Source organism: Rhizobium sp. NZLR11 (assembly GCF_019685115.1).
Taxonomy (GTDB): Bacteria; Pseudomonadota; Alphaproteobacteria; order Rhizobiales; family Rhizobiaceae; genus Rhizobium.
The window spans coordinates 54,714-165,043 of sequence record NZ_JABDWD010000007.1 but is presented as its reverse complement, the minus strand read 5'-3'; the positions used below and the strand labels follow the sequence as shown (position 1 = coordinate 165,043).

General features: G+C 60.7%; 118 protein-coding genes and 5 pseudogenes (2 of these 123 cut by a window edge). 68 read left to right on the top strand and 55 right to left on the bottom strand.

From position 1 onward, the window contains the following. On the bottom strand, positions 1 to 41 hold the start of the coding sequence (locus HJB83_RS14540) for a DinB family protein (protein ID WP_207584272.1). The gene continues 457 nt to the left of window position 1, outside the view; the window shows 41 of its 498 coding nt (coding positions 1–41); its start codon is at positions 39 to 41; the stop codon falls past the left edge of the window. 248 nt (positions 42 to 289) lie between these two features. On the opposite strand from HJB83_RS14540, the gene HJB83_RS14535 reads away from it, so the two are divergent. After that, entirely contained in the window at positions 290 to 1,024 is a 735-nt protein-coding gene (locus tag HJB83_RS14535) for a phosphotransferase family protein (RefSeq protein ID WP_221132186.1), read from the top strand. Positions 1,025 to 1,230: 206 nt separating this feature from the next. After that, positions 1,231 to 1,965 carry a phosphotransferase gene (locus HJB83_RS14530; protein ID WP_207583350.1) on the top strand — a complete coding sequence of 245 codons (735 nt, stop codon included), beginning with the start codon at positions 1,231 to 1,233 and terminating at the stop codon, positions 1,963 to 1,965. Positions 1,966 to 2,010: 45 nt separating this feature from the next. Here HJB83_RS14530 and HJB83_RS14525 read toward each other — a convergent pair whose 3' ends face one another. After that, positions 2,011 to 2,820: an SDR family NAD(P)-dependent oxidoreductase gene (locus HJB83_RS14525; protein WP_207583351.1), complete on the bottom strand. Its 810-nt coding sequence runs from the start codon at positions 2,818 to 2,820 to the stop codon at positions 2,011 to 2,013. A 45-nt stretch (positions 2,821 to 2,865) separates the two neighbouring features. Between HJB83_RS14525 and HJB83_RS14520 the strand changes: the two genes are divergently transcribed. Continuing rightward, positions 2,866 to 3,240: a helix-turn-helix domain-containing protein gene (locus tag HJB83_RS14520; protein ID WP_207583352.1), complete on the top strand. Its 375-nt coding sequence runs from the start codon at positions 2,866 to 2,868 to the stop codon at positions 3,238 to 3,240. A gap of 48 nt (positions 3,241 to 3,288) precedes the next feature. On the opposite strand, the gene HJB83_RS14515 is transcribed toward HJB83_RS14520, so the two are convergent. The 5 genes from HJB83_RS14515 to HJB83_RS14495 all read right to left on the bottom strand — a co-directional run bounded on the left by HJB83_RS14515 (position 3,289) and on the right by HJB83_RS14495 (position 8,503). Further along, positions 3,289 to 5,202, bottom strand: coding sequence for an adenylate/guanylate cyclase domain-containing protein (locus HJB83_RS14515; protein ID WP_221117055.1), 1,914 nt, complete (start codon positions 5,200 to 5,202; stop codon positions 3,289 to 3,291). 197 nt (positions 5,203 to 5,399) lie between these two features. Then, positions 5,400 to 6,191, bottom strand: coding sequence for an aldolase (locus HJB83_RS14510; RefSeq protein WP_221117054.1), 792 nt, complete (start codon positions 6,189 to 6,191; stop codon positions 5,400 to 5,402). A gap of 100 nt (positions 6,192 to 6,291) precedes the next feature. After that, the gene (locus HJB83_RS14505; protein WP_207583355.1) at positions 6,292 to 6,942 is read right to left on the bottom strand and encodes a pyridoxamine 5'-phosphate oxidase family protein; all 651 of its coding nucleotides are present in this window, start codon (positions 6,940 to 6,942) and stop codon (positions 6,292 to 6,294) included. Positions 6,943 to 7,332: 390 nt separating this feature from the next. Beyond that, on the bottom strand, positions 7,333 to 7,767 hold the full coding sequence (locus HJB83_RS14500) for a hypothetical protein (protein WP_221117053.1): 435 nt from the start codon (positions 7,765 to 7,767) through the stop codon (positions 7,333 to 7,335). A gap of 1 nt (position 7,768) precedes the next feature. Continuing rightward, positions 7,769 to 8,503 (bottom strand): TetR/AcrR family transcriptional regulator, encoded by a 735-nt coding sequence (locus tag HJB83_RS14495; RefSeq protein ID WP_221117052.1) that lies wholly within the window; start codon positions 8,501 to 8,503, stop codon positions 7,769 to 7,771. A 196-nt stretch (positions 8,504 to 8,699) separates the two neighbouring features. On the opposite strand from HJB83_RS14495, the gene HJB83_RS14490 reads away from it, so the two are divergent. Continuing rightward, a complete protein-coding gene (locus HJB83_RS14490) occupies positions 8,700 to 9,188 on the top strand; it encodes a RidA family protein (RefSeq protein WP_207583357.1) in 489 nt (162 codons plus the stop codon). Positions 9,189 to 9,233: 45 nt separating this feature from the next. Here HJB83_RS14490 and HJB83_RS14485 read toward each other — a convergent pair whose 3' ends face one another. Continuing rightward, entirely contained in the window at positions 9,234 to 9,578 is a 345-nt protein-coding gene (locus HJB83_RS14485; RefSeq protein ID WP_207583358.1) for a helix-turn-helix transcriptional regulator, read from the bottom strand. Between the two features lie 107 nt (positions 9,579 to 9,685). Between HJB83_RS14485 and HJB83_RS14480 the strand changes: the two genes are divergently transcribed. Beyond that, complete coding sequence (locus HJB83_RS14480) at positions 9,686 to 10,432, top strand: glucose 1-dehydrogenase (RefSeq protein ID WP_207583359.1); 747 nt, start codon at positions 9,686 to 9,688, stop codon at positions 10,430 to 10,432. 412 nt (positions 10,433 to 10,844) lie between these two features. Continuing rightward, positions 10,845 to 11,381 carry a hypothetical protein gene (locus HJB83_RS14475; protein ID WP_207583360.1) on the top strand — a complete coding sequence of 179 codons (537 nt, stop codon included), beginning with the start codon at positions 10,845 to 10,847 and terminating at the stop codon, positions 11,379 to 11,381. Positions 11,382 to 11,448: 67 nt separating this feature from the next. Here the strand turns inward: HJB83_RS14475 and HJB83_RS14470 are convergent, their stop codons facing one another. From HJB83_RS14470 to HJB83_RS14440, 7 genes are all read right to left on the bottom strand, one after another. Continuing rightward, a complete protein-coding gene (locus HJB83_RS14470; RefSeq protein WP_405048993.1) occupies positions 11,449 to 11,694 on the bottom strand; it encodes an isocitrate lyase/phosphoenolpyruvate mutase family protein in 246 nt (81 codons plus the stop codon). Positions 11,695 to 11,722: 28 nt separating this feature from the next. Beyond that, positions 11,723 to 12,343, bottom strand: a complete 621-nt coding sequence (locus HJB83_RS14465) for a glutathione S-transferase family protein (protein ID WP_221132185.1) — start codon at positions 12,341 to 12,343, stop codon at positions 11,723 to 11,725. Beyond that, positions 12,336 to 12,815 carry an SRPBCC domain-containing protein gene (locus HJB83_RS14460; protein ID WP_221132184.1) on the bottom strand — a complete coding sequence of 160 codons (480 nt, stop codon included), beginning with the start codon at positions 12,813 to 12,815 and terminating at the stop codon, positions 12,336 to 12,338. The genes HJB83_RS14465 and HJB83_RS14460 overlap by 8 nt, the downstream gene beginning before the upstream one ends. Next, the gene (locus HJB83_RS14455) at positions 12,790 to 13,140 is read right to left on the bottom strand and encodes a helix-turn-helix transcriptional regulator (protein WP_207583363.1); all 351 of its coding nucleotides are present in this window, start codon (positions 13,138 to 13,140) and stop codon (positions 12,790 to 12,792) included. Before HJB83_RS14455 ends, HJB83_RS14460 begins: the two co-directional genes overlap by 26 nt. Before the next feature lie 247 nt (positions 13,141 to 13,387). Further along, positions 13,388 to 13,804 (bottom strand): GFA family protein, encoded by a 417-nt coding sequence (locus HJB83_RS14450; RefSeq protein WP_207583364.1) that lies wholly within the window; start codon positions 13,802 to 13,804, stop codon positions 13,388 to 13,390. Between the two features lie 43 nt (positions 13,805 to 13,847). Continuing rightward, positions 13,848 to 14,312 carry an SRPBCC domain-containing protein gene (locus HJB83_RS14445; protein WP_221132183.1) on the bottom strand — a complete coding sequence of 155 codons (465 nt, stop codon included), beginning with the start codon at positions 14,310 to 14,312 and terminating at the stop codon, positions 13,848 to 13,850. Next, the gene (locus HJB83_RS14440) at positions 14,309 to 14,638 is read right to left on the bottom strand and encodes a helix-turn-helix transcriptional regulator (RefSeq protein WP_207583366.1); all 330 of its coding nucleotides are present in this window, start codon (positions 14,636 to 14,638) and stop codon (positions 14,309 to 14,311) included. The genes HJB83_RS14445 and HJB83_RS14440 overlap by 4 nt, the downstream gene beginning before the upstream one ends. A gap of 294 nt (positions 14,639 to 14,932) precedes the next feature. On the opposite strand from HJB83_RS14440, the gene HJB83_RS14435 reads away from it, so the two are divergent. Next, positions 14,933 to 15,490, top strand: coding sequence for a YidB family protein (locus HJB83_RS14435; RefSeq protein WP_207583367.1), 558 nt, complete (start codon positions 14,933 to 14,935; stop codon positions 15,488 to 15,490). A 282-nt stretch (positions 15,491 to 15,772) separates the two neighbouring features. Here HJB83_RS14435 and HJB83_RS14430 read toward each other — a convergent pair whose 3' ends face one another. After that, complete coding sequence (locus HJB83_RS14430) at positions 15,773 to 16,618, bottom strand: dienelactone hydrolase family protein (RefSeq protein WP_207584273.1); 846 nt, start codon at positions 16,616 to 16,618, stop codon at positions 15,773 to 15,775. 759 nt (positions 16,619 to 17,377) lie between these two features. Here HJB83_RS14430 and HJB83_RS14425 point away from each other — a divergent pair. The 15 genes from HJB83_RS14425 (at position 17,378) to HJB83_RS34095 (ending at position 32,253) form a co-directional block, all read left to right on the top strand. Beyond that, the gene (locus HJB83_RS14425) at positions 17,378 to 17,614 is read left to right on the top strand and encodes a hypothetical protein (protein WP_207583368.1); all 237 of its coding nucleotides are present in this window, start codon (positions 17,378 to 17,380) and stop codon (positions 17,612 to 17,614) included. 19 nt (positions 17,615 to 17,633) lie between these two features. Then, positions 17,634 to 18,104, top strand: coding sequence for a terminase small subunit protein (locus tag HJB83_RS14420; RefSeq protein WP_221117050.1), 471 nt, complete (start codon positions 17,634 to 17,636; stop codon positions 18,102 to 18,104). Then, on the top strand, positions 18,070 to 19,641 hold the full coding sequence (locus tag HJB83_RS14415; protein WP_221117049.1) for a terminase: 1,572 nt from the start codon (positions 18,070 to 18,072) through the stop codon (positions 19,639 to 19,641). The genes HJB83_RS14420 and HJB83_RS14415 overlap by 35 nt, the downstream gene beginning before the upstream one ends. After that, positions 19,641 to 21,734 (top strand): hypothetical protein, encoded by a 2,094-nt coding sequence (locus HJB83_RS14410; protein ID WP_221117048.1) that lies wholly within the window; start codon positions 19,641 to 19,643, stop codon positions 21,732 to 21,734. Before HJB83_RS14415 ends, HJB83_RS14410 begins: the two co-directional genes overlap by 1 nt. Before the next feature lie 19 nt (positions 21,735 to 21,753). Then, the gene (locus tag HJB83_RS14405) at positions 21,754 to 22,065 is read left to right on the top strand and encodes a hypothetical protein (RefSeq protein ID WP_207583371.1); all 312 of its coding nucleotides are present in this window, start codon (positions 21,754 to 21,756) and stop codon (positions 22,063 to 22,065) included. A 35-nt stretch (positions 22,066 to 22,100) separates the two neighbouring features. Next, complete coding sequence (locus tag HJB83_RS14400; protein ID WP_221117047.1) at positions 22,101 to 23,192, top strand: hypothetical protein; 1,092 nt, start codon at positions 22,101 to 22,103, stop codon at positions 23,190 to 23,192. A 15-nt stretch (positions 23,193 to 23,207) separates the two neighbouring features. Next, entirely contained in the window at positions 23,208 to 24,182 is a 975-nt protein-coding gene (locus HJB83_RS14395) for a phage major capsid protein (protein WP_003587937.1), read from the top strand. 23 nt (positions 24,183 to 24,205) lie between these two features. After that, complete coding sequence (locus HJB83_RS14390) at positions 24,206 to 24,991, top strand: hypothetical protein (RefSeq protein ID WP_221132182.1); 786 nt, start codon at positions 24,206 to 24,208, stop codon at positions 24,989 to 24,991. A gap of 206 nt (positions 24,992 to 25,197) precedes the next feature. Continuing rightward, positions 25,198 to 25,764 (top strand): hypothetical protein, encoded by a 567-nt coding sequence (locus HJB83_RS14385; protein ID WP_221132181.1) that lies wholly within the window; start codon positions 25,198 to 25,200, stop codon positions 25,762 to 25,764. A 34-nt stretch (positions 25,765 to 25,798) separates the two neighbouring features. Beyond that, positions 25,799 to 26,506 carry a hypothetical protein gene (locus HJB83_RS14380; RefSeq protein WP_221132180.1) on the top strand — a complete coding sequence of 236 codons (708 nt, stop codon included), beginning with the start codon at positions 25,799 to 25,801 and terminating at the stop codon, positions 26,504 to 26,506. Further along, positions 26,503 to 28,326 (top strand): hypothetical protein, encoded by a 1,824-nt coding sequence (locus HJB83_RS14375; protein ID WP_221132179.1) that lies wholly within the window; start codon positions 26,503 to 26,505, stop codon positions 28,324 to 28,326. Before HJB83_RS14380 ends, HJB83_RS14375 begins: the two co-directional genes overlap by 4 nt. Beyond that, the gene (locus HJB83_RS14370; RefSeq protein ID WP_221132178.1) at positions 28,323 to 28,739 is read left to right on the top strand and encodes an N-acetyltransferase; all 417 of its coding nucleotides are present in this window, start codon (positions 28,323 to 28,325) and stop codon (positions 28,737 to 28,739) included. The genes HJB83_RS14375 and HJB83_RS14370 overlap by 4 nt, the downstream gene beginning before the upstream one ends. Next, positions 28,705 to 29,712 carry a tail fiber domain-containing protein gene (locus HJB83_RS14365; RefSeq protein ID WP_221132177.1) on the top strand — a complete coding sequence of 336 codons (1,008 nt, stop codon included), beginning with the start codon at positions 28,705 to 28,707 and terminating at the stop codon, positions 29,710 to 29,712. Before HJB83_RS14370 ends, HJB83_RS14365 begins: the two co-directional genes overlap by 35 nt. After that, positions 29,709 to 30,026: a hypothetical protein gene (locus HJB83_RS14360; protein WP_405049111.1), complete on the top strand. Its 318-nt coding sequence runs from the start codon at positions 29,709 to 29,711 to the stop codon at positions 30,024 to 30,026. Before HJB83_RS14365 ends, HJB83_RS14360 begins: the two co-directional genes overlap by 4 nt. Positions 30,027 to 30,180: 154 nt before the next feature. Then, entirely contained in the window at positions 30,181 to 32,253 is a 2,073-nt protein-coding gene (locus HJB83_RS34095) for a hypothetical protein (protein WP_259671336.1), read from the top strand. Positions 32,254 to 32,321: 68 nt separating this feature from the next. Here HJB83_RS34095 and HJB83_RS14345 read toward each other — a convergent pair whose 3' ends face one another. The 7 genes from HJB83_RS14345 to HJB83_RS14315 form a co-directional block, all read right to left on the bottom strand. Continuing rightward, positions 32,322 to 33,086, bottom strand: coding sequence for a class I SAM-dependent methyltransferase (locus tag HJB83_RS14345; RefSeq protein WP_259671340.1), 765 nt, complete (start codon positions 33,084 to 33,086; stop codon positions 32,322 to 32,324). A gap of 225 nt (positions 33,087 to 33,311) precedes the next feature. Continuing rightward, positions 33,312 to 34,319: a fatty acid desaturase family protein gene (locus HJB83_RS14340; protein ID WP_207583381.1), complete on the bottom strand. Its 1,008-nt coding sequence runs from the start codon at positions 34,317 to 34,319 to the stop codon at positions 33,312 to 33,314. A 41-nt stretch (positions 34,320 to 34,360) separates the two neighbouring features. Then, a complete protein-coding gene (locus HJB83_RS14335; protein ID WP_207583382.1) occupies positions 34,361 to 35,224 on the bottom strand; it encodes an FkbM family methyltransferase in 864 nt (287 codons plus the stop codon). Positions 35,225 to 35,240: 16 nt separating this feature from the next. Further along, positions 35,241 to 35,990, bottom strand: coding sequence for an FkbM family methyltransferase (locus tag HJB83_RS14330; protein WP_221159564.1), 750 nt, complete (start codon positions 35,988 to 35,990; stop codon positions 35,241 to 35,243). Between the two features lie 2 nt (positions 35,991 to 35,992). Continuing rightward, positions 35,993 to 36,775 carry a bifunctional 2-polyprenyl-6-hydroxyphenol methylase/3-demethylubiquinol 3-O-methyltransferase UbiG gene (locus tag HJB83_RS14325; protein WP_221132174.1) on the bottom strand — a complete coding sequence of 261 codons (783 nt, stop codon included), beginning with the start codon at positions 36,773 to 36,775 and terminating at the stop codon, positions 35,993 to 35,995. Between the two features lie 2 nt (positions 36,776 to 36,777). Continuing rightward, positions 36,778 to 38,109 carry a glycosyltransferase family 2 protein gene (locus HJB83_RS14320; RefSeq protein WP_207583385.1) on the bottom strand — a complete coding sequence of 444 codons (1,332 nt, stop codon included), beginning with the start codon at positions 38,107 to 38,109 and terminating at the stop codon, positions 36,778 to 36,780. Between the two features lie 3 nt (positions 38,110 to 38,112). Then, complete coding sequence (locus tag HJB83_RS14315; RefSeq protein WP_246762732.1) at positions 38,113 to 39,198, bottom strand: lysylphosphatidylglycerol synthase transmembrane domain-containing protein; 1,086 nt, start codon at positions 39,196 to 39,198, stop codon at positions 38,113 to 38,115. A 257-nt stretch (positions 39,199 to 39,455) separates the two neighbouring features. On the opposite strand from HJB83_RS14315, the gene HJB83_RS14310 reads away from it, so the two are divergent. From HJB83_RS14310 to HJB83_RS14265, 10 genes and pseudogenes are all read left to right on the top strand, one after another. Continuing rightward, on the top strand, positions 39,456 to 41,141 hold the full coding sequence (locus tag HJB83_RS14310) for a hypothetical protein (protein ID WP_221117038.1): 1,686 nt from the start codon (positions 39,456 to 39,458) through the stop codon (positions 41,139 to 41,141). 268 nt (positions 41,142 to 41,409) lie between these two features. Then, a pseudogene (locus HJB83_RS14305) lies at positions 41,410 to 42,153 on the top strand (hypothetical protein); the annotation flags it as partial. 4 nt (positions 42,154 to 42,157) lie between these two features. Then, positions 42,158 to 42,373: a hypothetical protein gene (locus tag HJB83_RS14300; RefSeq protein ID WP_405049171.1), complete on the top strand. Its 216-nt coding sequence runs from the start codon at positions 42,158 to 42,160 to the stop codon at positions 42,371 to 42,373. A gap of 281 nt (positions 42,374 to 42,654) precedes the next feature. Next, positions 42,655 to 42,909 (top strand): hypothetical protein, encoded by a 255-nt coding sequence (locus tag HJB83_RS14295; protein ID WP_003587918.1) that lies wholly within the window; start codon positions 42,655 to 42,657, stop codon positions 42,907 to 42,909. Then, positions 42,884 to 43,348 (top strand): lysozyme, encoded by a 465-nt coding sequence (locus tag HJB83_RS14290; protein WP_221132173.1) that lies wholly within the window; start codon positions 42,884 to 42,886, stop codon positions 43,346 to 43,348. Before HJB83_RS14295 ends, HJB83_RS14290 begins: the two co-directional genes overlap by 26 nt. Further along, positions 43,348 to 43,707, top strand: a pseudogene (locus HJB83_RS14285) (hypothetical protein); the annotation flags it as partial. The gene HJB83_RS14290 and the pseudogene HJB83_RS14285, both read left to right, overlap by 1 nt. A gap of 22 nt (positions 43,708 to 43,729) precedes the next feature. After that, positions 43,730 to 43,942, top strand: coding sequence for a hypothetical protein (locus HJB83_RS14280; RefSeq protein WP_221132172.1), 213 nt, complete (start codon positions 43,730 to 43,732; stop codon positions 43,940 to 43,942). Next, a complete protein-coding gene (locus tag HJB83_RS14275; protein WP_221132171.1) occupies positions 43,939 to 45,777 on the top strand; it encodes an SGNH/GDSL hydrolase family protein in 1,839 nt (612 codons plus the stop codon). The genes HJB83_RS14280 and HJB83_RS14275 overlap by 4 nt, the downstream gene beginning before the upstream one ends. 22 nt (positions 45,778 to 45,799) lie before the next feature. Further along, positions 45,800 to 46,228: a DUF1515 domain-containing protein gene (locus HJB83_RS14270; RefSeq protein ID WP_221132170.1), complete on the top strand. Its 429-nt coding sequence runs from the start codon at positions 45,800 to 45,802 to the stop codon at positions 46,226 to 46,228. Positions 46,229 to 46,355: 127 nt separating this feature from the next. Continuing rightward, positions 46,356 to 46,541, top strand: a complete 186-nt coding sequence (locus HJB83_RS14265; protein ID WP_207583389.1) for a hypothetical protein — start codon at positions 46,356 to 46,358, stop codon at positions 46,539 to 46,541. A gap of 527 nt (positions 46,542 to 47,068) precedes the next feature. Here HJB83_RS14265 and HJB83_RS14260 read toward each other — a convergent pair. From HJB83_RS14260 to HJB83_RS14225, 8 genes are all read right to left on the bottom strand, one after another. Continuing rightward, a complete protein-coding gene (locus tag HJB83_RS14260; RefSeq protein WP_207583390.1) occupies positions 47,069 to 47,269 on the bottom strand; it encodes a hypothetical protein in 201 nt (66 codons plus the stop codon). Positions 47,270 to 47,533: 264 nt separating this feature from the next. Next, positions 47,534 to 47,701, bottom strand: coding sequence for a hypothetical protein (locus HJB83_RS14255; RefSeq protein ID WP_003587904.1), 168 nt, complete (start codon positions 47,699 to 47,701; stop codon positions 47,534 to 47,536). Positions 47,702 to 47,828: 127 nt separating this feature from the next. After that, on the bottom strand, positions 47,829 to 48,065 hold the full coding sequence (locus HJB83_RS14250; RefSeq protein WP_207583391.1) for a hypothetical protein: 237 nt from the start codon (positions 48,063 to 48,065) through the stop codon (positions 47,829 to 47,831). A 202-nt stretch (positions 48,066 to 48,267) separates the two neighbouring features. Beyond that, complete coding sequence (locus HJB83_RS14245) at positions 48,268 to 48,711, bottom strand: pyridoxamine 5'-phosphate oxidase family protein (RefSeq protein ID WP_207583392.1); 444 nt, start codon at positions 48,709 to 48,711, stop codon at positions 48,268 to 48,270. 93 nt (positions 48,712 to 48,804) lie between these two features. Further along, positions 48,805 to 48,951, bottom strand: coding sequence for a hypothetical protein (locus HJB83_RS14240; protein WP_207583393.1), 147 nt, complete (start codon positions 48,949 to 48,951; stop codon positions 48,805 to 48,807). 66 nt (positions 48,952 to 49,017) lie between these two features. Then, positions 49,018 to 49,380: a hypothetical protein gene (locus tag HJB83_RS14235; RefSeq protein WP_221132169.1), complete on the bottom strand. Its 363-nt coding sequence runs from the start codon at positions 49,378 to 49,380 to the stop codon at positions 49,018 to 49,020. A 50-nt stretch (positions 49,381 to 49,430) separates the two neighbouring features. Further along, entirely contained in the window at positions 49,431 to 49,694 is a 264-nt protein-coding gene (locus tag HJB83_RS14230) for a DUF1488 domain-containing protein (protein WP_164010733.1), read from the bottom strand. A gap of 122 nt (positions 49,695 to 49,816) precedes the next feature. Then, complete coding sequence (locus HJB83_RS14225; RefSeq protein ID WP_221132168.1) at positions 49,817 to 50,119, bottom strand: hypothetical protein; 303 nt, start codon at positions 50,117 to 50,119, stop codon at positions 49,817 to 49,819. Between the two features lie 175 nt (positions 50,120 to 50,294). Between HJB83_RS14225 and HJB83_RS14220 the strand changes: the two genes are divergently transcribed. Both HJB83_RS14220 and HJB83_RS14215 read left to right on the top strand, forming a co-directional pair. Then, positions 50,295 to 50,684 (top strand): hypothetical protein, encoded by a 390-nt coding sequence (locus tag HJB83_RS14220; protein ID WP_207583396.1) that lies wholly within the window; start codon positions 50,295 to 50,297, stop codon positions 50,682 to 50,684. Between the two features lie 166 nt (positions 50,685 to 50,850). Continuing rightward, positions 50,851 to 51,225, top strand: coding sequence for a hypothetical protein (locus HJB83_RS14215; protein WP_207583397.1), 375 nt, complete (start codon positions 50,851 to 50,853; stop codon positions 51,223 to 51,225). 199 nt (positions 51,226 to 51,424) lie between these two features. On the opposite strand, the gene HJB83_RS14210 is transcribed toward HJB83_RS14215, so the two are convergent. Further along, positions 51,425 to 52,930, bottom strand: a complete 1,506-nt coding sequence (locus HJB83_RS14210; RefSeq protein WP_221132167.1) for a DegQ family serine endoprotease — start codon at positions 52,928 to 52,930, stop codon at positions 51,425 to 51,427. Between the two features lie 540 nt (positions 52,931 to 53,470). Between HJB83_RS14210 and HJB83_RS14205 the strand changes: the two genes are divergently transcribed. Together HJB83_RS14205 and HJB83_RS14200 are read left to right on the top strand one after the other, a co-directional pair. After that, on the top strand, positions 53,471 to 54,508 hold the full coding sequence (locus tag HJB83_RS14205; RefSeq protein WP_221132166.1) for a LacI family DNA-binding transcriptional regulator: 1,038 nt from the start codon (positions 53,471 to 53,473) through the stop codon (positions 54,506 to 54,508). A 112-nt stretch (positions 54,509 to 54,620) separates the two neighbouring features. Further along, the gene (locus HJB83_RS14200) at positions 54,621 to 55,541 is read left to right on the top strand and encodes a LysR family transcriptional regulator (RefSeq protein ID WP_221117029.1); all 921 of its coding nucleotides are present in this window, start codon (positions 54,621 to 54,623) and stop codon (positions 55,539 to 55,541) included. Positions 55,542 to 55,601: 60 nt separating this feature from the next. Here the strand turns inward: HJB83_RS14200 and HJB83_RS14195 are convergent, their stop codons facing one another. The 5 genes from HJB83_RS14195 to HJB83_RS14175 all read right to left on the bottom strand — a co-directional run bounded on the left by HJB83_RS14195 (position 55,602) and on the right by HJB83_RS14175 (position 62,859). Then, complete coding sequence (locus HJB83_RS14195) at positions 55,602 to 56,555, bottom strand: NmrA/HSCARG family protein (protein ID WP_221132165.1); 954 nt, start codon at positions 56,553 to 56,555, stop codon at positions 55,602 to 55,604. Positions 56,556 to 56,824: 269 nt separating this feature from the next. After that, positions 56,825 to 59,119, bottom strand: a complete 2,295-nt coding sequence (locus tag HJB83_RS14190; protein ID WP_221117027.1) for a PBP1A family penicillin-binding protein — start codon at positions 59,117 to 59,119, stop codon at positions 56,825 to 56,827. 416 nt (positions 59,120 to 59,535) lie between these two features. After that, entirely contained in the window at positions 59,536 to 61,032 is a 1,497-nt protein-coding gene (cysN, locus tag HJB83_RS14185) for a sulfate adenylyltransferase subunit CysN (protein ID WP_207583403.1), read from the bottom strand. A gap of 1 nt (position 61,033) precedes the next feature. Continuing rightward, positions 61,034 to 61,987, bottom strand: coding sequence for a sulfate adenylyltransferase subunit CysD (gene cysD / locus HJB83_RS14180; RefSeq protein WP_207583404.1), 954 nt, complete (start codon positions 61,985 to 61,987; stop codon positions 61,034 to 61,036). 113 nt (positions 61,988 to 62,100) lie between these two features. Then, a complete protein-coding gene (locus HJB83_RS14175) occupies positions 62,101 to 62,859 on the bottom strand; it encodes a phosphoadenylyl-sulfate reductase (RefSeq protein ID WP_207583405.1) in 759 nt (252 codons plus the stop codon). 419 nt (positions 62,860 to 63,278) lie between these two features. Here HJB83_RS14175 and HJB83_RS14170 point away from each other — a divergent pair, with 419 nt between their 5' ends. Next, on the top strand, positions 63,279 to 63,725 hold the full coding sequence (locus HJB83_RS14170) for an Rrf2 family transcriptional regulator (protein ID WP_007626992.1): 447 nt from the start codon (positions 63,279 to 63,281) through the stop codon (positions 63,723 to 63,725). A gap of 109 nt (positions 63,726 to 63,834) precedes the next feature. Here HJB83_RS14170 and HJB83_RS14165 read toward each other — a convergent pair whose 3' ends face one another. The 4 genes and pseudogenes from HJB83_RS14165 to betI form a co-directional block, all read right to left on the bottom strand. Further along, complete coding sequence (locus tag HJB83_RS14165) at positions 63,835 to 65,178, bottom strand: chloride channel protein (protein WP_207583406.1); 1,344 nt, start codon at positions 65,176 to 65,178, stop codon at positions 63,835 to 63,837. 122 nt (positions 65,179 to 65,300) lie between these two features. Beyond that, positions 65,301 to 66,950 (bottom strand): choline dehydrogenase, encoded by a 1,650-nt coding sequence (betA, locus tag HJB83_RS14160; RefSeq protein WP_221132164.1) that lies wholly within the window; start codon positions 66,948 to 66,950, stop codon positions 65,301 to 65,303. Positions 66,951 to 67,123: 173 nt separating this feature from the next. After that, entirely contained in the window at positions 67,124 to 68,587 is a 1,464-nt protein-coding gene (gene betB / locus HJB83_RS14155; protein ID WP_207583408.1) for a betaine-aldehyde dehydrogenase, read from the bottom strand. 157 nt (positions 68,588 to 68,744) lie between these two features. Further along, a pseudogene (gene betI / locus HJB83_RS14150) lies at positions 68,745 to 69,338 on the bottom strand (transcriptional regulator BetI); the annotation flags it as partial. A gap of 138 nt (positions 69,339 to 69,476) precedes the next feature. Here betI and HJB83_RS14145 point away from each other — a divergent pair. The 4 genes and pseudogenes from HJB83_RS14145 to HJB83_RS14130 all read left to right on the top strand — a co-directional run bounded on the left by HJB83_RS14145 (position 69,477) and on the right by HJB83_RS14130 (position 73,589). Next, on the top strand, positions 69,477 to 70,025 hold the full coding sequence (locus HJB83_RS14145; protein ID WP_207583410.1) for an HdeD family acid-resistance protein: 549 nt from the start codon (positions 69,477 to 69,479) through the stop codon (positions 70,023 to 70,025). A 162-nt stretch (positions 70,026 to 70,187) separates the two neighbouring features. Beyond that, on the top strand, positions 70,188 to 70,430 hold the full coding sequence (locus tag HJB83_RS14140; RefSeq protein ID WP_221117022.1) for a type II toxin-antitoxin system ParD family antitoxin: 243 nt from the start codon (positions 70,188 to 70,190) through the stop codon (positions 70,428 to 70,430). Positions 70,431 to 70,544: 114 nt separating this feature from the next. Next, a pseudogene (locus tag HJB83_RS14135) lies at positions 70,545 to 72,411 on the top strand (GGDEF domain-containing protein). 179 nt (positions 72,412 to 72,590) lie between these two features. Next, positions 72,591 to 73,589: an NAD(P)H-quinone oxidoreductase gene (locus HJB83_RS14130; protein WP_207583413.1), complete on the top strand. Its 999-nt coding sequence runs from the start codon at positions 72,591 to 72,593 to the stop codon at positions 73,587 to 73,589. Here the strand turns inward: HJB83_RS14130 and HJB83_RS14125 are convergent. Beyond that, a complete protein-coding gene (locus HJB83_RS14125) occupies positions 73,570 to 75,030 on the bottom strand; it encodes an MFS transporter (RefSeq protein WP_221132163.1) in 1,461 nt (486 codons plus the stop codon). The genes HJB83_RS14130 and HJB83_RS14125 overlap by 20 nt on opposite strands. Before the next feature lie 100 nt (positions 75,031 to 75,130). On the opposite strand from HJB83_RS14125, the gene HJB83_RS14120 reads away from it, so the two are divergent. Then, entirely contained in the window at positions 75,131 to 75,754 is a 624-nt protein-coding gene (locus HJB83_RS14120) for a metalloregulator ArsR/SmtB family transcription factor (RefSeq protein ID WP_221132162.1), read from the top strand. A 189-nt stretch (positions 75,755 to 75,943) separates the two neighbouring features. Further along, entirely contained in the window at positions 75,944 to 76,732 is a 789-nt protein-coding gene (locus HJB83_RS14115) for a class I SAM-dependent methyltransferase (protein ID WP_207583416.1), read from the top strand. Between the two features lie 46 nt (positions 76,733 to 76,778). On the opposite strand, the gene HJB83_RS14110 is transcribed toward HJB83_RS14115, so the two are convergent. Continuing rightward, positions 76,779 to 78,326: an MFS transporter gene (locus tag HJB83_RS14110; RefSeq protein ID WP_405049170.1), complete on the bottom strand. Its 1,548-nt coding sequence runs from the start codon at positions 78,324 to 78,326 to the stop codon at positions 76,779 to 76,781. Between HJB83_RS14110 and HJB83_RS14105 the strand changes: the two genes are divergently transcribed. Beyond that, on the top strand, positions 78,270 to 79,277 hold the full coding sequence (locus HJB83_RS14105; RefSeq protein ID WP_221132161.1) for an asparaginase: 1,008 nt from the start codon (positions 78,270 to 78,272) through the stop codon (positions 79,275 to 79,277). The two genes, HJB83_RS14110 and HJB83_RS14105, sit on opposite strands and share 57 nt — an antisense overlap. Positions 79,278 to 79,403: 126 nt before the next feature. Further along, entirely contained in the window at positions 79,404 to 80,138 is a 735-nt protein-coding gene (locus HJB83_RS14100) for a hypothetical protein (RefSeq protein ID WP_207583419.1), read from the top strand. On the opposite strand, the gene HJB83_RS14095 is transcribed toward HJB83_RS14100, so the two are convergent. Next, positions 80,113 to 80,868, bottom strand: a complete 756-nt coding sequence (locus HJB83_RS14095) for a DeoR/GlpR family DNA-binding transcription regulator (RefSeq protein WP_221117014.1) — start codon at positions 80,866 to 80,868, stop codon at positions 80,113 to 80,115. The genes HJB83_RS14100 and HJB83_RS14095 overlap by 26 nt on opposite strands. Positions 80,869 to 81,008: 140 nt before the next feature. Here HJB83_RS14095 and HJB83_RS14090 point away from each other — a divergent pair, with 140 nt between their 5' ends. Both HJB83_RS14090 and HJB83_RS14085 read left to right on the top strand, forming a co-directional pair. Next, positions 81,009 to 81,365: a DUF4406 domain-containing protein gene (locus tag HJB83_RS14090; protein ID WP_221117013.1), complete on the top strand. Its 357-nt coding sequence runs from the start codon at positions 81,009 to 81,011 to the stop codon at positions 81,363 to 81,365. Between the two features lie 219 nt (positions 81,366 to 81,584). Beyond that, a complete protein-coding gene (locus HJB83_RS14085) occupies positions 81,585 to 82,205 on the top strand; it encodes a glutathione S-transferase family protein (protein WP_221117012.1) in 621 nt (206 codons plus the stop codon). On the opposite strand, the gene HJB83_RS14080 is transcribed toward HJB83_RS14085, so the two are convergent. The 4 genes and pseudogenes from HJB83_RS14080 to HJB83_RS34090 all read right to left on the bottom strand — a co-directional run. Beyond that, a complete protein-coding gene (locus HJB83_RS14080) occupies positions 82,190 to 82,555 on the bottom strand; it encodes an MmcQ/YjbR family DNA-binding protein (protein WP_221132159.1) in 366 nt (121 codons plus the stop codon). The genes HJB83_RS14085 and HJB83_RS14080 overlap by 16 nt on opposite strands. 70 nt (positions 82,556 to 82,625) lie before the next feature. After that, positions 82,626 to 83,276 carry a glutathione S-transferase family protein gene (locus tag HJB83_RS14075; RefSeq protein ID WP_221132158.1) on the bottom strand — a complete coding sequence of 217 codons (651 nt, stop codon included), beginning with the start codon at positions 83,274 to 83,276 and terminating at the stop codon, positions 82,626 to 82,628. A 346-nt stretch (positions 83,277 to 83,622) separates the two neighbouring features. After that, positions 83,623 to 84,600: a phosphodiester glycosidase family protein gene (locus HJB83_RS14070; protein ID WP_207583425.1), complete on the bottom strand. Its 978-nt coding sequence runs from the start codon at positions 84,598 to 84,600 to the stop codon at positions 83,623 to 83,625. Between the two features lie 127 nt (positions 84,601 to 84,727). Then, positions 84,728 to 84,882, bottom strand: a pseudogene (locus tag HJB83_RS34090) (LysR family transcriptional regulator); the annotation flags it as partial. A 259-nt stretch (positions 84,883 to 85,141) separates the two neighbouring features. Between HJB83_RS34090 and HJB83_RS14065 the strand changes: the two are divergent. Then, entirely contained in the window at positions 85,142 to 85,633 is a 492-nt protein-coding gene (locus HJB83_RS14065) for a GNAT family N-acetyltransferase (RefSeq protein WP_221117008.1), read from the top strand. A 13-nt stretch (positions 85,634 to 85,646) separates the two neighbouring features. Here the strand turns inward: HJB83_RS14065 and HJB83_RS14060 are convergent, their stop codons facing one another. After that, positions 85,647 to 85,841: a hypothetical protein gene (locus HJB83_RS14060; protein WP_207583427.1), complete on the bottom strand. Its 195-nt coding sequence runs from the start codon at positions 85,839 to 85,841 to the stop codon at positions 85,647 to 85,649. A gap of 112 nt (positions 85,842 to 85,953) precedes the next feature. Here HJB83_RS14060 and HJB83_RS14055 point away from each other — a divergent pair, with 112 nt between their 5' ends. Beyond that, the gene (locus HJB83_RS14055) at positions 85,954 to 86,850 is read left to right on the top strand and encodes a LysR substrate-binding domain-containing protein (RefSeq protein ID WP_221132157.1); all 897 of its coding nucleotides are present in this window, start codon (positions 85,954 to 85,956) and stop codon (positions 86,848 to 86,850) included. A 1-nt stretch (position 86,851) separates the two neighbouring features. Here HJB83_RS14055 and HJB83_RS14050 read toward each other — a convergent pair whose 3' ends face one another. After that, positions 86,852 to 87,517 carry a glutathione S-transferase family protein gene (locus HJB83_RS14050; RefSeq protein WP_221132156.1) on the bottom strand — a complete coding sequence of 222 codons (666 nt, stop codon included), beginning with the start codon at positions 87,515 to 87,517 and terminating at the stop codon, positions 86,852 to 86,854. Between the two features lie 124 nt (positions 87,518 to 87,641). Further along, complete coding sequence (locus tag HJB83_RS14045) at positions 87,642 to 89,009, bottom strand: TIGR03808 family TAT-translocated repetitive protein (protein WP_207583430.1); 1,368 nt, start codon at positions 89,007 to 89,009, stop codon at positions 87,642 to 87,644. A 260-nt stretch (positions 89,010 to 89,269) separates the two neighbouring features. On the opposite strand from HJB83_RS14045, the gene HJB83_RS14040 reads away from it, so the two are divergent. Beyond that, positions 89,270 to 91,567: an EAL domain-containing protein gene (locus HJB83_RS14040; RefSeq protein ID WP_221117004.1), complete on the top strand. Its 2,298-nt coding sequence runs from the start codon at positions 89,270 to 89,272 to the stop codon at positions 91,565 to 91,567. Between the two features lie 36 nt (positions 91,568 to 91,603). Here the strand turns inward: HJB83_RS14040 and HJB83_RS14035 are convergent, their stop codons facing one another. Then, positions 91,604 to 92,326: a LuxR family transcriptional regulator gene (locus HJB83_RS14035; protein WP_221132155.1), complete on the bottom strand. Its 723-nt coding sequence runs from the start codon at positions 92,324 to 92,326 to the stop codon at positions 91,604 to 91,606. A 489-nt stretch (positions 92,327 to 92,815) separates the two neighbouring features. On the opposite strand from HJB83_RS14035, the gene HJB83_RS14030 reads away from it, so the two are divergent. Next, the gene (locus tag HJB83_RS14030; RefSeq protein ID WP_221132154.1) at positions 92,816 to 94,606 is read left to right on the top strand and encodes a PAS domain-containing methyl-accepting chemotaxis protein; all 1,791 of its coding nucleotides are present in this window, start codon (positions 92,816 to 92,818) and stop codon (positions 94,604 to 94,606) included. Positions 94,607 to 94,625: 19 nt separating this feature from the next. Here the strand turns inward: HJB83_RS14030 and HJB83_RS14025 are convergent, their stop codons facing one another. Then, positions 94,626 to 95,597 (bottom strand): glycerophosphodiester phosphodiesterase family protein, encoded by a 972-nt coding sequence (locus HJB83_RS14025; protein WP_221132153.1) that lies wholly within the window; start codon positions 95,595 to 95,597, stop codon positions 94,626 to 94,628. A 121-nt stretch (positions 95,598 to 95,718) separates the two neighbouring features. Between HJB83_RS14025 and HJB83_RS14020 the strand changes: the two genes are divergently transcribed. From HJB83_RS14020 to HJB83_RS13960, 13 genes are all read left to right on the top strand, one after another. After that, the gene (locus HJB83_RS14020; RefSeq protein ID WP_221117000.1) at positions 95,719 to 96,549 is read left to right on the top strand and encodes an alpha/beta fold hydrolase; all 831 of its coding nucleotides are present in this window, start codon (positions 95,719 to 95,721) and stop codon (positions 96,547 to 96,549) included. Positions 96,550 to 96,763: 214 nt separating this feature from the next. Next, positions 96,764 to 98,122 (top strand): tetratricopeptide repeat protein, encoded by a 1,359-nt coding sequence (locus HJB83_RS14015; protein WP_207583435.1) that lies wholly within the window; start codon positions 96,764 to 96,766, stop codon positions 98,120 to 98,122. Between the two features lie 194 nt (positions 98,123 to 98,316). After that, on the top strand, positions 98,317 to 99,327 hold the full coding sequence (locus HJB83_RS14010) for a ligase-associated DNA damage response exonuclease (RefSeq protein ID WP_207583436.1): 1,011 nt from the start codon (positions 98,317 to 98,319) through the stop codon (positions 99,325 to 99,327). A gap of 201 nt (positions 99,328 to 99,528) precedes the next feature. Next, on the top strand, positions 99,529 to 101,154 hold the full coding sequence (locus HJB83_RS14005) for a cisplatin damage response ATP-dependent DNA ligase (RefSeq protein WP_207583437.1): 1,626 nt from the start codon (positions 99,529 to 99,531) through the stop codon (positions 101,152 to 101,154). 118 nt (positions 101,155 to 101,272) lie between these two features. Beyond that, the gene (locus tag HJB83_RS14000) at positions 101,273 to 102,193 is read left to right on the top strand and encodes a S9 family peptidase (protein ID WP_207583438.1); all 921 of its coding nucleotides are present in this window, start codon (positions 101,273 to 101,275) and stop codon (positions 102,191 to 102,193) included. Between the two features lie 49 nt (positions 102,194 to 102,242). Then, on the top strand, positions 102,243 to 102,467 hold the full coding sequence (locus HJB83_RS13995; protein WP_207583439.1) for a hypothetical protein: 225 nt from the start codon (positions 102,243 to 102,245) through the stop codon (positions 102,465 to 102,467). Between the two features lie 55 nt (positions 102,468 to 102,522). Next, a complete protein-coding gene (locus HJB83_RS13990; RefSeq protein ID WP_207583440.1) occupies positions 102,523 to 103,221 on the top strand; it encodes a nucleotidyl transferase AbiEii/AbiGii toxin family protein in 699 nt (232 codons plus the stop codon). Positions 103,222 to 103,327: 106 nt separating this feature from the next. After that, the gene (locus tag HJB83_RS13985) at positions 103,328 to 104,134 is read left to right on the top strand and encodes a L,D-transpeptidase (RefSeq protein ID WP_221116999.1); all 807 of its coding nucleotides are present in this window, start codon (positions 103,328 to 103,330) and stop codon (positions 104,132 to 104,134) included. A 139-nt stretch (positions 104,135 to 104,273) separates the two neighbouring features. Next, positions 104,274 to 105,008: a L,D-transpeptidase gene (locus tag HJB83_RS13980; protein ID WP_207583442.1), complete on the top strand. Its 735-nt coding sequence runs from the start codon at positions 104,274 to 104,276 to the stop codon at positions 105,006 to 105,008. 257 nt (positions 105,009 to 105,265) lie between these two features. Beyond that, complete coding sequence (locus HJB83_RS13975) at positions 105,266 to 105,475, top strand: cold-shock protein (RefSeq protein ID WP_003546468.1); 210 nt, start codon at positions 105,266 to 105,268, stop codon at positions 105,473 to 105,475. A 179-nt stretch (positions 105,476 to 105,654) separates the two neighbouring features. Further along, positions 105,655 to 105,939, top strand: a complete 285-nt coding sequence (locus tag HJB83_RS13970) for a cold-shock protein (RefSeq protein ID WP_164010656.1) — start codon at positions 105,655 to 105,657, stop codon at positions 105,937 to 105,939. A gap of 58 nt (positions 105,940 to 105,997) precedes the next feature. Next, entirely contained in the window at positions 105,998 to 106,234 is a 237-nt protein-coding gene (gene rpsU / locus HJB83_RS13965) for a 30S ribosomal protein S21 (RefSeq protein ID WP_003569533.1), read from the top strand. Positions 106,235 to 106,473: 239 nt separating this feature from the next. After that, positions 106,474 to 106,707: a hypothetical protein gene (locus tag HJB83_RS13960; RefSeq protein ID WP_164010655.1), complete on the top strand. Its 234-nt coding sequence runs from the start codon at positions 106,474 to 106,476 to the stop codon at positions 106,705 to 106,707. A gap of 55 nt (positions 106,708 to 106,762) precedes the next feature. Here HJB83_RS13960 and HJB83_RS13955 read toward each other — a convergent pair whose 3' ends face one another. Further along, the gene (locus tag HJB83_RS13955) at positions 106,763 to 107,251 is read right to left on the bottom strand and encodes a MarR family winged helix-turn-helix transcriptional regulator (protein ID WP_207583445.1); all 489 of its coding nucleotides are present in this window, start codon (positions 107,249 to 107,251) and stop codon (positions 106,763 to 106,765) included. 125 nt (positions 107,252 to 107,376) lie between these two features. Between HJB83_RS13955 and HJB83_RS13950 the strand changes: the two genes are divergently transcribed. Further along, positions 107,377 to 107,799, top strand: a complete 423-nt coding sequence (locus tag HJB83_RS13950) for an organic hydroperoxide resistance protein (protein ID WP_003580247.1) — start codon at positions 107,377 to 107,379, stop codon at positions 107,797 to 107,799. Positions 107,800 to 107,862: 63 nt separating this feature from the next. Here HJB83_RS13950 and HJB83_RS13945 read toward each other — a convergent pair whose 3' ends face one another. Continuing rightward, positions 107,863 to 108,384: a MarR family winged helix-turn-helix transcriptional regulator gene (locus HJB83_RS13945; RefSeq protein WP_207583446.1), complete on the bottom strand. Its 522-nt coding sequence runs from the start codon at positions 108,382 to 108,384 to the stop codon at positions 107,863 to 107,865. Positions 108,385 to 108,472: 88 nt separating this feature from the next. Here HJB83_RS13945 and HJB83_RS13940 point away from each other — a divergent pair, with 88 nt between their 5' ends. The 3 genes in view from HJB83_RS13940 to HJB83_RS13930 are tightly spaced (at most 34 nt apart) and all read left to right on the top strand, a layout consistent with a single transcriptional unit that may run on beyond the window. Continuing rightward, entirely contained in the window at positions 108,473 to 109,201 is a 729-nt protein-coding gene (locus HJB83_RS13940; RefSeq protein WP_207583447.1) for a thioredoxin family protein, read from the top strand. A 32-nt stretch (positions 109,202 to 109,233) separates the two neighbouring features. After that, positions 109,234 to 109,701: a DUF1579 domain-containing protein gene (locus HJB83_RS13935; RefSeq protein WP_207583448.1), complete on the top strand. Its 468-nt coding sequence runs from the start codon at positions 109,234 to 109,236 to the stop codon at positions 109,699 to 109,701. 34 nt (positions 109,702 to 109,735) lie between these two features. Beyond that, positions 109,736 to 110,330: the 5' portion of a VOC family protein gene (locus tag HJB83_RS13930; RefSeq protein WP_207583449.1), read on the top strand. It continues 185 nt past the right edge of the window; 595 of the gene's 780 nt are visible here — the first part of the coding sequence; its start codon is at positions 109,736 to 109,738; its stop codon lies beyond the right edge, outside the window.

Here is a 110,330-nt window from a genome sequence, read left to right as displayed (position 1 = left end):
TTGTAACGGGCCATAAGTCGGCAATATCCGGCTGAGATCATTGTCTCGGGCTCCAATGGTTGGCGATGTTGGGTGGAGATAGGCGAATGGTCGGAAAAACCCATAGGGGTTGTTGCTGACTGTTGCGATGACAGCAAGGGGCGCTTCTGCGTCATGATCGCTCTTGGCCCTTTGCAGTCTTGTGGTGCCGTCGCGAAGTGACAGGTCAGCCCGCCCGCAAAATCCTCAGCGTTCGCGCCGCAACGTCCTATATCGTGGCAGGAGAGAGAACTGATAAGTTGGATTCGCCATGAACGAAATCGGGTGTTTGCTTGGCGTCGGCAAGGAAGCCGAGGTGTTCGCATTCGGAGAACTGGCACTCAAGCTCTACAAGCCGGAAGTGTCGAAAGCATCCTCATTCAGAGAGGCTGCTCACCTTGCTGTCGTCGAGAGGAATGGGTTATCCGCTCCTAGAGTTCATGCCGTGAATGAATATGATGGCCGCTGGGGCGTGGTCATGGACCGGGTGCAAGGTCCGTGTTTAGGCGATGTGATGCCATCCACGGACCGGATGCCGATGCTCAACAAGATGGCGCGGTTACATCGCCAAATTCACGCATGTCACGGTCATGGACTGACTTCCATGAAGTCCAGACTGGCGGCCAATATTCGACGCGCCAGTTTGTTGGACGATGCGCTGCGTGAGCGGCTAATTCGCCAACTTCATGACTTGCCGGACGGCGACTGCCTCTGTCACGGAGACTTCCATCCATGGAACGTGATTGGAGATATCGTGGTGGATTGGCTCGATGCCTGCACGGGCGATCCGTTAGCGGACGTGTGCCGGACGTATGTTTTGTTGCGCCATGCTGCGCCCGAATTGGCGAACGACTATGTCGAAGCCTACGTTTCCGAAGCTGGGATAAAGGCCCACGATGTATTCGCCTGGCTGTCGCCGGTCGCCGCGGCGCGCCTGGCGGAGGGCGTGCCGGATGAGGAAGCCGAATTGCTCCTCCTCGCTGGTGATATCAACGCAGGTCGCTGAGGGGCCTGTGTCGGCAATACCAGGCATGTATCCGTTGGCCCGTTTCTGCCAGAACCTCTCGCCTGCTAATTGGTCCAGGACTGCCGTGCGATCTGCGACCGACCAGTGGCAGCTTAGCAGCGTCGTCTTGGCCGAGCTGGTCCGACTTGTGCCGATCGGGAGCTTGGTTTACGCAAGTCGCATCGGGTTAGTCGAGGATGCCGCTAGTGGGATGGGAAGCACTAGAGCTGTGGGACAAAGACGCGGCTCGCATCGAAAAGCTCTCTGGCGGAGTTGCCAATGATGTCTGGAGCGTTCGCGTCCACGGGCAACTTGCAGTCGGTCGTCTGGGTATCAGGAGCGACGCTGATCTCGCGTGGGAGGCCGAGCTCCTACGCCATCTTGACAGCGAAGGTCTGAGCGTGCCGGTGCCGATCCCGACGGCCGATGGCCGCCTGTTCGCCGATGGCCTGATGGTGATGGAATACATCCATGGCGGGCCACCCGAGACGGAGGCCGACTGGCGTCGCGTGGCCGAGACACTCCGCGAGCTGCATCGGTTGACGCAGGGCTGGCAGCAGCGCCCCGGTTGGCGATCCTCGACTGACCTCCTGCACGCCGAAACCGGGACGAGGATCGATCTTGCCGCGATGCCGCCAAATGGCGTCGCTCGATGCCGAGCGGCGTGGGCGCGGCTTATCGGTCGCGAGACAAGCGTCGTCCACGGCAACCCCAATAACCCTGGCAACATCCGCATGACCGCGAACCGCGTCGCACTGATCGACTGGGATGAGTCGCATGTTGACGTCCCCGACCTTGACCTCGTCCTGCCCTACAATGCCGCCGGTCTGGAAGGCAGTGCCAATGACATTGCCGCCCAAGCATCGGCCGCATGGGAAGCCGCCGTCTGCTGGGAGGACGAATACGCTATCAAGCGACTTGCCGAAGTTCGAGCGGTCTAAGCAACGGCCCGCCAAGTATGGCGCGGCCTCAACCCCAAGAGAAGGCTAGAGCCCAGGCCAGACCCCGCCATCGAGCCGCAGGTTTGTGCCGGTGATATAACCGGCGCGCGGGCTGGCGAGGAAGCAGATGGCGTCGGCAATCTCCTCGAGCGTTCCCACCCGTCCGATCGGCACCTGGGCGAACATCGGCAGCACGCTCTGCTCGATCTCCGTCCACGGCGCATCCGGGGCAAGCCCCTGGCTGATCGCAGCCTTGCGGAAGGCTTCATCGAGGCTGATGCTATGGATCGTCCCGGGTGAAACGGTATTTGCGGTAATGCCGTCCATGGCGACGGCCTTGGCGAGCGAGGCGGTCATTGCGATCATCGCCGCCTTTGCCGCCGCATAGTCCGGCTTCCTGGGCGGAGGCATCAGCCCGGCAAGGCTGGAGATGTTGACGATCCTTCCCCATTTCGCCTCCCGCATGGCCGGCAACAGCCGGGTGGTGATCCTGAGAGCCGCAAGCACATTCCGGTCATAGCTCGCCGCCCATGTCTCCGGCCGCGCCGTCGCCCAGTCTTCCGTTCCACCGGAGCCGCCGGCATTGTTGACGACAATCTCGACGGGGCGAACGAAGGCCTGCGCCTCCTCGGCCAGGCGTTGCACAGCGTCTTCATCCGTCAGGTCGCCGATCACCGTATGCGCCCGCCCGCCGCCGGTGATGATATCGTGAGCGACCTCCTCGGTCTTCGTCCTGTTGCGGCCGTGGACGATGACGATGGCGCCCTCGCGCGCCAGCCCTCGAGCTACGCCTTCGCCGATGCCCTTGCTGCTGCCGGTGACCAGCGCAACCTTCCCATCAAGTTTCAAATCCACGGCGCAACTCCTATGTTTGAGAGATCGGATTAAGAGGACAGGACGATGGATGAGGCAATTACGCACTTAAAAGTGCCCATGGACCGGGGGGAAAGGCATGCCTGCCTCGGGCCGGATGGATCGGTTGCCCATGTCACCAGGGTCCTGCGCATGATCAGCGGACGATGGAAGCTGCCGATCCTGTTTCGTCTGTTCGCCGCGCCATCGATGCGGACGTCGCAGCTGATGCGCGACATTCCAGACATCTCCCAGAAGATGCTGACGCAACATCTTCGGGAGCTGGAGAACGACGAGCTGGTGGCGAGGCAAGACTTTGGCGAGCAGCCGCCGCATGTCGAATATCGGCTGACCGATGCCGGCCGCGGCCTGATGCCGGTGATGATCGCGCTCCGGGAATTTTCCCGCTCTCATTCCCGATAAGGCTGGGCGCTGCTTTCACAACCGGGGCAGGCCATCGCGCGCTAGGCTTTAGGCGCCGATTTCCCCGACAAGCTCCCATATGTCGACCTTCTCGGCGCGTCCCTTGACCTCAGCCAGGCCGAACGGGCGAAAGTCGAAGCGATCGGCGACGGCGTCGCGGGTGGCGGCACTCACCAGGATCGATGTGTTCAGCTCCCTGTTCATGCCTTCCAGCCGTGAGGCGATATTGATCGTATCGCCCATGGCCGTGTACTGCTGGCGCGAAATCGCTCCGAAGCTGCCGACGACGGCCGGGCCGGTGTTCAATCCAAATCGCGTGAACAGTTCGGGGCGGCCATTCCTGCGATTGGCGTCGTTCAAGCCGTCGACCGCCGCTTTCATGGCCAGCGCACATCGGCAGCCGTTTTCGGCATGGCTGATATCTTCAACCGGGGCATTCCACATGACGAAAATGGAATCGCCGAGATATTGCACGACTGTCCCGCCATTGCGCTCGGCGATGGTGTTCAGCAGCTCGAAATAGGCCGAGAGTATATCGACCACGTCCTCGGGCGAATGCTGCTCGGAGATGGTCGTGAAGTCTCTGATATCGGTGAACAGCACCGTCACATCCTGTCGCTTCGCCGTGACGACCGTCCTTCCTTCCGGACTGACGATCCGCCGAACCACTTCACGCGGAACGAAGAGGGCAAACTGGCGGATGGCATGGCGGCTTGCCGCCAGCGCGGTCGCCAGCGTGTTGATCTCCGATATCCACGAATGCGACACACCTTGCTCGCCGACATCCAGATCGCCGATCCTGCGCGCCTCGTCGGCCAGGCGATAGAGAGAGATGCTGACCATGCGGGACAGCAGGACCGATGCGGCGACACCGGCGATCACGAAGGCGGCGGCAATGAACAGGTTGCGCAGCAACAGCCGATTGGCCTCCGCCACCAGGTCCTCCAGCGGCACGACGATTGCCGCCACGCTGCCCTCGAACAGGCCGGACACGCTGACCGGGGCGATCTGCACCAGATAGGTTTCGCCATCGAAATCGACCCGTGCCAGGCCGCCGCCTGCAAAGGCCGGATCCTGCCTGAGCCGCGCCACGGTTTCGAGGCTCGGGTCGAAACTGTTTGCCGTTACGGCAAAGGCGCCTGATGTTCTCGACCATAATCCGATGATCCTGCTCATGATAGTAGGGTCGGAATGGGCAACGAGATTGCCGCCGGCATCGACGATGTAAGCCCGGGCTCGCGGTGAAATCTGACCTGCGTCCAGCAGGCGGCTGACGGTCTGCAGGTGAATGTTGATGCCGAGGACCACCTGGCCATCGTCCCGCATCGGGGCTGCGATCGTCAGCGTCGGAACATTGAGAGGTCGGGTGACATAGGGTCCGACGGAAACCGGCACGCCGTCTTGAACGACCGATTGATACCAGGGGCGTTGCCGCGGATCGTAAGATGTATCCTCGCCATTCCGCTCCCCGATCACTAGTGCATCCCGATCGAGAAAACCAAGCGTCGAGATGATGTCGGCCGCTTGTCTGCGTGCGATCATTCTGATCGCGAAGGCCGTGCCATCGGGTGCGGCAAGCGTCTGGCGGACGTCGCGCCGGGCAGTATTGATCACCTGCAGGTAGGAGCCATCGGGATAGCCGGCGTAAACGCTGGTAGCGTTCGGGACGTTGCGCAGAACCTCCTGAAAGAATTGCTGTTTTGCCTTGATATCCTGAGGCGGTGGCGAAACGAGCTGCGGCAGGGTGGATGCCAGCGCCACGGCCTCGGTGCCGCCCTGCAGCGTATTCCGGTATCCCTCGATCAGCCGCAAGCTCATCGCGCGCATCTGCTGCGCGCCGGCGCTGACCGCAGCATCGCTTCCGTGGCTGAATGCCATCCAGATGATCGGCGCCGACGTGCAAAGCAGCGACGCGACGACCAGGACGCCGAGATGCAGTCTTAGGGGTTTGGACCAGCGCACGCGATTTCCCCCGAAATGCGGACACGTCTCGGCAGTTATAGCTCAATGCCCGTCTTGTGGGGCCTGTCTTCGGCAAGCAGGAATGAACAGACCCAACGATGCCAGCTAACTGCTTTTTGAAGGCTTGCACAAGCCGGTGATATCAGTTCTCCCGCCCTGGAGAGAACTTCGCTGTCGCTGCAGAATGTCGCGAGGGCTCAGCGCTTATAGTCGGGCTCGCTGCGATCGAGCGCGCGTTTCACCGCCTCCAGATGGAGCCGGGCCGACTCCGGATCTCCTTCGCGCATCTGCCGATACGCCGCTTCGGCGATCTCAGGCGCGACGGCAAGGACCTGGCGCCCGGTCGACAGGGCGAGCGTCTGCACCTCGCAGGCGCGCTCGAGATAATAGAGGTCGTCCCAGGCCTCGGCGATATTGGCTGCGCAGACCATCACGCCATGGTGCTTCATGAAGACGATGTCGGCATCGCCGATCGCTGCAGCGATGCGATCGCCCTCGCGCGCGTCGAGCGCCAGACCGTTGTAATCCCGGTCGACGGCCGTGCGTCCATAGAATTTCAACGCGGTCTGCCCTGCAAAGATCAGCGGATCGCCTTCGGTCATCGAAAGGGCGGTGGCATAGGGCATATGCGTGTGGAACGCCGCCTTGGCGCGCGGAATGTTCTTATGGATCCTGGCGTGGATGTAAAAGGCGGTGGCCTCGGGCTGACCGCTGCCCGACACGACGTTGCCGTGAAAATCGCAGATCAACAACATCGAAGCCGTCAGTTCGGCGAAAGCGTAGCCGTAGGGGTTGACGATGAACAGGTCGTCATAGCCGGGAACCACCGCCGAGAAGTGGTTGCAGATCCCTTCCTCCATGGCGAGCCGCGCCGCCATCCGGAAGCAGGCCGCCAGATCCACGCGCGCCTGCCAGATTTCCTCCGTATCGAGTTTCGGCTGGTTGGGGCCGGCGGCAGGCGAGGGGGTCGTGTTGAGCGAGTGGGCCATGGGATCGTTTCAGATGGGTGTCGCGGAGAGGGCGGTTATTTGAATTACGCCCGCATGACCCTGGCATCAAGCCGGCTGGAATGAAACGCAAGCGTGCCGGTTAATAAAGCGTCCGCTTGTATGCATCTTCGAGATCGGCATCGATTTTCCGCATCTCATCCTCATCGCTTGGCGCGCCAGTCGTCTCATCCAGAATGATCTTTACAAGGGACGGCATCTCGGTGCGATCCTGAAGATGATCCGGGTTCCACAAGTGCGAGCGCCGGAAGGCCTTGGCGCAGTGAAGAAAAACCTCATTCACCTTGACGACGATCGCGAGTTTGGGAGCGCGGTCGTTGACACTCATGCTTTGCAGAAGTTCAGGGTCAGTCATCAAAGTGGCGTAGCCATTCACGCGCAATGTGTCGTCAAAGCCCGGAATGATGAACAACAGCCCGACGCTCGGATTGGCGAGAATATTGACTAAGGTGTCGAGGCGGTTATTGCCGGGCCGGTCCGGTATCGCCAGCGTCCGCTCGTCAAGTATTTTGACGAAGCCCACAGGATCACCGCGGGGGCTGACATCGGCTTTTCCATCCGGGCTCTGCGTGCCGATGCACAGGAATGGCGAACGCCTGATAAATTCTTGCGCATGTTTGCCGATAGTGTCCTGACACTTCTGAATGGCCAGAGCATGTGTCGCCTCGAACAGACCTCGAAGAGCTCGCTCATCTCTTATGGCGAAATCTGGATTGACCTTGAACTCCTTCATTCCATTTGCCTTTCGAGTTGCGTTATTGGCTTGATCAGCCTTGCGCCATAATGATGTACGTACCTCATAATGTCGCGGTTTGTCAATGTCCGTAACGCGGCAGAGGGTGGGAGCGGTTTCGCCAGACCCGCCGCCGGCGCACTCGACAGTACCGGCGATAATCGAGGCTGGGCCGTGGGGGTAATGACACTTTTCTTGCACCACACGTCGCTGGATTCACGAGGCTCATCCCACCCTCCGTCCTCCTCGGGCTTGACCCGAGGATCCACGCCGCCTCAATCCGCGACGGGCATGGATCCCAGGCTCAATGCCCGGGATGACGGAGGGTGGGGGGCGTTTTGCCAAAGGATATATCTGTGTGGCTGGTCGGAAAGAAATGGCGTCTGTGCCTTACCGCTGAAGCTCGGCATCATGAGCGTTTTTCAGTGCGTCGCATCCCCCAAGCTCTTTCGTAACGCTTGATGCCCACTCCTGCGCCTGCCGTTCGGAAATCGGTAGGTCAGGGACTTCAGTTTCAGCGAGAAACTGCAAGCTCGCTCCCTCCAATTTTGCGATCGCCTCCTCAACGTCCGAATATATCTGCGTTCCTGGAGGACAGCCCTGCTTTTGGATATATCCCAAAAATCGTGGACGCATCGGCTTCGGCTCTGCCCCGCAATATTTCTCCGCCAGGACATGCACCATCAGTGCGTAGTCGATTCCCATGAATCGCGTCTCGATCGGTTCGTTCAGCTTGATACTGTTTCGGCAAAATTTGGGAGATTCGGCATTGGCGGCAACAAGCGGCACGCAGGCAAATATTACGCCGCAGACATAACGAAACAAATCACTTCCCTCCCACATTTTCCAGGCGCGACGACTTTCCTTGTTTGGGAACGAGGCCATCGAGCAGGAAGTCGAGGCCTTTGCTGAAAGCACCGTCCCAGTCATTGTCCAGCAGCAGCCGGGAGCGTTCGATTGTCGGGTAGTGTTGGCTGAGGCTTGCGAGGCGCTGCTGCGCGGCGGCTCTGTCCTCGTCCGAGAGCTCGAAGCTTGCCCTTGTGGTGGTGGCGCCGATCACATAGTTCCACAGCGACCATATTGCGACGTTCAAATCCGCGTCCGCCACGCCGGCTCTGGACAAGGTTCTGCCCAGCAGTTCCAGGCGAGAAAGGATGTTCGGGCCGAGCGCCCGGCGCGGCAAGAGCGATGCCGACCAGGGATGGCGCAGCATGCCGGCACGCCAGTCTTCAAGCATGTGAACCACGTCGCCGCGCCAGTCTTCCGACGCATCGATTGGCGCCGGGCCGCGATATTCGAGCACCGAATCGAGCGCCAGATCAAAGACCTGCTCCTTGTTGCCGACGTGCCAATAGAGGCTCATCGCGCCGGCCCCGAGGCGATCGGCCAGCCGACGCATCTTCAATCCGTCCAGCCCTTCGGTATCCAGCAGTTCGACCGCCGTCGCGACGATCCGTTCGAGAGAAAGAGGCGGTTCATGGCGCGGTTCAGGCCCGGACTGGGGCAACGGAGTTTTCCGTTGAGACTGCTTGCTCCGAGCGCCGCTGCGTTTGGCTGCCATCCGATTTCCTTAGTGAACAAAACGTCAATTTAAGCCGACAAAGCGACGAATGTCGATGCTGACGGATTGACTCGTACATTGTACGATGCGAGTTAATCGTACAATGTACGAGCCAATCGTATAGGCAACAATTCGACGTTCAAACCTGCAGGCCGTGGGGGAGGTTCCCCTCAGTCCTCAACGCCCAAGAGAATTCATGTCACGCGCAATCACGCATCTGCTCATCGGAGGGCTCATCATCATGACCATCGGAATTTCCGCTGCGACGAAAGCCAACGAGAACGATCTCAAGCTGACCATCGTCAATCCGAAAAACCTCTACGATCCCTCGCCGAACGGCTACAGCACGGCGGTGATCGTGCCGAGGGAAGGCCGGCTGGCCTACATCTCCGGACAGGGCGGCCAGGACAGCACCGGCGCCTTGTCGCCAGACTTCGCCGTCCAGGTGAAGCAGGCCTACGCCAATCTGCGCACTGCCCTCGATGCGCTTGGCGCCAGGCCCGATCAGGTCGCCAAGCTGACGGTCTTCGTGGTCGATCACGATATGTCCAAGCTTCAAGTGTTGACGGAGAACGTCAGGGAGATGTTCGGCGCTGCACTGCCGGCGCAGACGTTGATTCCCGTTCCCAAGCTGGCGATCGACCCCATGCTCTTCGAGGTCGAAGCCGTCGTCATCTTGGAATAAGGATGGCTGGAATAGCGGGCGGCGCAAGCTCCGGCAGTCCGCCCGTCAATCTGCCTCCGGCTGCCCGGGAAGCTGTTTGTAAGCCGTCAGAATGGCCTTGATCAAGCCCGGGAAGCGCTCGTCCAGCTCGGCGCAGCGGGTTTGATTGCGCATCTCCACGCCCTGGCGCTCGCTCAGGATCAGCCCGGACTCGCGCAGCACTTTGAAGTGGTTCGACAGCGACGACTTCGGGATGACCCGCTCGCCGAGCTGGCCCAGCGCAGAACAGGTCCCGCCGCAGCCGGCGCCGGAAAGCCACGCGAAAATTGCGGCGCGCTCCGGATCGGAAAGCGCATAAAGGACCGCTTCGGGGCGGATGTCCTCTAATGCTGGGTGAAAGAGCGGTCTCATGAATTTTATATAGCGACCCTTGACATTAAGATCAACAGTTCCGAATTTCTGAACTACGGAACAAGGCCGTCAGTGTCGATGGCAGTCCGGGTCAGAAGGAATTGGATATGGCAAAGCTCACGGGAAAGGTCGCTGTGGTAACCGGGGCCTCCAAGGGCATCGGTGCCGCGATTGCCAAGGCCCTTGCGGCGGAAGGTGCGCAAGTGGTGGTGAACTACGCTTCGAGCAAGGCCGGGGCAGACGCGGTGGTTGAGGCGATCAGCGCCGCCGGCGGCAAGGCGATCGCGGTACAGGGCGATGTTTCCAAGGCCGAGCAGGCACAGGGCTTGGTCGATGCCGCCGTCAGGGAGTTCGGCAAGCTCGACGTGCTGGTCAACAACTCCGGTGTCTACGAATTCGCGCCGATCGATGAGGTGACCGAGGAACATTATCACCGCATGTTCGACGTCAACGTGCTCGGCCTTCTTTTGACCACCCAGGCGGCGGTCAAGCATCTCGGCGAGGGTGGCAGCGTCATCAACATCTCATCGGTGGTCACCAGCATGGCGCCGCCGGCCTCTGCGGTCTACACCGGCACCAAGGGAGCCGTGGAAGGCATCAACAGCGTGCTTGCCAAGGAACTCGGCCCACGCAAAATCCGCGTCAACGCCATCCTGCCGGGAATGGTCGAGACCGAGGGCACGCACACCGCCGGCGTCATCGGCTCGGATTTCCAGCAGGTCATCGTCGGCCAGACGCCACTCGGCCGCGTCGGCCAGCCGGACGATATTGCCGGCGTCGCGGTCTTCCTCGCTTCCGACGACGCCCGCTGGCTGACCGGCGAACGGCTGAATGCCAGCGGCGGCTTTCGCTAAGGCTGGTTGAAGGTTGCGCGCGCCTTGCCGGGCGCGCGCTCCCAGCCAGAGAAACGGGAGGTTGCCGCGGCCTTGCGGCACCCGCCCCCTCCTTCGAGGCTCCGGCCTTCGGCCCCCGCGCCTTAGGATGCGGCTCTCCTGAGCTTTCGCTTGACGGTTTTACCCGGGTGCCTGCGGCACGGACCAGGGAAAGATATCGCGTGATCGATTGCGCAATATCGCCAGAACCGCGTCCAAGACGCGCCGCGTCCCAGGTGGAAGCCGCGCTTTCCTGATATTGTCGCTGTCGCCGGCGACTTCCCAATGCGTCGCCTGGCCTTCAAGCTTCACCGCGGGTGTTTGCCTGGCTGCTGTCTTGCTTTCTCCAGCATCCAAACTACGGTGCCGACAGGGTGATTTGGGGATTGAGCGCGTGCGTTTGATTGCAGCTTTGGCGATTATAATCATATCGAGCCAGGTGGGAGCGGTTGCGTGTCCTCTCGACGATACCTTGAAGCTCTGCGTATTGAATGGCCGAAGCCTGGCTGCCCTGCACAGCGGCGTTGATCGAGGCGATTGGAAAGTCGACGCGATTTCTTCTCCGCCCAATGCAAGCTCGGAGCCAAGAACCGGCAGCGAGGTTTACACGATGCCGAGCGGGCAGCGGTTCGCCATGCTTTTTCGGGAATACCGAAACCTCTTTTCTGCCACTTGCTCGTTCAATTTTGTCTTAGCCTTGGGCAAGGGTGGTCAGGAAGGGATGCATTGTTCCAACGTTGAGCTTGAAGCCTTCGAAGCTGGGCTCTCTGCAGCCTCGCTGGGTCAGATAACGAAAGAGCGCAGGCAAAGCGGCACGGCCTATTTGATAGAGGGCCAAAACACGTGGATGACTGTGGTGGTCACAAACAGTGGCACGCCGCAAGACGTTTCGAATGCGTGGGTCGAGACTTCGGTCGTTAAAGCGCCTTAGGCAAAACTTCATCCGCTTGCAACTGACGCCTTGATCGCATTGCCGGACGCGTGGCCCGCGCTTTGGCTCATTGCCTGTCACGGCGTTTTCCCTGTGACATCAGCTGGCCGATGACAGCAGCCGGGAGCGCGTCGACGGCATAGCCAAACGTGCCGGCTGATCTCACTTCCTCGGCGGCCCGCATCAAAGCCCCGAGTGCTGCCCGCGCAAACGATCCGCCGACACTAACTCGCCGCACGCCGCCGGCCGAGAGTTCGGCAACGGAGTAACTCGGTCCGCGTAAGCCCATGACCACGTTGACAACGCCTTTCACACGCAAGGGGTCCTTCGCCGGTGCGCTCCTACGCCGGGAAAGGGTTTCGCCACGCATCCAGTTCTTCAAGCCGTTCGTACCAGGTTTGGATATGCCGAAACTTGGCGAGGGGAATCTCGGCGGCGGCTGCATAAGGAAGTGCAGCGGCCAGCGCGAAATCCGCAACGGTCAGGGTCTTCCCGACGGCGACGCTGTTCCTCGCCAAATGATCGTCCAGCACGCGGCCATGGTGACGAAAATTCGTCTTCGCATCTTCGATCAGGCCGACGTCAGGCTCTCCACCGAACAACGGCTTGATCAAGGTTTCAAACCACAGTGTTGCCCCGTGCCGGGTAAAATGACTGGCATCCCAACTCAACCAGCGGAGCACGTCGATCTGCCGGTGGTCATGCGGCCAGAAATCCGATGCAACGCTGTCAGACAGCCTGCACATGATGGCATTCGCTTCCCACAAGGTTCCGGCGTCATCCTGCAACACCGGGACTTTCCCGTTCGGGTTAAGCGCCAGGAATTCTGCGGTGCGCTGTTCTCCGCTTGCCAGGTCAATCCTGACGAACTCGACGTCGGCTTTAAGAAAACGAGCGGCGGCGCAGGCCTTCCGAGGATTGAGCGTCTCGCAATAGTATAGTTTCATCGCCGCCTTACGCATGATCCGGTCCTTCGGATTCTAGAAAAACGCCCAATCGCTCGAGGCTTTGCGACCAACCGGCTTCATGACCCTCAAGCGATGATGCGCTTTCAAATCCACTCTGCCGAAAAGTCATTTCAGTGCCTCCGTCGCTTTCCCTGAACGTGATCGTGACGACCGTTTCCGGGCTATTTTCGCCGGTCCCGCTCTCCCAGGCATGTGTGAAGACAAGCCTGTGTGGCGGCTCGACCTCCAGGTATTTTCCGCCGACCCAGTGCTCTTCTCCACCTGGCGCGATCAGACAGGCGCGGTGTCTACCGCCCGCCCGGACTTCAAGCTCGTCGCCCACCGCCTTGAAACCGTGAGGACCACTCCATTGCGCCAACGCTTTCGGGTCGGTCCATGCCCTGAAAACGAGATCGCATGGGGCATCGAACCTTCGCACAAGAACCAGGTCGCGGGTGTTGTCAGTGTCGATCTCCGGATTTGTCATTTTCGTATCCTTGTACCTTGGACAGATAGTCATCGAGACGATCAAAGCTTTGATCCCAGAAGCGTCGGTAATCGGCGATCCAATCAGCGATTGTCTTCAACGCGTCCGGCTCAAGGACGCGGGGACGCGAATTCGCTTCACGGCCGGAGCGGATCAATCCGGCCTGTTCCAGGACCTTGAGATGCTTTGATATGGCAGGCTGAGACAACTCGAAGGGATCAGCGAGTTCGGCCACGGTCGCCTTGCCGTGAGCAAGCCGCCCAAGAATTGCTCTCCTTGTGGGATCGGAGAGTGCGGAGAAAATCGCATCGAGCCTGTCGTCCATATATCACCATACAGCTATATAGCCACATGGATATATTCTATGGAGCGAAATGTCAAAGGCAATTTTGCGGTAGATTGGCAGTGACGGGAAAGAAACTCACCCGTTGGCAACGAAGCGGGAAGTCCCGCGTCTGCAGATCCCGCAACGGGAAAAACTGGGCCAAATGTGGTGCCCAGCTTTCCTGCGAATACGGCATCTGCTGTTCAGATCGCGTGAACAAGAAGCGCGCGACTTCCGCTGGCCCAGATCACATCGGCGGCATCGTTTCGAATTTCGCCGCGGTCGGATCGACCTGGTCCCAGCCAAGGCCGCTCTGGGTGTAGGTCACCATCTCGGGCTGGTATCTATCGGGATCGTTGAGGCTGGCGGCATGGATGGTGAAGAAGTCGGGCATGTAGGAGAAGGTCAGGTAGACCGGTGCGCCGCAGGCGGGGCAGAAGCCGCGGGTCTTGACGTTGCCATTGTCGGCGACCATGTCCCAATGCGTCGCCTGGCCTTCAAGCTTCACCGCCTGCCGGCTCGGGAAGGTCAGATAGGAGCCGTGCCCAGTGCCGCTGGTCTTCTGGCAGTCGCGGCACTGGCAGTCATTCATCGCGATCGGTTCGGCTGCGATCTCATAATGGATCGCACCGCAGGCGCAGCCGCCGGTGTAGGGCTTGCTCATGTCTCTCTCCTGATAAGGGTTGTTGGACGACGGGTTGGTCGCCTCAGTTCTTGCCGTCGGCGATGGCGCCGATGTTCTGGACGACCTTCTTCCAGCCTTCGCCCATTTTCTGGAAGGCGGTTTCGTTGCGAGGCAGCACGAAGCCGGAATGGATGAGGCGCAGCCGCGTGCCCTTTTCGACCCTGGTCAGGATGAAGGTGACCACGGTATCGAGCGGCGAGCCATATCCGGCGTTCTCCGCATGCCCGCCTTTCCAGGCATAGGCCAGACGTTCGTTTTCCGTCACCTCCAGCACCTGGCAGTGAATGGTGCCGTCCCAGGCGCCGGCCGGCGTCGTCTCGTAGGTGAAGCATTTGCCTTCCACCGGCTCGAAACCGGCCGGCACCATCAGCCAGCGGCCCATCAGACTGGCCGTGGTCAATGTTTTCCAGAGCGTCTCCGGCTGATGCGGGAAGATCTCGTCGATCACGATCTCCTGCGTGTCGGGCTTCAATGCGGTCTCGTTCATGGATCGATTTCCTTCAGCAATGTTCTGAGATCGGCAAAGCGTTCGCGCCAGAAGAGGCCGTAATGGCTCATCCAGTCGACAAGCGGCTCGAGGCCATCAGGGGCGGCACGGTAATAGACCTTTCGGCCTTCGGGACGCTCAGTGACAAGCCCCGCCTGCTTCAGCGCCTTGAGGTGTTGGGAAACGGCGCCTTGGGTGACGTGGCCTGCACGCGTCAGTTCGACGACGGTGATCTCGTCGGAGCGGACGATCAGTTCGAACACTGCCCGCCGGGTGGGATCGGCAAGGGCGCGCATGACGGCGGTAATGGAGGCGGTTTCGATCATGAGGAAAGCAATAGCGTGGACTAATTGATGAGTCAATGCTAATTAGTTTGATAGAGGGACGGTGAAGTGGCCGCATCGATTAGCCCGCGCCCGCCACGCGTCTTCTTTGCGTTGAGGAACGACCTTTGCCAACCGGCGCGGCTGCCCGGAAATCTGATCTGCGGCGTCTGTGGCAGGGTGAACGGCCGGGCTTTAAGCGCCTGGCGCGGAACCTTTGGGCGCTCTGGACATTGCTGCCCATGCAGCACTCTGCTTGGGTCGGCTGCGCTTTGGAAAACCATGGGAGGATTCATCATGATGAGCGGTCAATTGAAGGCGCTTCTCGCCGTTCTTGCCCTTGCCGGCTATCAGAACAGAGACAAGATCGGGGAACTCCTGCGCGGCATGCAGAACCCGCAGCAGGCCGGCCCCGGAGGCCAGCAGCAGGCCGGTGCCGGAGGCCAGCAGCCGGGCGGGCTCGGCGGCATCCTCGGCGGGCTGGGCGGCTCGGGTGGTTTGGGCGGCCTTCTCGGCGGTCTCACCTCCGGCGGCATCGTCAGCGGCGGTCTCGGCGATCTCCTCAAGACCTTTCAGCAGAACGGCCACGGCGACAAGATCGACTCGTGGGTCAAGCCCGGCGAGAATGCCGAGATCAATGACGGCCAGCTCGCCGAAGCCCTCGGTCCGGATGTTCTGAACGAAATTGCTCAAAATACCGGCCTTTCGCACGAGGAGATTCTTGGCCGATTGAGCCGCGATCTCCCCAAGGCCGTCGACGACCTGACGCCGCAGGGCAAGCTGCCGAGCGCCGAAGAAGACTTTTTGTCTTCGGCGAGCAGTTCGACCACGTCGGCACGGCCGAGCAGCATCTAAATCCTGGGTAAATGGGCGCGCGGCCGGCAGGCAGCCGGCGCGTGTTGCGAGGGCGATCGGGAAGCGCAATTGCCCTTATATTCCGCCATACGTCGTGATTTGCCGCGTAGCTCACCCCACCCTCCGTCCTCCTCGGGCTTGACCCGAGGATCCATGCCGGCCCCATCAGCAGCGGGCATGGATTCCAGGCTCAAGGCCTGGAATGACGGAGATTGGGGGTGCGCTGCTGCCACACTCGCCGCTGGCGCATTACGATGTCGCACCAGATCGCGGAGTTTCCCGTTAGTTCGAGAGATACTTTCGAAGGAATGTGTGAACGCTGCGGATGGATTTTGCTGCGGCGTCCGGATCGTATTTTTCGATATGACCGAACACCCGCCTTCCCACTGCAAACTCCGGGGCATCGAAATCGTGATAGGTACCCTTGTAGATATTCAGCTCGATCGGCGGACTATCGTCAGTCAGATTGGCAAGCCTCTTCCGGCATGGTTCCGTTGGGCTCCAATTGTCTCGTTCGCCACTCAAAATCAGGATCGGCACCGTCGCATCGCCCTGACTGGCTGCGCAGACCGGATAGTAGGCAACCGCCGCCCTGAATTTGTGATCCATCAGCTGTTCGTTACCTTCGATTTTCGTTCCCTCCAGCGTCGCGGTGCCGCCCGCCGAAAAGCCCATCAGCGCGACGCGCTGCACGTCGACAAAACTCGATTTCGATAAGAAATCCAAAGCCCCATAGGCGTCGAAGACCCGGTCGGGGAGAGTGCTTTGACAGGTGTCCTTGATATTGCGGGTGGTGAAACTATCGACGACCAGCACGACGTACCCCCATGAGACCAGCCGTTTCGGCCAAAGGTCTTTGACGCTCAACCGCAGGCCATCGCATCCATGCATGACGACGATGGCCGGGAAGGGGCCTTGACCCTGGGGGCGGGACAGATAACCCAGCAATGGCGTGCCTTGCGGTTGGGAGATAATTTCTCCTTGTTCGCCAGCCTTGCGTATCCGGAAGGGGCTCAGCTTGACGGGCACGCTTTCGAACCGCACCAATTCGTCGGCATCGGCCCGGTTTTCGGCAAGCGTGATGCCGAGACAAGCGACAAGGCAAAGAAAAAGTCCCGCGGTTTTCACTGACGCCTCCACCGTTTGACCGACAGGCTGCCAATTGTACGCCGGAGCTGAAGGTTGGCAAAGCGGATGGGGCGTTCTGCTGCCGATTGGGGCATGGGCAGGGCAGAGTTTAGACCGATCCGCGATCAGCCCTTGATCACCCCCCGGCAGCTCAGTTAAGACTACCGTAAATTCAAGCTGCGAAATTTGAGTCCTTAACGAATGACGATCAAATCGGCGTCGTCCTTCCCGCCGCATGCGTCACTCGCCCAGACTTGCGAGCCGCCACGGTCATTGAGCACAGCCGCGGGTTTCCCAAGGAGCTCACCCCTTGCTCCGTCATCCTCGGGCTTGACCCGGGGATCCACGGTGGCCTCCATCAGCAGCGGGCATGGATCCTCGGCTCAAGGCCGAGGAGGACGGAGGTTGGGGAGCGTGTTTTGCCAAACTTGCTGGATAGCGGATGGCATTCTGCCGCCAATTGGTCGGGCAGGCTTGATTTCAAAACTAACCCACGATCAACCCTTGATCACCCCCCGGCAGATCAGTTAAGACTACCGTAAATCCAAACTGCGAGATTTGAATTCAGAGGTGATCGACCAAGTCGGCGCCGGCCTGCGGTCGCGTGCGTCACTTGCACGATTTGCGCACCGGCCGTTTCCGAGGCCCTGACAGCGTCCTCTGATCGTCGTCGATCCCCACCCCTTCCGCCCGAGCCTTCATGTTCGATCACATCGGGATCGAGCCGGGTCGGGCTGTGTCCTTTCAAGGAGAACTGCAATGGACCCTTCGATTGCTCCGGCCTCGCGGGCCTCGGTGGTGACGCCGAATGATAGTGCCATTGTCGGGGCGCGCGCGCTCTATATCGGCACGGCGGGAGATGTGGCGATTGCGCCGCGGCGGGATATGGATCCGGTGATCTTCAAGAGCGTGCCGGCCGGGACGATCCTGCCGGTGCATGCGGCAATCGTGGCGCTGACCGGGACGACGGCGTCGAACATCATCGCGCTGTTCTGAGCCTTCAGAAGCGGATCCCATGGGCAGACCGACCAAGTTCACCCAGGCGCTGGCCGAGAAGATCTGCGAGCGCATTGCCGACAGGGAAAGCCTGCGGTCGATCTGCCGGGATGAGGATATGCCGGCGAAATCGACGGTGCTCTCCTGGCTCGCCGATGACGGCAAGGCGGCGTTTCGGGCGCGCTATGCGCTGGCCCGCGAGATCCTCGCCGACAGCTTCGTCGACGAACTGGTCGAAATAGCCGATGACCGCAGCGACGACTGGATCGAGAAGAAGAATGCCGCCGGCGAGACCACCGGCTGGCAGGAGAACGGCGAGGCGATAAGGCGCTCGCAACTGCGCATCGCCACCCGCCAATGGGTCGCCGAGAAGCTGAAGCCGAAGAAATACGGTTCGAAGATCGAGCCCGAACAGGGCGTGACCGGCGAAGTCTCGCAATTGCTGGAAGATATCAATGGCAAAACCCGCGGACTTCCAAACGGCGGTTGACCAGTTTTCCGACTGGCGCTGGCGGCTGAACAATCTCTACTGGATCACCGACAAAGCGGGCCGACGCGTCAGGTTCGAAATGAACTGGACGCAGATGACGTTTTTCGAGGAGATGCACTATCTCAACGTGCTGCTGAAGGCCCGTCAGCTCGGTCTGACGACCTTCATCCAGATCTTCATGCTCGATGCCTGCGTCTTCAACCGGGATATCAGGGCCGGCACCATCGCCCATACGCTTGGTGACGTGCAGACGATCTTCCGGGACAAGGTCAAATACCCCTATGACAATCTGCCGGAAGCCATCCGCAACGCCGTGCCCGTCGTCAGGGGCAACCAGGCCGAACTGCTGCTCGCCAACAATTCGAGCATCCGCGTCGGCACCTCGCTGCGCTCGGGAACGCTGCAATACCTGCATATTTCCGAATATGGAAAGCTTTGCGCCAAATATCCCGACAAGGCGCGGGAAGTCAGGACCGGCGCTTTGAATACGGTGCAGGCCGGCCAGCTGGTGTTCATCGAAAGCACGGCGGAAGGCCAGGAAGGGCATTTCTATACGCTCTGCGAGGATGCCAAGGTCAAGCAGCGGCAAGTCGCCAAGCTGACCGAACTGGACTTCAAGTTCCATTTCTTTCCCTGGTGGAAGGAACCGCAATATGCGCTCGCGCCTCAGGGCGTCATCGTCAGCGATGCTTTCGCCAAATATTTCCGCACTCTGGGCGACCAGGGCATCACCCTGACCGAGGGGCAGAAAGCCTGGTACGTCAAGAAGGCCGAAACCCAGCTCGGCGACATGAAGCGCGAATATCCCTCGACGCCGGCCGAGGCTTTCGAGGCAAGCGTCGAAGGCGCCTATTACGCCGAGCAGATGGCGGTCGCCGACGCCGAAGAGCGCATCGGGGTCTTCCCGCATGCCGAAGGCTATCCGGTTCACACCATTTCCGACATCGGCATGGACGATGCCAACAGCGTCTGGCTGTTTCAGGTGCTGCCCGGCCGGGTGCGGATGATCGGCTATTTCGAGCATACCGGCACCGGCATGGACGGCATGCTCGACGAGCTGGAGCGGCGCGCGCGCGACAACGGCTATGTCTACGGCGTCCACAACATGCCGCATGACATCAAGGTCCGGGAGTGGACGCGCGGCGGCATGACCCGCATCGAAGTCATGCTGAAAGAGGTGAGGGCGCGTGGTCTCGGCACCGTTCGCAAGGTCGAGCGCGCCTATGTGCATGACCGCATCAACGCCACGCGGCGCATGCTGGCGAGGATCGAGTTCGACCAGGCCGGCTGCATCGAGGGCATCAAGTGCCTGCGCAACTACCGCAAGGATTGGGACGAGGATCTGAGCGTCTTCCGCGACGAGCCGCTGCACAATTGGGCTTCACACGGCGCCGATGCTTTCGGCGGCCTGGCGATCATCTTCACCGGATTGGCGCCCGAACCGCTGAAGCCCGAGCGTAAGGCGCTGCCGACATTCCAGACGATGACATTCAACGAATTTGCCGATTCCACCCCTGGCCAAAGCGAGCGTGTTTGATGGAAGACGAGATGACGGCTTCAGACGGCGAGCAGCGCTGGGATCCGGCCAAGGTCGGCGCCCATTGGCAGCAAGAGCTCGAACGCGCCCAGCGCTATTTCAAGTCCTGGCACGACCGCTGCGTCAAGATCGAGAAGATCTATCTCGACCAGCAGTCGGACCAGACGAGCGCCGCCAAGCGCCGCTTTCCGATGCTCTGGGCCAATACTTCGGTGCTGCAGCCGGCCGTCTATGCCCGCGTGCCGCAGCCGGTCGTCGAACGCCGCTTCAAGGATGCCCAGCCGGTGGCGCGCATCGCCTCGGAGCTGGTCGAGCGCAATCTCGCCTATACCGGCGATGAGGCCGATATCGATTCGATCATGCGGGCGGTGCGCGACGATTTTCTGCTCTGCGCCCGCGGCACGGTGTGGCTGCGCTATGAGGCCGATTTCGAGCCGCTCGATATGGGCGTCCTGCCCTCGGACCCGGCGGCAGCCCAAAGTCTTCCCGAGAGTTTGCCCGGTCGGATGGGCGGTGCTCAGCCGGAAGCGATCAGCGACGAGCGTGTGTGCATCGATTACGTCCACTGGTCGGACTTCCTGCATTCGCCGGCGCGGCGCTGGAAGGACGTGACCTGGGTGGCGCGGCGCGTTCCGATGACCGACGCGGAAATGGAGAAGCGCTTCGGCACTGATGCCATGGCTTCGCGGGCGGCGGAAGGTGCCGGCAGCCGCACGGGCATCAGCCAGGCCGAGCGCCTGGAGAATGAGGGCAAGACCCATGTCTGGGAGATCTGGTGCAAGAGCGAGAACTATACCGTCTGGATCGCCGACGGTTCGCCGGTGGCGTTGGAAGTCTCCGAGCCGCCGCTCGATCTGACGCATTTCTGGCCGTGCCCGCGCCCGGCCTATGGCACGATGTCGACGAGCTCGCTGATCCCGGTTCCCGACTATGTCTATTACCAGCAGCAATGCGACGAGATCGATCTCCTGACCAAACGCATCAACAAGCTGACCGATCAGCTGCGGCTGAAAGTGTTTTATCCCTCCGGCGACGGCGCGATCTCGCCGGCGATCGAGAAGGCGATGCGGCCGGAAAACGACATGGTCATGGTGCCGATCCCGGAATGGGCGGCGTTTACCGACAAGGGCGGCTCGAAGGCCATCGTGACGCTGCCGATCGACGAGGTGCAGAAGGTCCTTATTGCCTGCATGACGGCGCGCAAGCAGCTGATCGAGGATGTCTACCAGATTACCGGCATTTCCGACATCGTCCGCGGTGACACCCAGGCCTCCGAAACCGCGACGGCGCAGCGCATCAAGAGCCAGTGGGGCTCGATCCGCATCCGCGACCGCCAGGCCGAGCTGGCCCGCTTTGCCCGCGACATCATCCGCCTTGCCGGCGAGATCATCTGCGACCAGTTCCAGCCGGAAACGCTGATGGTGGTCAGCGGCATCCGGCTGCCCACGATGGCCGAGAAGCAGCAGGTCGAGATGCAGATGCAGCAGATGCAGATGGCGGCACAGCAGGCGGCCATGCGGGCAAAGCAGACCGGCCAACCGGCGCCACCGCCGCCCGAAATGCCGCCGCAGCTGCAGCAGATGATGCAGCAGCCGACGATCGACGAGGTGGTGCAGCTCTTACGCAATGACAGCATTCGCGGCTTCCAGATCGAGATCGAGACGGATTCGACCATCGAGCCTGACGAGGATGCCGAAAAGCAGCGCCGCATGGAATTCGTCCAGATGGTCGGCGGCTTTATGCAGCAGGCGGGAGCGATGGCGCAGCAGAGCCCGATGCTGGTGCCGGTAATGGTCGAAACGCTGCTCTTTGCCGCCCGCGGCTTCCGGGCCGGCCGTCAGCTCGAAAGCACGCTGGAGCAGGTGGGAGCGCAGCTCTCCCAGGCAGCAGCCACGCCAAAACCGGAGCCGCAGCCTGCGCCCGGCGAGATGCTCAAGCTGAAGACGGCCGAGGTGAAGGCCGGCGCCGAACAGCGCAGAGCCGAGCTCAGCGTCGCCGAGGCCGAGATCGAACATCGCGCCACGGTGGAGCAGGCGCGCGGCGAAATGGCGGCGCAGGCCGTGCAGCAGTTCCAGCAGCCAGCGTACCAATGAATTGGTCGGGAGCAACAGCATGAGAGAACGCTATTGCCGCGTCTGCGGCGGCTGGCACCAACTCGATCAGTGGCCGCACAATTGCCTGCCAGCGCAAAACCCGGCGCAGTCGGATCTGCCGGCACCGCATTTCGTCAGCGACAGCATCGACATCCAGTCGATGCATGACGGACAGCATTACACCTCGAAGGCCAGGCTGCGTTCGGCTTACCGGGCAGCCGGGGTGATCGAGATCGGCAATGAAAAGCCGCAGCCGATCGAGAAGCCGAAGACGGATCGCAGCGAGATCCGCAACGACTTGAGGCGAATTTACACCGAGTACAACGCCTGAACCGGGCATCAATCCCCGACATAGGAAATTTCCCAATGGATATGGAAGACCTGAACGAGGCCGGCAACGGCAGCGAAGATTTTGGTGCGTTCGACGATAAGCCATTGAACGATAGGCCGGTCAGCATCCGCGACAGCCTGAAAGCGGCGATCGACACCGTCGAGACCAATGGACCGGGCGATATATCAGGCCAGCCGGGCGACGGCGAAAACGGCCGCTTCATGGCCAAGGGGCAGGAGCAAGCCGGCGCTACGGCGCGGGCAGGGCAGGCGCCGGCGGCAAACGCCGCGCTCGCCCAGCAGCAGACGCTGCAGAGCCGCGGGCAGGGCGGAGAACAGCCGGCAGCCATCGGCAACCGGGTTCCGCCCGGCTGGTCGGCGGAAGCCAAGGCGCAATTCGGGGGCCTTCCCGGGGAAGTGCAGGCGGCGATCGCCAAGCGCGAACAGGAAGTCGATAACGGCTTCCGCGTCCTGCAGGATTACAAGGGGCTGGAGGAATTCACCCCGATCGTCCGCCAGGCCGGCATGACCCATGCCGATGTCATGCGTCGGGCGATCGACTGGGAGAAGGCGCTGATCCACGATCCCGTCAACACCGTCGTTCACGTTGCCAGGATGGCCGGGGTCAATCTTCACGCCCTGGTCAATGGCCAGACGGGAGAGATCCTGCAGCGCAATTCGCAGCAGGCCGGACCCCAGCAAGGAGGGCCGCAGCCTCGATCTTTCAATGTCGAGGCGACGGTCGAACATGTTTTGCGGAAAAGGGACACCGAAACTCAAGTCGATGCCTTCCTTTCCGACCCGGCAAACGCGCACGCCGAAGATGTGCTCGACGACATGATCGCCCTCGTCAACGCAGGGCGGGCAACGTCGCTCCAGGACGCCTACGACGCCGCATGCTGGATGCGCCCGGACATTCGCCAGCAGTTGATCAGCCAGACTGCACCGGCGCCTGTCCCACAACAGCAAGCCCAGAGGGCAGCAGCGGCAGATCAAGCCCGCCGCGCCTCGCGATCCATCTCTGGTTCTTCCGCGCCGGGCCCGACCCGCGATGCGGCAAGGGGCCAGCCCACCTCCATCCGAGACTCGCTGCGCGACGCCATGCGCTTTTCGCGCGGTCAGGTCTGAGCAAAGGAATGATCAATGCCCATTTCGCCCAACCTCTCTGAAATCGTCACCACGACGCTGCGCAATCGCAGCGGCACGGTGGCCGACGACGTGACGAAGAACAACGGTCTTCTCACCCGTCTGAACAGCCGCGGCCGCAAGAAGCCGATCTCCGGCGGTCGCACAATCGTCCAGGAACTGCAGTACCAGGAAAACAGCACCTTCAAGCGCTATTCCGGCTACGATATCCTGAATGTGCAGCCGTCCGACGTCATCACTGCGGCCGAATACGATCTGAAGCAGGCCGCGGTCGCAGTTTCCATGTCCGGCCTCGAACAGCTGCAGAACTCCGGCGAGGATGCGATCCTCGATCTGCTCGAGCAGCGCATCGAGAACGCCGAAACCACTTTGAAGAACAACATCGCGCTTGACTGCTATTCCGATGGCACGGCCGATGGCGGGCGGCAGATCGGCGGCCTGCAGCTGCTGATCTCGACCTCTCCGACCTCGGGCACCGTCGGCGGCATCTCGCGCGCCACCTGGGGTTTCTGGCGCAACCAGAAATTCTCGGCCTCGGCCGATGGTGGTGCGGCCGCCACCAATGCCAATATCCAGAGCTACATGAACCGGCTCTATATGTCCTGCGTTCGCGGCTCCGACGCGCCCGATCTCGTCGTCGCCGACAACAACTTCTTCCGCCTCTACTGGGAATCGCTGCAGGCAATCCAGCGCATCACCTCGGCCGACAAGGGCATGGCCGGCTTCCAGTCGCTGCAATATATGGGCGCCGACGTGATCTTCGACGGCGGCTTCGGCGGCGGTGCGCCGCTCAACCAGATGTTCTTCCTGAACACCAAATACCTGTTCTACCGCCCGCACCGCGACCGCGACATGGCCCCGATCGGCGACGAGCGCATGAACACCAACCAGGATGCCTTCGTCCAGCTGATGGGCTTTGCCGGCAACCTCACCATGAACAACGCCTTCCTGCAGGGCGTGTTGTTCGCCTGATCGTCAACGAAAGGAACAAGCAAATGTCGGTCGCAACAATCCAGTCCGATCGTCTTGGCGCGAACCCGTTCGTCGTCGAAGGCCCGATCGTTTCCGGCTCCGGTATTCCCGGCCCGAACTTCTCCCTCGGCGCTATCGCCGGCGGGGACCGTGAATCCGAATGGGTCTATTGCCAGCTGGTGCTGGCGTCGCAGACGACCCTTCAGCCCGGCCAGTGGTTCCAGTGGACCCGGGATTATGTCGCTTCGCTGCTGACCACGGCGGCGGCCGTCGTCGGCCAGCGCTGCGGCGTCTTTTCGGGGGCCGCCCAGCCGCCGACGCTGACCGGCGGCCCGGTCGGGGCCGTGACACTCGCAGCCGGCACCTATTATCTCTGGCTGCAGCGCAACGGCCAGGCGCCGTCGCAGGTGGCAACCGCAACGGCGGCTCTCGTCGTTGCCGAAACCACCGCCACCGCAGGCCAGGCGAGCGCCCCGGCCTCGGCCACGGCCACCACCAAGGCCATCGCCAACGTCAACTTTGCCGCCGCCAACCAGACGTTCACGGCAACCACCGTCAACGGCTCCAACCTGCTGGCGGGTATTTCCGGTCTGAGTGCCGGTTCCGGCCCGTTCATCGGCGCGGCGGTCGGCGGCACGGGTGTCCCTGGCGGCACGACGATTTCGGGCATCACCTACAGCCCGAACGGCGTCGTCCAGAGCATCACGCTCTCGGCCAACGCCACCGCCAACGGCACGGGCATCACCATCACCGCGACCGGTGTGCTCGAAGCGACGCTGATGCGGCCGTTCCTGTCGAAGGTGAACTAAACCTAAGCCATCAACGGGCGCTTCGGCGCCCGCTGAGGCTGCTGCCAATGCCTTCCAACTTCTCCTTTCGTCATGCCCGGGCCTGTCCCGAGCCTCTGCCGCCGGTCGATGCGCAGCAGATCCTTGGCACAAGGCCGAGGATGACGAGGAGGGAATACTTCCCCCGCCCATCCCTATTTCCCCGCCATCAACAGCGAGACCAGCAAATGCCCGACAACACCGGAATTTATGCCTCCTTCAGCCTCGAACCGGTCGAGCAGACCTTTCTGACCGAGAAGGAAGGACGGCCGATCTTTGCCGACAAGGAATTCGTCCGGATTTTTATCGCCGGCGACAAACACACCGAGGTCTATCGCGAGGTGACCGACAACGACAAACAGCGCTTTGCCGACGCCTATAAGCGGTTCAAGCAGGGGGCCGAGGCCCGCGAACAGCTGACCGGCACGCCGCTGGCGCAGTGGCCTTATCTGAAACCCAGCCAGATCAAGGAGATGGAGGCGGTCAATATCTACACCGTCGAGCAGCTCGCAGCCCTTTCCGACACCGCCAAGCAGAAGATCGGCATGGGCGCCAACGAGCTCGTCGCCGCCGCCCGGGCCTATCTCGCCACTGCCGAAAACTCCAGCGCCGCCTCGGCCTTCGCCGCCGAGAACGAGCGGCTGAAGGATGAGGTGACCCGCCTGCAGGAGCAGATGAGGGAGATGGCCTCGCGCTTCGAGGCGCTCGAAAACGAAGGCCAGGGCAACAAGGCCCGCAGCCGCCCAGCCGCCTGAACCAGCCGCCTGACCTGAACCGGAGTTCCCCCGTATGTCGCTCTTGACTATCATTCAGAACGTCTGCGCGGAAATCGACCTCGATCCGCCGACGGCCGTCATGTCCTCGGCGGATCCGCAGATCATGCAGCTGCGCATCCTCTCCACCCGCGCCGGCCGCGACCTGGTGCGCGAGCATGACTGGTCGGCGCTGATGGTGCGGCGGCAGTTCGTGGCGACCGGTGCAAATCCGGAGCCGGCCGAGCCGCCCGATGACTGGAACCGCTTTGCCGCCAATGCGAAGATCTGGAATGCCTCGCGCCTGTGGCAGCTCAACGGCCCTGTCGAGCCGCAGACCTGGCAGCGGCAGACGATCCTCAACTCCAACGCGGTGCCTGAGATTTGGCGCATGGCCGGCGGCAAGCTCGACATCTACCCGAACGCCTCAGGCGAGACGATGGAATATGCCTATATCTCCGGCTTCTGGGTGGCGGTGAATGGCGGTGCGACCTCTGGGGCGAATTGGGCAAACGATACCGATACGGCCCGTTTTCCCGAAGACCTCCTCGAACTCTCGCTGATCTGGCGCTGGAAGCGGGCCAAGGGCCTCGATTATGGCGAGGAGATCGCCAGTTTCGAGCGATCCAAGGAAGCAGCCATCGGCGCCGATCGGGCAGCAAGCCCCGTCGACCTTTCGCTGCCGGCGAGGGGACAGGCGCCCGAGAATTATTGGCCCGGCACGATCACGGTTTCAAATCCATGACCCGCAGACCTGTTCCCCCAAACGCGCGCACCCGCCGCGTTTCGCCAGGCAAGGACTGGATCGCGCCGATCGGCGGCTGGCGAACCGATGTCGAAATGGCGGATATGCCTGAAGATGCGGCGTTTCAGCTCGACAACTTCTTTCCCGAGGCAAACCGCGTCCGCGCCCGCTACGGTTTCCTCGCCTTTTCCACCGGCCTTGGCGCCGATGCGCAGACGGTCATCCCCTATTCGGGCGTCAGCAACAGGCTGTTTGCCGCTGCCGGCGACAAAATCTTCGACGTGACGGTGGGGGGTGCTGCCGGTGCGCCCGTCGTCTCGGGCATGGCCAGCGCCCATTGGTCGGTGCAGCAATATACCAACCCGGCCGGCCAGGAATTCCTGCGCCTCGTCAATGGCCTGGATACACCGCTGCTCTTCAACGGCAGCTCCTGGACCAACAATTTTCTCACCGGCACGGCAACGCTCGCCACCCAGAACGTTGCCGTCCGCAACACGGCCTATACGCTGAGCTTCTTCGGCAACGGCTCGGTCACGCTCTCCGGCGCCTTCTCCGGCACGTTGAACGGCACCGGCGTCAACAATCGGGTGTCGCTCACCTTCACGCCGGCGGCCGGCACGCTTGTCGTCACCGTGACGGGAACGGTGACCAATGCGCAGCTGGAAAAAGGCGCGGTCGCCACACCTTACGTTGCCTCGACGATGATCACCGGCATACCGGACGCTTCGCTGCTGATCGCGGTCACCGCCTATCGCTCGCGCCTGTGGTTCATCGAGAAGAATTCGACCAATGTCTGGTATCTCGCCACCGACGCCGTCAGCGGCGCAGCCACGGTGCTGCCGGTCGGCGGCAACATGAAATATGGCGGCACGCTGGTTGCGATCAACGTCTGGACGATTCCGGTTTCGACAGGCCTGCAGCAGTGCCTGGTGCTGATCTCCTCGGAAGGCGAGGTGATCGTCTTCCAGGGCTCCGATCCTTCGAGTGTTTCGAACTGGGGCCTGATCGGCACCTTCAAGCTCGGCCGGCCGCTCGGCAGCGATCGATGCCTGCTTTCGGTCGGCGCCGATCTGGCGATCATGACCACCGATGGCATCGTGCCGATCACCAAGGCGGTGCAGCTCGACCGCGGCGCCACCAGCCTCGGAGCGATCACTGCCAGGATCGGCCCGACATGGCGCGAGACCGTTGCGGCGATCGGCACGACTTCGCAGGAGTGGCAGCTTTCGAGCTTCCCGGCCAGGCAGATGGCGATCGTCAACCTGCCGTCCTCCTTCGGCCCCTATCAATATGTGATGAACACCGAAACCGGCGCCTGGTGCCGCTTCGTCGGCATGCCGGCCTCCTGCTGGGCGACCTGGCAGGACCGGCTGTTCTTCGGCGCCGGCGACGGCACGGTCTATGAGGCCGAGGTCGGCGCCAACGACAATGGCGTGGCGATCGATGCGCTGATGGTCGGCGCCTGGAGCCGATATGGCGACGGGCTCTCGACCAAGCTCTCGAAGCTAATCGGGGTGACGGCGCAGATCGGTGTTTCCTCGCTGATGTATGGTGGGATCTCGGTCGACTACCAGACCAAGATACCGACGGCGCTGCTGTCCTCGGTCGAGAACAATGCGGCGGCGAAATGGGGAACGGCGATCTGGGGCGTGTCAAAATTTCCGGGCGTTTCGCTGGTGCGCAAATTCGCCTCCGCCGGCGGCGCCGGTTCGGCCTTGGCGCCGACGATCCGTGCGCTGATTTCGGGCTCCTCCGGCTCCGTCTCCGAGGCGGCCGTGGTCGGCGGCTCGGTGCTTTATGAAAAGGGCGCGCCGATTTGATCGTCTCCGAACCGCGCGCGGAAATCGCCGCCTGGGTCGGCGGCCGGATCGGCGTCAGCTTCCACCCGCCTTACACCACGCTTGCCCATATCGACCGCGGCCGGATCATCGCCGGTTTCGTCTTCAACGTCTGGACCGCGCATGACGTCGAGGTCTCGCTGGCCGCCGACCGGCTGTCGCGGACGCTGATGCGATCGGTGTTTGGCTATGTCGTGCATCAGCTCGGCTGCCGCCGCGCGACCTCCAGGACACGGGCCGACAATTTCGACGCCCAGACGATGCTCGCAAGGCTCGGCGCACGGCTGGAAGGCCGCCAGCAAGCCTATTTCGGCGACTGCGACGCGCTGCTTTACGCAATCATGAAGGAGGATTTTCCCTATGGTCTCCACGCCGAAGGCCCCGAAGGCGCCTGATCCGACCCAGACCGCGGCGGCCCAGACGGCCACCAACGTCGACACCGCCATCGCCAATGCCGGCCTGAGCCACACCAACCAGTACACGCCGGATGGTTCGCTGGAATACAAGGTCAGCGGCTACCAGACGATGAAAGACCAGACCGGCAAGAGCTACCAACTGCCGACCTATTCGGCCTATCAGACCTATTCGCCTGAAAACCAGGCGATCTACGACCAGACGCAGCAGACCCAGCTCGGCCTCGCCAGGCTCGCCAACGACCAGACCGGCAAGATCTCCGGTGTGCTCGGCACCAATGTCGATCTGAGCGTCGGCAATGTCGACAAATATGTCAATAATCACTGGCAGTCCGGCTTCAACAACCAGTGGGATCGCGATCAGGCAAGCCTCGACCAGAGCCTTGCCGACAAGGGCATCTCGATGGGGTCGGCGGCCTATGACAACGCGCTGCGCGATTTTTCCACGCGCAAGCAGGCCGCCTCCGACCAGTATCTCGGCGATATGTATTCGAATGCCCAGAACTCGATCCTGACCGAGCGCAACCAGCCGCTGAACGAGATTTCGGCGCTGATGTCGGGATCGCAGGTCCACCAGCCGAGCTATGTCAACACGCCGACGACGCAGCTGCCGAACGTCGACCAGGCCGGCCTGATCAATGAAGGCTTCAATCAGCAGATGGGCCTCTACGACCGCCAGGTCGCCCAATCCAACGCGGCGATGGGCGGCCTCTTCGGCCTTGGCGGCTCGCTGCTCGGCGGCTGGGCGACGAAATCCGACCGGCGGCTGAAGGAAGACATCAAACGCGTCGGCACGCTGGATAACGGCCTGCCGGTCTACGCCTTCAAATACAAGGACGGCGGCCCGACCCAGCTCGGCCTGATGTCCGACGATGTGCGCAAGACCCATCCGGACGCCGTGTTCGAACACGCCGACGGTTTCGACCGTGTCTTCTACGAAAGGGCAGTGGCATGATGGATTTCCTCTTCGGCGGCGATACCGGCAAGACACAGGGCGACATCGACGACAAGCGAAAGCAACTGGCCTACGCCATGCTGCAGCAGGGCATGGATATGAGCCCGGTGCAATCGCCGTGGGAAGGGGTCGCGCGGCTTGCCGAAGGCGGGCTCGGCGGCTGGGCGGTTCGCCAGCAACGGCAGGCGCAGCAGGCAGGCGCCGGTCAAGGTGCCGTCGCTCCGACAGGCCAGCCTTCCACACCAGCGCCGGCCTCTCCCGGCTTCCTGTCGCTGTTCTTCGGTGGCGGGCCGACGCGCCGGACTGACGGCTGAACTAGGACATCAGCGGAATAACGGCGTGCTGATCGGTCCCTACCGATACAGGGACGGCGGTCCGATCCGGATCGGCCTCGTGTTCAATAATGTGTGAAAAATCCATCCAGACAGACGGTTTCGACCGCGTCTTCTACGAAAGGGCAGTGGACCAATGTCACTAGCGTCATTCATTTTCGGCGGCGATACCGGCAAGACACAGGGCGACATCAGCGACCGGCGCAAGCAGCTGGCTGATGCCATGCTGCAGCAGGGCATGGATTCGGGCCCCGTACAATCCCCCTGGCAAGGGGCCGCGCGTCTTGTCCAGGCTCTCCTGGGCGGGCTGGCGATCCGCCAGCAGGAGCAGCAGGCAAGCGGTGAGGGCAGCGCGGCGCCGGCCGGCGATCCGGGCGACTATCCCTTCGCGCCGCTGCCCGACAACGGGCCCGTTCCGCCGGAAAGACCCAGTCTCGACCCGCTGATGACGACTGATGATCGCGGCGAACAGCCCATGGCCCCGGCCGCCCAGCCCGGCGCCGGTCTCTTCGCGCCGCTGCCCGACAACGGGCCTATTCCGACGCCGAAGCCCTATCGCGACCCGATGGTCACGACGGACTATCGCCGGGCGGCCGACCAGCCTGGCGACGATCCATTCGCACCGCCTGCCAACCCTCCCATTCCGACGCCGCGGCCTTATCGCGACCCGATGGTTACGACCGAATATCGCCGCGAGCAGCCGATGGCGGCCGATCAACCAGGCGACGATGCCTTCGCTCCGTTGCCTGACAACGGACCCGTTCCCTCGCCGAGACCCGAATATCGCGACCCGCAGATGACGACGGACGAACACAGCCAACAGCCCGCGGCGCCAGCTCCTGGCGCCGCCGCCGCCGGATCCGCAAACGACGGGGCAGAGCTTCAAACGGTTCTATCCGATCCCGTTCGTCGCGGCGAGTTGCCGCCCGGCATGCGCAACAACAATCCCACCAATCTCAAATACGCCGGCCAACATAGGCCGGGGATCATCGGCCCTTCCGAGAACACCGACCAGGGCGATCCGCAAGTTGTCTATGCCACGCCGGAAGCTGGCATGGAGCACAATGTCTGGCAGATCATGAAGAAGTATCGAGAGGGCATGCTGACGCCGAATCAAATCATCGCTGGAACAAAGGGCTGGACGCCTAACTCTTTCACGGCGGCTGCCAACATCGCGCAAATGATGGGCATTGGCCCTGCCGATGATCTCCGCCTGAACGACCCGGCAATGGCAAAGAAGTTTGTTCGCGCCCTCATCACGCAGGAGCAGGGAACATCGGGCGCTCTTTATCCGGACAGCATGATTGAAGCGGCGATCGCGGCACAGTCCAAGGGCGTTGCGCATGCCGTGCCTTCTCAGCCGGCCAAGGGGCCTGTCCCCGCGCCGAGGCCGGAATATCCCGATCCGCAGTTGACGACGGACGAGCGCCGCCAGCAGCCCGCGACGGCGCCCCAACTGCCCGGCGACGATCCCTTCGTTCCAACGGGCAAAGTGCCCGTTCCCACACCGAAACCCGGCCGCGACGATCGGCAGGCGGTAAGGGGCACTCCCAGCCAGCAACCCGTCGACGCCGATGTCTTCGACGGCTTCATGGGCACGATCAAGAACGGCTATAAGCAGCGAGATGGGTCGATCATCAAGGTGACCAACCCTTATGGTCTTGCGGCTATCGCCTCGACGGGCCAGTCCGAAAGCCAGTTCTCGGCCAAGAGAGCCAATAGTTCTTGGTCCGACCCAAGCAAGAGCGGAAAGCCCGGCAGATCAGGCGCCATTATGTCGTGGCGTAACACCCGACTGCAGGCACTTTACGACTTCGCCGCCGCCAAGGGCGAAAAGCCGGGTGCGATCAGCCCGCAGACACAGGCCGAGTTCTTCCTGCAGGAGGACCCTCGCCTGATCGCCAGGCTGAACGCCGCTCAATCGCTCGAGGAGGCGCAACGCCTGATGAACAGGGCTTGGGCTTTTCGAGATTACGATGTTCCGGGGAACCAGGAGGCCACAAACCGGCTCGCGAGAGCAAAGAGCTTTCTGCCGGAGTACCAGACCGACGGCGCCACCGATCCCTTCGCCCTGCCTGACAACCCACCCAACTCGACACCGAGGCCGGCCTCCCGCAATCCGCGGCAGACGATGAACCAAGGTCGCGAACCGGCGGCGGCCGCCCTCGTGCGTGCGCTCCTCGCTCGGCAGCAAAGTGGTCTGTGGTAGGCCAATTCAGGCTTCCGGGGCCGCAACGCGTGAAAGCTCGTTCGGCGCCGGCATAGCCCACATGGCGGCTATGCCTTCCTCGATATTGCCTGTTGGTTTGACGTTGTAAATCTCATCGCGATGGCGGCGATATCAAGAAAAGCAAAGGCAGCAATCAAGGGTATATTTTTGACGCCGAAAATCTTCGTCAAGGTGCTTTTCCAGCCGAAACGCGCCTGCACAGCGCCTTGCAGGGAGTAAATCCAGATCAAAGGAGCCGGAAGATTGCGTTGAGATTCGACAGCCAACCCCACTCTGCGCAGGAGTTCGGCCAAACGCTCAAAATTGTAAAGGTTCAAATGCCGCGGGAAATAATATCCGCCCCATGCACAGCCCGCAAACAGCTGTCTGTCCCAGCCGTCAGTATTAGGCGTTTCGATCAATAACCGGCCATCCTTCGCCAAGGCGAGGACAAGGCGCCGCAAGCTCTCTTCTGGCTCCCAAAGGTGTTCTATAAGCTGGAGCATGACGATGAGATCAAATGGCTGGGCCGGCAATTCCGCCGCTTCGAGCGGCGCTTCGACTACCTTTATTCCTTGTTTTTCCAGGGCGGTACGCGTTTCAGCCGGGAAATGCCAATCGAGACCGAAGAGCTCAAGATCAGGACGCGCTTGACGCAGTGCAATCAAAAGTTCGCCGTTGCCGCATCCTACATCGAGCACTCTTCCCCGCAAAGGGAGATGCGCGACAACATCCTTAAGGCGCTTTCGATTGACGATGGTCTTTACTCGTCCAAGGAGATTTGCCCGGCTCTGAAATCTATTCGAGAAGGTTCCGTAGTTCGCCGGATACATCAAAGACAGTTGGCTGATGTCGGGTCTCGGATTGAGATAGAAATGACCGCATCCATCGCATCGGACGTATCTGAAGAAGTCTTCACTGCCGTGATATATATAGTCGCGCCCGGTAGCGACAACTGTGCAGCTGTCACTGCCGCAACCGCTGCACGTTGTAGGGGTTGATCTTATATGATTTGTCGCTTGAGAGTTCATGTTTGCCGCGTTCAATACCTTTAGACCCTAGAGAGCCAACGCATCTTGAACCGAATCTGAGAAATCATCGTTCTTACGATTTCTCGAGAGTCGGATGAATTTTGCAAAACCACTGCGCTGCAGGCACCTCGGAAAATGCTCGTAGAAACCACCTTTGAGCAGGTGCCTATGAAGTTTTGCGAGATTGTGCTGCGGAATGGCGGGAAAAAGATGGTGTTCGATATGATAGTTGAAATTCGCCTGGTACATAAGCCATTTCTCAAACCAATTAGGGACTGTCGTCCGGGCGAGCGGCATCATGGCCCGCTCCCGTCCGTCCTCGTAAAGTGGATAATCCTCGGGCTGATGCTCCGCGATGGTGCGTATAATATTCAGGGCGATTGCCACGGCAGCAATGGGATAACCCCATAACAGAATGTAGAGATACCATCGTCCCGTGACAATGCAGAGTGCAAACAGCAAGCCGTTGAAGATGATGGTCACCATCGGCGCTAACCAGGAAGGCGACAGCGAGTTACCCGATGCTTTCTTTCGAGCCAGACCACCATATTTGTCAGCCGCCAGCCACACTCCCATGCCACCGCTCAGCGCCTTTACCATGACCCACGCGAGCGCCCGGAAGCCCTTGATCGGCTCGCGATAGGGGTAACCATCCTCATCCTTTTCTGTACCCAGATGTGCATGGTGGCTCATGTGGCGTAGTCGATACGCGCCGACTGACATCCCGACAGGCGCGGCAAAGAATATATCGCACCAGATATCGTTTTTGCGGCGGCTGGAGAAGAGGTGGAAATGCGACGCTTCGTGAACCCAAAGCAACATGCCTTGCGTTACCGCGGAGTTAATCAGGAATGGCAGCCATAGCACCCACCAAGGGCCGAAGAGCGCGATCGCCCAAGAGATAACGATCTGAACCCAGACCATCGTCGTCGCCACGATAATTGCGCGCGGTTGAGGCTGTTTCAACGATTCAAGGAAGCTCTGGTCGACAAGCCTTCTCGCTACCTTCATGCATTCATTGAACTGCGCATCCATGCAGTGACCAATCCTATCCATCCGATAACCCTCGAAGAAAGTTATCTACCTTCCTTTGAGCTCTTGCTCCTAACCAGCACATTCATACCGCCACCTTCCGGTATCATCGCCCGTACTTTGTCGGCGTCTTCAGGCAGTTTCCTGCCAGATGCCATTTCATCAATCTCGTAGCCGCCCTGCCAGAGAAGCTCCAACAATCTGTCGAAGTCTCCGGGATTCTCAGCGTAAACATAGGGGGCCAATTCAAGCATTATACGCGGCTGGAACTTTTTGAGAGTCACCGTCGCCCCAAGTAGAACCGCAAGCTCGTTTCCGTCCACGTCAAGTTTTATGAAATCGACCTTGCCGACCCCAAGATCCCGCAATGTTTCGTCCAGCGTGCCGAGCCGCGCGCCCTGTGTCGACATGAGTCGACCGTGGTGTTCGCTATGCAAATCTTCAGCAACTTCGAGCGGCCAGCTTGAATAGACCGCTTCGGGCATCGCTTCGGATGCACTTGCCATAAGCATCATCTGGTAAGCGTCGATTCGCTGGGCGAGCGTCGGGTTGAGCGAAATATTGGCCTTCTGTTTCGCGAATGCATGAGCCGTCGGCTCGAAGGAGATCACCCTGCCGGCTCCGCCCACCAATTGCGCCAGGGGCAACGTATGAGAACCCACATTGGCGCCGATGTCGAGGACTATGTCTCCGTCCCCTATCAGCTCTCTATACCTATCGAGCGTTCTGACCTCGAACCCGCCCAATAGGTAGATCGCGAAATCAACGCCGTCTCTAAGGTCCAGCGACCAATTTATTCCGCGGCGCTTCGTTATGACGGTTGCGGGTAAGCCAACGCAACCCCGGACCAACAAGACAGCTTTGGATAGAGAGCGAGCGATCAGGATTTTGTTGCTGGTGGATAACATTGTCCTCAGGCCGCCTCTAAGTGGTTTTGTGATTGGCGGGCGCTCTTCTTGCAACGACCAGATTGCAATATTGGCCCGCGTTTTTTGGATCAAGGCTCTCGTAATTGAAAGCAGTGCCAGGTGGATCCGCTATGTTTTGGAACTCGAAATTCAGCATCTGTAGGAATTTGGTGAGTTCGGCCGGGTTCACGGACGCTTTCGACAAACCATAAGGCCAGAACTCCATGAATACCCGAATGTCGCGATTCTCCCGCAGGACCCGCTCGGCACCCTGTAGAACGCTCAACTCATATCCCTGAACATCGATTTTGATAAAATCGACCCGCTGCCCTGGCGAAAAGTAATCATCCAGCTTCACCAATGGGACGTCGATGCTCACTCGCCCATCGCCACTATCAAATGTTCGGTGATCGACATTCAGCTCGGCCGAAACATACAGCCTTGTGGTGCCGCTGGCCGCTCCTACCGCGGCGTGTTGCAGGGATACATTCGACAAGCCGGTTACCGTTGCTTCAAGCTTTTCGAAGTTCGCCGGCGCCGGCTCGAAGGCATGGACATGGCCGGTCGTTCCCGTCAGCGCGGAGAACATGCGGGTATATATTCCGATATTTGCACCGATATCTGCGACGACCATGCCCGGCGAAATGAGCTCACGCATCAAAGCGCGCTCACGTCGTTCCGAAACTGCCTTCCATACGGAATAGAGAGGATAATACAGGGCATAACAATGCCGATAGAGCCAATCGGCGAGACGTAGCAAAACCATCCCTACACCTCTTCTTTTGACGTGAGGCGGACCGTGAAGAATGAGGCGAACACCTTGGGCAGCGCGGCGCCTATTGCTCTGTCGAGCTTGAAGTAAGGCTTATAAGCCCAGCCAGGCACAGGAAACTTCTTCGATATCCCGCCTGTCACCATATAGGAGAGGGAGGTGAAATAGCTGATCCTTGTCTTCTCAAGGCTATAGCAATCTGCAAGCTCAGCGAGCCAGTCCGGCCGCTGAAAGAAGATCATATGTGGCATAGCCTGATTTGAGGTCGAAAGAGGACCCTGAACGGTATCCAGAACCGGGCGGCGGATACTGAAATCCACCGGCTCATGATGGAGAAGTTTATACATCGGGTAGGATAGCCAAGACAAATAAGGTTCCGTCGCATACACCCTGCCGCCCTTTGTGAGCTTGCGTGTCGCCCCGCGGAGGAACGCAAGGGGATCCTTCAGGTGATGCAGAACATTGGTCATCGTAATCACATCGACGCTATGGTCCGCGATGTCAGGCAACCCAGCGATCTCGTGGCAATCGAAGACAAAGTCCAAATAGTCTAACTTCAGCACATCGGAGGTGATGACATTCGGTAGGAAGCGCTTGAGAGGCGACGTTCCGCTTCCGATTTCCAGAACGGTATTCGTGGCAATATCCGGTTCCTGTCGAAACATCTCCTGGTAGAGCTCGCCATACCAATGCATCAGGTTGGGATTTGCGCTTAGCCGCTCGCGATTTGCCAGCGTTTGAGCAAGATCGGCGTCATAGAGAGTGCTTTCGATTTCCATCGTCAGAGAAACTTTATTCGTCTTGCCGCAAAAGCCAGCATAGCCAACAGAATGGAACCATGGCGCCAACGCGAGATGTTCGTTTCACCGTAGAGTCTTTCTCGATAACCGATCGGAACCTCGACGATCTTAAGGCCCATCCGCGCGGCGCCGAAGATCAGGTCGAAATCACCAAAGGGATCGAAATCACCGAAGTAGGATCTGTTTGCCTGAAGTTTGAGATAATTGGAGCGGCTGATCACCTTGGTTCCGCATAGGGTGTCTTTGTATCTCTGGCCAAGAACGAAGGAGAAAGCCAATGCGAAAAACTTGTTGCCCAGGAGATTGAAGAAACGCATCGCCTCCTTTTCCATGGGATAGACCAAGCGAGTTCCGTTGATGAACTCGCCTTTCCCATCCTTGATGGCGTTGTAGAATTTCGGCAAATCCTCGGGCGGGACCGTCATGTCCGCGTCAAGAATCATCAAGACTTCCTTTGTGGCCAGCGAAAAACCCTTCCTGACGGCGTCGCCTTTACCCTTACCATCCTGTTGGGCAATCAGGATGGTGCGTTCGCCGCCATAGCGCTGTTGCGCTTCTTGGATCGCCTTCCACGTTGCGTCGGTTGAATTGCCTTCGACAAAAATGAGTTCATCATCCGGCCCCATAACCGGCAACCGTTTGACAATATCCTCGATATTTCCTGCCTCGTTTCTCGCTGGAACTACAATTGACACCGACGGCTCGGTTTTCGATGCGGCATCGCCGACCGGCCTCGCAATCGCGATGTTGAGAAGGCAGAGAGTTCGAAAAAGCGGAAGAGGAGCAAGGCAACGGTTAACAAAGCCACTGATAAGTGGGATGTAAACCGGGATTAGAATCTTCTGGTCCAGTCGTATTAATTCGAAGTCTTCGAGCGTCAGAAGATTCTCGACGTCTTCATGGGCAAGCCAATTCGATTCAGGAACCCGCCGGCGCAGGCCGAGCTTAGATGCGAGAGTTGCAAGCGGCCGCCACATGCTGCTGTAATAGGTAAGAACAAGGCGTGTCTCAGGTGAACACAATGCACGTGCCTGAGCGAACATGCTCTGTATGTCTCGTTCGTAATGGATGAGGCCGCTGATGACCAGATAATCAGGTTTGGTGTCAGCGACTTCTTCGATCTTGACGACCTTGTGCTCGTCAAACTCTTTCACAGGTTCAGTCGGTTGCGTTATCGAGCGAAACGTTATCTTGCCCTGAGGAAATTTACCAATCAGCAGAGGCGTCGTCGGATCGATCTCGACCACGGAATTCTGGCCCAAGACAAAGAGGCCAATGTACTTTCTCAATTGAGAATAGAAATAGTCCCGCATAAGTTACCTCGGCGCCAAGCGGTTCAAGCGCCAATGTCCCAGGATGAGGGCTGCAGGCACGACGTACACCACAAAAAAGAGAAAATGAACGGCCGTCGCCAGGAGTAACCCCTCTGAGGGTGAACGCCCTAGCAATACGAATGCCGAAACGACGGATGCATGGAAGGTGCCGACTCCGGATGGTGCAGCTGGGATCATCAGACCCAATCCCCCGGCAAACAACACGAATAACGATTCTTGATAACTCAGCTCGACGCCGACAAACCGGGCGACGAAGATATACGCAAGGGCGTATGCCGAAAGCCACAAAACCAGCGTCAGAAAGGCCGGAACGATGGTCACGGACAGAGATAAGCTTCGTGCGGAATTTCCGATAAAATGAATTACGTGACGGTCAAAGAAATCTTGCAGTCGCAGGAGACCGAAGACGGGCCGCAATATCGGGACAAGCCGATTGCCGAAATTCCTTACCAGAACTGCCGATAGAAATATCCCAACTATTGCACCAACCATGATGACCAACAGAGCATTTCGGTACTCGGAATTCAATGTATGGCTCAGTAAAACCAAAGAAAATATGCCGACGGAAATGATCGTCACCAAGTCAACCATCTTTTCGACCAGAAGCCTACCAAGAGCGTCTGCGTAGGGGACGGTCGCGACAACTCGGCTGTAATGTACACGCAAGAGGTCTCCACCTCTCGCAGGAAGGAACATGTTGGCGCCCAAGCCGAGTAGGGAGGCCATGAGGGACGTTCCGTAACCGATCTTGCCATCCAACAACAGGCGCCACCGCACCGCATAACCTACCGCGATACCAAAGGTAACAAGCATAAACCAAAGGAGCGATGTGACGGATATTCCGCTACGAAAAATCCGGATGGCTTCCTCCCAATCCACCGCCTTTAGCAAGAATATCAGGAGGAAAATGCTTATTGCCGAGGCTATAAGCATCTGCAGGCGTTGATATGCAGGAGCCGCCGCCGCAGCTTTGCTCCATGAGTTATACAACCTCTCACGCATCCGCCAGTGACTTGCGGCTTCAACAGCCGAACTGGGTAGAGCGTTTTTGACGGGACGTTTGAGCATAAAAGGCCTGCGTTTGAATCGATCGCAAGTGGAAGTCGAGGGTGAAGTCGACCGCATACAGCACTAACGGGCGGCCCGCTACCAATAGTTTCGTCGCGGCGCCACCTCAATTTATGGTACCCACAAGTCTTCTATTTCCTAGTCGCACGCAGCCTGGAATCAGCGTGATTTAGCGCTTGCTTACGACCGCGGTTGATTTAGAACGGCGCTCCGCAAAGGCTCGATATCCGGAAATTTCTAGAGCGCGGGAAATGAGAATGAGTGATCAGCTTCAAGCCAGGCCGAAACTGAATAGTTTGCTTTTACTGACGATTGCTGTTCTCTTGACCCACTGGATGGCCTTCTTCAATGAAGGAATATTTGCTGAGGATGCCGGTTTATTTCCAACATTGATCTACAATGATTGGATCGCCATCGCGGACATGTTTTCTTCAGCAGGGGTGCCGGTATTTACGTACTATGTTTGGCCGATGGCCTTCGTTGGGAACGTTTTGCTTTTAAAATCCTTTGTCATAATCGGGGTCTACTTCATTGCGATCTTCTCCTACCTCCTAGCTTCAAAGTCTGGATATTTTTCGGAGCGCGAGTCTTTGGTGCTCGCAATATTCACGCAGTTGTTGCCGCTCCCCACGATCACGGTTATTTTTACATATTCGATATACTTTAATGCCTATGCCCTTTTTCTATTGGCTACATATTTATTCCTGTCAATCGAATGGATGCGCGGAAGGAGCCACTATCTCCTCCGCGGACTGGCAATTTGCATTTACTTCATTGCATTCACGCTGAATTCCTTGCTGGTGCTCTATGCGGCTGGTTTCGTCCTCGTTTATGCGGTGTGGCTGAGAAGGACAGGGCGCCGAGTTCGCAATGCGCGGGAATTGGTCTCGACATTTTCATCATTCTGCCTTGCACGAGCGGATTTCACCATTCTGCCCTTCGTGTACTGGGTTTGTAAGGCAATTTTCTACCCTAGGTACGGATTGTACGATAACTACAATGGCTTTACCCTAAATGTTGAAAGCATTGCGGAGAATTCCTATCGATTTATATTTAATGGCACGATCTTTCCTTTGGCAAGGAGCGTTTATGATTGGAATGTTTATCTCTACTTGGGAGCTGCGGTCTGTTCGATCCTTTTTGTCGCGTGCTTTGTGTTCGCGAACAGGGGAGATGCTCGAAACGCTCAGCTAAATGAACGCTCTAGCGACGGTTTCAAAATTATCGGCTTTGGGATATTTTTACTGCTGTGTGGGACGGTCCCTTATATACTTGTTGGCAAGAGCCCCGCACCCGGCGTGTTGATGAGAAACGCGATGCTTATGCCGCTGCCGATAAGCGTGGTGGGTATCGGGATATGGCGAGTTATCAAATTCAGATCGACCAACCTTCAAAGCCATAGGGTTGCAATCGTGGTGTTTGTATCACTTCTCACCGTCTTCATCGGCCGGTGGTGGGAGAGTTACGCGGCATGGCAAGCACGGGCAGCGAAGGATCTGGCTGTCTCTCAATATCTCGCTGATCATCCTGAGTGGTCTGCCTATTCGGTTTACTGGATAGTCGACAAGCTTCCGCTGTCTGGCGAGGTTTCGGAGTATGGGTTCGCTGACTATACCTCTAAATTCCGCATTCTTTGGGGCGGACAAACCAGGATGGCATTTACGCCCGCCCACATCTTGTTTTTTGGCGTTGATACAAAGCCGGGCGTTAGGCCCGTCCACTCCAATCTTCCCGCTCGAATCGCTTTTTTCTGCAATTCTTGGGCCAGCGCAAAAGATATTGATTTGAGCGGCCCACAAGCGGAACTGGAAATTACAGCCACGCAAAGATCATGGAACGATGCTTCCGTCGCATCTGGATACCTCTATTACCGCTTCATCGAGCCTAGTGGCTTGAAAAATTATCTGGCTGAACTGGTAAATGTAACGCTGCGGGCGCTTTGAGGCTTATGGCATCACCAAAGCCGTGGCTGGCTCAATTGGCCCTGAACCAAAGGCAGCAGTCCACGGGCGCCGTCGCGACTGCCACGGGCGAACTCAAGTGCCCGTCTTCGCGCAGACCGCTGAGTTAATCCGCGATCTTGAGACGGCAGATCGAGGCTGTCGGTCGGTGGGTTGATCGACCCGCAAAATCCGGGGGCGCGTGCACCCGCCATTGCTAACCCATCATATGGCCTCGCATCCGCGGGGCCTTTTTCTTTGGAGATGATGAATGCCCAGAAACCCATCAACCGGCGTCTATTCCAAACCCGCCGGCACGACACCCTCCGTTGGCCAGGTCATCGACCCGGCGCCGTGGAACGCGCTGACCACCGACCTCGGCAACGAAATCACCAATTCTCTGCCGCGCGACGGTTCGGCGCCGATGATCGCGCCCCTCAAAGCCGCAGGCGGAACCCTCTCCGCACCGGGCGTCGGCTTCGCCTCGACCCCGCAGACCGGCCTCTATCTGAAAGGCGGTGGCCTGCTCGGTTTTGCCCAGAACGGCGTTGAGGTCGCGTTCGATCAGGATCTGGTCTATGCGGTGAAGTCAGGCGATTACACCGCGCTCGCATCCGACGACAACGCCGTCCATCGCTTTACCGCGGCAGCCACGCTCACCCTGACCGCAGCGGCAACGCTCGGCGCAAACTGGCACTATTGCGTCATGGCCGATGGCGGGGATGTGACGATCGATCCGAACGGTTCGGAGACGATCGACGGCGCGGCCAAGCTTATCCTCAAGGACGGTTACAGCGTCGAAATCATCTGTTCCGGGGGCGCTTTCTTCACCAACAAGCTCTTCGCCAGGATCCAGAGTAAAGCCGACAGTTCGGCGGTCGGCGATTTCATTGTCGGGCTCACCCTTTCCAACAACGTCGGCAGCCCGAATACGCATATCGATTTTGCTGCGGGATCTGCCAGGACGGGATCGAGCTTCGTTTCCAGCGCAACGTCATTGACGAAGCGAGTGACACGGCATGAGGCGTGATACGCCAATCAGGCATCAGAAGGCTGAGATCGGTACAGTTGAGATCGGTAATGATGTGTGGATAGGGGCCGGAGCCAAGATCCTGGTGAATGTCAAAATCGGCAATGGCGCCGTGATTGGAGCGAACGCAGTTGTAATAAGCGACATCCCGGAATATGGGGTCGCTGTCGGTTCGCCAGCAAGGGTTGTAAAATATCGTGAATAGCCGTCAGGCACGGCTCGTCCGATCACACTGACATGCATCGTGCGACGCAGCCAGAACGCGGCTGCGAAGATCATCGCCTAAGGCGGGGTCATATTCTCCGACGAAATCACCAACGGAGGCAACGGAATCCTCAAGCCGATTCCGCGTTCAATATACTCGCTCTAGTGTCCTTTGACGTTGGACGGAGCACGAACCCACATCGTTGAAATCTCAACTCGCAGTCGTCTCCACCCCGGAGCCGGGTGCTTTTCCACATTCTCACACACCCCGGAGCCCACCCCATGCTCGTCCATAACTGGCGCGCGGTGATCAAGCACGCCTGGTCCGTCCGCCTGATGGCGCTGGCGCTGCTCTTCATCGTGCTTGAGCCCGTCATCAATTTCGTCGCCGCAACCTGGGTGTCGCGCAACCTCTACATCCAGCTCGCCATGTCGGCGGCAACGGGGCTTTTCGCCGTTGCGGCGATCGTTGCCCGCATCTTCGTCCAGCAGAAAATCTCAGGAGAATTGAATGGCAAACCGCCTGCAGAAGGGTAGTGCCGCCGCGGCCATGGCTGTGGCGCTTGTCGGCTCGTTCGAGGGATTGCGCCAGAATGCCTATCCCGATCCGGCCACACAGGGACAGCCGTGGACGATCTGCTATGGCAGCACCAATGGCGTCAAACCCGGCGATCACAAGACGGTGGAGCAGTGCAAGGCGCTGCTGGCGCTGGAGCTCAAGACCTATGCGAGCGGCGTCGAAAGCTGTGTGCGCGTGCCGCTGCCGGATGCCCGCTTCGTGGCGCTGACCTCGTTTGCCTATAATGTCGGCGTGAGGGCGGCCTGCGGCTCGAGCGCGGTCAGGCTCATTAACCAGGGCAGGACGGCCGAGGGCTGCGAGGCGCTTTTGAAGTGGAACCGCGCCGCCGGCATCACCTTTCCCGGCCTGACGCGGCGCCGGCAGAAAGAGCGCCAATTCTGCCTGGAGGGCATCTGATGTTCTCCCTGCTCGACACGCTCAAGATGGGCGCCGGCATCGCCGCCGGCCTGGTGCTCTATCACCTCTATGCCGTTTCGATCGGCTATCCCTCGGCGGCCCGTGAGGCGCGGGCCGGCTATGTCCTGCTGGCCGTAAAGAGCGCCGCCGATGCGAGAGCGGCCGAGATGGAGCGGCAGCGCAATGCGGCGGCCGAGGTCACCGAAGAGCACCGCAAGCGCCTTATGGCCGCAGAGGCATCCGAGCAGGTGGCCAAAGACACACTCGAAATCGAGATCCAATCCTATGAGCTTCAGCTTTCGGAAAAGAACCGCGCTTGCGCTGTCACTGCTGCTGATCGTCAGTGGCTGCTCCGCCACGGTGCGGCTGAACAAGGCGGCGGTGATGAAGGGGCAGGCGGCGGCCGGCATCGCGCTGCCGCCCTTGCCCGATGATCTCCTGAGGCAGGAGGCGCATGCGCCTGTTGTGGAAGGCGAGCCTGTCATCGCCATCCTCGCCCGCGAGCGCCAGGCGCTCGACCGCGCCAATGCCCGCCAGGGCCGCACCATTCGCTTCTATGACGACCTCACCAGCAGATTTGGAACACGCCGATGATGAATGCCATTTCGCTTGCCCTTGTTAATCCGATGCTGAGTGGCGGGGGCGGGGGCGGAGATCCCGATCGCTATATGTTCTTCGCGTCGCGCAATCGCATGCCGTCGGGCACGATCGTCACCGCCGCATCAGGCACGAATTACGTGTGCAGCAAGATCGTCGTCAACACGCCGCAATATAAGACCAGAACCTTCCGCTTCCACTTGTCCGGCTTCGCCTCGACGGAAGGCGGCAACGCGCCGCAGGAGACGGTTGTCACCGGCACGATCGGCACGCCAGGCAATTCTGTGGTCGCCGATGCGATGTTCATCCGGGTCGCCGGTGTCTTTTACCAATGCACCTTCGCCGGTCTGAACACGCTGACGGTTGCCGACCAGACGAACGGCGCCTGGACCGATGAGCTGACGATTCCCGATGTCGACCCGGAAAGCGAAATCGAAATCTGGCTATTCTATCATACCGCCGTCGGCGACAAGATCTGGCCCGTCTACCGCATCCAGAAGCATCGTGGCGAGCGCGTCTGGGGCGCCGGCGATCTCGCCACCCTCTTGGCCTTCAAGGACACCCCGCTTGCCGACAGCACGGCGGCACTCGATACCAATTACGCCACGCAGACGCAGCCGCAATATTACGGCCCCGACTTCATGGTCGCCAAGGGCGATTGGGACGGAAGGCCGGTCGCGCTTGCTATCGTCGACAGCCTGGGTGAGGCGCGCCAGCAGTTTTCCGCGGCTGCCGACGCGCGCGGCAATCTCGGCTGGTTTCGCCGCTGGCTCGACAGGAACGGCGGCATCGGCCGCATTCCCTTTCTGATGATCGGCATGCCGGGATCCGGCTCCGTGCGTGAGCTAACCGGCAGCGGTGCGGCGATAGCGACCCGGCGCTGGGCCATTCTCGATGAGATCGCCACCTTCAACAGCGGCAAGAAGCCGTTCACCGTCATCGCCAACCAGATGGGCCAGAACGACACGGCCGCCACCTACGCCGTCTTCTTCACCACCAACTACAGAAGCCTGATCACAAGGCTTCGGGCGCGCTATCCCGGCGTCAGGATCGTCGCCTTCCCGCCGCTCGGCCGCACCGTTTCCACCCGTACGGTGACCTTGACGTCGGTCGGCACAGTCGTAACCGCAACGATCGCATCCGGCATCAGTGGCCTGGCGACCGGGCAGACGGTTTCGATCTCCGGCGCTGCGCAGACGGAGTACAACGGCAATGTGGTGATCACGGTCACCGGGCCGACCACCTTCACCTATAATTTCGCCGGATCGGCGACGTCGCCGGCAACGGGCTCGATCAGCGCCAACGACCTTTATGCGAGAGCCGAGTATCAAAACGTCTCGGCCAACAACAGCTGGCCGGCGGACGGCACGGATGCCTCCGGCAAATGGCGCCTTCGCAACGACATTCTCGCCAAGACGAGCGGCTGCTGCGACGATGCGATCGACACCTATGCGGCATGGGTTTCCGGCGTCCGGGATGGCGTCTGGCCTGGTATGCTGGAGCTGCCGAGCACCACGGTGACGGTGCAGGCGGGAACGGACGGTGTCGCGAACTACACGACGATCGAGGTTGCGGATGCCAGCATTTTCGGGCCGGAACAAGAGATCAACACCTATGCCGGACCGGATGGCATTGCCCGCCTGTCGACGACCTCGATCGGCAGCATCTCCGGCAACACGATCACGATCTCGATCCCGCGCGCCACGGTGCTGCCGGCAGGCTCCATCGTCCGCCCGAGCGTCACGCCGGATGGCGTTCACCCCTATGGCGCCGTGATCGACCGCATCGCCGGCAGCATTCCCCAATCCGAAAAGCTGAAATTTTATCCCTAAGGCATAGCGAGCGGCTACAGAGATGACATCCAATGACGATATTCTCCGCGCTCTCGGGCGCGTCGAGGGAAGGCTGACCGGCATCGAGGAAAACGTCGCACTTCTGCGCAATGAGGTCAGCGATGAAAAGGCCAATGCCCACGATAGCCGCGCCGTGATCCACACCCGCCTCGACGAACAGGCAAGGCAGATCGCAAATCTCGATACAAGGGTGGCGATCAGCGGCGGTGTCGACGCGCAGATCCGCGAGGAGATCAAGATCCTCAAGGGGACCGTCGAGAAGAACCAGGAGGCGGTGGCGCCGGCGCTGGAAGAATGGAAACGGATGAAATCGATCGGGTACGGGATATCGGGGCTGATCGCCTTTGCCGGGCTGACGATCGGGGGGATGATTGCCTATGCCAGCGACGGCGCGGTGGCAGCGTTAAGGCATTGGTTGAAGATCAGTTGAGCAATTGCTCACGTATTCCGTGCTGCTGCCATTTTGTTGCCGACAACGGAGCAAGTAAAACAAATTTTAGACTTTGCTAACGAACAAATCTGTTCCGTGGTGGTTTTCCTCTCAGGAGGAAATAGTCATGAAGAGCATGAACCATCGCCAAGTTCGCATTCCCGGTCCGCGGGAGCATGATGTCGCCGAGCATTGCCGCAAGTTCGGTATCGGTCCGGCGGAGGAGAAGAAGCTGAAGAAGCTTCTCGGATCCCGCGCGCCGCTGCACGAGATTCAGGCCAACGCTCCGCCGCGGCAGCCGCGGTGGCGCTAGCGACGCTTCAACGACCTGTCACCCTTTCACGCCGCATTACGACGATGATTCAAAGAGTGAGAGAACGGAGCAACGAGCCCCAGAGGCGAGGGAGAAAAATCCCGCTAGCGGGCTTCCCAGGTCGCCGATAACGCTGCCGACCCACTCCGACTCGCTCAAAACCCCGCTCAGGCGGGGTTTTTGCTGGCTTGTGATGAAAGTTCTCTGTCTTCCCCGGGGTCGAAGCATACAAGTCTAACGATTGGAACATGACGGGAACAATTGTGACTTGTTCCTCCAGCGGATGTTCCCGCACGCGGGCCTATTTGCGGTGCCGTTCCCTGCGGAACTTCCGACAAAGACTGGCGTTGTGGCCGACGGACCGCGTAGCAGGTCTCGTCTCCTGTACCAACTGCTACCCCTGCAGTCGCTGCGCGGTCCACTCACCCATCTTATATGGCGGAAGCGCTCTGCTTCCTGGCGATGAACGGCAACGATCTCGGCCCGTCAACCGCTCGTGCAGACAAGGCGCGAGCCTTGCAAGCGGATCAATGCTGCAGCTGGCGCGACAGCATGAGGATGTAGTCGTCGGCGATATCGGCGACCACCATGGCGGCTTCTGCCGGCTGATATCCCTTGCAGACCGCGTCACTGACGATTTTCATCACCGCCGATTCAAGCGCCTCCCGGCAGTCGGACAGACTTTCGACATGCGGGGATTTTGCACGAAATTCCAAGACGTTATTCATTGCATACCCTCCATTTGATGTTGCCCGGCCCCTATGCGTGGAAGCTGCCTCTTCGCTAAGAGGCAGGCCACGGTTCCGGCGAACTGCTTCAGGAATAAGAAACGTTACCCTGAGGATACGATGGCACAGGGCCTGACGTATTCAAGCGTATGCTGATATTAAGGTAAGCCAGTAGGGTTAATTCGTCCGCTGATGTTGCATCGTGGCCTCGCAAGCAGATGCGGGGAGCTGTTAGAGTTCCACGCCGGCAAGTCCTATCCTGCTTCAGGCGCTGATGCGGCGGCCGGCCTTATCAGCCTCTTTGCGATTGGCGCCGTATTTTTCGATGATGTCTTTGGCGTCCTCGTTGGAAATACGGTGTTTCTTCGCGAAGTAGATGACGTCGTAGGGTCCGTCGGTCGCAGCCGCGTTTTTCGTTTTGTCATTGGTCATGATTTTTCCTTTCATGGAAATGTAGAGCCGAGTGGCGCGTCACGTCAGGACGCGCCAGCTGCATCGTCTCATCAGGATTTGGGAGCCGGCATCCCGTCAACGTCAGCCGGATGGGCTTCGTTCCGGATTATCGATGAGACCGGGCTGTCGTATGTTTTTCCCAGATCTGGGTTGCCTGAGCTGCGGTGCCGGTCTTGTGGAAGCGCAGCAGGTGAAGCCCTTCCGCCCGTCGTTTTTCGTCGAAGGCGCTGTTTTCGTAGTCGGAGCCTTCGACGATGCTCTCGCTTTGAAGAACGGCCTTCAGTTCCTGTACGAAGTGTCCGGTGATGTTGAAAAGCGTTTCGTTCTCGGGTGCCTGGTTCATGGTTTTCCCTATCGGTGGTCGCGTGCCATTAAACGCGATGCTGGCTGAGCAACCGCGTTGGTAAAAAGCATCAAGCAATCCGCGCCCCTATGGGAAGGCTGGTATCGGACAGCGCTTAGCCGTGTCTGTCTGGAGTTCCATATATGGTGCAGCAACGCCGCCCTGCGAATCGAGGGGGCACGGCAGGTCTGAAGGACGCACCTTAAACCACTTGCCTCCCAGATACCATATCAATCGAAATGCCGAAGAATATGGAGGGAGCAGGACGGTCTTCGCTTTCCGAGTTTAAGGCAAGCGATCCGGGTTCCCACCAAAACGGTTGCTTTTGCAGAAGGGACCAGGCGTGGATGCGCTCGTCATGCCGGGCCGGCGTATCGGTCAGCTCATCAGAGGTACCCTGAACAAGCACGCTCTTCCACGTTCGGTTTTCGCTGAATTCTTCAACCTGAACACAGGCGGGTGAATTGGCCCGCAATAGATCAACCTTCAGGCCCGGCATGGAAAATATAAAAAGCCGGTCCTTTTCATACGCATAATGAATGGGAACGATATAGGGATATTTGTCGCCCAGACATGCCAGGTGCCCACGGGTGTGGCTTGCCAGAAAGGCGAGGCAATCTTGTTCACCCATTTCTCGCAATTGCATTTGCGTTGTCCAGTTCCGTCGTCAGCGTTACAGACCCTCGTTTGACAAGCACAGCGAGGCGCGTCTTGGCCGTGGTCCACGGTGTTCCAGCGCCTACCAGAACACATCCTTGAAGACGACATAGACGATAAAAGCCACGCTGATCGCCGGCGTCAATTTCACCAGAAAGTCGATATAGCGGAACTTGCCGACATGCTGGACCAGGCTTTTCCACGAATGGATGTTTACCGTGGCTGACATGATGCCCTCCTTTGGGGCCGGGGAACTCTAACGACCACTGAAGCAGTGCTCGTTCACAAACTGCCACTACACCAAATATGGGTGCCAAACGTCTGCGCGACAAGGCGTGGCCGATTTCCGGTCAGGCAGAGAGATCACGCCGCTGCGCACAATCGCCAAGCGCGGCGCGAGCGCGCCGCGAGGACGGGGCGCGCCCATAGAGGATTGTGCTTTTACCTCAACCATCGCTTCGATCAGTTTCAGGCGATCGAGTTTTTGCCGCTGATCGTCGTAGAGCCTGCCCAACAGCTCGTAGGCTAATCCCGAGGGGCTGCCTTTGACCAGTAGTCTCCCGATCACCATTTCCTGATGGGCAATGCGGCGCGCGGCCTTCACGATATGACAACGTGCAAGCTTGAGGTCTTTCGGCCGGTATCGTGTCGAAACCATATTCTTAGCTCCCCCGCATTTCCGTGATTCCTGAGAAAAACGGAAATACTCTAGCGAAAATCTTCGGCCTTGAGCGTGAAGTTGTTTCCGCGTCGATGCTGATAGGCTCTCGATGCGGCCTCCTGAATGGAAGAACGGGCGGCATCGAAGGCATTAAGGTATGCGGCCTCGGACGAACTCTGCGTGATAGTACTGCCGAGTGCGCCTTCTTCGACCAGAAACCGGACCTCGAACATGCCGTCATAGCCGGTGAAACGCACGCCTTTTCGCACTTCGTCGAAGCTCCGGCTTCTATTTGGAAAGATAAGTGCCATGGCGGTCGATCCTTGGAGGTGGGCGCGGGCCGTTGACTCGGAGCCGGCGATGAACTGGATGCACGTAGAGAACGAGGCGCTTGATGCCAAAGCCTGTCGGCATGCCCGACCGCCGACCAATGTTAATGGATAGTCTGCACGATGACCCTGTTCTCAAGCAAGGCCTCAGATGTCTTGATCAAGCGCACGGTGCTCGCGATAACCTCGTCGGAATAAACAGGGTCCGCACGGGAAATTTCATCCGTCATATCGCGGAGAACGCTGTTTATCTCAAGCAGAGACGGCACAAGGTCGAGCAATCCATCAGCCGCCAGCCCGTAAGCCAGGCGGCCGATCGCCTCACTGAGGTGATCTAAAAGCGCTCGCCTTTCGGAAACCGCCAATGCCGACGGCCTTGTGAGGGTCGCTTCACCGTTGAACTGCATGATGCGTATCCTCCCCCCTCTAAAATGGGTTTTGCGACGGCATTATCAATGGCTGCCGGCGAATGAGGTTGCGGCCAGGTGGCAAAGAGCGCAAGCTGAGCGATCGGCGGGCACGATAAGGGCACCGTCGCTTGGGGCGCGCACGTGAACCCTAGCCCCAATGAAGGAGGACACAATGTCTTCCCCATCTGATCCGTTTTTCGATGTCACCAATTTGAGAATGCTGGAGCGCATTCTTCGAAAGGCCGGTTTCCGTGGCGGCGAAACTTACGCGATCGATATCAGCGAGATCAGCGCGACGAGTTTCCTCATTCATTGTTTCCAAATAGGCATCGTCGATGAGGCCGCGCTGAGATCGGCTTTGAGAATGTATCTTGCAACCCAGTTGAGTTCGAACCCGCGTCCTCAGGCGATCGAAGACGCGTCTTTTGCAAGATGGCAGGATGACGGCGGCGCTCCGGAGAAGGCCTATCGGATTGGCCGGTATACGGCGCCCCGGCGTGCCAACGCATCGCGACGGCCGGTCGGTTATCGCTTTCCAAAAACCAGGCTGCCTGAACGATGATCGGTGAAGGCCGCCGAACGCGACAGGGCAGAATTATCGCTTCTAAATCGCCGCATCGAACCTGATTCATGTTCGTAGTTAGGCGTGTCGTTTTTCCTGAACGGCTACACGCGTCTGAACGGCATGCATCGCGATCTGATGTGACACGACGAAAAAGGATGAAAACATGTCCCGGAACCGCGCCGATCAAAAGGACGACGCCGGGAAACGCGCGATCATCGCTTCGGCGCAGAAGAGCGCAACGTCAAGCCCGACTGCCGACGATCTGATCACACAGGCTCGTCACGCCCGCTCACCGTCGGCCGAGCACGGGATCGATAGGGGTGCTAACCAAGCCTATGGTGTGGCGCGGACACACAAAGGTCCGTTCGACAACGCCACGGCATTCAGCGCGCCCACCTACGAGCATGATCTCCCGACCAGGCAGCAATTGGAGGCCGCCCAACGCAGCCAATCCGATGCGATAAATCAGCAGGAGGCAAACCGTCAAAGAGGCAACCACGGCAGTCAGACAAAGAGGGCGAAGCGGAAATCTCCCTGAGCAGACGTAGGGCGAGAGCGACCGCATTCTGCAGGTACGCATCCATGTCTTCGCCGACCAAGCCGAACACGGTTCGAACGCCACCACGCCGGTCGGTCGAAAGCCCGCTCTCACGGGCTTCTCCTTTCAACCTTCAACTTGAGCCCTCAGGCCGCGCTGAACGGCACGGCGACGAAGGTCTTGCTACCAGACGCGGCCTTCAGACCGCGGCAAATGGCACGGCGACAAAAGTCTTGATACCGTCGCGTTCGACGAGCAGCAGCACCGATTTGCGGCCGGCCTTGCCGGCGTCGGCAATCGCGGCCTTGGCGTCGCGGCTGTTGTGAACCAGCTTATCGTTGACCGAGACGATGACATCGCCCGACTGGATGCCGGCGGCAGCGGCCGACTTGTCGGGATCGACGCTGGCGACCACCGCGCCGCTGACGGCGCGCGGCAGGTTGAGCTGCTGGCGCATGTCGACTGTCAGGTCGGCAAGTCCGATCCCGAGGCTCGGCTGGCCGCTGCTCTCGCCCTTGTTGTCCGAGCTTTCGGCCGCAGCCTGCTTCTGGCCGTCCTCATTGCCGCCGACAGTGACGTTGAGATCGATCGTCTTGCCGTCGCGCCAGATGCCAAGGGATTTTTTGGCGCCCGGCGAAAGGTCGGCCACCAGCCGCGACAGATCCTTCGGCGTCTTGACGGTCTCGCCGCCGACCGAGGTGACGATATCGCCCGGCTTAACGCCGGCCTGCGCCGCCGGCGTATCGGCGGTAACGGCGGCAACCAGCGCCCCGCCTGTCTTGTCGAGGCCGACGGCATCGGCGACGTCTTTCGTCACCGGCTGGATCTGCACGCCGAGATAGCCGTGATCGATCGAGCCGTTTTTCTGCAGCTTGGCGACGATCGCCTTGGCTTCATCCGAGGGGATGGCGAAGCCGACGCCGACGCTGCCGCCGTTCGGCGAATAGATCGCAGTGTTGATGCCGACGACATTGCCGCTGCGGTCGACGAGCGGTCCGCCGGAATTGCCATGGTTGATCGGCGCATCGATCTGGATGAAATCGTCATAGGGCCCGCTGTGCAGGTCGCGGCCGCGCGCCGAGACGATGCCTGCCGTCACCGTCGTGCCGATGCCGAAGGGGTTGCCGATCGCCAGGATCTGGTCGCCGAGCTTCAACTGGTCGGAATCGCCCCAGGCAATCGTCTGCAGGGGCCTGGGCGCCTCGATCTTCAAGACGGCGACATCGGATTTCGGGTCGGTGCCGATCAGCTTGGCCGGCAGTTCCGTGCCATCGTCCAGCGTCACCTTGATGTCGATGGCATTGTCGATGACATGGTTGTTGGTGACGATCACGCCGTCCGGGCTGATGATGAAGCCGGAGCCGAGCGCCATCGCCTGCTGGGAAGGCCGGTTTTTCGGTGCCTGGTGCGGCAGCGGGATGCCTTGATCCTCGAAGAACTGGCGGAACTGCTCGTCCATCGGCGAGTCCTGTTGGTCGGCGCTGACGTCGGTGGCCTTCATTGTCGTGGTGATGGTGACGACGGCAGGTTTGTCGGCATCGACGATGGACGCGAAGGAGCCGCTCGCGGCCAAGACGCCGCCGCTATCGGCTGGCGCGGCAATGGCGTTCGAGCCGTTGATGGTGAAGGGCAGACAGGCCGCGCCGGCGATGATGGCCGCCCCGACCAGCGCTGCAGCGCGGTGTTTGCTTAAGATGTGTGACATGGTGATGGTCCCTTGCGAGAGTGTTGGCTTTGGATGGCGTCGTGGTTCCACGTCTTGGGACCTGGCGTCGGATGGCGTTTGGCGCCAATGCCTCCGATCGCAGCGCAGTCGTTGGGGTGGCGACCGGGACAATCGAAGAATTCGCGCTCGGGATTCATATGATCGCGGCCGGCGGATTTACAAATTAAATATTGATCATGTTTATATTGCCGATTTGTAAGACATTACTGGAATTTAATCTTTGTGCCGACGGTTTTTGAACCGGGTGCCCACGCCGGCAATTCCGGCCGGGGTTTTGCTTCGCAGCGCGTTCTCCTCAGCGATTTTCATTCGAAAATAAATGGACTTATTCCCGAAGCCGGTGATCCGCTCGCCGCATGCGCCCGTAATTTTGCCGACAGATGATCATGCTGCTGTTTCTGGAAATTGTCTGCCCGAAACCTATTGCGAATATAAAATGTTAGTAGACTCTAAATTAATTCTTCTGCAGAAAGTAAAGACTGCGAATCGACGGGGTTTCGCGGTGGCATATGAGGGGCGATGAGCAAGGCAGCAGGGCAGGGGCGCAACGGCAAGCGCGGCGCGCATGTGACGTTGAGCGATGTGGCGAAGAAGGTCGGCGTCAGCCCGATCACCATCTCGCGCGCGCTTCGTAATCCTGAGATCGTCTCGGAGGATCTGCGCGAGGTGATCCTGCGCACGGTCGACGAGATGGGTTATATCCCCAATCTTGCCGCCCGGGCGCTGGCCGGCCGCCACAACGGCAGCGTCGGCGTCATCACGCCCGCCTTGCATCAATACGGCTTCACCGGCCTGATGACCGGTATGGAGGATCGCTTCCGCGGCACCGAGTTCACCGTGCAATATTCCAATACGCTGAACCATGGCGAGGGGGAGGCCGGCCTGCTGAAATCTTTCCTGACGCAGAAGCCGGCCGGCGTCATCATCGCCGGCGCCGAATCCTATCGTGATCTTTTGCCGCTGATCGAGCGTGCTGCCTGTCCCATCGCCCATATCGCCGATCTCAGCCAGGAGCCGCAAACCCTGGTCGTCGGCCTCGATCACTATGCGGCCGGCGCCGAACCCACCCGTTTCCTGCTGTCGAAGGGCTATAACAGGATCGCTTTCATGGGCCGCGGCGCGGATGTCCGCTCGCGCCGCCGCATCGAAGGCTATGAGGCTGCGATGCGGGAAGCCGGGCGTTTCGACCCCGATCTCATTATCGGCGGCGATGCGCCAAGTCGCACCGGCCTCGGCAGGCAGCTGTTTTCCAGCCTGTTGCAGCGCGTGCCGGATATCGATGCGGTCTTTGCCCAGAGCGACGAACTGGCGCTTGGCGTTCTCATCGAATGCGCCGTGCGCGGCATCCGCGTGCCGGAGGATGTCGGCATCTGCGGCTTCAACGATCTGGAATTTTCGGCCTTCACCGAGCCGTCGCTGACGACGGTGCACATACCGCGCTACGATATCGGCTACCGCGTCGCCGACATGCTGCTGCGCGCCGTCCGCGGCGAGCCAGCTGATGAAGACAAGGCTGACTTGGGCTTTACCATTATTCCGCGGGGTTCGACGCGGTAATCTGGTCAGACACACCGACAATAGACGTGGAGCCTAGCCTTGCGGAAGCTTGGACTGGGCATAGTCAAGATTATTCCGTATATGGGTGAAATGACAATCACTGTGCTGAAAAATGGATAAGGCGGGACTGTCTTTTGACAGAATGCGCACCTTTATTCGCGTCGCCGAGCGCAGCAACCTGTCGATGGTCGCAAAGGAACTGGGCGTCGGCCAATCCACCGTGACGCGGCACCTCAATGAACTTGAGGAGGCTGTCGGTGTGCCTCTTCTCAGCCGAACCACGCGTCGCGTCACCCTTACGGAAGAAGGTAGTCGCTACTATACCAACTGCCTTCAGATATTGCGCCTGGTCGAACAGGCTGCTGAAGAAGCCAGAGATGCCCGTCAAGCCCCTGCTGGCGCAGTTCGCCTTTCCTGTACCGCAGCACTTGGCGTAATGCATGTCACGCGAATGATCTTTGACTTTCAGGACAGGCACCCGGATATCCGCGTCGACCTCAACCTGACGGACGAGCGTATCGACCTGGTTCGCGAAGGCGTCGACGTGGCGCTCCGTCTTGGACCTCTCGCCGACAGCTCGATGAAGCTTCATGCGCTCGGAGAGAGCCAGCGGCTGCTGGTCGGCGCTCCGGCTTATTTTTCTGTCCGCGGACGGCCGCAGCGCCCGGCCGATCTGTCGCGCCACGAAACCGTTGTGATGTCCAACGTGGCAGGCAGCAATCAGCTCCTTCTTTCCTCTCCCGATGGCGCCAGCCTGATGGTCCCGGTCAGCGGCCGTTTGCGCGTCGATCACGGGCTTGCGGCGCGCGAAGCCCTTGCCGCCGGCCGCGGCATTGGTCCCACACATCTCTGGCTGGTTCACGATCTTCTGGAAGACGGCCGGCTAGAGGTCGTGCTTGGCGACTATCGGCCTTCGCCGGTTCCTGTAAGCTTGCTGATAGTTCCGGAGCGTGCAGCCATTGCCCGCGTTCGACTCCTCGTCGACTTTCTGGCCGCCGAGGTCGCTAAGCTGCCGGGAATCCGGCCATCGTAAGCCTCTTGTTTTCAGGCATCCCGTTCTCGCAAAACCGCTGCCGCACCTTTGCGAGACGCTTCAACCTCCGAAAGAGCGCTTGTCGCCGCGCCACCCCGACGTCCGCAGAAACTGCTCCCAGCCGAGCGTTCCGGGATTCAGGCGACGGCTCCATTCGAGATCGTGCTCCTTGCCGAAATAGCCATACTCGACAGCATATTCGACCATCCCGAGAATCTCTCGAACGAGAAGTTCGTTGGCGGCAAACTCCGGAAAATAGGCGAGCAGGCCGTCCCTGGTGAACGCATTTCGATACTCGGCCTTGAGGCCGGTCACGCGTTGAAAGGTTTCGACCATCTCGCGCGGAGAAATGATATCGCCGACGATCGGCAGCGTTTTGCCGTTGTAGCGCTCGGGGTTCGAGAAGATCTCGAGGACAACAGGCCCGGTCGCCGTCAGCGGATCGACAAAAGGTGCTGCGAAATCTTCCGGCAGATAGATCGGCAAGAGCAGGGTGTCGCCTTCCATGCGCGGCGCATAATATTCACTTAGATTCGTATAGAAGAATGCCAGCATAATGAAGGAATGAGAGATCGGCAGGCCGCGAATGTAATCTGCAACGCGCGCTTTATCGGTAAAATGCGGCGCATATTTCGTCCCACCGGTGATCTTGTCGATATTCTCGAGCGTGCTGAACACAATGTGCCCGACGCCGGCCTCGACGGCCGCATCCGCCAGCTGCCGGCCGAGCGGAGCCTCGCTTGTCTCCGGCGGGGCGATCGGCGGCGTCATCAGAAAGGCGCCATCCGCGCCCTTGAACGCAGCAACGAACTCATTCTGGCGGCCGAGTTCGAGAGGCACGGTGGCGATTTCAGCGCCGAGCTTCTCAAGACGTAGAGCTTCGGGCGAATCCTTTTTCCGAGTGAAGGCACGGACGCGGAAGCGCTGGCTCTCAAGAAGCGTTGCAACGACGCTGCGCCCCTGTTTGCTCGTTGCACCGGTAACCGCGATCAATGGCTTGTTGTCTGTAGACATAGCTTCATCCTTTCCCTGTCATTTGCCGCCGACCAGAGTGGCAGGCGTCTTTACAAGGCAGCGCAGTCGGTCCGTGCCGATAGCCACCTCGACTGTGTCTACCCTATCGAAACAGGCTCTATCGCTGTAGATGGCTGAAAAGCATAAGATAATGCCGTTTTATGGATAAGTGGCGCCCGGCCGGGCGCCGATACCAGTCGGTAGCGCATCACGGATCGGAAACACCGGCAGTCAGGGAAGGACGGGCGGCTCGATCTCTGCCATCCACATCACTTTTCGCAAAGCCTTCGGCCGCCGGAATATGGCTGATAGGTACAATCGGACGGTCGAAAGGAGCGGTAGCTGCGCGAGCAGGCGGTGATGTTACAGGACTGCGGCGCGCCTTGGCCCTCGACGGCTGCTTCTGTCGATCGCACTCCGTCCAACGTCGGTTCGGTCGTCGCCTCGCGCATGAAGTCCCGCCAAATATGCGCTGGCAGGGCGCCGCCGGTCACCCCCTTCATCGGCGCGTCATCGTCATTTCCAACCCAGACACCGACGACGAGGGCTTCCGTAAAGCCGACGAACCAGGCATCACGATTGTTCTGGCTCGTGCCGGTCTTACCGGCGGCAAACGTGCCGGGATCTGCTCCGCGTCCAGTACCGCGCTCGACCACCAACTGCAGAAGGCCGAGGAGATCGGACTGGTAGGGCGAAAGATCGACATTCGGCTTTGATTGTGAGCCAACGCGAAACGTCTTGGGCTGCCCTGCCGCTTGAAAGTCGATGATGCCCCAGGGTTTGACAGGGGCCCTGCCGAATTTGACGGACGCATAGGCGCTGGTGAGGTTAAGCAGATTTACTTCGGATGTGCCAAGCGCCAATGACGGCGTGTTGGCCAGTGGCGCATCGATGCCGAGTTCGCGCGCGGCTGCGATCACATTGTCTAGACCCACCTCTTGCGCAAGCGTCACTGACGCGGCATTGAGCGATCGCGCGAACGCCTCGGCAAGCGTTACCCAACCGCGATAGTTGCCACCGGAATTTTCTGGCGACCAGCCGTCAATGTCTATTGGCGCGTCCAGAACCTGGTCGGACAGAGTGAGCCCAGCCTTCAATGCTGCGTAATAGACGAACAGCTTGAAGGTGGAACCCGGCTGGCGCATCGCGGTGACGGCGCGGTTGAACTGGCTCGCCTTGTAGTCGCGCCCGCCAACCATCGCAACGACCGCGCCGTCGGGCGTCATCGCAACCAACGCCGCCTGCGATGCTGCGACCGTCTTTCCTTCACTGTCCAGGGCTCTTTTCACGACCCTTTCGGCGATCTGCTGCAATGTCGGCACCAGCGTGGTGCGCACCGTAGTCGAACCCGGCGAGGAGCCGGCGATTTCGCTCGCTTGCGGCGAAATCCAGTCGGCAAACCAGCTTCCGGAACGCGGCGTTGGTGTCGTTGGGTGCAGGCTGGCAAAGCTCGTCTTGGCTTCCGCCGTCTGCGGCGCGGTGATCTTGCCATTGGCCGCCATCGCATCGAGGACGACCATGGTGCGCTGCCGGGCGCCTTCGAAATTGTCGATGGGATTCCATTGGCTCGGCGCCCGCAGCAATCCCGCCAGCATCGCCGACTCAGGCAGGTTGAGGGCGCCGACATCCTTGTTGAAATAGATGCGCGCGGCGGCAGGCATGCCGGTAGCCCCCGCGCCAAGATAGACGCTATTCAGATAGCGCGTCAGGATTTCCGCCTTGCCGAGCTTCCACTCCAGCCAGAATGCGATTACGACCTCCTGAATCTTTCGTTTTATTGTTCGGTCGCTGTCGAGGTATTGCAGCTTGATCAGTTGCTGGGTGATAGTGCTGCCACCCTCCACCACCGAGCCGGCCTCCAAGTTCCGCAGAAGCGCCCTCGCGATGCCCCTGGGATCGATGCCGAAATGACCCATGAACCGGCGATCCTCAATCGAAAGGACGGCATCGATCAGATGGGGTGGAAACTGGTCGTATCGAGCATATGGCCCTTGATAAGGTCCCTGTCTTACCAGCGGCGCGCCGTCGGCGGTTTCCAGCACCACGACCGGCTTTAACGTTCCATCCCGGATTTCGCTCCAGGGCACGTCTTTCAGTGCCCACACCAGAATGCTTCCGACGAGGAGGCAGACAACAAGGAAGGACCCGAGAGCGAATTTCCACCAGCCCGTAATGAGCGATGCGCTCCAACGGCTTTCACGCTTTGAACGCCGATCGCGAATACCGCGCCCGGCTTTGACCAAAGCAGTCGCCATCCAGTTGTGCGGAGCTGGCGGGATTCCAAGCGGCGCCGACCTCCTTGGCTTCGTCCTCCAAGAAAATGCGGCCGTCTTGATCTTTGCCACAGCAGAACTTGCCTGCAAATCTTGACGTATCGCACGTAATAGAGTCCTGACGGCCCGTCTGGTTTGGTCGAAGGATCCGTGGGGCGGCTGCGGGTCTTCGACTTGGGTGGTTCCCGGCGAATCCAAGGCGGCCGCTTGCGCTGCCGAATCTGGGGTCTGATCGCGACCCGAGCTCGAGCTGCTAACGCTTTCACCTGAGGATTCGGGAGAATTGGGCATCGATTACCGCTAAAAAGCCAACGCACAATGACCTATATAGCCGGGGATGCGGACTGTTCCACCGCAAAAGGCCCCAACGGACTGCTGCGATGACAATGACGGCAACCATGCACCAGACATCGAGAGGGCAACCGCCACGTTGAAGCCGCTCTCAGCCAGCCAGGAGGTCAAGACTTGGCGAGGGGATCAGAGCTGGGCTTCGAGAGAAGTAACGGGGTTTCTCCTGCCTCCCAGGACCATTTCAGATAGCCGCAATCGGCCGAAAGCCGAGGTGGAGAGCTTGTCGCAACGTCCCAGGACCTGATCGATTTCATTACTGCAATTTGCGCCATCGCCGTTCGGCAGGAATCCGCCGGCCGCAGTCACCGGATTCGGCCTCGCATAAGAGGCCAGTGTTGCTGGCCCCTTATCTCTTATCAAATATCACTTGCAGCGCTCGACCAGAGATCGGCCGCTTCGGCGGCGGTCATGCGGCGCACCTCGGCCTCGTGGCTGCGGCTGGCGAAGAGTTCGCTGGCCATGATCTGTTCGGCAAGATCGGCCGGCAGCGAGAGGATGACGCGGCCTTCGCCATTGTGCAGGCCGCCGAGTTCGGTACGCTTACCCGTCACCATGCCGCCGGCAACCGTATTGTTGGTCTCCGGGTCGATCAGGATGAAGGAGCCGGACAGCCGGTTCTGCTCATAGGGGTCGAAGATCGCCGCTTCCTCGAAGACAAGCCGGACTTTGCCGATGGCGTTCATGTAGAGCCGCTGGGCAGCAGTCCAGGTGCCGGTCTTCAGCTCGAGTTGACTGAGCGGCTGCACCTGAACGCGCTGGCGGCGCGAACCGCTCTTCAGCCAGTAGCGTTTTCCGGGCTCGATGCCCTCAGGCTGCAGCGCGACGATCTGCGCGTCGAAGGCAAGGCCGACCTGCGGCTGGGCGTCGATCGAGACGATCATGTCGCCGCGCGCCACATCGACCTGGCGGTCGAGCACCAGCGTGATCGCGTCGCCGGCAACGGCAGCGTTGCGAACGAGATCGAAGGTGACGATCTTCGAGACATTGGCGACCATGCCCGACGGCAGGATCATGACGCTGTCGCCTGGCTTGACCGAGCCGCCGGCAACCGTGCCCTGATAGCCGCGGAAGCTTTCGCCCGGGCGCGACACGCGCTGCACCGAGAGCCGGAAGCCGACCGTCTGCGACGAGCGTACGGTCGCAAGCTCCAGCGTCTCCACCAGCGTCGGGCCGCTGTACCACGGCATGGCGGCCTGGGCGGAATAGACGACGTTTTCGCCCTTCAGCGCCGACATCGGAATGGCGGTGATCTGCTTGACGCCGAGCGACAGGGCAAATTCCCGGAATTCATGGGTGATCTTGTCGAAGCCGGCGCGGTCGTAGCCCGTCAGGTCGATCTTGTTGACGGCAAGCACGAACTGCTTGATCCCGAGCAGCGAGGCGATCGTCGCATGACGGCGGGTCTGCTCGAGAATGCCGAAACGGGCATCGACCAGCAAGATGGCGAGGTCGGCCGTCGAGGCGCCGGTCGCCATGTTACGGGTATATTGCTCGTGGCCGGGCGTGTCGGCGACGATGAAGGAGCGCTTGTCGGTCGAGAAATAGCGATAGGCGACATCGATGGTGATGCCCTGTTCGCGCTCGGCCTGCAGGCCGTCGAGCAGCAGCGCGAAGTCGGGCAGGCCGAGATCGTTCTGCTTGCCGGTGGAATCGCGCTGCAGCGTGGCGGCCTGGTCTTCCTTGACCGCCTTGGTGTCCCAGAGCAGGCGGCCGATCAAGGTCGATTTGCCGTCATCGACGCTACCGCAGGTAATCAGGCGCAACGGGCGCGTGTCGCGCTGGGCCTTCTGCGGCTCGGCGGCGGGCAGGCTGACGACGGTGGCGGCCGAGACGGCGGTTTGGGCTGCGGTCATCTCAGAAATATCCTTCACGCTTCTTCTTTTCCATGGAGCCGGACTGGTCGCGGTCGATGGCGCGGCCCTGGCGTTCGGACACCGTTGCGATTTCGAGTTCGGCAATCACCTCTTCGAGGGTGGTCGCCTGTGAGCGGATGGCGCCGGTCAGCGGGAAGTCGCCGAGGGTGCGGAAGCGGATCATGCCTTCCTGGCGGACTTCGCCGGGCAGCAATTCCAGGCGCGGATCCTCGGCCAGGATCATCATGCCGTCGCGCTCCACGAACGGCCGCTTCTTGGCGTAATAGAGCGGCACCAGCGGAATGTCTTCGGCCTGGATGTAGCGCCAGATGTCGACCTCCGTCCAGTTCGACAGCGGGAAGGCGCGCACGCTCTCGCCCTTGCGGATCATGCCGTTATAGACGTTCCACAGTTCCGGCCGCTGGTTGCGCGGATCCCAGCGATGGTCCGGGGTGCGGAAGGAATAGATCCGCTCCTTGGCGCGGCTGGCTTCCTCGTCGCGCCGCGCGCCGCCGAAAGCGGCATCGAACTGGCCGGCATCGAGCGCCTGGCGCAGGCCTTCGGTCTTCATGATGTCGGTGAAGGCCGCCGAACCGTGGGTAAACGGCGTGATGTTTTCGGCCGCGCCGCGCGGATTGATGTGTTCGATCAGATCGAGTTCGTACTTCTTGGCGGTCGCGTCGCGGAAGGCGATCATCTCCCGGAATTTCCAGCCGGTGTTCACATGCAACAGCGGGAAGGGCACGCGGCCGGGATAGAAGGCCTTGCGCGCCAAGTGCAGCAGCACCGAGGAATCCTTGCCGATCGAATAGAGCATGACCGGACGCTCGAATTCGGCGGCGACCTCGCGGAAGATGTGGATGGATTCGTTTTCCAGCGCCTTGAGATGCGGGTCGAGTGGCGCCTTGGCGCTCTGGGGATTGCTGAGTTCCGTATCCGGACGGCTATCGGGCATGTTTTACTCCAGACTGTCGATCCTTTGCGGTTTGCCGCAAAGCAGTTCCTGATGCTGGCTTTCCCAAGGCTGCGGCGGTGGCCGCGCCCGGGTTCGGTAAGCCGTGAATTTGATTATTGTGCGGCGATCACCGCGGCCTCTTCGGCGACATGCAGGCCGCATTCGCGCGTCTCGTCCTGCTCCCACCACCAGCGGCCGGCGCGTTCCGGCTCGCCGGGCTTGATTGCCCGCGTGCAGGGCTCGCAGCCGATCGAGGGATAGCCACGCTGATGCAGCGGATTGACCGGCACGCCGTTGTCGGCCACGAAGGCCTTGATTGCCTCCAGGTCCCAATCGGCGAGCGGATTGACTTTCAAGAGGTGGCGTTCGGCGTCGTATTCGGCAAACGGCGTTTCGGCGCGATTGGCCGATTGGCCACGGCGCAGGCCGGTGATCCAGATCGCAGCGCCTTCCAGCGCACGCGCCAGCGGCTTCAGCTTGCGCATGCCACAGCAGGCATGCCGGGCTTCGACACTCTCGTAGAAACCGTTGAGGCCGTATTGCGCCGCATAGGCGTCGATGTCGGCCTGTTCAGGCTCGAAGCGGCGGATCTGAATGTCGTACTGGCTTTCCGTCTCTTCGATCAGCGACAGCGTCTCGGCAAACAGCCGGCCGGTCTGCAGCGTCGCAACATCGATCGGCAGGCGGTGCGTGCCGATCTCGGCGGCGATCACCTGGTCCTCGATGCCGAGCGAGGTGGTGAACACCACGCGGCCGCCAAGGCCGGAGACCAGCGACAGACGTCCAGCGAGGTCAAGACCCGCCAGTGCGTCGTTCAGCGCCTCGGCTCTAGCAATCGGCCCTTCTTCCGCAATCGTATTGTTAACAGTCATGGGAATCCTGTCCTTTGTTGACGGGAGTATCGCAGCTCAGGCTTGGGTCGGACAGAAAAAGGGATTTCGAAAGCTGCGGCCGGAGGAGCAAATATCTCTCCGAAGCTGCCGCGATGCAGAAAAGCAGCCGCCCGCGGACGAAATCCGCGTTGGCAGCCTGAATGTCTATAAGATTTGTAGACTTACACGCGGCCTGTCAATCCGAAATCTGAAGTGATGCCGAAAAAGATGCGGAAGACGCGGTTTAGGCGTAAATTGCGCCGGCTCGGCCGAGGGTGAAAACAAGGCCGAAAACGCTTGATCCTCAAGGCTTTCTCCGGTGCGTTCAAATTCCGTTCATGCTGGCTATGCCATAGAGGCGAAAGTACTTCCGTAGCGGTGCGAAGATTCGTGCCGCCTGTGTGTGTCGATGGTCTGAGATGATTACGCAAAAGGCGAAATATGCGCTGCGGGCGCTGACGGTTCTGGCGGATGCCGATGCTGACGAACCGGTGATGATTTCCGATATCGCCGCGCAGCAGAAGATCCCGAAAAAGTTTCTCGAACAGATCCTGCTCGACCTGAAACATCACGGCATCGTCGTCAGCCGCCGCGGCAAGCAGGGCGGTTATCTCCTCTTGAAACCCGCCCACACCATCACCTTCGGCGAGATCCTGCGCATCGTCGACGGCCCGCTCGCGCCGCTTCCGTGCCTGTCGATCACCGCCTATCGAAAGTGCGACGATTGCGACGGCGAGCAGAACTGCCAGATCCGCCACGTCTTCGCCAAGGTGGCTGACGCCACCCGCAAGGTGCTGTTTTCGACGACCATCGCCGATGCCGCCCAGCCGGCCCGCACCGCGGAAGTCACCCGGCTGCTCGCCTGAGCGACGATCGGCCGGTTTGCCCAGTGCTGTTGCGCGTCATTCACAACGGCAGGGTGTTGCGACCATCGCGGATGCCGTGGGTCGAAGTCACGCCTCTCGTGGACCGATCTCAGCTTTCCGCCAGTTCCCTGGCGCGCCGGGCCCTGATCGCTGCGGCAATGAAGACGCGCGACAGGCCGTGATAGAGCGGCTCTCGCGACAACAGGCGCGAGGTGACGTAGCCGATCATCGATACCGCCATGATCGGGATGACGGCCTGGTGATCGCCAGTCATTTCCAGAATGATGACGAAGGCCGTCATCGGCGCCTGCACCACGCCGGAGAAATATCCGGCCATGCCGAGGATCGCCGCAAGCGCGATGCCGCTGCCCATCAACTGGCCGACCGTGCTGCCGAAACCGGCGCCGATGGCGAGTGAGGGCGCGAAGATGCCGCCCGGAATTCCCGAAATCATCGACAGGAAGCCGGCAGCAAGCTTTTCGAGGAAGAACAGCAGGGGCAGGGGATTGCCTTCGACCGCGCCCTTCGCCTGGTCGTAGCCGGTTCCGAAGGTCGTACCATCAGACAGGATACCGATGACGGCGACGGCGAGGCCGCAGGCCGTTGCCAGCATGACCATCCGCCGCAGCGGCTGCGAATGCGTGAAGCGGCGGACATGCTGGCCGATATGGAGCGCAAGCCCGCTGAAGGCCGCACCGAGCGCGCCGCCGCCGATGCCGCAGACGAACACCAGTTCCCAGTCGCGCAGCGATGCCGGCGCCACCGCGGTAGAGCCGAAATAATTGTAGCTGCCGGCAAGCCCGAGGGCGGCAAGGCCGGACAGGATGACGGCGGTCAGAACCAGGCCGTTGGCGCGCGATTCATAGGTCCGGCTCATCTCTTCGATCGCAAAGACGATGCCGGCGAGCGGCGTGTTGAAGGCGGCGGCGATGCCGGCCGCCGAACCGGCAAGGATCAGTCCGCGGGCCTGCGCCATGCCGCCGAAGCGGGCAACCGCCAGCATGATCGATGCGCCGACCTGCACGGTCGGCCCTTCGCGGCCGATCGATGCGCCGCTGAGCAGCCCGAGCACCGTCAGCACGATCTTGCCGAAGACCAGCCGCAGCGACAGCAGGCGGGTGCGGTCTTCCGGATCGCGCAGGTGCCGGGCGGCAATCGCCTGCGGAATGCCGCTGCCCTGCGCATTCGGGAAAAACGTTGCGGCAAGAGTGGCCGACAGCATGAAGCCGAGCGGCGTAATGACGAGCGGCAGCAAAAAGCTCCATTCGCCGGAGGTGGTCACGCCGGCAAAAGCGCGCTGGGCGAGATCCGCCAGCCTGGCAAAGCCGACGCTGATGACGCCGATCGCAAAGGCGCCGAACCAGAAGATCAGCCGCGGGCGCCAGAGCGCGAGGGAACCCCATAGAACACGGGATCGACGAAGAAGTCTGGACTTGCGATACAACACGGGCATGCCGGAGCGGATGTTGAACAGAGCCTCTTCCTAAACCGGTTTGCAGGGAAAGAACCATCTCTTTCTTCGAAATTCGCCGCCGACGAACTTCGCCGACAGGCAACGATAGCTCTCTCCAACCATCACCGATCGCTCACCGCCGCCCTTGGATTGACCCACGGTTCCTGGTTCGAGCGCGCCAGCGGCTGTTTGCCGAGGATATGGTCGGCGGCCTTTTCGCCAGTCATGATCGACGGTCCGTTGAGGTTGCCGTAGGTGACGTGCGGGAAGATCGAGCTGTCGGCGACGCGCAAGGCCTCGACGCCGATCACCCGGGTCTGCGGATCGACCACTGCCATCGGATCGTCCTTGGCGCCCATCTTGCAGGTGCCGCAGGGGTGATAGGCGCTTTCCAGATGCTCGCGCAGAAAGGCGTCGATCTCTTCGTCGCTCTGCACGCCTTCTCCGGGCTGGATCTCCGCCCCGCGATAGTGGTCGAAGGCTGCTTGCCCGAAGAGCTCGCGGGTGAGGCGCACGCAGTGGCGGAATTTCTCCCAGTCCTCGGCATGGCTCATATAGTTGAAGCGCAGCACCGGGTCGGCTTTGGGATCGGCGGAGCGCAGCGTCACGCTGCCGCGCGATTTCGACAGATTGTAGCCGACATGCACCTGGAAGCCGTGGCTTTTGGCCGCCGCCTTGCCGTCATAGCTGATCGCCACCGGCAGGAAATGGTACTGGATGTCGGGTTGCTTCAGCCCGGGCGCGGAGCGCAGGAAGGCACAGGCTTCGAACTGGTTCGAGGCGCCGAGCCCGCCCTTGGAAAGCAGCCATTGCGCGCCGGCCACGCCTTGCCAGAACCAGGGCAGCCAGGAATAGAGCGACACCGGCTTGGTGCTCACCTGCTGGAAGTAGAATTCCATATGGTCCTGCAGGTTGGCGCCGACGCCCGGCCGGTCGGCCTTCACCTCGATGCCCATTTCTTGGAGATGGCCGCCCGGACCGATGCCCGACAGCATTAGCAGCTTCGGCGAATTGAACGAAGAGGCCGAGACGATCACCTCGCGGCTTGCCTTGACGACCTCTATTTTGCCGTTGCGCTCGATCTCGACGCCGGTCGCCCGGCCGTCCTCGATGACGATCCGGCGCGCCAGGCCGTAGATGATCCCGACATTTTTCCGCTTCAGCGCCGGTTTCAGATAAGCGTTGGCGGCTGACCATCGGCGGCCGGAAAAGATGGTCTGCTCCATCAATCCGAAGCCTTCCTGCTTGCTGCCGTTATAATCCTCAGTCGTCTCGAAGCCCGCCTGTGTGCCGGACTCGATAAAGGCGTGGAACAGCGGATTGGTGAAGCCGCCGCGCTGGACGTGCAGCGGCCCGTTTGTGCCGCGCCAGCCTTCCTCGCCGCCATGCGAATGCTCCATCCGCTTGAAATAGGGGAGAACATCGGCATAGGCCCAACCGCCGGCGCCGAGTTCCTCCCAGCGGTTGAAATCCTCAGCATGGCCGCGCACATAGACCATGCCGTTGATCGAGGAGGAGCCGCCGATCACCTTGCCGCGCGGCGCGGTGATGCGCCGGTTGTTGAGATTGGGCTCCGGTTCGGAAAGATAGCCCCAATTGTAGCGCTTCATGCTCATCGGCCAGGCAAGCGCTGCCGGCATCTGGATGAACGGCCCGAAATCGCTGCCACCGGCCTCAATGACGAGGACGCTATTCTTGCCGTCTTCAGAGAGGCGATAGGCGAGCGCCGAGCCGGCGGAGCCGGAGCCGATGATGACGAAATCTGCTTGCATGGTTTTTTCTCTCGCGTTTTGCTTCAGCCGTCGCGTCGCGTCGCCCCCTCATCCGGCTGCCGCCACCTTCTCCCCAAAGGGGAGAAGAGACGTGCCGCGGCCTCTCGGTTCCCCCTTCTACCCTTGGTGAGAAGGTGCCCGGCGGGCGGATGAGGGGGCTGCCTGCGCTGCGATCAATAAGGCGCCGCCACCGGCCCCATGCCGACATAAACCGTCTTCAGCTCGGAATAATGCTCCAGCGCGGCCAGCGAATTCTCCCGGCCGAAGCCGGATTGTTTCGAGCCGCCGAAGGGGATTTCCACCGGGCAGAGATTGTAGGTGTTGATCCAGAGCGTGCCCGCCTCGAGCCGGTCGACGACGCGATGGGCGCGGGTGAGGTCGGCAGTGAAGACGCCGCCGGAGAGCCCGAATTCGCTGGCATTGGCGCGTGCGATCACCTCGTCCTCGTCGTCGAAATCGAGCACCGACATGACGGGCCCGAAGATCTCCTCGCGGGCAATGCTCATCTCGTCGGTGACATCGGCAAACACCGTCGGCTGCACGTAATAGCCTTCGCCGGAGACGTTGTTCGGAATGCCGCCGCCGGCAATCAGGCTCGCACCCTCGGCCTTGCCCTTCTCGATGTAGGAAATCACCTTCTCGCGTTGCGCCCAGGAGACCATCGGCCCGACCTGCGTCGCCTCGTCCATCGGATCGCCGATCAGCATTGCCTCGGTGCGCGCCTTCAGCCGCTTCAGGAATTCGGCCTTGATCGCCTTCTGCACGAAGACGCGGGTGCCGTTCGAGCAGACCTGGCCGGTGGAATAAAAATTGCCGAGCATCGCCCCGCCCACCGCCGAATCGAGATCGGCGTCGTTGAAAACGATCAGCGGCGACTTGCCGCCGAGCTCCATCGTCACGTGCTTGAGATTGCCGGCCGCCGCCGCCGCCACCCGGCGCCCGGTCGGCACCGAGCCGGTCAGCGACACCTTCGCGACATCGGGGTGGTTGACGAGCAGCGGCCCGGTGTCGCGGTCGCCCTGGATGACGTTGAAGAGCCCCTTCGGCAGCCCCGCCTCATGCAGGATTTCGGCGATCTTCAAGGCGCCGAGCGGGGTGTTTTCCGAGGGTTTGAACACCATGGCATTGCCGCAGATCAGCGCCGGCGCCGCTTTCCAGCAGGCGATCTGCTGCGGATAGTTCCAGGCGCCGATGCCGACGCATACGCCGAGCGCCACGCGCTTGGTATAGGCAAAATCCTGGCCGAGCGGGATATGCGAACCGTTGAGGCCGGCCGGCGCAACGCCGCCGAAGAATTCGAAGGCATCGGCGCCTGAGGTCGGGTCGGCGACGATCGTCTCCTGGATGGGCTTGCCGGTATCGAGCGTTTCGAGTTCGGACAGCGCCCGGTTTCTCTCGCGCATGATGTCGGCCGCCCGTTTGAGGATGCGCCCGCGCGCCATCGGGCTCATCGCCGCCCATTCCGGCTGGGCGCGCTTGGCGGCCGCAATCGCCTTCTCGACGATCGCAGGCGTTGCCGCGTGCAGCCGGGCGATCACCTCGCCGGTGGCCGGATAGAGGCTCTCGATGACGGTGCCGTCGGTATCCTCGACATATTCGCCGTCGATGAAGTGCGAGGCTTTCGGCTGGGCTTTCATGTCATTTGTCCTTGGGTGGTGCGATGTGGCTTTTCCTTCTCCCCTGGGGGAGAAGGTGGCCCGCAGGGCCGGATGAGGGGGCGGCAGTCTCGGCCTTTCGGCCGTTCGCTCCTGCGTCGCTCACCCCCTCATCTGTCCCTCGGACATCTTCTCCCCGCTGGGGAGAAGGGGAAACGACGGCCAGAAGCGCATTCAGATAATCCTCGGTCAGCGCGATCGAGGCTTCGATGCCGATCGGCGCCGATTTCAGACTTTGCCTGATATAGAGCCCGTCGATCATCGCCGCAGCGCCCTCGGCGATGCGTTCTGCGGCGTCGGCGGGCAGCAGCGCCTTGAGATCGACGAGCAGGTTGGAGCGCAGCCGTCGGGCATAGATCACCAGGAAACGCCGCGTCTCCTCGGAGCGCTGCGCCTCGGCGTAAAAGGCAAGCCAGGCGGCGATCGTGTCCGGCGCAAACTGGTCGGCGTGGAAGCTGACCCGGATGACCGCCGAAAGCCTGGCGCGCGGCGTCCGGGCTGCACGGAGCGCCGACACCGTATCGCTGCGCAATTGTCTGAGAAGCGAGCGGATCGTCTCGATCAGCAATTGTTCCTTGCTGCCGAAATAATGATGCGCCAGGGCAGGGGAGACGCCGGCCTGGCGGGCGATGTCGGACATGGTGACGGCAAGCGAGCCGTGATCGCCGATCACCCGCAACGCCGCATCGACAAGCGCCTTCCGGCGCACCGGTTCCATTCCAACTTTAGGCAACCGCCAACTCCCCTATTGTCGGTAAGGATATTTTTGATTGACTGATCAATCAACAAAAATATTTGCTGAATTGATTTCGCGCACATCTTTTAGGGAAGAACTGGGGCAACATATTAGGAGTTGATCAGGAGGTGTTCTATGACCAGCGTCTTCAACGAAATGCCCGCATCCTCGCTGCGCTCGAAATGGGCATGGTTTCTCGGCCTCGGCGTACTGCTTCTTATCTGCGGCCTCATCGCTCTCAGCAACCTGTTGATGGCGACCGTCGCCTCGGTCTTTTATGTCGGCATGCTGATGCTGGCAGGCGGCGTCATCTACCTCGTCCACGCTTTTCAGTTGCGCCGTTGGGATCAAGTGCTCTTCTGGGCCCTAAGCGGCGTCCTTTATGTGCTTGCCGGCATCTGCGCCTTCATCAATCCTATCTTTACCTCGGCGGCCTTGACCCTGTTTCTGTCCATTGCCCTGCTGGTGGCCGGCATCTTCCGTCTCTGGGTTGGAATGCGGATGCGACCGCTGAAGGGCTGGCGCTGGATCGTTGCAAGCGGCGTCATAACGGCGCTGGCCGGCTTTGTCATCGCCCTGGGCTGGCCGGTGAACAGCCTCTGGATCCTCGGCCTGTTCCTGGCCGCCGATCTCATCATCCAGGGCTCGACGATGATCGCCTTCGGCCTCGGCATCCGTAGTTAAAGCCTTTTTGATACGCCTATTTTGACAAGGGCATGACAGGGGATTAGACTTAAGGGGTATGGACCGCTCGCCAAAAGCGGGTGGCCCTGTGTGCGATCGCCGCAAATGGTCATGCGTCCCCCAAAGGCAGGGTTCTGCCTGAATAAAAAAGGGAGGAAGTTCATGCCGATGGTCACCGTTTCCATCTCTCCGCAACAGGCAGCGGGCATCCGCGCCGCCGTCGACAATGGCGGCTATGCCTCGAGCAGCGAGGTCGTCCGCGAGGCGCTCCGCCTCTGGGATGCCGCCCGCAAGCTCAACGAATTCCGCGACGATGTTCTCGACGACGAGGGCGCTCCGTCCGGCGGCAGATGTGTCGCCGACATGTTCGCCGATCACGAGGCCGAGCGCCGCCGCTCCGCCTGACGAAGCGCCTGATTGTATTTTTGAATTCAAAGTAAACGCGGAACGCGTGGCCGCGTCCTGCGTCTTTCACAAAACTTTCATATTGGCGAAAGGGTTCATTGATCCTTCCGGGGCATCTTCCTGACCAAGAAGAACAAGTCACAGTGGAGATCAGCCAAATGAAGAGCGGGACTTCCCTGGCTGCCAACGTCGAGCCCGGCGTCCTGCGCCGCTATGCTAGCGACCAGATCGTCACGTTTGCCAAGCTCGTGGTCGAGAACGCTTTTCAGCCGATCGTCGAGGCCGGCACCGGCACGGTGTTCGGCTATGAATCCCTTATGCGCGGCCAGGAGCGCATCGGCTACGACACGCCGGTCGACATTCTCGATGAGGCTCATCAGGCAGGCCAACTGCTGCAGCTGGAGCAGATGCTCGCCAGCCGCGCGCTCGCCAAATTCGCGTCGCTGTCGAATTTTTCCACCTCGACGCTGTTTCTCAATCTCGATGTCCGGCTGATCCCTGATGGCGAACGCCTGGTCGAGAGCCTGCTGCAGCACCTGCGAAAGGCGAATGTTCCGCCATCCTCCATCTGCTTCGAGTTCTCCGAACGCTTCGACAACACCAGCGTGCCGGAATTTTCCGCCCTGGTGTCGAAGCTTCGCAAGGCCGGTTTCAAGCTGGCGATCGACGATTTCGGCGTCGGTCACGGCGAGATGAAGCTGCTTTGCGATCATTCCGTCGATTACCTGAAGATCGACCGCCATTTCGTCGCCGAGATCGATCGCAGCCCCCGCAAGCGCCACCTGCTGAAGAGCATCGTCAACATCGCCCACGTGCTCGGCACCCGCGTCATCGCCGAAGGCATCGAGACCGAGGCCGAATTCATCACTTGCCGCGAATATGGCGTCGACCTCGTCCAGGGCTGGTTCATCTCCCGTCCGACGACGCACATATCCGAGCTGGCGCCCTCTTTCCCACATCTGCAGGAACTCGGAAAAAGCAAACGTAACAGCCAGTCGCTCGACGAAATCCTCATCCGCAAGCAGATCGAACTCTTGCCGACGGTTTACGAGAACGACAGCATCGACAGCGTCTTCGAACTCTTCCGCCGCAACCCGCGCCAGGCCTTCTTTCCCGTGCTCAACGCCAATAACGAGCCGCGCGGCATCATCCACGAGCAACACCTCAAGGAATATATCTACCAGCCCTTCGGCCGCGATCTCCTGAAGAACAAGATGTACGAGCGCAGCATCTCGCATTTCGTCGAAATGGCGCCGATCGTCGGCCTCGACAGCGACGCCGAGCAGCTGATGGCGATCTTCGCCAATATGGAAGGCAGCAACTGCCTGATCCTGACCGATAACATGCGCTATGCCGGCGTCGTCTCCGCCGCCTCGCTGATCAAGGTCATCAACGAGAAACAGCTGAAGACCGCCCAGGACCAGAACCCGCTGACCGGCCTGCCGGGCAATCGTGCCATCCGCGATTTCATGCGCCAGTCCGGCCGAGACGGCGATGAGGTCCGCCACTTCTGCTACTGCGATTTCGACAATTTCAAACCTTTCAACGATGCCTACGGCTTCCATCTCGGCGATCACGCGATCTCGTTGTTTGCCGCGCTGATGCGCCGCTATTTTTTCGCCGAGCGCCATTTCCTCGGCCACGTCGGCGGCGACGATTTCTTCATCGGCGTCGTTGGCTGGACCAAGGAGGAGCTGACGGAAATCCTCGACCGGCTGATCAGCGATTTCCACGACGATGTGCTTGACCTTTATTCCGACGAGCACCGCGCCGCCGGCCGCATCCTCGGTCACGACCGCGCCGGCGCCGAAGCCTTGTTTCCGCTGATGCGCTGCTCGATCGGCGTCATCGAACTGCCGGAGGCCTCGTCATCGACGATATCAACCGCGTCAGCGCCGAGATCGCCGTCATCAAATCGGCCGCCAAAGAGAGCGAGGAAGGTCTCATCTTCCATCTCCTCCAGCGCCGTGCGTCTATTTAGACGCGCAAGGACGCTGCAGAGCTTATGCAGCGGGCGAGGCGAATTGACGCCCTTGCCATTTCCGGCCTTCCCAAGCCTGCAGGGCTGACTTATTTCCTTGGCGCAGAGCATTTCAAGCAAAAGTGTGCAGCGGTTTTGCGTCCGGAATGCCTGAAAAATGCTTCAGGGAGGGTCGCGCTATGTCACTGCCTCAGGAAATGCGTTTCGTCGATCTGCCGTCCTTCGGCGGACCGGAGGTGATGACGATTGGCAAGCGCCCGTTGCCGGTGCCGGGTGAGGGCGAGGTTCTCGTCCGCGCCGAGGCGATCGGCGTCAACCGCCCCGATGTCGCCCAGCGCCAGGGCAGCTATCCCGCGCCCAGGGGTGCGAGCCCGATCCTCGGCCTGGAGCTTTCTGGCGAAATCGTCGCGATTGGCGCAGGCGTCAGCGGCTATCGCGTCGGTGACAAGGTCTGCGGTCTCGCCAATGGCGGCGCCTATGCCGAATATTGCCTGCTGCCGGCCGGCCAGATCCTGCCCTTTCCCAAGGGTTATGATGCGGTCAAGGCTGCCGCCCTTCCCGAAACCTTCTTCACCGTTTGGGCCAATCTTTTCCAGATGGCCGGGCTGACGGAAGGCGAGACCGTGTTGATCCATGGCGGTTCCAGCGGCATCGGCACGACGGCGATCCAGCTCGCCCGTGCCTTCGGCGCCGAGGTCTATGCCACGGCCGGTTCAGGTGAGAAATGCGATGCCTGCGAAAAGCTCGGCGCCAAACGGGCGATCAACTACAGACGCGAGGATTTCGCCGAGGTGATCAAGGCCGAGACCGGCCACGGCGTCGACATCATCCTTGACATGATTGGCGCCTCCTATTTCGAGCGCAATCTCGCATCGCTTGGAAAAGACGGCTGCCTGTCGATCATCGCCTTCCTCGGCGGCGCCGTTGCCGAAAAGGTCAATCTCCAGCCGATCATGGTCAAGCGGTTGACGGTCACCGGCTCCACGATGCGCCCGCGCACCGCGGAAGAAAAACGTGCCATCCGCGACGACCTGCTCTCCGAGGTCTGGCCGCTTTTGGAAGCCGGCACCGTCGCCCCCGTCATCCACAAGGTCTTTGCCTTTGAAGAGGTCGTCGAAGCCCATCGGCTGATGGAAGAGGGCAGCCACGTCGGCAAGATCATGCTGCGCCTCGGCTGAGCGTTTTATCCGCGTTGCGGGCGACGTGTATCAATGTCAGTGAGACGCCGAGAGCCAGAACGCCGGGCAGCGCCATCAGCAGATAGAGCCAGTAGGCCGCCGACAGCGCCCCTGATACACCGCCGGGATCGACGAGGCCGGCGCCATTGGCGATGACGCCGGCAAAAGCGGCTCCGAAAGCGCCGCCGAGCGAACTCATCGTCGGGATCGCCGAGGACGCCTTGTCCTGTTCGTTGTCGGCAACCAGCGTCAGGACCATGGCGACGAGATGCGCCCAGCCAAGACCGACGCCGACGCCCATCATGAACATGCCGATCGCTGCCGGCACGATGACGAGCACATGCGCATTCGGATTGTCGCTGGCGAGGAAGAGCGCGAGGCAGGCCGTCGCCGCCGCCTCGATAAGCGCACCGGCAACGATGGCCAAATACGCCTTCCGGCCGGTCAGCGAGCCGCTGAGGAAGGCCGCAAACGTCCAGCCGAGGGCGACGAGGGCGACGAGATAACCCGAGACAAGCGGCGTCACCCCGTGCAGGACCTGGAGGAAATAGGGAATGAAGACGTCGCTGACGAGCACGACCGTCATGGCGAGCATTGTCAGGTAAACGCGTGCAATCGGCCTGGAAAGGCTGACGGCGCCGGAGGGCAGCAGCCGGTTCGGGCTTCTCCCCTCGATGAAAAGCATGCCGGCGACCGCGGCGATCGAGGCCGCGATCAAAGCGATTTTCGCAGCCGTCGTTTCGATCGTTCCGGCGGTGCTGACCATCAGCACGGCGCCAAGCAGCAGCCCGATCTGGGCAACCGGCGTCTTGGCCTGCTCACGGTCGTCTTCGACCTCGGGCAACAGCCGCGGCGCCAGCACCGCCATCACTAGGCCGAGCGGCACCAGCACGATGAAGGCATAGCGCCAGCTGCTGCCGGCGGCGAAGAAGCCGCCGAGCGTCGGTCCGATGACGGTCGCCACACCCCAGATCGCCGCATAAAGCGTCGACGCCTTCGTCCATAGCGGCTCGGGATAGACGAATCGGATGAAGGCATAGCCAAGCGCTGCCAGCGCCCCGGTGCCGAGACCCTGCACCGCGCGTCCGAGCAACACCACCGGCATCGACGGTGCGGCTGAAGCAATCAGGCTGCCGACGCCGAAGACCAGCGCGGCGATCACATAGATGGCGCGAAGCCCGATCCCCCGCGGCCGCATGGCGACGAAGATCGAGCCGAGCACAGCTGCGGCGACGAACAGGCTGGTGACCCAGGAAAACAGCGCCAGCCCGCCGATGTCGCGCACGATCGAAGGCGCGATCGTCGCCATGATGTAGCTCTCCACCGCATAAAGCGCCACGCCGCCGGCAAGCATCAATGTTGCCGGCAGGTGCTCGGGCAGGAAAAGGCGGAGGAGGGAGCTGGCATTGGGGGCGGCTGTAGTCTGTTCGATATCGGACATGGGACGATCCCGAGTTTTTGCTGGCGAAGGATTATTTTCCAAGTTATAAATTGGAAATTATATGCAATCCGGATTAAAACAAGATGTCACTTGGAAAAGTATGCGTCAGTCCCCCGCCAACCGCATCCTGATCCTGATAAAAACCGAGGGCCCGCAGCTTGGCGCCGCGATCGGCGATGCGCTCGGCATTTCGGGCGAGGCCGCCCGTCAGCAGCTCGCCAAGCTGGCAGAGCAGGGGCTGGTCGAACCGGTCACCGTCGGCGCCACGGGCAGGGGCCGGCCGCGTCAGCTCTGGCACTTGACCGCTGCGGGCAACCGTCAATTCCCCGACGGCCATGCCGAATTGGCCGCCGGCCTGCTCGGCACGCTGGTCGAACAGCTTGGCCCCGCAGCCCTCGACACCGTCATCTCCGCCCGCGAGGCGGAGACGTTGCAGCGCTATCGGCAGGAACTGGAAAGTGTCGGCGACCTTGCCGCGCGTATCGCAGGCCTGGCCGCTATCCGCACCCGCGAGGGCTATATGGCCGACAGTTGGGGCGAGGCGGACGGCTCGTTCATGCTGGTCGAAAACCACTGCCCGATCTGCGCGGCGGCCACCGCCTGCGCCGGCTTCTGCCGCTCGGAACTCGAAACCTTCCGCGCCGCCCTCGGCGCCGACGTCGAGCGCAGCGAACACATCCTGCTCGGCGCCCGCCGCTGCGCCTATCGCATCACGCCGCGTTGAGGCGGAGCACACGCAAGCAACTCACGCTTCAAGCGGGCTGCCGCGCCTGGCGCAGGAACCATTTTATCTAAGCCATCCGTGGATGCTCTTAACCCCTCGTCACAGCCCTTCGCCAGTGTTGGTTACCGCTTTCGTGGGGCTGGTTATTCCAGAAACACTTTTTATAGTGCCTCTTTGGGGAGATAGAAAATGGTAGATGTCAAGCTTCATGCCGACCGCTTTTTGCGCAAGGTCAGCCCATCTTACCGCGTGAAGAGAAAACACCAAGCTGAGATCGCGCACTGGAAAGACGAGTTGCTTCGCTTGTCTCAATGGTTTCGCGACAGCTCTGTAGACTGGTGGGGTATTAAGCCACCAAACGAGCAACAAAAGTTAAAAAATTCCGATCTCTGGGAAGTGAATGCCGTAATGACGATGCATTCCGTACGGCCAAGCTACCACGAAGAATTGCGCCTTGCGAAAGATGAATTTGTTGGCAAGCGAGTACTGGAAATTGGAAGCGGCCCTCTCGCGCCATTGCTGCAATTCGAGAACTGCGAGCGTCATTGTATCGATCCACTCGTCAACATGTATTTGGAAGCAGGTTGGCCGCTGTTTGCATATGACGCGAAATTCATTTCAACCGGCGGTGAACGTCTTCCATATCCTGATGAATATTTTGATGTAGCAATTTCAGTCAACGCACTCGATCACGTGGATGATTTCGAACGGGTTGCCTCGGAAATGCAACGCGTTCTGAAGCGAGGGGGAAAACTTTATATCGAAGTTGAGTATCACGCGCCAACGGTCGCGGAGCCAATCGTTCTCGACGATAAGAGAGTGATTGATGCTTTTGCAAGCTGCAGAATGCATATAGCGATTAAGCGCTCGGGCAAAGAAATGTTCACAACATTGGCTGAAAGATACGGATTGTTGAAGAACCAATTCGAGCGATTTGACAAAGAAGTGTTTGTTACTTTTCACGGCGTCAAGCAATAGTCGAACTGAATTGAAGGACATTGGAGATGCCGCTCGCAACCGGTCGTCAGGCCGGCTGCCGCGCCTGGCGCCCGGCGCTTTCGAGATAGAGCAAGACCCCGATCGACGCGAGACCGGCGGCAGCGCCGACGAAGGCGGTGCCGGAATAATCGGTGATCGCAGTGCCGAAGGCGAAGAGCCCGGCGGCAATGCCGGTGCCGATGAAGGTGTTGAGCGAGATCAGCGAGGTGCCGAGCCCTGGCCGGTCTGCGATCAGGTCCTGCAAATAGGTGATCGGCACGCTGAGGATTGCCGCCGCCCCGCAGGCGTTGAGGAGGAGCAGCGCGTAGATGTGCCAGGGTGCCGAGGCAAATCCGAGCAGCAGCAGATAGGCGCAGTAGATCAGCGCGCCGAAGGCGAGCACATGCACGGTGCGGAACCGCCGCTGCGCCATGCCCCACATCATCATGAACGGCATTTCGAGAAAGGCCGTCAGCCCGGCGACGAAGCCGACATCGACCACGCTTCCATCTGCCGCATGGGTGATGATCAGCGGCAGGAGCATGCTGTTTAACCGCTGCAGCCCGAAGAGCAGCGCCATGACGATGACGCGTGAAAGCACCGAGGGCATGAAGATCCGCTTCAGCGATGCCAGGAACCCCGGCTGATCGGGGGCGGGACCGGCCGTGCCGTTTCCGGGCGCGAAGAAGAAATACAGGCAGAAACAGGTAAGGCTTGCGAAGGCGGCGATCCCGTAGGCCGGCGTCATCGACGGCGAATTGACAAGATAAAGGCCGATCATCCCCGGCGCCAGCGCCCACGAGCCGGAAAACAGCGCCCGCACCGTTGCGGTGATGCCGGCCGCCTGGCCGCGATCCATCTGGTTGGTTCTGGCGCGCAGGCTGGCAAACAGCAGCGAATAGGTGGAATTGCTCATCGGCACCAGCAACAGCGTCGAGACGATGAAGACGGCAGGGCTGTGAAAGATCGCGATCGACCCGAAGCCGAGCATGCCGGCGACGGAAAGCCCCAGCACCAGTGGCCGCCGCTCTTTCAGCCTGTCAGACCAGATGCCGAGCGCCAGGCTTGTGGTGACGTTGACGATCGCCGAGAAGAAGATCAGCGCCGAATAGGTGCCGTTGCTCAAGCCCAGTTCGTTGATCCCGATGATCGACTGATAGGGCGCGGTCGAAGCATAGGTGAAGGCGAGCGCGACGAGCGTCACGGCCGGAATGCGGATCCGCTTATCGCGCAGGATCAAGGAAAAGGTGGATGACATGGAGGCGGTTCCTGATGCACCACCTTTAGCTGGAACGGACACATCGGAGAAACGATAGTTTTCGATCGCTTCGGTCAATTCTTGTGATGATCGTTTGGATGATGTGATGGCTGTCCGATGGACGAAGATTGGCTGCGCGTTTCCGTCAAACTCACCGTCCGCGGAGCGGGTAGCCGCGTAGGGGCCGTCGCTGCACCGGGACAAAACGTCAACCCCGTTGGCTTTCGCGCCCTGACGCGTTATGCCTGCCGCATCCCGCCAGAACCCGAATGAGAACTCATGAACAATCCCGTCACCGTCGAAGTCACCCGCGGCCTGCTCGTCGAAAGCCGCCATCGCGGCGCGGTGGCTGTCGTCGATGGCGACGGCAAGCTTGTCTTCTCGCTGGGCGATATCGACGCCGCCGTCTTCCCGCGTTCGGCCTGCAAGGCGATGCAGGCGCTGCCGCTGGTCGAAAGCGGAGCAGCCGATGCTTACGGTTTCGGTGACAAGGAATTGGCGCTGGCCTGCGCTTCGCACAATGGCGAGGACGAGCATGTAGCGCTTGCCGCGTCGATGCTGTCGCGCGCCGGCCGAAATGCCGACGTGCTGGAATGCGGCGCCCATTGGTCGTTCCACCAGAAAACCCTCATCCATCAGGCCCGCACGCTCGATGCGCCGACCGCGCTGCACAACAATTGCTCGGGAAAACATGCCGGCTTCATCTGCGCCTGCTGCCACCAGGACGTCGATCCGAGAGGCTATGTCGGCTACCAGCATCCGCTGCAAGTCGAGATCCGCGCGGCGATGGAAAGCCTGACCGGCGCCGTGCTTGGCGCCGAGAGCTGCGGCACCGACGGCTGCTCGATCCCGACCTATGCCGTGCCGCTCAGGAGCCTAGCCCACGGCTTTGCCAAAATGGCGACCGGCGTCGGTCTGGAGCCCTTACGCGCCAAGGCATCTCGCCGCCTGGTCGAGGCCTGCATGGCCGAGCCCTTCTATGTCGCGGGCTCCGGCCGCGCCTGCACCACGTTGATGCAGATCGCCCCCGGTCGCATCTTCGTCAAAACCGGCGCCGAGGGCGTTTTCTGCGCCGCCATCCCGGAAAAGGGCATCGCCATTGCGCTGAAATGCGAGGATGGTACCACCCGCGCAGCCGAAGCCATGGTGGCGGCGACACTCGCCCGCTTCTTCGAGGCCGAAGAGAAGGTGCATGCCGCCCTGATGGCCCATGCCGCAACGTCGATGCGCAATTGGAACGGCATTCATGTCGGCGATGTCAGGGTCACTTCCGCCTTGGCCGGATGAGTGCGAGGCGCATGTATAAGTTATTAGAAAAATAAGAATTACCTAATATAAAGAGGGTGCGTCCTACGATCGCGGATTCACCCCTTCGGGGCGACGTGAGCACAGTCCAAGCCATGAGGGCAGGGCATGTTTGCAGGCCGCTATCTCTGGTGGATGCTGATGGGTATCGGCATCTTCATGTTCACCGCGCTAAGCCGCGACTATATCACCTGGCTCGTTATGCAATTGTCCGGCTGTGGGAATATGGCCGGCGCCTGCGAACCGGCCATCCTGACAATATCGAGCGTGCTCAAACCCGCCTGCATCTGGACCGCGATCGGCGTGCTCTTCATGGCGACGCTGCTCCGGCTTCACTATCTCTCGCTCATCTGGTTCTGGGGGCCGATTGTCGCGGTCTGGTTCGTCGCATCCACGCCGGTCCTCCTCTTCCTGGCAGCGGACGCAACGGCTCTGACGCGACCCGCCACGGTGGCGGCGCTGCCTGTCGCCTTCCTGTTTCTGGCCGCTTTCGTCGCCTATCTCATGCTTACCCTCGAGGATGGCGACATGCCGCTCGCAGCCTCGGTGCCGTTGCGCTTCACACTCGGCCTGACGGCCGTCTACGGCGCGCTTGCTGGGGTAGCCTTCATGTCGGAACTGTCGCGAGCCGCCGGAACCCTGCTCGACATGCCGGCACTTTCCGTCGCCATCGCGCTGGTGCAGCCACATCTGCAGACAGCGCTCACTCTTGGAACCGGCAGCATGGCGCCCGCTTATGCCGTGCTGGCGGCCTTCGTCGCGGCTCTTGCCGCAAGCCTCTTGCTGCATGCTGCCGCGCCGCCGGCCCGCCGCGCCATCACGCTGCGGCGATCGCGCCGTTGAGGTCGCGATAGGGCTTCAGCCGCTCGGCCGTCATCTCCGCCGGCACGATCAATCCCGCCACCTCGGAAATTCCAAGCACAGGGCAGGGCGAGACGAGATCGAATTTCTCCTCCGTCAGCAGCACATGCGTTTCGGCCGCGCAGCCGGCGATATGCCGCTTGATTGCCGCCTCCTCGAAATCGCCGGTGGAAAGCCCATGCACCGGATGCGCGGCAGTGACGCCGAGGAAGAACAGGTCGGGGCGCAACTGCGAGATCGCCGCTGCCGCTGCCGCGCCCGTTGCCACCATCGAATGTTTGTAGAGCCGGCCGCCGGTGAGGATCACCTCGGCGGTCGGGTGGTGCTCGAGTTCGGCGGCGATCGTCGGGCTGTGGGTCGCAACCGTCAGCGGCATGTCGCGCGGCAAGTGCCGGGCGATCTCAGCCGTCGTCGTGCCGCCGTCGAGGAAGATCATCTGTCCCGGCCTGACCATCGCCGCCGCAGCAGCACCGAGCCGTGCCTTGATCTCTGACGAGACGCTGGCCCGCGCGGTGAAATCCGGCAGGTCGGGCGAAAGCGGCATCGCGCCGCCATGCACCCGTTTCAACAGCCCCTCCGCCGCCATTTCCCGGAGATCGCGGCGGATCGTGTCTTCCGAAAGGGAAAAATCCTCGGCGACGCGCTTGGCGATCACCTGGCCATCACGGCGCAATATGTCGAGGATGAGGGTTTTGCGTTGTGACGTCAGCATAGGGTCTCTGCACGAAATTAAACATATTAGCCCGATATTGCACGAACAGACTCGACATTCAAGAAATATCATGCATTTTCACGAAATCCCGTGCATGAAGCCGGGAGTGCTCACGCAGAAGCGGAGCGATGGAGTGGATGATGTTGATTTTGATTGCCGGCCCATATCGGTCCGGAACCGGCGACGACCCGGAAAAAATGGCCGCCAACTTGAAGCGGCTGGAGCAACCCTCGCACGCACTGTTTGTCGCCGGCCACGTGCCGATGATCGGCGAATGGTTGGCCCTGCCGATCTGGCACGCCGCCGGCGGTAAGTCGGTCGGGGACGCGCTTTACGAGGAGATTTTCCACCCAGTCGCCGGCCGGCTGCTGCAGCTCTGCGAAGGCGTGCTGCGCCTGCCGGGCGATTCCAAGGGGGCGGATAACGACGTGCGCATCGCCAGGGAGCGCGGCATCCCGGTCTGGCATCGGCTGGAAGACGTGCCGGGCTGCGGCTGAAGACTTGCGCGGCGCCTCAGCGTTGCTCTTCGCTTAAGCTCAGCGCATTTGCGGCTTTGCTCACTCCCTCGACCGACCCTTCGGGGCGGTTGAGGGAGACGGCACGGCATGCCGATCATTGCTCCTCGCCCGCGCCGACGCAGAGACAAAACCCAATCTCCCCAGTTCCGGCGCACCCATCCCTGCGCTATATCACGTGCCGAAAGGGAGTGGATCACCATGCTGACATTGTACTACGCGGCAGGAACCTGCGCGCTCGCAAGCCTTATTGTCCTGGAAGAATCAGGCCTCGCCTTCGAAACGAGAAAGCTCAGCTTCGCCAATGGCGAGCAGCGCTCGCCGGACTATCTGAAGATCAACCCAAAGGGCCGTGTGCCCGCCCTTGTCACCGAGCGCGGCGTGCTGACGGAAACCCCGGCAATCCTCAGCTTTATCGCTGAAAGCGCGCCGGACGCCAAGCTGGCGCCGCTCGGCGATGCCTTCGAATTGGCAAGGCTGCAGGCCTTCAACAGCTATCTCTGTTCGACCGTGCATGTGAACCATGCCCATCGCCCGCGCGGCTCGCGCTGGGCCGGCGATCAGGCGGCGATCGAGGCGATGAAGGCGAAAGTGCCTGAGAATATGGCGGATTGTTTCACCCTGATCGAAGAGACGATGTTCAAAGGCCCCTGGGCGATGGGCGAGGCCTATTCGCTCGCCGATCCCTATCTCTTCGTGATGACAGGCTGGCTGCCGTCCGACGGTGTCGATCCCGCCCGCTTCGAAAAGGTCAGTGATCACCACGCGCGCATGCTGCAGCGCCCCGCCGTCCAGCGGGCGCTGGCCTACGATCGAGGCTGATATCCGGGACGGGCAGCAAGTTTCCTCGGCGCCCGGAACAGCCAGGCGCCGATGAGCCGCAACCGTAATTCCTCGTCGCCGATCACGGCGGCGCGCACTGGCAGATGGGGCCAGCCGATATAATGCGCGGTCTGGAAATAGATGTCGGGCGCCATTTCGAGCAGATGATCCTTGTCGTCCAGACCTATCGAGATCACGATCGTCTCGGCGTCCTTCACCGCGACGAAGCTCCTTCCGGCGACCTTCAGCGCCGGGTTGCCATAGGAGGTGCTTTCCTCGACATCGAGCAAGCCTGCTTCCGCAGCCAGCTGCTTGAGGCGCTCAAAAATTGCATCGACGTCGCCGGCCATTGTCTCACCTTCCCCTCATTGATCCGAAACCTGAAACCACGCCCGCTTCGGACAGAAAGCGGAACCTTTGTCAGCCGGCCGATGCGGCGGTGAACACCGCCAGCTGGGCCGCGAAAGCACGCTGATAGGCCGGCCGCGCTTCGCCGCGGGCGACATAGGCGGCAAGGTTTGGATATTCCTCCAATAGACCTGATGCTTGCGCCCTGAGCAGCACCGTGACCATCAGCAAGTCGCCGGCGCTGAACGCGCCATCGAGCCAGTCGGCATCGCCAAGGCGAGCGGAAAGGCTCCCCAGCCGTTTGCAGATACTGTCTTCGAGAGCACGCAGGCGCTGCTCGTACCAGGGTTCGTCGCGCTCGAGGATTGTGGCGAGGCTGCGCTCGAAGATCGGTGGCTCCACTGTGTTGAGCGCGGCAAACATCCACGTGACAGCGCGTGCCCGGGCATTCGTATCCGCCGGCAGCAGTTCCGCATGGCGCTCGGCGATATGGAACACGATCGCGCCGGACTCGAACAGCGCGAGATCGCGTTCTTCATAGGTCGGAATCTGCCCGAAAGGATGAAGCGCCAAATGCGCGGGCTCCTTCATCGTCTTGAACGAAACGAGACGAACCTCGTAAGGCTCGCCCGCTTCCTCGAGCGCCCAGCGAACGCGCATGTCACGCGCCAGACCCCGGCCGCGATCCGGCGAGCGTTCAAAGGCGGTAATGGTAATTGTCATCGCTTCCTCCCTATAATTTTATCCTTAGATCGATGCCGATGTAAGGCGTGTTACAATGGCTTGAAAGACGGCTGGCGAAACACGATTCCGACACCGATGCTCGCGATAATCCTCGCCGGGGCCAGATCAATTCAGCGCGGCAAGCCTTGAGACTATCGCCAGATCCCTCGTAAGGCCCCGCCAGACGGGACATGGACCGTGGAGCCGGGCTGGATGCCGGCCGTAACGAGATTGCGGACCGTCTTGTTGGTGAAGAGGCCGCGCATCATGGCTTACCAGTTTCCACGGGGCGATGAGAAGACGTTCAGGTCGCTTGGATTGTCGCCGCGCTCGATCAGATGCCGACCTACTTCCGCTCGACCGTCAGTACCATCGGCATGGCCCAATTGGCCTCGGAAATCGGCCAGCTGAGCAGGTTTACGCTGTCGTCGTCCACCTGAGCTTCCCATCTAGCGTAGAATTTTTGCCGATAGTCATTCAGCCGGACACTTCGGCAGGCGAGAGGACCGCCGTCGAGATTGAGGGCCACCTTGAGATTGAGCGGCGAGGTCTTCAGAAACTCTGCCAGCCGGTCGAGGGAAAAGAACGCGTCCTTTGTCGTGCCGATGACGATACGCCCCAAATCGTCCCTGGCGACGAAGGTTCGGTTGGCGAGCCAGCGGCTTTTCACATTCACATGAGTCTGCCCGTCGTCGCCGATCAGGAGCGGATAGGAAACCATGGCGTTCGACGCGCCGGCAAAGGCGACCCGCCAATCTTGATGGGTCAGATCGCGGATATCGGCAGCGTCTTTGCCGGCAATGAAGGCGCCGGCCTTCGCGTCATATTGCTGGGGCCCCATCGCAATACCCTCGCTGATGAACGGCGTGTCGGGCCTGCCATGCATGTCATAATAGCTGCCGTTGACGATGAGCACTGCGTTGGGCAAAGCCTTTTCCCATTCGTCGATGCCGGTATCGCCCGCAGCCGCATTACGGGTGACGAATCGAAAGCGGGCCGGGTCAATTCTGCTGAGAAAGATCCGGTCGACCTCGCGGCCATCGGCAAGAACCGGCAGCTCCGCCACTTCGAAGCCCGTCTCCGGCTCTTGCCAGACCAGCGGCCCGGGCAAAACGGCCGGGATTACCGGGCTCAACGCCAACCGCATGGAGGCGGAAAGGCGCTCGTCGTCAGGTTTGACTTTGACCCAATAGGTTCCACCGCGCCGCAGGACGGTGTTGAAACCATAAACACCCGCGACCTGCCAGAGCCAGCCGGCGCTGACGACAATGACGACCGTTAAAATTGCTAGGAGTCCGAACAGGATTTTTCGAATTGCTGGCACTGAAAATCTCTTTGCTGAAACAGATAGGGCTTCGCGACGCCGGGTTGGCGTGGCGTCGCCCGAATGCAGCTCCCAAGTAAGGTTTTTCTACGGTGGAAAGGCTGCCCGCTCTGTCGAAATAGCCCCTTCAGCTTGCCAGGGCCAGTCCTCCGTAACGGCTGATTTCGCTCTCGATCTGTCTGACCAGAGTGTCGAGCGCCGGGTTTCGCCTCTTGCGCCCACGACGGAAGACATAGGAGGCGACGGCAGCCTGTCGGTGATGATCTGCATCTCAGGCGGAAGTGATGGGGTGACGATGGAGGGCGTCTGGATGACATCACGAAATTGATTGGTCCCCTGCGAAGCCTGGACAAAGAGGCCGGCGAGCTTCAGTATCAATCCGCATTCGCTCATTCCGGTATCAGGCCCCAATAGGAGAACGCCTTTGTTTGCCGTCGCAAAATATTCAGAACGCACTGGCCGAGGCGGAAGGACGAGACGCGGCTCGAATTCAATCGAGGGCTAGTCTTGCTGCTCGGCCTTGACGCGCCAAAGCTGGCGCATGTCCAATGTCGAGAAGAATATGATCATCGAATTGACTGCTTATGATTTCGCCGCGTTGCTGAACGGCGCCGCGCCCGCAGATACGCGCCTGGTTCCCGATAGCGCGATCGCCCCTCCGGATGTTCTGGAGATGCTGGCGAGGATCGCCGCGGAGATCGGCGCCGAATTTACCCCCTCCGCCTGGATGATTGTCGAGGATGGCGAGATCGTCGGACTGTGCTCCATCATCCGTGCGCCTGAGAACGGCGAACTCCACATAGGCTATGGGATTGTTCCGGGTCGCGAGCGGCGTGGATACGTAACGCGCGCTATCGGAGAATTGCTCGAATGGGCGCGGAAAGACCCGCGCGTTAGGCTCGTTTCGGCCGATACGGGCGTGGAAAACATCGCCTCGCAGCGTGCCCTTGAACGCAACGGATTTATCCGCACCGGCGAACGCATCGATCCGGAAGACGGTCAGGTGATTTGCTGGCAGGCATCGATCGCCTAAGCGGCGCGCACCGTCACGCGCATTTCGCCAGCGGCGGTTTGGCCTCGGCGGAAAACCCGGTCTCTGCTCCGAGCGGAAGATCGGCAATTTCGCGCATCGACATGCGCTCGACCTCGGGATGCCGAAGCGGATCGTCCTTCCAGACTAGCGTAGTGTCTGCACCGCCCATGGCAAGGGCGGGCTTCAAGAAAAACTTCAGCAACGACATGGCATGCCTCGCTTTCTCCGGCGGTGCGGGATGATGGTCGCAGGCTGTAATGTCGGCTCTCCTAAGCGGATTTTCAATTGAGATTAATGCGACGCTGCTATAGAAAAACTGCATGAAGAACCTCAACACGGTCCATATCAACGGCCTCAGGGCGCTCGAAGTCGTCGGTCGTCTGGGCTCGCTGCAGGCGGCCGCCGACGAGCTCGGCGTCTCGGTCGGCGCCGTCAGCCAGCAAGTAATCAAGGCCGAAGCCCAGCTCGGTCAGGTGATCTTCGAGCGCACCGCCAGGGGAATGATCGCCACCGCAGCCGGCCGGCCCGTGCTGCTCGCGCTCAACGAGGGTTTTGCCCGTCTTTCGGCGGCGGTGTCGATCGCAAGCCGCAAGGACGATACGATCCTGACCATCTCGGTGGCGCCGGTTTTCGCCGCCCGCTGGCTCGTCTACAGGCTCGATCGCTTCGCCGAGCGTCATCCCGATATCAAGCTGCGGCTGGATGCAACGACCAATCTCGTCAACCCGGCGCTTTGCGATGTCGATATCGGCATCCGCGTCGGCACCGGCAATTGGCCTGATGTGAAGGCCGAACTGCTGCTGGAGCAGGAGGTCTTTCCGGTCTGTTCGCCTGAGATGGCGGCGAGATTGCAAGAGCCAGCCGATATCCTGGCGCTGCCTGCCGTCGTCGACGGCCGCGCCATGTTCACCTGGGAGGTCTGGATGCGCGAGGCGGGGCTGTCAGGCGCGACACCCGCGACCCGCCACGTCTTCAACGATGCCTCGCTCTGCCTCGATGCGGCGATCGCCGGGCAGGGCGTCATGCTTGCCTGGCAGACCCTGGCCGCCTTTGCGCTCGCCGAAGGCCGGCTCGCTGCCCCCTTCGGCATTCGCGCCCGAACCGGCTTCGGCCATTACTTCGTCACTGCCGAAGGCACGCGCGAGCCGAAGAAGGTCAGGGATTTCAAAGCCTGGATCCGCGAGGAAATGACCGGCACGCAGGCGCTGTTCCGGTAACTCAGGCCTCGGCCGGCTCCAGGCTGCGGCCCGCCTGCATCGCCTTATAGGCCTGGCGAGACTGGCAGCGCTCGATCCACGCCTTGATATTGGGATGTGCGTTGAAAACGGCCTCCTCGCTCTGGGCGTAGCGCAGCACCTCGGCGATATTGAGATCGGCAACAGTGAAGCGGTCGCCGACGATCCATTCCCTGCCGGCAAGGTGGTTTTCGAGAGCCGCAAGCGGCCGGCGCAGCGCGCGGCAGGCGGCGGCGATCACCTGCTTGCCCTCATCGCTGTTTTCCAGGCCGTTATCATAGGTCAGAACGATCTTTACCGTCTCCGGCTCGACCTGCGAGGCGGCCCAGATCGACCACATCGTCAACAAACCGTCTTCTTCGACGGTTTTCCCGGAAAGCGGACCGCCATGTTTACGGGCGAGGTAGAGATTGATCGCCAGCGACTCGTGCATGACGAACTCGCCATCCCTGATGCTGGGGATCTGTGACATCGGGTTGACCGCACTAAAATCCGGGGAGTGCGTGTTGAGGGGCGCCTCTGATGCCAGCGGGTCTGCGAGCCGCTTGGCTTGCAGCACCGGCACCGACCGGAACTCCAGCCCAAGCTCCTCCGCCATCCAGTAGACGCGCGAGGCGCGCGATCGATAAACTCCGTAGATTGTCAGCATGACCGTATCCCCTCAATGTTTCCGAGAGACCGTAGTTGCGCGATCGGCCCCGGAAAAGTCCCTGCCGCTGATGGGATGATGAAAGCTTTTGATGGCGGAGTTCCAGGCACTCGCGAAAACGAAGTCACGAAACGCGGTTGCGCTCGACGGTGAGCTGCGCATAAGGCGAGCCGCCGCCGGCCATCTCGGCCGACACTTTCTTCTCCCACTGGAAGCCTAAAACCGCGCCTTCTGTGGTTTCCTGGAAGATGTTGTCGGTGATGACGGCGGTGCCGGCGCCATCGGCGACCGAGACGGCGCATCCCACAGGCGCCTTGCGCACCACATTGCCGCTGACGACGACGTTGCGCAGATAGGGACCCCAGCCGATCTGCATTCCCCAGCGCGGCGCGCCTTCGATCACATTGCCTGAGATCAGCGTATCGGCCTCCGCCGCGATGCCGATGCCGAAACCGACCTCGTGCTGGTAGGGCCCTTTCAGCGTCAAGTTGCGCACGACATTGCCGGTCACGCTCGCCAGCCTGCCGCCCTCGTCGAAATTGGCGATCGAGATGCCGTTCGCTGCTCCGTCGATCATGTTGGCGGAAACGACGGCGCCCTCGAAGGCGAATTCCACATAGATCGCCGTCTCGCCGGATCGCCGGCACTGGTTGCTGCTGATCTGGATGTCCGATGCCGAATTTGCGCGGATCGCCGTGAAGGCGCAGTCGGAGATATGGTTGTTCACCACCATCACCCCGTCGGCACGGAAGATATTGATGCCGTTGCCGTTTTCGCCGGTGCCGCCGTCATTGGCGCGGATGTTGGAGATGCGGTTGCCGGAAACGACTGTGCCGTCCTCCGCCTTCTTCCAGCGATGCACCAGGATGCCGCCATTGCCGCAATCGGAGATCGTGTTGCCGGTGACCGAAAGATTGGCGGAATCGACCGCATAAAGCCCGGATTGCCCGGCACCGGAAATACGGCTGCGCTCGATCCGCCCGCCGCAGCGCTCCAACTGCAGCCCGTGTTTGCGGCTGCCGCCGATCTCGCAATTGTCGATCAGCAGTTCGTCGACGCCGGTAAATTGCAGCAGACCGCCGGCGTGGTCGGCGAGCGAGCGATTGCCGCCGTCGATGACGAGATTGGAAAGCTCGATGCGGCGCACGTTCTCGGCCGAAAACAGCTGGCCTTCGCCGGTGTAGACGATCCGCGAGGCGCCGGGCACGCCCGATATGCGTGTATTGTCGGGCAGGGTCAGATTGGAGATCCGGTAGGTGCCGGGCGGCAGGAAGACCGGCACGTTTTCCCGCGCCGCCTGTTTGATCATCTGCTCAAGGTTGCGGTTTTTGCGGTCGCCGCTTTCGGGAATGGCGCGATATTCCGCTGCGTCGATCGTCCCGCGCAAATTGGGCTCGGCGGCCGCCGTCCGCGGCGAGGCCAGCGCACGCGATGCCCCGCCCGCAATCGCCGAGGCGGCGAGAAGGAGCAGCATGTCGCGGCGTGAAGGCATCCCGGGCTCCCTGATCATGGCGTGTTCATTCATTGGCATGTCCATAGCAGGAAACATGCCAGGGGGCCTGTCTCTTTCTGGGGCAGGCGGCCGGATTTGCGGTTATGGCGATCGGCAACGGCAGGATATCGCCGCGGATTTTGTCGTCTTGTTCACCCTTTCATTTAAGCAAGCCGAAGGGAATGGGGACTACTTTGAAGGGAATTTTTCGGGTGACGATGCGGGGTGTGGGCCTTCGGCCCACCGGGGAGAATGGCGGCATGCACGAACCGAGTGCCAGGCGATGGGAATCGACCGATGCCCTGTCGGCCGAAACGCGGCGCGTCGTCGCCGCGACGGAGGCGATGATGGCCTCGACTGCCCATCACCTCTCCGAAGGCATCGAGAACCTGCGCCTCAAGGCAATCGTCCACGAACTTCCGGATTTCCTCTACGTCAAGGATCGTGACGGCCGCTTCGTCTTCGCCAATGCCGTCACCGCCAGCAGCCTCGGCCTCGAGAGCGCTGATCTGCTCACCGGCAAGCGTGATTTCGACCTGTTCGATTTCGAGACGGCTCGCCGCCATTTCGATATCGAGCAGCAGATCATGGCGACGGGACAAGCCTCTATCGACATGGAGGAAAGCTACGTCCTGCCCGGCGGCAAAAGGCCGATATGCCGGCTGACCTCGAAGATACCGCTGCGCAACGACCGCGGCGAGATCGTCGGCCTGATCGGCGTCTCCCGTGATATCACCGAACGCAAGCTTCAGGAGGATCTCCATCGCGGCCAGGCGAAACTGCTCGAAATGATCGCCCGCAACGAGCCGTTGCCGATGATCCTCGAGGCGCTGGTCCTGATGATCGAGGAGCAACTGACGGATATCGATGGCTCGGTGCTGCTGCTCGACAGCGAGGGCACCAGGCTTTACCACGGCGCGGCGCCCAACCTGCCCGGCGGCTACAGCCGGCTCATCGATGGTGTCACGATCGGTCCTAAGGTCGGCTCCTGCGGCACCGCCGCCTGGCGCGGCCAAGCCGTGATCGTCGATGACGTGATGAGCGATCCGCTGTGGGAGGATTTCCGCGCCTTGATTGCCCCCTTCGGCTTCCGCTCCTGCTGGTCGACGCCGATCGCCACCGCGCAGAATAACGTGCTCGGCACTTTCGCGCTCTATTCCAGACAAGTCCGCCGTCCCACAGAGCACGAGATGAAGCTGGTGGCGCTCGCCACCCACATTGCCGGCATTGCCATCGAGCGCAAGCGTGTCGATGACCGCATCCACTTCATGGCCCATCACGACGATCTCACCGGCCTGCCGAACCGCGCCTTCCTGAAGGAACGGCTGGCGAATATTCTCGACCAGGCCCGGCGCAACAACCGCAAGGTCACCGTCGCCTATATCGATCTCGACAATTTCAAGGATATCAATGACGGCCGCGGCCACGCCGCCGGCGACGAGGTGCTGAAGGAAACCGCCGCCCGCATGGCCAACAGCGTCAGGGCATCCGATATGGTGGTGCGCCTCGGCGGCGACGAATTCCTCGTGGTGCTCGTCCATCAGTCGAGCCACGATGCCGGCATCACCCGCCGTCTGCGCGAGTTGCAGAAGGCCATCAACCGGCCGATCCGCAGCGACGGCGGCGAGATCACCGTCACTTCGAGCATCGGCGTCGCCGCCTTTCCCTTCGATGGCGCAACCTCGGAAGTGCTTCTCGCCAATGCCGACCGCGCCATGTACCGCGCCAAGGAACTCGGCCGCAACACATTGCAGCACCACGATGGCGGCAGTACGCCAGTCGGAATGCCGCTCGGCGAGCAGGAGGAATTGCACCAGGCGATCACCGGCGACCAGCTTTTCCTGCAATACCAGCCGCAGGTCGATGTCGCCACCGGCCGCATCACCGGCATCGAGGCGCTGGTGCGCTGGAACCATCCGGCCAAGGGCAGGGTGCCGCCGGTCAATTTCATCCCGCTTGCCGAAGAAACCGGCCTCATCGTTCCCCTCGGTCTGTGGGTGCTGAACGAGGCCTGCCGCCAAGCGCGCCTATGGCAGGATATGGGCCTGACGCCGCTGACGATCGCCGTCAACGTCTCCACCAAACAATTCGCCGATCCGGATTTTGCCACTCACGTCGCCGAGGCGCTGGAGCGCCACCGCCTGCAATCGCGCTGGCTGGAACTGGAGGTCACCGAAAGCGTGGTAATGCAGGATGCCGACCGCGCGCTCGCCATGATGGAATCGCTGCGGGCGCTTGGCGTGCGCCTGTCGATCGACGATTTCGGCTCCGGCTATTCCAGCCTGGCGGCACTGAAGACCTTCCCCTTCGACCGCCTGAAGATGGACCGTTCGCTGGTCGAAGCCCTGCCGGGCGACAAAACAGCCGTCGCCATCGCCTCGGCGGTGATTTCGCTGGCGCAGACGCTGAAGCTTTCGGTTCTCGCCGAAGGCGTCGAGACCGACGCCCAGATGGAGTTCCTGCGGCACGCGCGCTGCGAGGAGGCGCAAGGCTACCGCTTCTCCAAGCCGGTTTCGCCGGAAGAGATTCCGGCATTGCTGCGGGCGCGGGACCTCTGAGATTTACTCTCACAAGCCTGCCAATCGCCGCGATTTCTAAACACGAATGATATTGAGCCGCAGAGCGCTGACGACGGCCTGCGTTCTCGTCGTACATCCCAGCTTCTTGATGGCGCTGCCGATGTTATGGTTGACCGCATTCTCCGTGAGATCGAGAAGCTTCGCAATTTCATTGCCCTTCCTGCCGCCGGCAGTCAGCGTCAGGCAGTCCAGTTCGCCCCGCGTAAATTCGATGGGCTTGTGTTTCTCGTTCAATGTGAGTTGTGAAAGCCGGTCATAAATGAGTGTGGCGATAAATAGGAGCTTCGCCATTTCGATCATGTCGAAATTCCGTAGCCCAGAAATCGACATGGCGCCGCGTCCGCCCGCGGCATCGTGAACAGGAAAATAGGCGCCTTTTCCCATGCCGTACTGGTGGAACAGCTCGATGACCGTGGACTTCTTGCCTTCGCCACGATCGGTATTGATCGCTTCGACATCATAGTTGAACGGGCTGGTTGATCTCAGCATCCGCCGGATGACCGGACTGTCGATCATCAGATTATGGGCGTCATAATAATCCACCATTTCCGCCGGCCAGTTGGTAATGATTTTGGTTGCGCCTATTTCGACGAAGTCGACCGTGGGTAGCGTCATGATCAGGAAAGTATTCATTCCAAGGTCCTGAGTGAGGCCCTTCATATATTTGAACACTTCGTAATGCGTGTTGAAGCCTGCCGCGACTTCCTCAATTCGGTAGAATTCGGCCTCGAGCTTCATGTCTTTCTCCGATCAGCCGTTCGCACCCGGGCGCTTGGCAACTGGTGTACCCACCGAACACCGCCTGTCTCGGAAGTCGATTCCATACGCTCGAAGGCGGATGCAACTTTGCCGCCGCGGAGGAAGAATCGAACGGCCGCCAAGTACCGGAACACAAGCATAAAGGGGCGGGTAATACTTAACAAAAAGTAAACCAATCCTAGGGCTTTTGGGGACGGGCCAAGGTGAAAAATCCCCAACTTGACCTCCGAGATCCTCGCCGAGGGATATTCTACCGTCCTGGAGTCTCTCCAATGGAGAAGTTTAAGTAATTGATTTTAATTTGCTAATTTTGACAATTTCCCCTGGCGCGGAGGGCCGCGTCGCCGAGCGGTTCGGTTAATGGGTGCTTAATGAATTTAGCGGATTTTATTTTCAGGTTGCTCGTCCAGCGCAAGCCCGTGATGGGTCGCGGCAGTCATTCGTTCAGACCTGAGTAGGGGGAACAGCATGAAGAAAATAGCATTTGGTTTCGGATCTGATGCCAAGGCAATATTGGCGGCAATGAGCAGGTCACAGGCCATCATCGAGTTCGACCTCACCGGCAAAATTCTAACCGCCAATGCTAATTTCTGTGCCGCGCTCGGCTACAAGTTGTCTGAGATTGTCGGCCAACACCACAAGATATTCGTCGAGCCGGCGGACGCCGCGTCGGCCGACTATCGCGAGTTCTGGGCGAAGCTCGGCCGAGGCGAGTACGATCAGCGCCAGTACAAGCGCATCGGCAAGGGGGGCAAGGAAATTTGGATTGAGGCTTCCTATAACCCCGTCTTCAGCGGCGAAAAACCATACAAGGTCGTGAAATTCGCGACCGACATCACGAAGCAGAAGCTGCAAAGTGCTGAAGACGCCGGCAAATTGAACGCACTTTCGCGCGTCCAGGCGGTTATCGAGTTCACACCGAAGGGCGAGATTCTGTCGGCGAACGAGAATTTCTTGTCGGCTCTCGGCTATCAGATTGCGGAGATCACCGGTCGCCACCATTCCATGTTTTGCGAAAATGCTTACGTCGACAGTGACGAATATCGGCGGTTCTGGGAGCGTCTGTCGGGTGGGGAGTTCGTCGCGGATGAGTTTCTGCGCATAGGCAAGGGCGGAAAAAGGATCTATATCCAGGCCTCCTACAATCCGATTTTCGACATGAACGGCAGGGTATTCAAGGTTGTCAAGTTCGCGACCGACGTCACTGCCCGCGTGAACAATGTCGATCAGCTGGCAGGATCGTTGATGGCCCTGTCTGGCGGAGATTTGACCCAGGAAGTCGCAACACCGTTCATTCCCACACTGGAGAAACTCCGGACCGACTTCAACGCTGCGGCTACCAAGCTCCGCGAAGCGATGCAGGTCGTCGCCCAAAATGCAACGGGTATCGCTGCCGGAGCTCAGCAAATTCGTTCCGCGTCGGACGATTTGTCAAAGCGCACGGAACAGCAAGCCGCTTCCGTCGAGGAAACCGCAGCTGCGCTTGAAGAGATCACCACAACGGTTTCCGATTCCAGCAGCCGCGCCCAGGAAGCCGGCCAGTTGGTGCGAAGGACCCGCGAAAATGCCGAGCGCTCCGGAGCGGTGGTCCGCAGCGCGGTCGAGGCGATGGGGAAGATCGAAACATCGTCCGCGGAAATCGGCAATATCATCGGCGTCATCGACGAGATTGCGTTTCAGACCAATCTATTGGCGCTTAACGCAGGCGTCGAGGCGGCACGCGCCGGCGACGCCGGCAAAGGGTTTGCGGTCGTAGCGCAAGAAGTTCGCGAGCTTGCTCAGCGATCAGCCAAAGCGGCAAAAGAGATCAAGGAGCTCATCATCGCATCCAACGAGCATGTGAAGAGCGGGGTGACCCTCGTTGGCGAAACCGGCAAGGCCTTGGAGGAAATTGTCGCCCAGGTTCAGCAGGTCAACGGCAATGTTCTCGCGATCGTCGAAAGCTCGAAGGAGCAGGCGACGGGATTGAAGGAAATCAACACCGCCGTAAACACCATGGACCAGGGTACGCAGCAGAATGCAGCCATGGTCGAGGAATCGACGGCAGCCGCCCATAGTCTCGCCAGAGAGGCTGACGCGCTCTTCCAGCTGTTAGGGCAGTTCAACATCGGCGGCCTGGCCTCACGACAACCACGCCCCGTTGTGGCAACTCCAGCTTCCAAGCCCGTCGCATCGCCACCGCGCGCAATGGCTGCGAAGGTGAGCGCCGCCTTCCATGGCAATGCGGCAATTGCCGGCGGCGACTGGCAGGAGTTCTGAGACCGGGCGCGGCGGTTCCTCATTTCATAGCCTTGCCGATCGCTTCGATCTCGTTCGTCCAGATGCCTGCCGCATAATTCTGCGGCAGGCGCGCCAGGAGCGCGGGGTCGTCGATGCCGGCGGAAAAATCGCTACCGCGATAGGGGCCGAGCACGAAGACCTCAGTTCCGGCATCCTGCATCCGGTTGAGAAAACGGTCCGGCCAGCCCCAGAGCCGTGGCGCAATATTGATCGGCACCAGCATCATGGCGTGTCTGCAGGCATCCGGCAGCAAGCCGGTCCAGCCATAGCCGATGTAGCCGGTAAGGCAGGTCTTCAGGCTCTTGCGCGAGGCGGTCTTGAGATCGGGCACGAGCCGGCGCAGGACATCGATCGGCTCGTCGCCGCCATAAACGATGATCTGAGCCCGTCGCTCAGTGGAAAGCCCGTTCAGCACGGCTGCGAGCTTTTCACCCTCGGATGGATCACGGCTCTTGACGTTGATGAGGAAGCGCCGATCGGGAAAAGTCGAAAGCACCTCGGCAAGCGTCGGCATCATGCCGATGCCGCGGCCGCGAAACGGAAACGTCTGGCCGCCATCGGCGGTATAGCCGTAGCCAATGTCGAGCTTTCGCATCTCCGCCATCGAATGCTCGCGCGTGACGCCGCGGCCGTCGGTGCGGCAGTCGAGCGTCCAGTCGTGAAAGACGGCGAAAGCGCCGTCCGTCGTCGGATGCACGTCGATCTCGACAATATCGGCGCCGGCCGCAAAGCCTGCCTGCATCGAGCGGATGGTGTTTTCGAGGTAATCATGTTTCGGCGGCAGCATGCGGCTCGCCGTGCAGGTATCGTTCTTCAGATCGGTCTCGTCGAACCGCTGGGCAATGCCGCGATGGGCGAGCAGTTCAGGCTTTCCCGGACGCTGCTCCGCCAGAAGGCTGGTATTGTTGAGGTAGATGCCGGCCGCGGCCAGTGCGATTGCGCCGGCGCAATAGAAAAGCTTCCTGCCCAATGCCGCTCCTCCTGATTGCACCTAGAGATTCAACAGCTAGAAAGCGATTCTGGTTGTTCTTGGGCTCTTTTCCGGCTTTTCTATGCCAATGGCTTATATGCCGGAAAGGATTGCCATCGCGATGGAACAACAGGACGACGAGCTCATCCATTTCGAAGCGCATGGCGCGGCCGCCTTGCCGCCGGCCGCCGTCGAAGGTCATGTTGGACGGGACGGCGCCCGCATCTGGTATGCAACCTATGGCGACGGCCCGCCGGTCATCCTGCTGCATGGCGGCCTCGGACATAGCGGCAACTGGGGCTACCAGGTCCCGGCGCTCCTCAGCAGCGGCCGCCGCGTTGTGCTGATCGACAGCCGCGGCCATGGAAGAAGCACCCGCGATTCCCGCCCCTATACCTATGAGTTGATGGCGGCGGACGTTCTCGCCGTCATGGACGATCTCTCTCTCGAAAGGGCGGCCTTCGTTGGCTGGAGCGATGGCGCCTGCATCGCTTTGATCCTCGCCATGACGGCGCCGTCGCGTGTCGAGGGCGTCTTCTTCTTCGCCTGCAACATGGATCCGAGCGGCACGCTGGAATTCGTCCCGACCCCGGTCATCGACCGCTGTTTCAGCAGGCATGCCAGGGATTATGCCGCATTGTCCGCGACGCCGGACGATTTTCAGCCCTTCGTCGAGGCGGTCAGCCTGATGATGCGGACGGAGCCGAATTATCAGGCTGCCGATCTCGCCAGGGTCGACGTATCGGTCGCCATCGCCCTCGGCGAGCACGACGAATTCATCAAGCCCGAGCACGCCGAATATCTTGCCCGCGGCATTCCCAACGCGCAGATGATCTATCTCACGGGCGTCAGCCATTTTGCGCCGCTGCAGCGGTCGGCGGAGTTCAACGCCGCGGTGTTGTCCTTCCTTGACGACATCGGCACACAAAAAAATGAAGACTTGCGGCGTTGAGCCGCGGCAGCGGAATTTCTTAAGAATTCGGTAACTTTTTCGTATCGGCAAACGTAGGATCCTCTGGGAAGGATTCGTTTGTCGTTCGTTCACGGAAACCTTCGGGCCGCCGCCCACCCATGCGACTTCCTATGCATGGGCGGATTGTGCGGTTCGATGGCCGGTGCTCGATCCGCGGCTCCCCCGCTTGAATTGAGAAGGCCAGGGAGCCGGAATGATCAGCATCGATATGGAAGAAAGAATTTCGATCGCGCGCAAATCGCTGAATGACGCCATGGGTTTTCAGGCGTCGGGAGATCTCGAAAGCGCCGAGAAAGCCTATGTCAGAGTCCTGCACAAGGACTATCGCACGATAGATATTCTACCGCTCCTGGCGGGTGTCGTCGCAAAGAGAGGCGATGACGAAACCGCTCTCTACTACTGGAATAAACTGCTCGGCCTCAATCCCGGCCATCTCGTCGCCCTCATGGAAAAAGGTGCGCTGCTGCGCCGGCTCGGCCGGTCGGCGGAAGCGGTCGGCTGTTATGAGATGGCGCGTGGCCTGTCACCGGAAAATCCTGTCGTGCGCAACAACCTCGCCGTGGCGCTCGCCGATTCGGGCCGGCAGCCGGAGGCGCTTGCCGAGTTTCGTCATGTTCTGCGGCTGCAGCCGGATAATATCAACGCCTGGCATCAGATAAGGCGCATCTCTTCATCGATCGTACCCTTCTGGCACATCGCCATGATGAACGACACCAGACGCAACGACGCTTTCGAAGCGGCGATCCGCCGTGCCATAGAGCTGCGCGGAGCCGACGCGCAGATCCTCGATATCGGCGCCGGCAGCGGCCTGCTGTCGATGATGGCGGCGCGCGCCGGCGCTACCAATATCGCGACCTGTGAGACTGTGGCTGTCATCGCGCAGACCGCGGAGCGGATCATCGCTGCCAATGGTTATCGCGAACAGATCGATATCTTCGAAAAGCCCTCGACCGAACTTTCTGTCGGCAGGGAGATGAAAGCTCGCGCCGACATTCTGATTTCCGAGATCCTTTCGAGCGATCTCCTGGCCGAAGACGTGCTGAAAACCTTCGAGGACGCCCACGCCCGACTGGTCCGAGAGGACGCTATCGTCATTCCACGCGCCGCCGCGGCCATGGGCTGCCTGGTTGCCAGCGAAACGCTCTCGAACTATGCCCATGTCGGCGAGGTCTGCGGCTTCGACATGTCGCAGTTCAATGCGCTCGCCCCGCTGCGTCTGCCGGTTCACGGTACGATGACCGAGTGGACCAGGCTTTCGGATGATTTCGAGATCGCCACAGTGGATCTCACCGCTCGCAAACATACTGCTGCGTTGCGTAAGATATCGGTGCCTGTTCAGGCAAACGGCACCGCAGTCGGGGTCGTCCAGTGGATGAAAGTCGATCTGATCGAAGGCGTGGTTTTTAGCAATCACCCCGACGACTATCATGATGGCGGCTGGCTCCAGGTTCTTCACACCTTCCCGCAGCCGGTAGACGTCCGTGCTGGGACGTCACTGGACATGCTGGTTGGCCACGACAGAACGAGCCTGCTGATGACGCCGGTCGTCTGAGCAACCGGCTTGCGTCACCGCCAAGGAGATCATCATGGCCGTCTTGAGGAAAGGCGGCCATTGACGTTACTGTCCGAATTGTTTCGACCAGCGTCCGATGGAGTCGAGCTTATGCATTGCGCGTTTCCGGCGCATTCGACAATCCCTGTTTCCGCCCTCTGGCCTCGCGTCCATTTCCCGCTATCTCTCGTTTCATGAGACCTGATGCGCTGCTCTATCCTGCCCCCGAAGGGCTCTATTGTCCGGAAGGCGGCTTTTATGTCGACCCGGTGCGGCCAGTTGAGCAGGCGCTCGTCACCCATGGCCATTCCGACCATGCCCGGCCGGGCCATGTGAACGTCCTTGCCACCCGCCAGACGCTCGACATCATGCGCCTGCGTTACGGCGAGGGGTTCTGCGCCAGTGAGCAGGCGGCGGCCTTCGGCGAGGAACTGCTGGTCAACGGCGTCAAGGTGAGCTTCCATCCCGCCGGCCATGTGCTCGGCTCGGCCCAGATCGCCATCGAGAAGAGCGGCACCCGCATCGTCGTCTCGGGCGACTACAAACGCCGCCCCGACCCGACCTGCGCGGCCTACGAGCCGGTCCCCTGCGATGTCTTCATCACCGAGGCGACCTTCGGCCTGCCGGTCTTTCATCATCCGGATCCGATGGACGAGATCGGCAAACTGCTGGCCTCACTCAGGCAATTTCCCGAGCGCACCCATCTCGTCGGCGCCTATGCGCTCGGAAAGGCGCAGCGCGTCATCAGGCTGCTGCGCGATGCCGGTTATGCCGAACCGATCTATATCCACGGCGCCATGGAAAAACTCTGCGACTATTATGTCGAACAAGGGATCGATCTCGGCGAGCTGCTGCCGGCCACCGTCGAAAGCCGTGACAAATCCGCCTTCAAGGGTGCCGTCGTCATCGGCCCGTCATCGGCCTTCGCCGACCGCTGGGCCCGCCGCTTCAACGAGCCGCTGCCGGCCTTCGCCTCCGGCTGGATGATGGTGCGCCAGCGCGCCAGACAGCACGGCGTCGAACTGCCGCTCGTCATCTCCGATCATTGCGACTGGCCGGAACTGACGGAAACCATTCGGGAACTGCACCCGGCCGAGGTCTGGGTGACCCATGGCCGCGAGGAGGCGCTGGTGCGCTGGTGCCAGCTGCAGGGCATCAAGGCCAAACCGCTGCATCTGGTCGGTTATGAGGATGAGGCAGATTGAGGCGATGAGCGGCACCCTGGATCAAAACCCCTCCCCAACCCCTCCCCAAAAGGGGGAGGGGCTTAACCTGCCGCATCGTCTCGCGATGAAATCACCGAAAACGCTGCGGTCGAAGGAGGACAAGGCAGTGCCGCATATTAGCCCCTCCCACCTGTGGGGAGGAGTTGGGGAGGGGTCTTTCCCCGGAATGCGGAGGTCAAGATGAAAGCCTTCGCCGACCTCCTCGACCGCCTGGTCCTCACCCCCAGCCGCAACGGCAAGCTGAAGCTGCTCACCGATTATTTCCGCGACACGCCGGACCCGGACCGCGGCTACGGTCTGGCCGCCATCGCCGGCACGTTGGAGGTGCGCAACGTCAAGCCCGCCATGCTGCGCGAACTGGTGCTGGAGCGCATCGACGAGGTGCTGTTCCGCTATTCCTATGACTATGTCGGCGATCTCGCCGAAACCATCTCGCTCGTCTGGGATAATGAGCAGGATATCGACCGCTCGGCCCTTTCGCAGCCGCGTCTCGGCGAAGTCGTCGCCGGCATGAACGCGCTCGGCCGCACCGAAGTGCGCGGCTTCGTCCGCGATCTGCTCGACCGGCTGGATCCGTCCGGCCGCTTCGCCTTCATCAAGCTGGCGACCGGTGCCATGCGCATCGGCGTTTCCGCCCGGCTTGCCAAGCAGGCGTTGGCCGACCTCGGCGATAGGGACGTCACCGAGATCGAAACCCTCTGGCACGGCCTGCAGCCGCCCTATGAGACGCTGTTCGCATGGCTGGCGGCTAGCGGCGAAAAGCCGGTGCTGGCCACCCCGGCGATCTTCCATTCGGTCATGCTCGCCAATCCGGTGGAGGAGGGGGATCTCACCAGTCTCGATCCGGCGAGTTATGCCGCCGAATGGAAATGGGACGGCATCCGTGTCCAGCTCTCCCGCTCCGGCGATCGGCGCAAGATCTATTCCCGCTCCGGCGACGACATATCTGGCGCCTTTCCCGATATTCTCGAGGCAATCAGTTTTTCCGGCGTCGTCGATGGCGAGTTGCTGGTCGGCGGCACCGCGCGCTCCAACAGCCCGACCCGAACCTTTTCCGACCTGCAGCAGCGGCTGAACCGCAAGACGGTGACGGCAAAGATGCTTGCCGACTACCCGGCCTTCATCCGTACCTATGATCTGCTTTTCGACGATGAGGAGGATGTTCGCGGCCACCCCTATATCGATCGCCGCGACCGGCTGGCCGAGATCATCGATCGCGCCCCCCACGACCGTTTCGACCTCTCGCCGCTCGTGCCGTTCTCGTCGTGGGACGAACTTGACCGTCTCCGTGCCGCCCCGCCCGATCCGGTCATCGAGGGCGTGATGATCAAGCGCCGCGACAGCGTCTACCAGGCCGGCCGCATGAAGGGGCCCTGGTTCAAGTGGAAGCGCAATCCCTATAATGTCGATGCGGTGCTGATGTATGCCCAGCGCGGCCACGGCAAGCGCTCCAGCTACTATTCCGATTTCACCTTCGGCGTCTGGGCCGATGACGAGGACGGTGAACAGCTGGTGCCCGTCGGCAAGGCCTATTTCGGTTTCACCGATGCCGAACTCGAAGTGCTCGACAAGTTCGTGCGCAACAATACCACCGAACGTTTCGGCCCGGTGCGGGCGGTGCGCGCCGACAAGGATTTCGGCTTCGTCGTCGAAGTGGCCTTCGAAGGCATCAACCGCTCGACCCGGCATAAATCGGGTGTCGCCATGCGCTTCCCCCGCATCGCCCGCCTTCGCCCCGACAAACCCAGCTACGAGGCCGACCGGCTGCGCACGCTGATCGCCATGATCGACGCCAAGCCGGGGTGAGGGCCAATATCCTGTGCAACAATGCCGCAGGACGATATTTTCAACACGATGTGTATTGGCGGCAACGATCTTCCGGTGCAAATCTCGCGTGCCGGGGAAATGATTTGGGTGCTGCGTTATGAGCTCGAATGAACGGAATTCCTTTTTCCTCCAACGCCGTGCCGTGCTGGCCGGTCTTGCCGGCGCACTCGTCCTGCCGCAAATGGCAGCGGCGTTCGACGTTCCGGATGAACCGCGGCTTGCCAAGCGCGATTATGCCAAGGTCCGCCACCATTTCCGCACCAAGCTTTTGCAGAAGGGCCCGGCGCCCGACAAATACGAACTGCTGAGCGCACCTGCCGACGCCGACAAGATCTTCTATCGCTCGGGATACGGCGAGCTGGAACTGGCCGCTTGGGTCTCGAAGTACAAGCGTGAGCGCGTCGGCAAGCCGGCTGTGCTCTTCCTGCACGGCGGCAACGCCATGGGCGCCGGCCACTGGCAGCTGATGAAACCCTATATGGATGCCGGCTATATCGTGATGATGCCGTCGCTGCGCGGCGAAAACGGCCAGATGGGCAATTTCTCCGGCTTCTACGACGAGGTCGACGACGTTCTCGCCGCCACCGAGCGCCTGGCGCATCTGCCGGGTGTCGATTCGGGGCGCCTGTTCATCGCCGGCCACAGCATCGGCGGCACGCTGACCATGCTGACGGCGATGAGCACCCAGAAATTCCGCGCCGCCGCGCCGATATCGGGCAACCCCGACGCATTCCGCTTCTTCAACCGCTATCCCCAGGATATCCGCTTCGACGACAGCAATACGCGTGAATTCGAGGTGCGTTCAGCACTGTGTTACGCCCACAGCTTCAAATGTCCGGTCCGTGTCGTCCATGGCACGGAGGAGCCGCATTTCAACGACCGCGCCGATCTGCTGGCCCGCCGCGCCCGCGCCAACGGCGTGCATATCGAGACCGAAACCGTCGCCGGCAATCACACCTCGGCGCTGCCGGCCGAGATCGAACAGAGCATCCGCTTCTTCCATGGAGTTGCGGCCTGATTTTTTGCCGCCGCTTCAAATACAGGCCCGTTAGGCCTATATTCCCGGCATGAAGACGGACGCAGAGAGCATGGTTGTGCCGAACGACTTCCCCGAGCTGAAATCGCTCGTCTGGAATCGCGATCCCGCGCGCGCGATACCTGCCTGCGAGGCTTTCGCGCTGTATGAACGCAACTGGCGTTTCGTCGATACCGGCCGGCTGACTGAGCGGGAGATGCGGCTGATCCGCGAACTGGCTGCCGCCTACGGCAACGGTGTTCTGCTCGTCTCCTGATTTTCCGTTTCTTTATCCTTCGCCTTTAAGCTTGGGCAGAAACCAGGTGGCCATCATGGAATTCAGGCGTTCCGAACATCGCACCATCGCTGCGGCCCTTCGGCTGATGAAGGCGGATTTTTTTCTGGCCAACAAGTGTTGGTTTGCCGGCGGAACAGCCATTGTCATGCTTCTCGACGAATACCGGCTGTCGCTCGACGTCGATTTTCTCTGTGCGGATAGCGAAGGATATCGCGTCTTGCGCACGGCGGCGGTCGAAAGCGGCGTGGGAGCGTTTTTTGGGGAGCCGGTCACGACGCTCAGGGACTTCAGGACGGACCAGTACGGCGTGCGGACGGTCCTTGCCCTCGACGACCAGCCTATTCGCTTCGAAATCGTGCGCGAGGCGCGGATCGCTCTTGAAGGCGCTTTCGATTCGCGGCTGAATGTTTCAATTCTGTCGCTGCCTGATTTGTTTACCGAAAAACTGCTCGCCAACGCTGACCGCTGCCAGGACAGGGCTGTCGCCTACCGTGATGCTATCGACCTCGGCATGCTTCTCACCCGCTACACGGAGATTCCCGCTGCCGCCGTTTTGAAGGCGACGCAAGCTTATGGGCAAGACATTGAACGCAAGATCGGTTGGGTCATCACCAGACTTGAGGACGAGACCGAATTGAGACATGCCGCAAGCGTTCTACAGATGGACGGCGATCTTGCCGTGCGGGCAATCGCCGCCCTTCGTGGCGAGGCGCAGCGGCTCTGGTTGTTTTAATCTCCCGGCTTTCCCGCCCGCCATCAACACCAGCCTCGCGCCAGCCGCGAATGCCATCGTCCCGGCAGATGTCGCTGTCTTGCCGACCGTTGATAAGGGTGGTTCCATGAATTTTCTGCGCCGGGTCTTCCCGATTGCCGGGCTGGTGGTGGTCGTTGCGTCGCTGAGCGCCTGCAACATCCTCATTCCCGATGTCGCCGCCGATTCGCCCGCCCGTTTCGTCCAGGAAACTTCGCCGGTCTTCTATCAGCCGCCCGGCGTCGATCCGCGCCGGGTGCGGCCGATCCCCGATCAGCCGGTGCCGCAGACGCGCGAGCTCTACAAGACCCAGTTCCATCAGACTTACGGCCTGCCGGTCACCAATCCGGTGCACATGGCGATGTATGGTGCGCTTCGCGATGAGGATTTCACCCTGCCGGCCATCCCCGTCAGCCGTGTGCAGCCGCAGTTCCTGCGCCAGGAGGTCGACTACCAGACCACCGAGCGTCCCGGCACCGTGGTCGTCGATACAAAGGCGCATTACCTCTATTTCGTCGAAGCGAACGGCAAGGCGATGCGTTATGGCGTCGGCCTCGGCCGCGATGGTTACGCCTGGTCCGGCCGCGGCGTCATCCAGTGGAAACAGAAATGGCCGCGCTGGACACCGCCGGTGGAAATGGTCTCACGCCAGCCCGAGGTTCGCCCCTTTGCTGCGGAAAACGGTGGCATGAACCCGGGTCTCCAGAACCCGCTCGGCGCCCGCGCCATGTATATCTTCAAGGAGGGGCAGGATACGCTCTATCGTATCCACGGCACGCCCGACTGGCAGTCGATCGGCAAGGCCACCTCGTCGGGCTGCGTGCGCATGCTGAACCAGGACGTCGTCGATCTCTATGACCGCCTTCCTGCCAAGGCGGAGATCGTTGTGATGTAGCGCTGCAACAGCGCCGCCGATATCGTCCGCCCAAGGCCGGACACGTCTGCGTGAAGCTATGGTTTATTTGGCGCAAGCCGATAGATCTTCTGATGTTGTTATCTCGGATTCCCGCATCAGAGGAAATCAGTCCCGCGTCATGAGCTTCGATAGACATCTTTCCCGCCGCAGCTTTCTTTCCTTTTCGGCATTGACAGCAGTATCCGCGCTCACCGGCTGCGCCTCTTCGGCCAATACGGTAACATCGGGCGATACGACGATCACCTACCGTTCGCCCATGCGCCTGTTCCAGTCCCCGGAAGCGTCGAGCACGCCGAGCGGGGCCGAGCTTGCCGTCATGTATGGCCCCGTCGAAGACGGCGGCTTTCTCATCCCTGCCGTTCCCTACGAGCAGATCGACCCGCGCTATTATCGCCAGCGCGTCCTCGATCCCACCGGCCAGCCCCCCGGCACCATCGTCGTCGATACGCCGTCGCGCTTCCTCTATCTCGTCCAGGGTGACGGCATGGCGATGCGTTATGGCGTCGGCATCGGTCGCGAGGGTTTCGCCTGGCAGGGCTCAGGCGTCATCCAGTGGCGTCAGAGATGGCCGCGCTGGAAGCCGCCGAACGAGATGGTCGCCCGCCAGCCGGAACTCGTCAAATATTCGATCGAGAACGGCGGCATGGAGCCGGGCCTGAAGAACCCGCTCGGCGCCCGCGCGCTCTACATCTTCTCGAACGGGGAAGACACGCTCTACCGCCTGCACGGCAATCCCGACTGGCGCTCGATCGGCAAGGCAGTCTCTTCGGGCTGCGTGCGGCTGCTGAACCAGGATATCATCGATCTCTACGATCGCGCTCCGACGAAAGCGCCGATCGTCGTCTTGCAGTAATGTCACCGAGGCGGCCGTCAACCAGCCGCCTCGGATTGCTCCGTTTTCCCCGGTGAAACGGCCCGTTTTGCGCCCGCGAGAGATTTATTTTTCAAAAAACCATTGCTTAATTCGCTAAATATCCTACATGGTGCGTATCGAATTGCTTGCGACCTTTGTCCACGCGCTGAAGCGCTCCGTCAGATATCCTCTCAACATCGATACGGCTTGTCGGACATTCCGCAGGCGAAACACAAACGGTTGAAAAGGAGATCGTTATGAATTCAGGCGTCGTCAAGTGGTTCAATGGCACCAAGGGTTTTGGCTTTATTCAGCCCGATGATGGTTCTACGGACGTTTTTGTCCATATTTCAGCGGTCGAACGCGCCGGTATGCGCGAACTCGTTGAAGGTCAGAAGATCCGCTACGATCTCGTCCGCGACAAGAAGTCCGGCAAGAATTCGGCCGATAACCTTCAGGCCGCATGATTTGTCATTCGCCTGTGCTGACCATAATGGCAGCGAAATGGCTGAGTGACTGGAAGAGGTCGGGTGCCAACCCGGCCTTTTTGCTTTGACCGCTGGGCTTTTCCGAATGACCCCGGTCGTTCTTGAATGACCTCGTTCTGATTGACCAGTGAGCAGCCGAAAGTCGAAGGGACGCTGAAATGGGCAGACCAAACTATAAGATCGGCGATATGATCGTGCTGAAATCCGGTCTTACCCGCACGGCGAAGGCCGACAAGCGCTGCCGGATCGCCAGCATTCTGCCCAACGATCACGGGCATGTGCAATATCGCGTCCGCTTCGACGCGGAAAATTTCGAACGCCGCATTACTGAGGCCGATATCGATACCGGGGAATCGCCATCCAGAGCTCCCCTGGAGATAGCGGCCAAGTCCGACGGCGCAGAGCCCTGGCTGAAGTTTTCGAGCATCAGAACGGGCAAGTAGTTTCGCCGTTTCATTATTGACAGTGCGGCCTCGCCGCCGTGACAGGAAGGATATCACTTTGCAGGTACTCGTCAGGGATAACAACGTCGATCAGGCGCTCCGCGTGCTCAAGAAGAAGATGCAGCGGGAAGGCCTTTTCCGAGAAATGAAGGCGCGCAGCGCTTTTGAAAAGCCGTCCGAGAAGCGCGCCCGCGAAAAGGCCGAGGCCATTCGCCGCCAGCGCAAGCTTGCCCGCAAGAAGCTTCAGCGCGAAGGCCTGCTGCCGGCACCGAAGAAGGTTCTCCGCGCCCGCTAACCCGGCCGTGGAATCACGGCCCGGCCGCTGCATCGCGGCCAACGTGGAAGCACGGTCCGTCCGTGGAATCGCGTGCTAACGCGGAATCACGGCTGACTGGCGAATCACGGCTTGGCCGCGGAATTGCGGCCAGCTGTGGGATCATGGCCTAGCCGCACAATCGCGGCTTTCGACCATGAAACCATGGTTCAGCCGTGAATCGCGCCTAAATCAGCCGTCATCACCTGAGAAAGGGGCACATGACCGCCACCAAGGGAGAATTCTTCAATCCCGCCAAGCTTTCGTCTCGCGACAAGGCGGAAGCGACCGATCACACGGCGCGCGCCATTATCGCGGCCGAGGCCTCGGCCCGTGACAAGAAGACGGAAAAGTTGAAGGCCCTGCGTCTGCAGCAGGAGGCTGAGGCCGGACCTGAAGCAGCGCCCGCAAAGAAGCGCCGGTCGCCGGCCAAGGCGGCTGTGAAGCGGCCGTGATCCTCGGCCGCAGAACCGTTAGGCTATCCCTCTTAGACTAACCGGGCGGATGCGGTCAGCCGCCGCCCGTGCCGGCTCGGCCGAGATTGCCTCGCAGCCGATGCAGCATGTCGCGCATCGCGGCCATTTCCTCGAGCGTGCAGCCGGCGGCTTGCCCGATCGCCGTCATGATCGTATCGATCTCCCCTTTCATTGACTGACCTTCCGGGGTTAGCGACACGATCACCTGCCGCTCGTCGCGCAGGTCGCGGATGCGCTTGATCAGTCCGTTCTGTTCCAGCCGCTTCAGCAGTGGCGACAGCGTGCCGGAATCGAGATCCAGCTGCTCGCCGATCGTCTTCACCGGCAGCTCGCCGCGTTCCCACAGCACCAGCATCACAAGATACTGCGGATAGGTCAGGCCGACCCTGTCGAGAATCGGCTTGTAGGCGCGGGTGAAAGCATGCGCCGTCGCGTAGACCGCAAAGCACAACTGCTTTTCCAGCCGCTTTTCCTCCTGCGGTATCTCCATCGTCTTTATCGTGTGCGCTTTCATATCCATCATCCCTGAGGTCCGATTGTCCTCTTTTCGAATTCGAAATGCAATTTGCAAAATTCACTTGCGTACAATTTAATTGTGCAATATTAAAAGTCCAGCCCCAAACGACGGGCCAATCAAAGGAGATCGTCATGCCTATTCTCTATACGACCAAAGCCTCTGCCACCGGCGGCCGCGCTGGCCGCGCCGTTTCCGAAAACGGCGTTCTGGACGTGACGCTGACCGTTCCGAAGGAACTCGGCGGCGATGGCGCGACCGGCACCAATCCCGAGCAGCTCTTCGCCGCCGGCTACTCCGCCTGCTTCCTCGGTGCTTTGAAATTTGTCGCGGGCCAGCAGAAGGTCAAGATTCCGGAGGACACGACGGTCTCCGCCAAGGTCGGCATCGGCCCGCGTGAAGATGGCACCGGCTTCGGCATCGAAGTGGCGCTCACGGTAAACATCCCCGGTCTCGACCGCGAAACCGCCGAAAAGCTCGCCGCCGCCGCCCACATCGTCTGCCCCTACAGCCACGCCATGCGCACGTCCACCGAAGTTCCGGTCACAGTTGCCTGATCGATTCTAAAGGGAGCGGCAGCCCTATCGGCTGCCGCGACCTCGCGGGACAGGAGGCGTATCCTATTCAGCCGCTGCCTCTTCGCCATGACGGGAGCGGCGGGGCGAGGGTGCCGATTTCGGGATCTCTGCCGTCATCGATGACAGCGCCTGCAGATCGCCGCGCAGCCGCGTGCAGTTGCCATCCGGCAGCGTGCCATCAATCCCCGCATGCGTGCTCTCCCAGATTGGCAGTGCCCTTGCCAGTGCCGCCTTGCCTTCGCCGGTGAGGACAAGCAGCCGGCCACGTCTGTCCCTCGGATTCTCCACCACTGTCACCCAGCCCTTGCGCTGTAGCGGCTTCAGCGCCGCCGTCAGCGTCGTCTGGTCCATGGCCAGCAAGGCAGCGACCGGTCCCATCGGCGGCGGCTCCGGCCGGTTCAGCGACATCAGCAATGAAAACTGCCCGTTAGTCAGCCCGGCCGGCCTCAGTGCATCGTCGAACAGCCGGGCAAGCGCCCGCGCCGCGCGCTGCACATGCAGGCAGAGGCAGGTGTCGCGCACCAGCAGCGTCGTGGAAAAGGGAATCTCGATCGAATTTGACATGCTTCATTTCTATTGATATCAATGTAATTAGTCAAGGAGAAGGAGATGAGCCGGCTTCACCGGCAGGCGCCGGAGGAGGGCGCATTTCATGCAGAATGAAGTTGTTTCCCGCGAGGAATGGCTCGAAGCCCGCCGTGCACTTCTGGCAAAAGAAAAAGAGGCGACGAGGCTGCGCGATAGCGTCAACGTCGCGCGCCTGGCGCTGCCCTGGGTGAAGGTCGACAAGGATTATGTCTTCGAAACGCCTGAAGGCAGGAGGTCGCTAGCCGATCTCTTCGACGGCCGCAGCCAGTTGCTGATCTACCATTTCATGCTCGGCCCGGATTGGGATGCCGGCTGCCCCGGCTGCTCCTTCCTGTCGGATCATGTCGACGGCGCCTTGCCGCATCTGAACCATCACGACGTCACCTGGGTCGCCGCCTCACGCGCGCCGCTCGACAAGATCGCCGCCTACAAAAGCCGCATGGGCTGGAAATTCCCCTGGGTCTCGTCCTTCGGCAGCGATTTCAATTTCGATTATCACGTCTCTTTCAGCCCAGAGGATCTTGCCAAAGACAATGTCTTTTACAATTTCACTCCCATGCTGCCGGCTGATGCCAATGACGAACTGCCGGGTCTCAGCGCCTTCTACCGCAATGACAAGGGCGAAGTCTTCCATACCTATTCGAGTTATGCCCGCGGCCCGGAGGAATTGATCGGCACCCTGATGATCCTCGACCGGGCGCCGAAGGGCCGCAACGAGGACAGCACGATGAATTTCGTGCGCCGCCACGACGAATACGACGAGGCTGCCAAGACGCCATCCTGCTGTCACTGAAATAAGGCCAACATCATGCAAGGGAGAGAAGGATGTTGAAGACCGCTGAAGTGCTGAAGGAACATTCCTTCCTGGAAAGGCTGATCGGCGAATGGACCGTCACCGCACCGGAAATGTCCGGCGACGAGCCCTGGACCGAAGCCGTCCGCTCGCTGCATGGCATCTGGTGGGTTGCCGAAGGCACCGGCCGCATGCCGGATGGCAAGCAAGGCACCAGCATCCTGACGCTCGGCTATAACGCCGCCAAAGGCAAATATGTCGGCAGCTGGATCGGCAGCATGATGGACTATATGTGGGTCTACGAGGGTGAACTCGACGCCTCGGGCAACGTGCTGGATCTCTATACCACAGGGCCCGACTTCAACAGCGAAGGGCTTGCCGATTACCGCGAGCAGATTGCCTTCGTCGACGCCGATCACCGCACCTTCATCTCCAGCGTCAGGCAGCCGGATGGTGCCTGGAAACAGTTCATGGAAGCGCATTACACCCGCAAGACCTGACAATCACGGCGCTCAAGCCTAAAGGGAGAGTATGATGTCTGAGAGGCATGGAAAGTTCATCTGGTGCGAGTTGATGACCCCCGACACATCGGCTGCTGCGAAATTCTACAGTTCGGTCGTCGGCTGGAGCACTTCCGAAATGCAAGTGGAGGGCATGCCGCCCTATACGATCTTCGAGGCGAATGGCATCGGCGTCGCCGGCCTGATGGAATTTCCGGCCGAACTCGAGGGCAAGGGCATCCCGCCGAACTGGACGGGTTATGTCGATGTCGACGACGTTGACCAGTCGGCCAAGGATTTCGCCGCCAATGGCGGTTCGGTCCGCCGTCCGCCGGACGATATCCCGAGTGTCGGCCGTTTCGCCGTCGTCGCCGATCCGCATGGGGCAGTGCTCTGCATCATGACGCCGGCGCCGATGGACAAAACCTGGCCGGAACTAGCCCCCGATGCGCCCGGCAATATCGGCTGGCATGAACTCTATGCCGGCAACGGCAAAGACGCTGTCTCCTTCTATTCCAAGCTGTTCGGCTGGACGAAGGACAGCGAAATGGACATGGGTCCAATGGGCGTCTACTACCTCTTCGCCCACAACGGCAAGCAGATCGGCGGCATGATGACCAAGCCGGAAA

Bases quoted from the DNA above. Each gene is read 5' to 3' on its own strand.
- HJB83_RS14535 (WP_221132186.1), top strand. From the start codon at position 290: ATGAACGAAATCGGGTGTTTGCTTGGCGTCGGCAAGGAAGCCGAGGTG.
- HJB83_RS14520 (WP_207583352.1), top strand. From the start codon at position 2,866: ATGGATGAGGCAATTACGCACTTAAAAGTGCCCATGGACCGGGGGGAA.
- HJB83_RS14510 (WP_221117054.1), bottom strand. From the start codon at position 6,191: ATGGCCCACTCGCTCAACACGACCCCCTCGCCTGCCGCCGGCCCCAAC.
- HJB83_RS14505 (WP_207583355.1), bottom strand. From the start codon at position 6,942: ATGAAGGAGTTCAAGGTCAATCCAGATTTCGCCATAAGAGATGAGCGA.
- HJB83_RS14495 (WP_221117052.1), bottom strand. From the start codon at position 8,503: ATGGCAGCCAAACGCAGCGGCGCTCGGAGCAAGCAGTCTCAACGGAAA.
- HJB83_RS14490 (WP_207583357.1), top strand. From the start codon at position 8,700: ATGTCACGCGCAATCACGCATCTGCTCATCGGAGGGCTCATCATCATG.
- HJB83_RS14485 (WP_207583358.1), bottom strand. From the start codon at position 9,578: ATGAGACCGCTCTTTCACCCAGCATTAGAGGACATCCGCCCCGAAGCG.
- HJB83_RS14480 (WP_207583359.1), top strand. From the start codon at position 9,686: ATGGCAAAGCTCACGGGAAAGGTCGCTGTGGTAACCGGGGCCTCCAAG.
- HJB83_RS14465 (WP_221132185.1), bottom strand. From the start codon at position 12,343: ATGCGTAAGGCGGCGATGAAACTATACTATTGCGAGACGCTCAATCCT.
- HJB83_RS14460 (WP_221132184.1), bottom strand. From the start codon at position 12,815: ATGACAAATCCGGAGATCGACACTGACAACACCCGCGACCTGGTTCTT.
- HJB83_RS14455 (WP_207583363.1), bottom strand. From the start codon at position 13,140: ATGGACGACAGGCTCGATGCGATTTTCTCCGCACTCTCCGATCCCACA.
- HJB83_RS14450 (WP_207583364.1), bottom strand. From the start codon at position 13,804: ATGAGCAAGCCCTACACCGGCGGCTGCGCCTGCGGTGCGATCCATTAT.
- HJB83_RS14445 (WP_221132183.1), bottom strand. From the start codon at position 14,312: ATGAACGAGACCGCATTGAAGCCCGACACGCAGGAGATCGTGATCGAC.
- HJB83_RS14440 (WP_207583366.1), bottom strand. From the start codon at position 14,638: ATGATCGAAACCGCCTCCATTACCGCCGTCATGCGCGCCCTTGCCGAT.
- HJB83_RS14435 (WP_207583367.1), top strand. From the start codon at position 14,933: ATGATGAGCGGTCAATTGAAGGCGCTTCTCGCCGTTCTTGCCCTTGCC.
- HJB83_RS14425 (WP_207583368.1), top strand. From the start codon at position 17,378: ATGGACCCTTCGATTGCTCCGGCCTCGCGGGCCTCGGTGGTGACGCCG.
- HJB83_RS14420 (WP_221117050.1), top strand. From the start codon at position 17,634: ATGGGCAGACCGACCAAGTTCACCCAGGCGCTGGCCGAGAAGATCTGC.
- HJB83_RS14415 (WP_221117049.1), top strand. From the start codon at position 18,070: ATGGCAAAACCCGCGGACTTCCAAACGGCGGTTGACCAGTTTTCCGAC.
- HJB83_RS14410 (WP_221117048.1), top strand. From the start codon at position 19,641: ATGGAAGACGAGATGACGGCTTCAGACGGCGAGCAGCGCTGGGATCCG.
- HJB83_RS14405 (WP_207583371.1), top strand. From the start codon at position 21,754: ATGAGAGAACGCTATTGCCGCGTCTGCGGCGGCTGGCACCAACTCGAT.
- HJB83_RS14400 (WP_221117047.1), top strand. From the start codon at position 22,101: ATGGATATGGAAGACCTGAACGAGGCCGGCAACGGCAGCGAAGATTTT.
- HJB83_RS14395 (WP_003587937.1), top strand. From the start codon at position 23,208: ATGCCCATTTCGCCCAACCTCTCTGAAATCGTCACCACGACGCTGCGC.
- HJB83_RS14390 (WP_221132182.1), top strand. From the start codon at position 24,206: ATGTCGGTCGCAACAATCCAGTCCGATCGTCTTGGCGCGAACCCGTTC.
- HJB83_RS14385 (WP_221132181.1), top strand. From the start codon at position 25,198: ATGCCCGACAACACCGGAATTTATGCCTCCTTCAGCCTCGAACCGGTC.
- HJB83_RS14380 (WP_221132180.1), top strand. From the start codon at position 25,799: ATGTCGCTCTTGACTATCATTCAGAACGTCTGCGCGGAAATCGACCTC.
- HJB83_RS14375 (WP_221132179.1), top strand. From the start codon at position 26,503: ATGACCCGCAGACCTGTTCCCCCAAACGCGCGCACCCGCCGCGTTTCG.
- HJB83_RS14365 (WP_221132177.1), top strand. From the start codon at position 28,705: ATGGTCTCCACGCCGAAGGCCCCGAAGGCGCCTGATCCGACCCAGACC.
- HJB83_RS14360 (WP_405049111.1), top strand. From the start codon at position 29,709: ATGATGGATTTCCTCTTCGGCGGCGATACCGGCAAGACACAGGGCGAC.
- HJB83_RS34095 (WP_259671336.1), top strand. From the start codon at position 30,181: ATGTCACTAGCGTCATTCATTTTCGGCGGCGATACCGGCAAGACACAG.
- HJB83_RS14345 (WP_259671340.1), bottom strand. From the start codon at position 33,086: ATGTATCCGGCGAACTACGGAACCTTCTCGAATAGATTTCAGAGCCGG.
- HJB83_RS14340 (WP_207583381.1), bottom strand. From the start codon at position 34,319: ATGGATGCGCAGTTCAATGAATGCATGAAGGTAGCGAGAAGGCTTGTC.
- HJB83_RS14335 (WP_207583382.1), bottom strand. From the start codon at position 35,224: ATGTTATCCACCAGCAACAAAATCCTGATCGCTCGCTCTCTATCCAAA.
- HJB83_RS14330 (WP_221159564.1), bottom strand. From the start codon at position 35,990: ATGGTTTTGCTACGTCTCGCCGATTGGCTCTATCGGCATTGTTATGCC.
- HJB83_RS14325 (WP_221132174.1), bottom strand. From the start codon at position 36,775: ATGGAAATCGAAAGCACTCTCTATGACGCCGATCTTGCTCAAACGCTG.
- HJB83_RS14320 (WP_207583385.1), bottom strand. From the start codon at position 38,109: ATGCGGGACTATTTCTATTCTCAATTGAGAAAGTACATTGGCCTCTTT.
- HJB83_RS14315 (WP_246762732.1), bottom strand. From the start codon at position 39,198: ATGCTCAAACGTCCCGTCAAAAACGCTCTACCCAGTTCGGCTGTTGAA.
- HJB83_RS14310 (WP_221117038.1), top strand. From the start codon at position 39,456: ATGAGTGATCAGCTTCAAGCCAGGCCGAAACTGAATAGTTTGCTTTTA.
- HJB83_RS14300 (WP_405049171.1), top strand. From the start codon at position 42,158: ATGAGGCGTGATACGCCAATCAGGCATCAGAAGGCTGAGATCGGTACA.
- HJB83_RS14295 (WP_003587918.1), top strand. From the start codon at position 42,655: ATGCTCGTCCATAACTGGCGCGCGGTGATCAAGCACGCCTGGTCCGTC.
- HJB83_RS14290 (WP_221132173.1), top strand. From the start codon at position 42,884: ATGGCAAACCGCCTGCAGAAGGGTAGTGCCGCCGCGGCCATGGCTGTG.
- HJB83_RS14275 (WP_221132171.1), top strand. From the start codon at position 43,939: ATGATGAATGCCATTTCGCTTGCCCTTGTTAATCCGATGCTGAGTGGC.
- HJB83_RS14270 (WP_221132170.1), top strand. From the start codon at position 45,800: ATGACATCCAATGACGATATTCTCCGCGCTCTCGGGCGCGTCGAGGGA.
- HJB83_RS14265 (WP_207583389.1), top strand. From the start codon at position 46,356: ATGAAGAGCATGAACCATCGCCAAGTTCGCATTCCCGGTCCGCGGGAG.
- HJB83_RS14260 (WP_207583390.1), bottom strand. From the start codon at position 47,269: ATGAATAACGTCTTGGAATTTCGTGCAAAATCCCCGCATGTCGAAAGT.
- HJB83_RS14255 (WP_003587904.1), bottom strand. From the start codon at position 47,701: ATGACCAATGACAAAACGAAAAACGCGGCTGCGACCGACGGACCCTAC.
- HJB83_RS14250 (WP_207583391.1), bottom strand. From the start codon at position 48,065: ATGAACCAGGCACCCGAGAACGAAACGCTTTTCAACATCACCGGACAC.
- HJB83_RS14245 (WP_207583392.1), bottom strand. From the start codon at position 48,711: ATGCAATTGCGAGAAATGGGTGAACAAGATTGCCTCGCCTTTCTGGCA.
- HJB83_RS14240 (WP_207583393.1), bottom strand. From the start codon at position 48,951: ATGTCAGCCACGGTAAACATCCATTCGTGGAAAAGCCTGGTCCAGCAT.
- HJB83_RS14235 (WP_221132169.1), bottom strand. From the start codon at position 49,380: ATGGTTTCGACACGATACCGGCCGAAAGACCTCAAGCTTGCACGTTGT.
- HJB83_RS14230 (WP_164010733.1), bottom strand. From the start codon at position 49,694: ATGGCACTTATCTTTCCAAATAGAAGCCGGAGCTTCGACGAAGTGCGA.
- HJB83_RS14225 (WP_221132168.1), bottom strand. From the start codon at position 50,119: ATGCAGTTCAACGGTGAAGCGACCCTCACAAGGCCGTCGGCATTGGCG.
- HJB83_RS14220 (WP_207583396.1), top strand. From the start codon at position 50,295: ATGTCTTCCCCATCTGATCCGTTTTTCGATGTCACCAATTTGAGAATG.
- HJB83_RS14215 (WP_207583397.1), top strand. From the start codon at position 50,851: ATGTCCCGGAACCGCGCCGATCAAAAGGACGACGCCGGGAAACGCGCG.
- HJB83_RS14210 (WP_221132167.1), bottom strand. From the start codon at position 52,930: ATGTCACACATCTTAAGCAAACACCGCGCTGCAGCGCTGGTCGGGGCG.
- HJB83_RS14205 (WP_221132166.1), top strand. From the start codon at position 53,471: ATGAGCAAGGCAGCAGGGCAGGGGCGCAACGGCAAGCGCGGCGCGCAT.
- HJB83_RS14200 (WP_221117029.1), top strand. From the start codon at position 54,621: ATGGATAAGGCGGGACTGTCTTTTGACAGAATGCGCACCTTTATTCGC.
- HJB83_RS14195 (WP_221132165.1), bottom strand. From the start codon at position 56,555: ATGTCTACAGACAACAAGCCATTGATCGCGGTTACCGGTGCAACGAGC.
- HJB83_RS14190 (WP_221117027.1), bottom strand. From the start codon at position 59,119: ATGCCCAATTCTCCCGAATCCTCAGGTGAAAGCGTTAGCAGCTCGAGC.
- cysN (WP_207583403.1), bottom strand. From the start codon at position 61,032: ATGACCGCAGCCCAAACCGCCGTCTCGGCCGCCACCGTCGTCAGCCTG.
- cysD (WP_207583404.1), bottom strand. From the start codon at position 61,987: ATGCCCGATAGCCGTCCGGATACGGAACTCAGCAATCCCCAGAGCGCC.
- HJB83_RS14175 (WP_207583405.1), bottom strand. From the start codon at position 62,859: ATGACTGTTAACAATACGATTGCGGAAGAAGGGCCGATTGCTAGAGCC.
- HJB83_RS14170 (WP_007626992.1), top strand. From the start codon at position 63,279: ATGATTACGCAAAAGGCGAAATATGCGCTGCGGGCGCTGACGGTTCTG.
- HJB83_RS14165 (WP_207583406.1), bottom strand. From the start codon at position 65,178: ATGCCCGTGTTGTATCGCAAGTCCAGACTTCTTCGTCGATCCCGTGTT.
- betA (WP_221132164.1), bottom strand. From the start codon at position 66,950: ATGCAAGCAGATTTCGTCATCATCGGCTCCGGCTCCGCCGGCTCGGCG.
- betB (WP_207583408.1), bottom strand. From the start codon at position 68,587: ATGAAAGCCCAGCCGAAAGCCTCGCACTTCATCGACGGCGAATATGTC.
- HJB83_RS14145 (WP_207583410.1), top strand. From the start codon at position 69,477: ATGACCAGCGTCTTCAACGAAATGCCCGCATCCTCGCTGCGCTCGAAA.
- HJB83_RS14140 (WP_221117022.1), top strand. From the start codon at position 70,188: ATGCCGATGGTCACCGTTTCCATCTCTCCGCAACAGGCAGCGGGCATC.
- HJB83_RS14130 (WP_207583413.1), top strand. From the start codon at position 72,591: ATGTCACTGCCTCAGGAAATGCGTTTCGTCGATCTGCCGTCCTTCGGC.
- HJB83_RS14125 (WP_221132163.1), bottom strand. From the start codon at position 75,030: ATGTCCGATATCGAACAGACTACAGCCGCCCCCAATGCCAGCTCCCTC.
- HJB83_RS14120 (WP_221132162.1), top strand. From the start codon at position 75,131: ATGCGTCAGTCCCCCGCCAACCGCATCCTGATCCTGATAAAAACCGAG.
- HJB83_RS14115 (WP_207583416.1), top strand. From the start codon at position 75,944: ATGGTAGATGTCAAGCTTCATGCCGACCGCTTTTTGCGCAAGGTCAGC.
- HJB83_RS14105 (WP_221132161.1), top strand. From the start codon at position 78,270: ATGAACAATCCCGTCACCGTCGAAGTCACCCGCGGCCTGCTCGTCGAA.
- HJB83_RS14110 (WP_405049170.1), bottom strand. From the start codon at position 78,326: ATGGCGGCTTTCGACGAGCAGGCCGCGGGTGACTTCGACGGTGACGGG.
- HJB83_RS14100 (WP_207583419.1), top strand. From the start codon at position 79,404: ATGTTTGCAGGCCGCTATCTCTGGTGGATGCTGATGGGTATCGGCATC.
- HJB83_RS14095 (WP_221117014.1), bottom strand. From the start codon at position 80,868: ATGCTGACGTCACAACGCAAAACCCTCATCCTCGACATATTGCGCCGT.
- HJB83_RS14090 (WP_221117013.1), top strand. From the start codon at position 81,009: ATGTTGATTTTGATTGCCGGCCCATATCGGTCCGGAACCGGCGACGAC.
- HJB83_RS14085 (WP_221117012.1), top strand. From the start codon at position 81,585: ATGCTGACATTGTACTACGCGGCAGGAACCTGCGCGCTCGCAAGCCTT.
- HJB83_RS14080 (WP_221132159.1), bottom strand. From the start codon at position 82,555: ATGGCCGGCGACGTCGATGCAATTTTTGAGCGCCTCAAGCAGCTGGCT.
- HJB83_RS14075 (WP_221132158.1), bottom strand. From the start codon at position 83,276: ATGACAATTACCATTACCGCCTTTGAACGCTCGCCGGATCGCGGCCGG.
- HJB83_RS14065 (WP_221117008.1), top strand. From the start codon at position 85,142: ATGTCCAATGTCGAGAAGAATATGATCATCGAATTGACTGCTTATGAT.
- HJB83_RS14060 (WP_207583427.1), bottom strand. From the start codon at position 85,841: ATGTCGTTGCTGAAGTTTTTCTTGAAGCCCGCCCTTGCCATGGGCGGT.
- HJB83_RS14055 (WP_221132157.1), top strand. From the start codon at position 85,954: ATGAAGAACCTCAACACGGTCCATATCAACGGCCTCAGGGCGCTCGAA.
- HJB83_RS14050 (WP_221132156.1), bottom strand. From the start codon at position 87,517: ATGCTGACAATCTACGGAGTTTATCGATCGCGCGCCTCGCGCGTCTAC.
- HJB83_RS14045 (WP_207583430.1), bottom strand. From the start codon at position 89,009: ATGCCTTCACGCCGCGACATGCTGCTCCTTCTCGCCGCCTCGGCGATT.
- HJB83_RS14040 (WP_221117004.1), top strand. From the start codon at position 89,270: ATGCACGAACCGAGTGCCAGGCGATGGGAATCGACCGATGCCCTGTCG.
- HJB83_RS14035 (WP_221132155.1), bottom strand. From the start codon at position 92,326: ATGAAGCTCGAGGCCGAATTCTACCGAATTGAGGAAGTCGCGGCAGGC.
- HJB83_RS14030 (WP_221132154.1), top strand. From the start codon at position 92,816: ATGAAGAAAATAGCATTTGGTTTCGGATCTGATGCCAAGGCAATATTG.
- HJB83_RS14020 (WP_221117000.1), top strand. From the start codon at position 95,719: ATGGAACAACAGGACGACGAGCTCATCCATTTCGAAGCGCATGGCGCG.
- HJB83_RS14015 (WP_207583435.1), top strand. From the start codon at position 96,764: ATGATCAGCATCGATATGGAAGAAAGAATTTCGATCGCGCGCAAATCG.
- HJB83_RS14010 (WP_207583436.1), top strand. From the start codon at position 98,317: ATGAGACCTGATGCGCTGCTCTATCCTGCCCCCGAAGGGCTCTATTGT.
- HJB83_RS14005 (WP_207583437.1), top strand. From the start codon at position 99,529: ATGAAAGCCTTCGCCGACCTCCTCGACCGCCTGGTCCTCACCCCCAGC.
- HJB83_RS14000 (WP_207583438.1), top strand. From the start codon at position 101,273: ATGAGCTCGAATGAACGGAATTCCTTTTTCCTCCAACGCCGTGCCGTG.
- HJB83_RS13995 (WP_207583439.1), top strand. From the start codon at position 102,243: ATGAAGACGGACGCAGAGAGCATGGTTGTGCCGAACGACTTCCCCGAG.
- HJB83_RS13990 (WP_207583440.1), top strand. From the start codon at position 102,523: ATGGAATTCAGGCGTTCCGAACATCGCACCATCGCTGCGGCCCTTCGG.
- HJB83_RS13985 (WP_221116999.1), top strand. From the start codon at position 103,328: ATGAATTTTCTGCGCCGGGTCTTCCCGATTGCCGGGCTGGTGGTGGTC.
- HJB83_RS13980 (WP_207583442.1), top strand. From the start codon at position 104,274: ATGAGCTTCGATAGACATCTTTCCCGCCGCAGCTTTCTTTCCTTTTCG.
- HJB83_RS13975 (WP_003546468.1), top strand. From the start codon at position 105,266: ATGAATTCAGGCGTCGTCAAGTGGTTCAATGGCACCAAGGGTTTTGGC.
- HJB83_RS13970 (WP_164010656.1), top strand. From the start codon at position 105,655: ATGGGCAGACCAAACTATAAGATCGGCGATATGATCGTGCTGAAATCC.
- HJB83_RS13960 (WP_164010655.1), top strand. From the start codon at position 106,474: ATGACCGCCACCAAGGGAGAATTCTTCAATCCCGCCAAGCTTTCGTCT.
- HJB83_RS13955 (WP_207583445.1), bottom strand. From the start codon at position 107,251: ATGATGGATATGAAAGCGCACACGATAAAGACGATGGAGATACCGCAG.
- HJB83_RS13950 (WP_003580247.1), top strand. From the start codon at position 107,377: ATGCCTATTCTCTATACGACCAAAGCCTCTGCCACCGGCGGCCGCGCT.
- HJB83_RS13945 (WP_207583446.1), bottom strand. From the start codon at position 108,384: ATGTCAAATTCGATCGAGATTCCCTTTTCCACGACGCTGCTGGTGCGC.
- HJB83_RS13940 (WP_207583447.1), top strand. From the start codon at position 108,473: ATGCAGAATGAAGTTGTTTCCCGCGAGGAATGGCTCGAAGCCCGCCGT.
- HJB83_RS13935 (WP_207583448.1), top strand. From the start codon at position 109,234: ATGTTGAAGACCGCTGAAGTGCTGAAGGAACATTCCTTCCTGGAAAGG.